At 39.8% G+C, this 91880-nt stretch carries 101 protein-coding genes; 69 read left to right on the forward strand and 32 right to left on the reverse strand.

The genetic code is table 11. The annotated features are described in order from the left end of the window. The first annotated feature begins 326 nt into the window (after nucleotides 1–326). Nucleotides 327–920: a hypothetical protein gene (locus tag H5161_RS16060; protein ID WP_182695887.1), complete on the forward strand. Its 594-nt coding sequence runs from the start codon at nucleotides 327–329 to the stop codon at nucleotides 918–920. A 2-nt stretch (nucleotides 921–922) separates the two neighbouring features. Here the strand turns inward: H5161_RS16060 and H5161_RS16065 are convergent, their stop codons facing one another. Next, entirely contained in the window at nucleotides 923–1303 is a 381-nt protein-coding gene (locus tag H5161_RS16065) for a hypothetical protein (RefSeq protein ID WP_039489163.1), read from the reverse strand. A 99-nt stretch (nucleotides 1304–1402) separates the two neighbouring features. Here H5161_RS16065 and H5161_RS16070 point away from each other — a divergent pair, with 99 nt between their 5' ends. Beyond that, nucleotides 1403–1843, forward strand: a complete 441-nt coding sequence (locus H5161_RS16070) for a TerB family tellurite resistance protein (protein ID WP_154904115.1) — start codon at nucleotides 1403–1405, stop codon at nucleotides 1841–1843. 21 nt (nucleotides 1844–1864) lie between these two features. Here the strand turns inward: H5161_RS16070 and H5161_RS16075 are convergent, their stop codons facing one another. Beyond that, nucleotides 1865–2431: an NADPH-dependent FMN reductase gene (locus H5161_RS16075; protein ID WP_154904116.1), complete on the reverse strand. Its 567-nt coding sequence runs from the start codon at nucleotides 2429–2431 to the stop codon at nucleotides 1865–1867. Nucleotides 2432–2550: 119 nt separating this feature from the next. Here H5161_RS16075 and H5161_RS16080 point away from each other — a divergent pair, with 119 nt between their 5' ends. Further along, nucleotides 2551–3450 (forward strand): LysR family transcriptional regulator, encoded by a 900-nt coding sequence (locus H5161_RS16080; protein WP_182749587.1) that lies wholly within the window; start codon nucleotides 2551–2553, stop codon nucleotides 3448–3450. Nucleotides 3451–3482: 32 nt separating this feature from the next. Here the strand turns inward: H5161_RS16080 and norR are convergent, their stop codons facing one another. Next, on the reverse strand, nucleotides 3483–5039 hold the full coding sequence (gene norR / locus H5161_RS16085) for a nitric oxide reductase transcriptional regulator NorR (RefSeq protein WP_182769668.1): 1557 nt from the start codon (nucleotides 5037–5039) through the stop codon (nucleotides 3483–3485). Nucleotides 5040–5318: 279 nt separating this feature from the next. Between norR and H5161_RS16090 the strand changes: the two genes are divergently transcribed. Together H5161_RS16090 and hmpA are read left to right on the forward strand one after the other, a co-directional pair. Then, nucleotides 5319–6551 carry an NnrS family protein gene (locus H5161_RS16090; RefSeq protein WP_154904119.1) on the forward strand — a complete coding sequence of 411 codons (1233 nt, stop codon included), beginning with the start codon at nucleotides 5319–5321 and terminating at the stop codon, nucleotides 6549–6551. A 20-nt stretch (nucleotides 6552–6571) separates the two neighbouring features. Then, complete coding sequence (gene hmpA / locus H5161_RS16095) at nucleotides 6572–7753, forward strand: NO-inducible flavohemoprotein (protein WP_024605008.1); 1182 nt, start codon at nucleotides 6572–6574, stop codon at nucleotides 7751–7753. A gap of 71 nt (nucleotides 7754–7824) precedes the next feature. Here hmpA and H5161_RS16100 read toward each other — a convergent pair whose 3' ends face one another. From H5161_RS16100 to H5161_RS16110, 3 genes are all read right to left on the reverse strand, one after another. Continuing rightward, nucleotides 7825–8196 (reverse strand): hypothetical protein, encoded by a 372-nt coding sequence (locus H5161_RS16100; protein ID WP_024605009.1) that lies wholly within the window; start codon nucleotides 8194–8196, stop codon nucleotides 7825–7827. Continuing rightward, nucleotides 8196–9803, reverse strand: a complete 1608-nt coding sequence (locus H5161_RS16105; RefSeq protein ID WP_182769669.1) for a S41 family peptidase — start codon at nucleotides 9801–9803, stop codon at nucleotides 8196–8198. The genes H5161_RS16100 and H5161_RS16105 overlap by 1 nt, the downstream gene beginning before the upstream one ends. A 100-nt stretch (nucleotides 9804–9903) precedes the next feature. Further along, complete coding sequence (locus H5161_RS16110) at nucleotides 9904–10557, reverse strand: endonuclease (RefSeq protein ID WP_149603346.1); 654 nt, start codon at nucleotides 10555–10557, stop codon at nucleotides 9904–9906. A 231-nt stretch (nucleotides 10558–10788) separates the two neighbouring features. Here H5161_RS16110 and H5161_RS16115 point away from each other — a divergent pair, with 231 nt between their 5' ends. After that, nucleotides 10789–11757, forward strand: coding sequence for a DnaJ C-terminal domain-containing protein (locus H5161_RS16115; protein WP_154904127.1), 969 nt, complete (start codon nucleotides 10789–10791; stop codon nucleotides 11755–11757). Then, a complete protein-coding gene (locus tag H5161_RS16120) occupies nucleotides 11757–12077 on the forward strand; it encodes a chaperone modulator CbpM (RefSeq protein WP_024599636.1) in 321 nt (106 codons plus the stop codon). Before H5161_RS16115 ends, H5161_RS16120 begins: the two co-directional genes overlap by 1 nt. Before the next feature lie 62 nt (nucleotides 12078–12139). Here the strand turns inward: H5161_RS16120 and H5161_RS16125 are convergent, their stop codons facing one another. Continuing rightward, a complete protein-coding gene (locus tag H5161_RS16125; protein ID WP_154904128.1) occupies nucleotides 12140–12865 on the reverse strand; it encodes a hypothetical protein in 726 nt (241 codons plus the stop codon). A gap of 313 nt (nucleotides 12866–13178) precedes the next feature. Here H5161_RS16125 and H5161_RS16130 point away from each other — a divergent pair, with 313 nt between their 5' ends. Beyond that, a complete protein-coding gene (locus H5161_RS16130) occupies nucleotides 13179–13559 on the forward strand; it encodes a hypothetical protein (RefSeq protein ID WP_024595094.1) in 381 nt (126 codons plus the stop codon). Here the strand turns inward: H5161_RS16130 and H5161_RS16135 are convergent, their stop codons facing one another. Then, complete coding sequence (locus H5161_RS16135; protein WP_149603343.1) at nucleotides 13560–14000, reverse strand: PaaI family thioesterase; 441 nt, start codon at nucleotides 13998–14000, stop codon at nucleotides 13560–13562. It abuts the gene before it with no gap. A gap of 167 nt (nucleotides 14001–14167) precedes the next feature. Here H5161_RS16135 and lexA point away from each other — a divergent pair, with 167 nt between their 5' ends. The 5 genes from lexA (at nucleotide 14168) to H5161_RS16160 (ending at nucleotide 19445) form a co-directional block, all read left to right on the forward strand. Further along, nucleotides 14168–14785, forward strand: coding sequence for a transcriptional repressor LexA (gene lexA, locus H5161_RS16140; protein WP_024595093.1), 618 nt, complete (start codon nucleotides 14168–14170; stop codon nucleotides 14783–14785). Nucleotides 14786–15269: 484 nt separating this feature from the next. Then, nucleotides 15270–16412 carry a cytochrome c oxidase subunit II gene (coxB, locus tag H5161_RS16145; RefSeq protein ID WP_154904129.1) on the forward strand — a complete coding sequence of 381 codons (1143 nt, stop codon included), beginning with the start codon at nucleotides 15270–15272 and terminating at the stop codon, nucleotides 16410–16412. Next, on the forward strand, nucleotides 16412–18004 hold the full coding sequence (gene ctaD, locus H5161_RS16150) for a cytochrome c oxidase subunit I (RefSeq protein ID WP_154904130.1): 1593 nt from the start codon (nucleotides 16412–16414) through the stop codon (nucleotides 18002–18004). The genes coxB and ctaD overlap by 1 nt, the downstream gene beginning before the upstream one ends. After that, on the forward strand, nucleotides 18004–18534 hold the full coding sequence (locus H5161_RS16155; protein WP_024595090.1) for a cytochrome c oxidase assembly protein: 531 nt from the start codon (nucleotides 18004–18006) through the stop codon (nucleotides 18532–18534). Before ctaD ends, H5161_RS16155 begins: the two co-directional genes overlap by 1 nt. Before the next feature lie 35 nt (nucleotides 18535–18569). Then, nucleotides 18570–19445 carry a cytochrome c oxidase subunit 3 gene (locus tag H5161_RS16160; protein WP_024595089.1) on the forward strand — a complete coding sequence of 292 codons (876 nt, stop codon included), beginning with the start codon at nucleotides 18570–18572 and terminating at the stop codon, nucleotides 19443–19445. Here the strand turns inward: H5161_RS16160 and H5161_RS20260 are convergent. Then, nucleotides 19348–19656 (reverse strand): DUF2909 family protein, encoded by a 309-nt coding sequence (locus H5161_RS20260; protein WP_076914941.1) that lies wholly within the window; start codon nucleotides 19654–19656, stop codon nucleotides 19348–19350. The two genes, H5161_RS16160 and H5161_RS20260, sit on opposite strands and share 98 nt — an antisense overlap. 14 nt (nucleotides 19657–19670) lie before the next feature. Here H5161_RS20260 and H5161_RS16170 point away from each other — a divergent pair, with 14 nt between their 5' ends. The 13 genes from H5161_RS16170 (at nucleotide 19671) to H5161_RS16230 (ending at nucleotide 31754) form a co-directional block, all read left to right on the forward strand. Beyond that, entirely contained in the window at nucleotides 19671–20411 is a 741-nt protein-coding gene (locus tag H5161_RS16170) for an SURF1 family protein (RefSeq protein ID WP_182769670.1), read from the forward strand. Continuing rightward, complete coding sequence (locus tag H5161_RS16175; RefSeq protein WP_024595087.1) at nucleotides 20401–20895, forward strand: hypothetical protein; 495 nt, start codon at nucleotides 20401–20403, stop codon at nucleotides 20893–20895. Before H5161_RS16170 ends, H5161_RS16175 begins: the two co-directional genes overlap by 11 nt. A gap of 28 nt (nucleotides 20896–20923) precedes the next feature. Beyond that, nucleotides 20924–21913, forward strand: a complete 990-nt coding sequence (locus H5161_RS16180; RefSeq protein WP_024595086.1) for a heme A synthase — start codon at nucleotides 20924–20926, stop codon at nucleotides 21911–21913. Nucleotides 21914–21925: 12 nt separating this feature from the next. Continuing rightward, the gene (gene cyoE / locus H5161_RS16185; RefSeq protein WP_182769671.1) at nucleotides 21926–22855 is read left to right on the forward strand and encodes a heme o synthase; all 930 of its coding nucleotides are present in this window, start codon (nucleotides 21926–21928) and stop codon (nucleotides 22853–22855) included. Next, on the forward strand, nucleotides 22852–23469 hold the full coding sequence (locus tag H5161_RS16190) for an SCO family protein (RefSeq protein ID WP_024595084.1): 618 nt from the start codon (nucleotides 22852–22854) through the stop codon (nucleotides 23467–23469). The genes cyoE and H5161_RS16190 overlap by 4 nt, the downstream gene beginning before the upstream one ends. A 151-nt stretch (nucleotides 23470–23620) precedes the next feature. After that, nucleotides 23621–23893 (forward strand): STAS domain-containing protein, encoded by a 273-nt coding sequence (locus H5161_RS16195; protein ID WP_002959595.1) that lies wholly within the window; start codon nucleotides 23621–23623, stop codon nucleotides 23891–23893. Between the two features lie 8 nt (nucleotides 23894–23901). After that, a complete protein-coding gene (locus H5161_RS16200; protein ID WP_007584956.1) occupies nucleotides 23902–24264 on the forward strand; it encodes a response regulator in 363 nt (120 codons plus the stop codon). Nucleotides 24265–24274: 10 nt separating this feature from the next. After that, on the forward strand, nucleotides 24275–26365 hold the full coding sequence (locus tag H5161_RS16205) for a chemotaxis protein CheA (protein ID WP_182769672.1): 2091 nt from the start codon (nucleotides 24275–24277) through the stop codon (nucleotides 26363–26365). Beyond that, the gene (locus tag H5161_RS16210) at nucleotides 26362–26847 is read left to right on the forward strand and encodes a chemotaxis protein CheW (protein ID WP_002959588.1); all 486 of its coding nucleotides are present in this window, start codon (nucleotides 26362–26364) and stop codon (nucleotides 26845–26847) included. Before H5161_RS16205 ends, H5161_RS16210 begins: the two co-directional genes overlap by 4 nt. Nucleotides 26848–26892: 45 nt before the next feature. Next, nucleotides 26893–29199 (forward strand): methyl-accepting chemotaxis protein, encoded by a 2307-nt coding sequence (locus tag H5161_RS16215; protein WP_154904132.1) that lies wholly within the window; start codon nucleotides 26893–26895, stop codon nucleotides 29197–29199. An 83-nt stretch (nucleotides 29200–29282) separates the two neighbouring features. Continuing rightward, nucleotides 29283–30107 (forward strand): protein-glutamate O-methyltransferase CheR, encoded by an 825-nt coding sequence (locus H5161_RS16220; RefSeq protein WP_033020851.1) that lies wholly within the window; start codon nucleotides 29283–29285, stop codon nucleotides 30105–30107. Further along, on the forward strand, nucleotides 30097–30714 hold the full coding sequence (gene cheD, locus H5161_RS16225) for a chemoreceptor glutamine deamidase CheD (protein WP_039489124.1): 618 nt from the start codon (nucleotides 30097–30099) through the stop codon (nucleotides 30712–30714). The genes H5161_RS16220 and cheD overlap by 11 nt, the downstream gene beginning before the upstream one ends. An 8-nt stretch (nucleotides 30715–30722) precedes the next feature. Beyond that, the gene (locus H5161_RS16230) at nucleotides 30723–31754 is read left to right on the forward strand and encodes a chemotaxis response regulator protein-glutamate methylesterase (protein WP_182769673.1); all 1032 of its coding nucleotides are present in this window, start codon (nucleotides 30723–30725) and stop codon (nucleotides 31752–31754) included. Here H5161_RS16230 and H5161_RS16235 read toward each other — a convergent pair. Next, the gene (locus H5161_RS16235; RefSeq protein ID WP_165724171.1) at nucleotides 31744–32781 is read right to left on the reverse strand and encodes a polysaccharide deacetylase family protein; all 1038 of its coding nucleotides are present in this window, start codon (nucleotides 32779–32781) and stop codon (nucleotides 31744–31746) included. The two genes, H5161_RS16230 and H5161_RS16235, sit on opposite strands and share 11 nt — an antisense overlap. Before the next feature lie 42 nt (nucleotides 32782–32823). Between H5161_RS16235 and H5161_RS16240 the strand changes: the two genes are divergently transcribed. After that, a complete protein-coding gene (locus tag H5161_RS16240) occupies nucleotides 32824–34095 on the forward strand; it encodes an MATE family efflux transporter (RefSeq protein ID WP_138489783.1) in 1272 nt (423 codons plus the stop codon). Between the two features lie 9 nt (nucleotides 34096–34104). Here H5161_RS16240 and H5161_RS16245 read toward each other — a convergent pair whose 3' ends face one another. Continuing rightward, entirely contained in the window at nucleotides 34105–34374 is a 270-nt protein-coding gene (locus H5161_RS16245; RefSeq protein ID WP_002959572.1) for a hypothetical protein, read from the reverse strand. 9 nt (nucleotides 34375–34383) lie between these two features. Further along, nucleotides 34384–34959 (reverse strand): Fe-S biogenesis protein NfuA, encoded by a 576-nt coding sequence (gene nfuA / locus H5161_RS16250; protein ID WP_002959571.1) that lies wholly within the window; start codon nucleotides 34957–34959, stop codon nucleotides 34384–34386. 146 nt (nucleotides 34960–35105) lie between these two features. Here nfuA and H5161_RS16255 point away from each other — a divergent pair, with 146 nt between their 5' ends. After that, nucleotides 35106–37661: a M14 metallopeptidase family protein gene (locus H5161_RS16255; RefSeq protein ID WP_182769674.1), complete on the forward strand. Its 2556-nt coding sequence runs from the start codon at nucleotides 35106–35108 to the stop codon at nucleotides 37659–37661. A gap of 212 nt (nucleotides 37662–37873) precedes the next feature. Here the strand turns inward: H5161_RS16255 and H5161_RS16260 are convergent, their stop codons facing one another. Beyond that, nucleotides 37874–38551 (reverse strand): ComF family protein, encoded by a 678-nt coding sequence (locus tag H5161_RS16260; RefSeq protein ID WP_182694083.1) that lies wholly within the window; start codon nucleotides 38549–38551, stop codon nucleotides 37874–37876. A 74-nt stretch (nucleotides 38552–38625) separates the two neighbouring features. On the opposite strand from H5161_RS16260, the gene bioH reads away from it, so the two are divergent. The 3 genes from bioH to H5161_RS16275 all read left to right on the forward strand — a co-directional run bounded on the left by bioH (nucleotide 38626) and on the right by H5161_RS16275 (nucleotide 40621). After that, the gene (gene bioH / locus H5161_RS16265; protein ID WP_182769675.1) at nucleotides 38626–39363 is read left to right on the forward strand and encodes a pimeloyl-ACP methyl ester esterase BioH; all 738 of its coding nucleotides are present in this window, start codon (nucleotides 38626–38628) and stop codon (nucleotides 39361–39363) included. A 90-nt stretch (nucleotides 39364–39453) separates the two neighbouring features. Further along, entirely contained in the window at nucleotides 39454–39762 is a 309-nt protein-coding gene (locus tag H5161_RS16270; RefSeq protein WP_002959563.1) for a hypothetical protein, read from the forward strand. Nucleotides 39763–39766: 4 nt separating this feature from the next. After that, the gene (locus H5161_RS16275) at nucleotides 39767–40621 is read left to right on the forward strand and encodes a putative metalloprotease CJM1_0395 family protein (RefSeq protein WP_182737890.1); all 855 of its coding nucleotides are present in this window, start codon (nucleotides 39767–39769) and stop codon (nucleotides 40619–40621) included. Between the two features lie 71 nt (nucleotides 40622–40692). On the opposite strand, the gene H5161_RS16280 is transcribed toward H5161_RS16275, so the two are convergent. The 4 genes from H5161_RS16280 to greB form a co-directional block, all read right to left on the reverse strand. Beyond that, nucleotides 40693–43020, reverse strand: a complete 2328-nt coding sequence (locus tag H5161_RS16280) for a Tex family protein (protein WP_182675475.1) — start codon at nucleotides 43018–43020, stop codon at nucleotides 40693–40695. A gap of 168 nt (nucleotides 43021–43188) precedes the next feature. Beyond that, nucleotides 43189–43770 carry a CBS domain-containing protein gene (locus H5161_RS16285; protein ID WP_039489108.1) on the reverse strand — a complete coding sequence of 194 codons (582 nt, stop codon included), beginning with the start codon at nucleotides 43768–43770 and terminating at the stop codon, nucleotides 43189–43191. 50 nt (nucleotides 43771–43820) lie between these two features. Beyond that, the gene (locus tag H5161_RS16290; protein WP_138489777.1) at nucleotides 43821–44132 is read right to left on the reverse strand and encodes a hypothetical protein; all 312 of its coding nucleotides are present in this window, start codon (nucleotides 44130–44132) and stop codon (nucleotides 43821–43823) included. A gap of 116 nt (nucleotides 44133–44248) precedes the next feature. Beyond that, nucleotides 44249–44728, reverse strand: coding sequence for a transcription elongation factor GreB (gene greB / locus H5161_RS16295; protein WP_182769676.1), 480 nt, complete (start codon nucleotides 44726–44728; stop codon nucleotides 44249–44251). A gap of 195 nt (nucleotides 44729–44923) precedes the next feature. Between greB and ompR the strand changes: the two genes are divergently transcribed. Together ompR and envZ are read left to right on the forward strand one after the other, a co-directional pair. Further along, the gene (gene ompR, locus H5161_RS16300; RefSeq protein ID WP_182694450.1) at nucleotides 44924–45643 is read left to right on the forward strand and encodes a two-component system response regulator OmpR; all 720 of its coding nucleotides are present in this window, start codon (nucleotides 44924–44926) and stop codon (nucleotides 45641–45643) included. A 5-nt stretch (nucleotides 45644–45648) separates the two neighbouring features. Further along, on the forward strand, nucleotides 45649–46971 hold the full coding sequence (envZ, locus tag H5161_RS16305; protein WP_182769677.1) for a two-component system sensor histidine kinase EnvZ: 1323 nt from the start codon (nucleotides 45649–45651) through the stop codon (nucleotides 46969–46971). Between the two features lie 49 nt (nucleotides 46972–47020). Here the strand turns inward: envZ and H5161_RS16310 are convergent, their stop codons facing one another. Continuing rightward, on the reverse strand, nucleotides 47021–47812 hold the full coding sequence (locus H5161_RS16310; RefSeq protein ID WP_182695865.1) for an ABC transporter substrate-binding protein: 792 nt from the start codon (nucleotides 47810–47812) through the stop codon (nucleotides 47021–47023). A gap of 225 nt (nucleotides 47813–48037) precedes the next feature. Next, nucleotides 48038–50080, reverse strand: coding sequence for a glycoside hydrolase family 97 protein (locus H5161_RS16315; RefSeq protein ID WP_182769678.1), 2043 nt, complete (start codon nucleotides 50078–50080; stop codon nucleotides 48038–48040). Between the two features lie 158 nt (nucleotides 50081–50238). Here H5161_RS16315 and H5161_RS16320 point away from each other — a divergent pair, with 158 nt between their 5' ends. From H5161_RS16320 to H5161_RS16330, 3 genes are all read left to right on the forward strand, one after another. Next, entirely contained in the window at nucleotides 50239–50862 is a 624-nt protein-coding gene (locus H5161_RS16320; protein WP_182769679.1) for a methylamine utilization protein, read from the forward strand. Continuing rightward, nucleotides 50852–52084 carry a hypothetical protein gene (locus H5161_RS16325; protein WP_182769680.1) on the forward strand — a complete coding sequence of 411 codons (1233 nt, stop codon included), beginning with the start codon at nucleotides 50852–50854 and terminating at the stop codon, nucleotides 52082–52084. The genes H5161_RS16320 and H5161_RS16325 overlap by 11 nt, the downstream gene beginning before the upstream one ends. A gap of 66 nt (nucleotides 52085–52150) precedes the next feature. Next, nucleotides 52151–53752: a methyl-accepting chemotaxis protein gene (locus H5161_RS16330; protein WP_182769681.1), complete on the forward strand. Its 1602-nt coding sequence runs from the start codon at nucleotides 52151–52153 to the stop codon at nucleotides 53750–53752. Between the two features lie 180 nt (nucleotides 53753–53932). Here the strand turns inward: H5161_RS16330 and speE are convergent, their stop codons facing one another. After that, entirely contained in the window at nucleotides 53933–54796 is an 864-nt protein-coding gene (gene speE / locus H5161_RS16335; protein WP_008138747.1) for a polyamine aminopropyltransferase, read from the reverse strand. A 199-nt stretch (nucleotides 54797–54995) separates the two neighbouring features. Between speE and speA the strand changes: the two genes are divergently transcribed. Genes speA through H5161_RS16355 form a run of 4 tightly spaced genes read left to right on the forward strand, consistent with a single transcriptional unit; the run spans nucleotide 54996 to nucleotide 60017 of the window. Beyond that, nucleotides 54996–56876, forward strand: a complete 1881-nt coding sequence (gene speA / locus H5161_RS16340) for a biosynthetic arginine decarboxylase (protein WP_002959544.1) — start codon at nucleotides 54996–54998, stop codon at nucleotides 56874–56876. A gap of 60 nt (nucleotides 56877–56936) precedes the next feature. Next, nucleotides 56937–57815: an acyltransferase gene (locus H5161_RS16345; protein WP_182682750.1), complete on the forward strand. Its 879-nt coding sequence runs from the start codon at nucleotides 56937–56939 to the stop codon at nucleotides 57813–57815. 25 nt (nucleotides 57816–57840) lie between these two features. After that, nucleotides 57841–58761, forward strand: coding sequence for an acetyltransferase (locus H5161_RS16350; protein WP_002959541.1), 921 nt, complete (start codon nucleotides 57841–57843; stop codon nucleotides 58759–58761). After that, complete coding sequence (locus H5161_RS16355) at nucleotides 58758–60017, forward strand: mechanosensitive ion channel family protein (RefSeq protein WP_039490513.1); 1260 nt, start codon at nucleotides 58758–58760, stop codon at nucleotides 60015–60017. The genes H5161_RS16350 and H5161_RS16355 overlap by 4 nt, the downstream gene beginning before the upstream one ends. On the opposite strand, the gene chrA is transcribed toward H5161_RS16355, so the two are convergent. Further along, nucleotides 59974–61128, reverse strand: coding sequence for a chromate efflux transporter (gene chrA, locus H5161_RS16360; RefSeq protein ID WP_182769685.1), 1155 nt, complete (start codon nucleotides 61126–61128; stop codon nucleotides 59974–59976). The two genes, H5161_RS16355 and chrA, sit on opposite strands and share 44 nt — an antisense overlap. Before the next feature lie 190 nt (nucleotides 61129–61318). On the opposite strand from chrA, the gene H5161_RS16365 reads away from it, so the two are divergent. Then, the gene (locus H5161_RS16365; RefSeq protein ID WP_002959537.1) at nucleotides 61319–61951 is read left to right on the forward strand and encodes an OmpA family protein; all 633 of its coding nucleotides are present in this window, start codon (nucleotides 61319–61321) and stop codon (nucleotides 61949–61951) included. Here H5161_RS16365 and H5161_RS16370 read toward each other — a convergent pair whose 3' ends face one another. Beyond that, a complete protein-coding gene (locus H5161_RS16370; RefSeq protein ID WP_182769682.1) occupies nucleotides 61952–63730 on the reverse strand; it encodes an ABC transporter transmembrane domain-containing protein in 1779 nt (592 codons plus the stop codon). An 89-nt stretch (nucleotides 63731–63819) separates the two neighbouring features. Here H5161_RS16370 and H5161_RS16375 point away from each other — a divergent pair, with 89 nt between their 5' ends. The 5 genes from H5161_RS16375 to H5161_RS16395 all read left to right on the forward strand — a co-directional run bounded on the left by H5161_RS16375 (nucleotide 63820) and on the right by H5161_RS16395 (nucleotide 66087). Further along, on the forward strand, nucleotides 63820–64218 hold the full coding sequence (locus tag H5161_RS16375; RefSeq protein WP_182712836.1) for a DUF3224 domain-containing protein: 399 nt from the start codon (nucleotides 63820–63822) through the stop codon (nucleotides 64216–64218). Between the two features lie 17 nt (nucleotides 64219–64235). Further along, complete coding sequence (locus tag H5161_RS16380; protein WP_024599480.1) at nucleotides 64236–64418, forward strand: hypothetical protein; 183 nt, start codon at nucleotides 64236–64238, stop codon at nucleotides 64416–64418. Then, a complete protein-coding gene (locus H5161_RS16385) occupies nucleotides 64419–65036 on the forward strand; it encodes a LysE family translocator (protein WP_182769683.1) in 618 nt (205 codons plus the stop codon). Between the two features lie 66 nt (nucleotides 65037–65102). After that, nucleotides 65103–65648: a PH domain-containing protein gene (locus H5161_RS16390; protein ID WP_182716547.1), complete on the forward strand. Its 546-nt coding sequence runs from the start codon at nucleotides 65103–65105 to the stop codon at nucleotides 65646–65648. Between the two features lie 37 nt (nucleotides 65649–65685). Beyond that, a complete protein-coding gene (locus H5161_RS16395) occupies nucleotides 65686–66087 on the forward strand; it encodes a DUF1801 domain-containing protein (protein WP_182716546.1) in 402 nt (133 codons plus the stop codon). A 15-nt stretch (nucleotides 66088–66102) separates the two neighbouring features. On the opposite strand, the gene H5161_RS16400 is transcribed toward H5161_RS16395, so the two are convergent. After that, nucleotides 66103–66447, reverse strand: a complete 345-nt coding sequence (locus H5161_RS16400; RefSeq protein WP_002959525.1) for a rhodanese-like domain-containing protein — start codon at nucleotides 66445–66447, stop codon at nucleotides 66103–66105. Nucleotides 66448–66732: 285 nt separating this feature from the next. Between H5161_RS16400 and H5161_RS16405 the strand changes: the two genes are divergently transcribed. After that, the gene (locus tag H5161_RS16405) at nucleotides 66733–67041 is read left to right on the forward strand and encodes a helix-turn-helix transcriptional regulator (protein ID WP_010554926.1); all 309 of its coding nucleotides are present in this window, start codon (nucleotides 66733–66735) and stop codon (nucleotides 67039–67041) included. Here the strand turns inward: H5161_RS16405 and H5161_RS16410 are convergent. Then, nucleotides 67034–67711, reverse strand: a complete 678-nt coding sequence (locus H5161_RS16410; protein WP_024604482.1) for a nitroreductase family protein — start codon at nucleotides 67709–67711, stop codon at nucleotides 67034–67036. The genes H5161_RS16405 and H5161_RS16410 overlap by 8 nt on opposite strands. Nucleotides 67712–67898: 187 nt before the next feature. Here H5161_RS16410 and H5161_RS16415 point away from each other — a divergent pair, with 187 nt between their 5' ends. The 4 genes from H5161_RS16415 to H5161_RS16430 all read left to right on the forward strand — a co-directional run bounded on the left by H5161_RS16415 (nucleotide 67899) and on the right by H5161_RS16430 (nucleotide 73189). Then, on the forward strand, nucleotides 67899–68780 hold the full coding sequence (locus tag H5161_RS16415) for an ABC transporter ATP-binding protein (RefSeq protein ID WP_002959519.1): 882 nt from the start codon (nucleotides 67899–67901) through the stop codon (nucleotides 68778–68780). 9 nt (nucleotides 68781–68789) lie between these two features. Then, the gene (locus H5161_RS16420) at nucleotides 68790–72368 is read left to right on the forward strand and encodes a M1 family aminopeptidase (RefSeq protein WP_182769684.1); all 3579 of its coding nucleotides are present in this window, start codon (nucleotides 68790–68792) and stop codon (nucleotides 72366–72368) included. Nucleotides 72369–72551: 183 nt separating this feature from the next. Further along, on the forward strand, nucleotides 72552–72863 hold the full coding sequence (locus H5161_RS16425; RefSeq protein WP_182693249.1) for a Bor family protein: 312 nt from the start codon (nucleotides 72552–72554) through the stop codon (nucleotides 72861–72863). After that, nucleotides 72860–73189 carry a Bor/Iss family lipoprotein gene (locus tag H5161_RS16430; protein ID WP_182693250.1) on the forward strand — a complete coding sequence of 110 codons (330 nt, stop codon included), beginning with the start codon at nucleotides 72860–72862 and terminating at the stop codon, nucleotides 73187–73189. The genes H5161_RS16425 and H5161_RS16430 overlap by 4 nt, the downstream gene beginning before the upstream one ends. 13 nt (nucleotides 73190–73202) lie before the next feature. Here H5161_RS16430 and H5161_RS16435 read toward each other — a convergent pair whose 3' ends face one another. The 8 genes from H5161_RS16435 to H5161_RS16470 form a co-directional block, all read right to left on the reverse strand. Next, on the reverse strand, nucleotides 73203–74441 hold the full coding sequence (locus H5161_RS16435; protein ID WP_039490486.1) for an ABC transporter permease: 1239 nt from the start codon (nucleotides 74439–74441) through the stop codon (nucleotides 73203–73205). After that, nucleotides 74434–75141, reverse strand: coding sequence for an ABC transporter ATP-binding protein (locus tag H5161_RS16440; RefSeq protein ID WP_024594267.1), 708 nt, complete (start codon nucleotides 75139–75141; stop codon nucleotides 74434–74436). The genes H5161_RS16435 and H5161_RS16440 overlap by 8 nt, the downstream gene beginning before the upstream one ends. Beyond that, nucleotides 75141–76307: an efflux RND transporter periplasmic adaptor subunit gene (locus H5161_RS16445; RefSeq protein ID WP_182693252.1), complete on the reverse strand. Its 1167-nt coding sequence runs from the start codon at nucleotides 76305–76307 to the stop codon at nucleotides 75141–75143. Before H5161_RS16445 ends, H5161_RS16440 begins: the two co-directional genes overlap by 1 nt. A 55-nt stretch (nucleotides 76308–76362) precedes the next feature. Further along, entirely contained in the window at nucleotides 76363–77076 is a 714-nt protein-coding gene (locus H5161_RS16450; RefSeq protein WP_182720094.1) for a YIP1 family protein, read from the reverse strand. A 192-nt stretch (nucleotides 77077–77268) separates the two neighbouring features. Beyond that, nucleotides 77269–77955 carry a TorF family putative porin gene (locus tag H5161_RS16455; RefSeq protein WP_182693254.1) on the reverse strand — a complete coding sequence of 229 codons (687 nt, stop codon included), beginning with the start codon at nucleotides 77953–77955 and terminating at the stop codon, nucleotides 77269–77271. A gap of 276 nt (nucleotides 77956–78231) precedes the next feature. Further along, on the reverse strand, nucleotides 78232–79395 hold the full coding sequence (locus H5161_RS16460; RefSeq protein WP_182712843.1) for a hypothetical protein: 1164 nt from the start codon (nucleotides 79393–79395) through the stop codon (nucleotides 78232–78234). 155 nt (nucleotides 79396–79550) lie between these two features. Continuing rightward, a complete protein-coding gene (locus tag H5161_RS16465; protein WP_002959505.1) occupies nucleotides 79551–79751 on the reverse strand; it encodes a helix-turn-helix transcriptional regulator in 201 nt (66 codons plus the stop codon). Nucleotides 79752–79759: 8 nt separating this feature from the next. After that, nucleotides 79760–80143 carry a hypothetical protein gene (locus H5161_RS16470; RefSeq protein WP_259398713.1) on the reverse strand — a complete coding sequence of 128 codons (384 nt, stop codon included), beginning with the start codon at nucleotides 80141–80143 and terminating at the stop codon, nucleotides 79760–79762. A 268-nt stretch (nucleotides 80144–80411) separates the two neighbouring features. On the opposite strand from H5161_RS16470, the gene H5161_RS16475 reads away from it, so the two are divergent. The 18 genes from H5161_RS16475 to rplQ all read left to right on the forward strand — a co-directional run bounded on the left by H5161_RS16475 (nucleotide 80412) and on the right by rplQ (nucleotide 91131). Beyond that, nucleotides 80412–82382: an AsmA family protein gene (locus H5161_RS16475; protein ID WP_182712844.1), complete on the forward strand. Its 1971-nt coding sequence runs from the start codon at nucleotides 80412–80414 to the stop codon at nucleotides 82380–82382. 272 nt (nucleotides 82383–82654) lie between these two features. Further along, nucleotides 82655–83023: a 50S ribosomal protein L14 gene (gene rplN / locus H5161_RS16480; RefSeq protein WP_002959498.1), complete on the forward strand. Its 369-nt coding sequence runs from the start codon at nucleotides 82655–82657 to the stop codon at nucleotides 83021–83023. Between the two features lie 10 nt (nucleotides 83024–83033). Continuing rightward, nucleotides 83034–83348, forward strand: coding sequence for a 50S ribosomal protein L24 (gene rplX, locus H5161_RS16485; protein WP_002959496.1), 315 nt, complete (start codon nucleotides 83034–83036; stop codon nucleotides 83346–83348). 16 nt (nucleotides 83349–83364) lie between these two features. Next, nucleotides 83365–83904, forward strand: coding sequence for a 50S ribosomal protein L5 (gene rplE / locus H5161_RS16490; protein WP_010554915.1), 540 nt, complete (start codon nucleotides 83365–83367; stop codon nucleotides 83902–83904). A gap of 10 nt (nucleotides 83905–83914) precedes the next feature. Continuing rightward, nucleotides 83915–84220 (forward strand): 30S ribosomal protein S14, encoded by a 306-nt coding sequence (gene rpsN, locus H5161_RS16495; protein WP_006794245.1) that lies wholly within the window; start codon nucleotides 83915–83917, stop codon nucleotides 84218–84220. Nucleotides 84221–84241: 21 nt separating this feature from the next. Then, nucleotides 84242–84634 carry a 30S ribosomal protein S8 gene (gene rpsH, locus H5161_RS16500; protein WP_002959491.1) on the forward strand — a complete coding sequence of 131 codons (393 nt, stop codon included), beginning with the start codon at nucleotides 84242–84244 and terminating at the stop codon, nucleotides 84632–84634. A 13-nt stretch (nucleotides 84635–84647) separates the two neighbouring features. Next, nucleotides 84648–85181: a 50S ribosomal protein L6 gene (gene rplF, locus H5161_RS16505; protein ID WP_002959488.1), complete on the forward strand. Its 534-nt coding sequence runs from the start codon at nucleotides 84648–84650 to the stop codon at nucleotides 85179–85181. A gap of 9 nt (nucleotides 85182–85190) precedes the next feature. After that, on the forward strand, nucleotides 85191–85541 hold the full coding sequence (rplR, locus tag H5161_RS16510) for a 50S ribosomal protein L18 (protein WP_002959486.1): 351 nt from the start codon (nucleotides 85191–85193) through the stop codon (nucleotides 85539–85541). A gap of 9 nt (nucleotides 85542–85550) precedes the next feature. Beyond that, nucleotides 85551–86057, forward strand: a complete 507-nt coding sequence (gene rpsE / locus H5161_RS16515; protein ID WP_002959485.1) for a 30S ribosomal protein S5 — start codon at nucleotides 85551–85553, stop codon at nucleotides 86055–86057. 2 nt (nucleotides 86058–86059) lie between these two features. Further along, nucleotides 86060–86242, forward strand: coding sequence for a 50S ribosomal protein L30 (gene rpmD, locus H5161_RS16520; protein WP_002959482.1), 183 nt, complete (start codon nucleotides 86060–86062; stop codon nucleotides 86240–86242). 4 nt (nucleotides 86243–86246) lie between these two features. Further along, complete coding sequence (rplO, locus tag H5161_RS16525; RefSeq protein WP_002959480.1) at nucleotides 86247–86681, forward strand: 50S ribosomal protein L15; 435 nt, start codon at nucleotides 86247–86249, stop codon at nucleotides 86679–86681. Nucleotides 86682–86691: 10 nt separating this feature from the next. Further along, nucleotides 86692–88020: a preprotein translocase subunit SecY gene (gene secY, locus H5161_RS16530; RefSeq protein ID WP_002959478.1), complete on the forward strand. Its 1329-nt coding sequence runs from the start codon at nucleotides 86692–86694 to the stop codon at nucleotides 88018–88020. Between the two features lie 22 nt (nucleotides 88021–88042). Next, nucleotides 88043–88156, forward strand: coding sequence for a 50S ribosomal protein L36 (rpmJ, locus tag H5161_RS16535; protein WP_002959476.1), 114 nt, complete (start codon nucleotides 88043–88045; stop codon nucleotides 88154–88156). A 125-nt stretch (nucleotides 88157–88281) separates the two neighbouring features. Beyond that, nucleotides 88282–88638, forward strand: coding sequence for a 30S ribosomal protein S13 (rpsM, locus tag H5161_RS16540; RefSeq protein ID WP_002959473.1), 357 nt, complete (start codon nucleotides 88282–88284; stop codon nucleotides 88636–88638). A 12-nt stretch (nucleotides 88639–88650) separates the two neighbouring features. Continuing rightward, the gene (rpsK, locus tag H5161_RS16545; RefSeq protein WP_002959471.1) at nucleotides 88651–89037 is read left to right on the forward strand and encodes a 30S ribosomal protein S11; all 387 of its coding nucleotides are present in this window, start codon (nucleotides 88651–88653) and stop codon (nucleotides 89035–89037) included. A 21-nt stretch (nucleotides 89038–89058) separates the two neighbouring features. Then, on the forward strand, nucleotides 89059–89679 hold the full coding sequence (gene rpsD / locus H5161_RS16550) for a 30S ribosomal protein S4 (protein WP_002959461.1): 621 nt from the start codon (nucleotides 89059–89061) through the stop codon (nucleotides 89677–89679). 24 nt (nucleotides 89680–89703) lie between these two features. After that, nucleotides 89704–90690, forward strand: a complete 987-nt coding sequence (locus H5161_RS16555) for a DNA-directed RNA polymerase subunit alpha (RefSeq protein ID WP_002959452.1) — start codon at nucleotides 89704–89706, stop codon at nucleotides 90688–90690. Between the two features lie 39 nt (nucleotides 90691–90729). After that, nucleotides 90730–91131, forward strand: coding sequence for a 50S ribosomal protein L17 (gene rplQ, locus H5161_RS16560; protein ID WP_002959450.1), 402 nt, complete (start codon nucleotides 90730–90732; stop codon nucleotides 91129–91131). Nucleotides 91132–91880 lie beyond the last annotated feature (749 nt).

Genomic DNA, 91880 nt, shown 5'->3' on the forward strand with positions numbered 1-91880 from the left:
TTGTAGAGAGCCCGACTAGAAATAGTCGGGCTTTTTTACGTCTGCAGAAAAGTAAAATGTGCGCAATTAACGCACACTCACAGCAATATTCATCTCGTAGGTCGGGCGAGCGTAGCGACTCCCGACGTTAAAATCACATCTAGAAGTGTGCAATTAATATTTATAAAAGTAGGATTGTTAATGAGTGCAGAGGTTTTTAGTCGTTAATCATTACTTAAAATTTTATCTAGCTGTCCCGTTCTCATTTTTATATAGATACTTCTAATAAAGTACTTAAGAAAACTGTACTATTACAGGTGTTTTAAAATAACTATAACGAGAAACAAATGAAATTATTAACTGCAGCAACTTTATTACTTGCTTCATCGACAGCCTTTGCACGCCCTGCACCGTTAGTGTCTATTCCTACTCATGATGCCTTTTTTAATAGTATTGCAGCGCATTGTGGTAAAGCTTTTGAAGGTGAAGTAGCGGTAGATAACGCGAAAGGCCCAAGCTCATTTACAGATAAAAAACTGGTTATGCATGTACGTAAATGTAGTGAGACTGAGTTACAAGTACCGTTTCATGTAGGAGACGATGCATCACGTACGTGGATCATAACTAAAACGGGTAGCGGCTTGAGTTTAAAGCACGATCATCGTCATAGAGATGGAACAGACGACGCATCAACTATGTATGGTGGCCATACGCTTGATGCAGGGTTTGCGCAAATGCAGTCGTTTCCAGCAGACCAATACTCTAAAGAGTTATTTGTAAAACAAGGTCTTGCGCAGTCTGTAGGTAATACATGGCAAATGTATATTTACCCAGAAGTATTTACTTATCGATTAATTCGTCAAGGACGTGAGTTTAAGGTGGATTTTGATTTAACTAAACCGATTATTCCACCATCAGCACCTTGGGGTTATAAAGACTAAGGTTACTTACCTTTACTTGTATCTTCTTTAGTTTCGCATTGGAGTAAAACACTTAAATCTGGTTGGTAAGCGCGTGGTTTTGTTGGAAAGCGTTCGTACTCTTGCACGCCTTCAAGTACTTTCAACATAAAGGTATTGCCGCGGCATAGACGGTCAGCATGACGTAACAAAAATACACTTTGATTCGTAAAGTGTTTGTAATCGTCTGACTGGATTTCTATTTTATAGTTGTCTTCGCCAATTTGTGTTTGGTAGTAATGTACTTTGTTATCAAAGTCGTAGAGCTTCTCGGTTTCGGCTTTTTCAGCAAGTGCAGTATTTGCACTCGAAAGGGCCACCAGCGTAGCGCCTATAAATAAGCGTGGTGTGTTTATTCCTTTCATAAAATGTATCCTTTAATTTGCGAACTTTATACCCATTAATAAGAGTAATAAGGTCGATTTCTTTACGTATTAGTCTAACACCCAAAAAGGGAAAGTGTGATGTTCAAACAAATAAAACAACTTTTTGCTGTATTCGATGAACAGCAGCCAAGTATGCAAGAGCACGACTTAAAAACAGCGGTTGCTGCATTATTAATTGAAGTTATGCGCGCAGATACCAAGCTTGAACATGATGAACAACGAACCCTGACTGTAACCTTAAAAAAGTACTTTAATTTAACAGACACTGAGGTTAATGAGCTTACTAATAATGCGGCAAGTAGCTTAGATGATTCGATAGATTACTTTCAGTTTTCAAAACAGATTAATGAGCATTGTAGCGCGGAGCAGCGAATAGAAATAATAGAGTTATTATGGCGCTTAGCGTATGCCGATGGAGAAATAGATCCCCAAGAAGACTACGTTATACGTAAAGTAGCAGGGCTTTTATATGTAACGCATACCGACTTTATCGCCGCCAAAATAGCAGCGACAAAGTAATTAGTTATTTAGGCGTGCAAGTTATCTTAACTTACTTGCAACGCTTACTAACTGATGAGCGAGGGCTGATACTTTTTCTGCCGTTACAGGTTCATTTATTTGCCCATTCTCATTAAACAGTGTGTGCACAGCGGGTACTGCAAGTTGATCGGCAAGTACTAACGATCCAATGCCGCTTAATATATCACGCACATGATTTAAACCGCGTAAGCCGCCAAGCCCACCAGGCGATGCTGCAAATAAAGCGACCACTTTATTACGAAAAGCAGGAACAGCACCTTGCTCTGTGCGCGATGCCCAATCAATCGCATTTTTTAGCGCTGCGGTAATAGAGCCGTTGTACTCTGGGCTTGCTAGTAAAATACCGTCGGCTGTACGTAGCTTATCTTTTAAAAGCTGTACATCGCTTGGTGTACCTTGCGCTTCAATATCTTCGTTAAATAGTGGGATGTTTAATTCGTTTAGTTTTATTACTTCTACTTCAGCACCTGTTTGTAGAGCAAAACGTGCTGCCTCATTAATAATTTTTTGATTAAAGCTTTCTTTGCGAAGGCTTCCAGCTAGGGCGATAATTTTTGGTGCTGACATGGTAGTGGCCTTTTAATGTTTTAAGTTACATGACTAATGTAGCAAAATTTCACTTGTAGAAAACCCTAATAAACGCAACACTTATGTGCGTATATGCACATAAGTAAAAGGTAGGCAGCATGGCGATAAAATTTGAAGATTGGCAAGACGTTAAAGTTGCGTTCGAAGTAGCACGGTTAGGCACGCTAACAGCAGCGGCCGAGGAGCTTAATGTGCACCACAGCACAGTGCTTAGGCGAATTAATAATCTTGAAAAAAACTTAAATGCACGGCTTTTTCATCGCCATGCTCGTGGCTACAAGGTTACTGAAATTGGCACCAAGTTATTTGCAACAGCACAAACAATCCATAGCTCCTTAGAGCAGTTACATAACGATATAGTAGCGGCCGATAGCACCCTTAGAGGTAGTTTGTTGCTAACGACGGTAAGTGGCTTTATGGATATACTTGGTGATGTATGTGAGCAATTTCAGGCGCTACATCCACAAGTGCAGCTTGAGGTTATTTTAGAACAAAAAAGGCTAAGGCTCGATCACGGACAAGCACATATTGCAGTGCGTGCAGGCCCAAGGCCTGATGAAGGCGATTATATTGCTCAGCATTTGGCGCAGCTTTCATCGGGTTTATACGCTAATAAACGTTACATTAATAAATACGGTATGCCTAAATTATTAAGTGATTTACAACAACATAACTTTGTATCGGGCGTGGCTGGTTTTAATGCCCGCGTGCCTTATTTTGCATGGGCTGATGAGCACATTCCTGCATCGCAAATAAAGCTGCGAGTATCTGAAACTGCAGAAGCGACTCGTGCAATCATTAAAGGGCTAGGCATTGGCGGATTACAACATGACGTAGCGGCGCAATATCCTGATTTAGTGCCTATATTACACAGTGAGTTAAGCTGGCCTACCGATGTATGGTTAGTCACGCATCACTTAGTGCATCGTACTGCTAAAGTACAAGCTTTTGCAGGGTTGTTAAAAACACACTTTAGTAAGTTAGCTGCTAATCAATAGTTTTAGCAGCGTTTTAGCTGTATTTTAAATGATTATAGTGTTTTTTTTACTTCTATCCCTAGGCGTTTAGCCAAGCGTACTAAGTTTGCTCTATCTAATTCAAGTACTCTTGCTGCTGCTGACCAGTTGTAGTTATGCTTCTTTAATTGCTCGGTAATTACGTTGTATTGCAACGATTCTACAGCTAGCTTTAAAGGTTGGTTGATTAAGGTGTTGGTTGTACTTTGGCTTGCTACTAGAGAGTTTTGCGGCGCACTCGGTGTTAAGTCACAGTGCTCGCTTGTAATGGTTATTATTGGATTTTGCCATTGGCTTTGTTTTGCTTTAAGGGCGCTGCGGCTAATGACGTGTTCAAGCTCGCGAACGTTACCTGGCCAGTTGTACTGATTAAGCAATACTTGCGCTTCAGGGCTTAGTTTTAATTGTTTTATCCCTAATTTACGGGCTGTTTGCTCGATAAAATAACCAGCTAAGAGTGTTATGTCGTGCTCGCGTTTACTAAGTGGTGGCACAGTAATAGGGTAGACACTGAGGCGATGGTATAAATCGGCTCTAAAGCGACCTTGAGCTACTTCTTCTTTTAAATTTCTGTTGGTTGCAGCAACGACGCGTACATCTACGTACTTTGGCGTGTCTTCTCCTACCGTTTGTATTTCGCCACTTTGTAGCACTCGTAATAGTTTACTTTGCATGCCCAGGGGCAGTTCGCCTATTTCATCTAAAAATAACGTGCCGCCATCAGCTAATTGAAATTTACCTTGGCGCGAATTTAGTGCGCCTGTAAAAGCCCCTTTAGAATGACCAAAAAATTCACTTTCGGCGAGGTTTTCGGGAAGCGATGCACAATTTAAGTGAATAAGCGGTTGATCTTTTCGAGCTGAATTTAAGTGAATGTTACGCGCAACAAGTTCTTTCCCTACCCCTGTTTCACCTAATATCAGCACGCTAAAGTTAGATGCTGCAACGAGTTTAATTTCGTTTTTAAGTGTTTTCATTAGTGGACTTTGACCAATAATTTCACCGCCGTCACGTGTTAATGCTTCACGATTTAGTTCTTGTACTAATGCACTTGAGTGCTGTGCATGCTGTTTGTAATGGGCAAGTTCTAAGGCCGTTTTAAAGTGCGCGCTACACAGCGTTTGTAAGGTATTGAGTGTATCAGCGCTTATGCTGTTAAATGCATTGGCGTTAAGGCTATCAAACGTAAGTACGCCAAGTAGCGCGTTTTTATCATAAAGAGGTAAACCTAAACATGCATGTACCGGTATGTCGCCGGTTTTAGCTAATAGTAATCCGTCGTATGGATCGGGTAGTGGGCAGTCGTGCGCAAATTGAAGCGCGAGTGTGCTTTTGCAAATAGCTTCTAGGCGAGGGTGTTCTACTATTTTAAATCGTCTGCCTAAACTGTCGGGCATTAATCCTTTAATTGCCAGTGGTTTTAGTTGTTCGCCCTGAAGCACTAATAACGCACTTGCATCACTTGGAATAACCCGCTCAACCGTTGCTAGTAATTGATCAAAGCTATGCTCGTGTAGTGTACTCTGAGCAAGCTCTAGAGCAACTTGTGTAAGGTTGAATTGCTGGTTCACGTCAAAATGACCTATTTGTGTTTTTATGAGTTAATTTATAGTAGGTCATAAAGACTCACACTGCAAAGTGATTTAATTTAACTTGTTGAATTTAATTAATTAAACTTGTTGGCACAGTATGTGTAATAGCTAAGTAACGTAGTTAGTTACAGAGATCGCCATGAACACACTAATGCTGAATAATTTAAATAATCAAACACAGTTTAGTTCACTGCATGAGGCACTAGCGTGCGCTGAATACTTTTTTGCTCAGTATGGTGTAGGGCAGGAAATAAAATAATGCGCCCTATAAACTTAACTGAGCCAATGCCAGCACGCGTTGCTATTCATCAAGTATCTCAATGGCCGTTATGGATGCTAGCTTTTAGGCCTTTCTTTTTAGGCGGTGGCTTATTGGCATTTTTGTCAGTGGGGTATTGGCTACTTATTTTAACAGGCCATGCAAGTTGGCACTTATCGATACCTGCGACATTATGGCACGCGCACGAAATGCTGTTTGGCTTTGCAGGAGTTGTAGCTGTTGGCTTTTTACTTACCGCAGCACAAACGTGGACAGGCGTGCCGAGCATAAGTGGCAAAGCCCTTATGTGGCTTACGTTTATATGGCTTGCAGCGCGCTTAGCATTTTTTGTAGTACTGCCAGATATTGCTCATTTTAATTTATATGCTGCACTTACATTACAAGTTATTTGGTGGCTAGGCGCCATAACCGCGTTGGCTAATATGTTATTAAAAGCCAATAGCAAAAGTAACTATCCGTTTTTAGCTATTTTAGCTGTGCTTTGTGGGCTCAATGTATTGTATTTAATACTTGTTTTACAACAAAACATGCAGCTTGCACTTGGTGTGGTTGATACCGCAGTGCTGGTTATTACTTTACTAGTTGGCATTGTTGCGGGCCGCGTTTTACCATTTTTTACCGCTAAAGGTCTGGGGTTAGCCGCACAAGTTCGCACTCCTAAAATAGATAAAGCTGTTATGTATTTATCTATTGTGGCTATCACTTTATTTTTCATCAACAAGTTGTTTTTGAACACGATTAATCCTGCGTTAGTTGTTGCAACTGTTGCTGCGCTTCACCTGCTTAGGGCTGGTTGTTGGTGGGATAGCAAGGTATTGAGAGTGCCGTTGTTATGGTCTTTACATTTTTCCTACTTAGCGTTAGGCGTAGGGTTAATGATGGTTGCATTTAGCTTTTATAGCAGTGCAATGCAATTTAAAGATGCGCTGCACTTAATCACTATTGGCACAATAGGTATGATGATTTTAGCAATGATGACGCGTGTATCGCATGGTCATACAGGGCGGATACTCGCTATTCCTCATTACATGGCTGTTGCTTTTGCATTTTTGCTTGTGGCCGCTATTACTCGTTCATTACTCCCTTTTATTATTAGGCCTCACCTTGCTTGGCAAATAAGTGCTTTGCTGTGGTTAGTAGCTTTTTCATTATTTTTAATTCACTGCACACCTATATTAACGCGGCGTCGTGTTGATGGGCGTCGTGGTTAGTTCATCCATAGGAAATACATATGTTATCTGATAAAACCATTGAGATTGTAAAAAGCACAGTTCCGTTATTAGCGCAGGCGGGTACGGTTGTTACCGATCATTTTTATAAGCGTTTATTTAGTCATAATCCTGAGCTTAAAAATATTTTTAATATGGCGAACCAAGATACAGGTCGTCAGCAATTTGCACTTTTTAATGCATTGGCTGCGTATGCACAAAATATTGATAATTTAGCCGTATTAAAAGAAGCGCTAACACGTATTAATCATAAGCATACAAGCTTGAATATTTTACCTGAGCATTACCCTATTGTAGGTGCACACTTAATTGGTACGCTTAAAGAGCTTCTTCCTGAGCAATTTACTCCCGATGTTGAATACGCTTGGCGCGAAGCTTACGGCGTACTTGCTGATATTTGTATAACCGAAGAAGCTGCTTTGTATGAGCACAGTAAAAATAAACACGGTGGTTGGGCGGGAACTCGGCAATTTGAAATAACCAACAAACAGGCCGAATCAGAACTAGTAACGAGTTTTACACTTACGCCAGTTGATGGCGAAGCTGTTATTACACATAAACCAGGGCAGTATTTAGGTATTAAAGTTAAGCCAGAGGGCGCTGAATATGAAGAAATTCGCCAGTATTCTATTTCACAAAAAAGTAACGCTAAAAACTACCGTATTAGTGTTAAAAAAGAGCTACAGCCAAAGCCTGGCATGGTGTCTAATTATTTACACTCATTAGAGCAAGGCACTATTGTTGAGTTATACCCGCCGGCAGGAGACTTCTTTTTACGCAATAACACAAGTCCAGTGGTTCTCATTTCAGCAGGTGTTGGGCAAACGCCAATGCTGGCTATGCTTGAAACGTTATTAAGTGACAATTCTAATCAAGAGATTATGTATTTACATGCTTGCGAAAATACTCAGCAACATTCGTTTTCAAAATATTTATATGATCTAACAGCGCAGAATAACCACTTGAAAACAATAACGTGGTTTAACCAAGCGACAGAGGGCGCTGACTTTACTGGGTTAATGAACCTAAATGCAGTACAAGCACAGCTACCATTGAGTAATGGCGACTTTTACTTATGTGGTCCTGCCGGTTTTATGGCATTTATAAAAAAGCAGTTACTTGAACTAGGTGTTAAAAACGAGCAGATTCATTATGAAGTGTTTGGTCCGCATGAAGACTTGTAATAACGCTTTAAAATAGAAAAAGGCGTACAGCGATGTGCTGCGCGCCTTTTTATAAACGCTAATAAAGTGCCTTATAACTCTTTACAGGTCACACCTTCAAGTACTGTAGTAAGCTCTTTTTTAGGATAGTAAAGCTCGCATTGGTTATTACGTAGTTGCAAAATAAACTTCTCAGATTTTATATTATGCGCGCCCATAATTACTCTGCCATCAGACCCTTTACTCATTGCATGATCAATTAGCAGTTCGCTACGTTTAGTAAATACGGAATCGGAAAGTGTTACTAATGCGCCTCCCTTAGCTTGTTGAATTGCCTGTTGTAGTGTTGCAATAACGCTAGGATTAACGCTCGTTAATATAGCGGGTTTAGCGGGATCACTATTTACACTTTGGCATCCACCTAAAGCGAATAAGGTAGCTAATGGGAGTACTAATTTAGCCATTACCTTTCCTCACTCAGTGTTGGCCAAGTTAAGTCCATATTACGCTGGGTAAATTGCTCAGGCATATTTAAAGGAATGAGAGATTCACGAGAGCTTGAAAAATTAGCTGGCTCTGCTTTTGCAGCAGCCGTTCTAATTGGGCAATTGCCATTTTCAACATGAAACAATGCGGTGGCTAAAACGGCCTCGTCACTGTCGCCTAACTGATGATCAAAGTCGTCCTCAATTTCACAACCTTGAACATCAGCATCAAATTGTGGCGTAGGGGTTGGTGTAAAACCCGCAGCGTATTCGCCAAATCCTTTGCTATTTACCCCACTAAATTGAATAGTGTAATAGGTTGTTGCGCAGTTATGAGTTGGGGTAAAGCCATAGGGCTTACCGCAGGTTGTATCGCCAATTAAAATAACTTCTGCGTCTATACCTTTTAAACCATTAATAAAAGCTTCTGATGCCGAACAGGTGCCTGATGTGCTTAATACATAAACCTTCGATAAGTTTAAATCAGGTAGGTTTTCACCTGTGCTAAAAAAAGTAGAGTAATCTATTTCTTCATCAATAAATGGAAAAGGTGAATCAACGGGTTGTTTATCGTTTTGTTGAGTTTGATAATAAAAGCGGTTGTTAACGTTGGCATTACCGGCAACCATATAAGCTAATTGTGCCGACAGTGCTAATAAACCACCACCGTTATATCTAAAGTCGATTACAAGCTCATCAATACCATCGGTTTTAAACTTATTTACTGCATCAATAAGCCCTTCTTGGGCAATGCTTATATGGCTATTAAATTGCATGTAACCCACGCTTGAACCATTTGCGGTTGTAATCGTTTTAACATTTTGTACCGGTGTTTGTTTAATATTGCCAGCGGTTACATTAAATGTTTTTTCGGCGCCATCGTTACTGCGTACAACAATAGTATGTGAGTCGCCGTTAGTAGGACTAAATAAACCTTCGTTAAGCGTATCTACACCCGACTGTGTATTGGTATTAATGCTAACACCGTCAACTGAAAGTACAGTATCACCACGTTGAAAGCCTATTTGGCTTGCAGGTGAATCATCTTCAAGATAAGCGACGCGTAAAATACGGTCGGCTGTATCGCCAATAAACGCCCAATTTATACCGTAACCAGAAGTAACGCCCGATTGCGCTTCTTGAAAGTAATCTTCAGTAGGTTCTGAAAAATGAAAGTTATCTTTTTTTGCTCCTGAGTCGGTAAGCTGCTCTGTTTTTAATTGGGCAAAATAATCGGCTACTGTGGCAAAGCTTTCAGGATCGTTATCGGCAATCTCATCATACCAAAGGTAGGTTTCGTCGCTCCAAGAACGAAGCCAGAGTTTTTCGTAAAGGGCAGAACCGGCTTGATCTGGGTAAGGCTCGTTGTTATTAAAGGGATCGTTACCCGTACGCGGGGTTTCGCAAAAGTTTTTTAAATCGTTAGAGGGTTCAAATACACCCGCAGTCCATGTTGGACTGCTACTAACAGGTGTTGTAACTACAGGGGCTGAGTCGATACCGCTACCGCCGCCGCCACAACCGGTCAAAGCAAAGCCCGCAAATGCAGTGAAAATGGCAAGCGAGGTTTTATTATTTTTAAACATAGTTAAGGGCTTTTTTGTAAATAAGTTGTTTAAAATATTACAACACTCGCTCGTTTATTCAACATTTATAACTTTGATTTATGTAAATGAGTGTTAAAGCTTAGAGCTTGCTCGCACTACTTGTATCTGCGAATGCTTGCTTTTGCCATGCATTAAATAACTTTTGCTGTTTATCAGAGATTTTTAAACCGTATGTTTTTTGCATGTAAGCGTAGGTGTCAGCTATACGTTTTCGTGCATAAACAGGCGGTTCAACTACACGTTGCTTAAAGTTTACTTTTACTTCGCAACGGCCATATTGTGTGGCGTTTTCGCTAAGCATACCAAAACGATAATTAGAGCGATCGGCATTAATTTCGCCAATAGCTGGCGCTAAGTTATTTATATCAGCTTCCATTTTTCTAAATTTAGCACTTACTTTACGGCAGTTTTTACGCCCGCCATCTTGCCAGCATTGTAGCTGGTGACCAAATTCCCACGCCGGAACAATGTGCTCCCACTCAATGCGTAGTGCTCGCACATTTACTTTACCTGAGCGGGTAAGGGTATTTCGAGGAATGTAACCACAGTTAGACGGGTCAGGAACGAGTTTTTTGCCTTCTTTTTTAATATCACAGCCGCAGTAAATGCTTTTGGCGTTGTCAGGTAGGGTTTTAATTAAATGTCTTTTAGCCGTTGAAAAACGGGTAAATTGTTCGGCTGATACCGAAACGCACACACAACAAGCCAATAAGGCCAGAATAAATCGAGTCATATCCATCACAAATGTGAACTACAGGAATAGGCAGTTTAAAGCCCTGAAGATAAAAGATAAAGTTAACTTAAGGCCAACGCTTATATTACTAAAAAGTGCCTGATTAATTTTTTACTCAAAGTTATTTTCACTATTCATTTATTTCTCACTATTTATCGTATTTTAACCACACAAGGTTACCCGTTAAGGAGTATGCTTAAAGCTTACTCAATATGAGGATTTGGATTGCAAATGAAATTTGTTGATTATTATGCAGTGCTTGGAATATCGCCTGATGCAGATGATAAAGCGGTTAAAGTAGCTTATAAAAAGTTAGCCAGAAAATATCACCCAGATGTAAGCAAAGAGCCTCAAGCAGAAGATAAGTTTAAAGAAATAGCAGAAGCTTACGAAGTCATTCATAACAAAGAAGAACGCACTAAATACGATGAGTTACGTCGTCATCAACAAAATCGTGCTCGTCAACAGCAAGGCCATTATGGTGGTAACAATGCCTCTTCGCAGAGTAATTACCAGCAAAGCGATCCTCAAACCGACCAAGAGTTTTCTGACTTTATTAATTCAATGTTTGGCGGAGCTGGTGGTTTCGATCGTTCCGGGCAGAGCAGAAGTAATGCCGCTCGCGCGCAAAAAGGACAAGATGTGGAAATAGAGTTCCCAATTTTTCTTGAAGAGACTTTAGTTGATACCGTTAAGCCTGTTGAGTTTATGTTACCGCAGCGAGACAGCAGTGGCCGTGTCACTGAAATTAAAAAATCACTTAAAGTGAAAATTCCTGCAGGCTCAGTAAATGGCGAGCGAATTCGACTAAAAGGGCAAGGCGGATTAGGGTCAGCTAATGGGCAAAATGGCGACTTGTATTTACAAATTAGTTTAGTGCCTCACCCATTATTTGATGTTGAGGGCCATAACCTAAATATAGTTGTCCCTCTTGCACCATGGGAAGCGGCTCTTGGTACAAAGCTAAATTTACCTACGTTGACAGGAAACATCCAATTAACTATTCCTTCTAATAGTCAGTCTGGTCAACGCTTGCGTATTAAAGGTAAGGGATTAATGAGTAAAAAAGCTAAAGGTGATTTATTTGCTGTGCTTAAAATTGTTAATCCAACATCTGTTGATGATGCCAGTAAAAAACTGTGGGAAGAATTAGCCAAAAAAGCTCACTTTGATCCCCGTAATAACTGGAGCAAGCCATAATGCAAATTATCGTGACACAAAAAGACGATTTACTTACTAGCAAAGAGCTATGTTTGAGCAGTGATATTAGCGAAGCAATTTTATATGAGCTAGTTGAGCATAATATTGCGGTTCCAATTGAGGGGGATCATGTTACGCAGTGGCAATTTACGGTATCTGCAGTGACCTTAGTTAAAAAAGCGGCCCGTATCCAACATGACTTTTCGTTAGATTGGTCGGCAATAGCTTTAGTTTTACAATTGCTGGATGAGCGTGATGAGTTGATTTTCGAAAACGAAATGTTAAAGCGACATTTGAGTCGATTTAAGCACTTGGAATAAAATAAGCCCTAGGCTTATTTACTCTTTGATAAGTGGGCGCTAGCTCTCAAAAACCAATATGACTACTTTGATTTATTCTTATTTTTAATTCGGATAAATCGTTTTAGTCGTATATTTTGTATAAGTAGTAATATTCCACTTAAACAAAAAAGTACACTGGTTGCTGAAAAGCTAATAAGCAGTGGATTATTAAAATCCTCTCGCTCATCGTAATCCATAATATGTAACATCCAAAAAAAGTCGAATATTCGCCATAGCGTGCTGCGAACGGTAACAACTTTGCCGTTATTTTCTGACAAGTACAGTGTTGTGTTAAAGGTGTCGTCAAATTGGACCTGCCAAACATTGGTTTTATATCCGACTTCCCGCGTACCTAGCTTTAGTAGTACAGCGCTTGTTACTTGAGCGTCAATAAGTAAGTGTGCTTTAGCATTTGCGGTAATTTGTATTTTAGTTGGCGGTTCAAATGGTCGGCCTGTTATTCCATTGAAGCTTTGCTGCTCGTTATTACTAAAGACAGTAATAAGTGGTGTAGTTAAGAAGTTCTCAAAAATTATTTGTGTTGGATTAACCACCTGAGAGGCAATATCGTCAAGGGAGGCAACATAATCAGCCTGCGTAAATGGGTTATTAAGAGTACGTGTTGCAAGATGCTCCCCATGAACTTTATCAAGAGGGATTGCACTCATAATTAAACCACCTAGTAACCATGCTAAAATTTGTAGTGCTAATAAATATCCTAACCATTTATGTAACTTGCGAGCATGTTTAAATATTTTTTTATTCATGTTTTAGTCTTATTATTTTTAGAGGCTAGTTTATTACATTAATGGGATAAGTTACTGCGACATTTTGTCGCAGTTTAAACTATAGCTTACTGTAATCATTTAAAAATAAAAAAGATTACACTTAAATTCCTAACATGACTTATCTGTTTAATTGAGCTGGATGTTTGATATCCAGCTAGCTTTAAATGCTAAAAAATACTTAAAAGCTGCGAAATATCCATATAAAGTGGTTATTAGGGCATAGTTGATTTGGTATAACGGTAAAACTGCGTTAAAGTTTGCAATGAAATTATTAGAGGATAAATACGAAACGATGTCGGAAATTCAATTTTTAAATGTAGATCTTGAGCTTGAATCAAAGCAAGATATTAGTTTGCTAGTGGCGGACTTGAAAAAAGTCGCGACGATTTTACATTATGACAAAGACGAATACCGTCAACTAGCGCGTATTGAAGCTACAGGTGAGGTGAGCACACCTGATAAAGCCATAAACCATATATGTGAGCTTATTGAATCGTGTTCGCGTAACGCGCTAAAGCAATGGTTAAGCTGTTCACGTAGAACGTTTGATATTGGTTTTGAATCAGGGACTTCTCCTAAGTGCTTTAATCAAGCCTTAGATGCAGATACATTATTGCGTATATCTGCGATTGGTGCGGGTATGGAAATTACCATTTACCCAATCGAAAAGTAACTATCTTCGCTCTACGACTGCTGCGGTCATTTTTGATACGCAGCACAGCTCATTGCGGCTATTTGTAATTTTTATTTCCCATACTGAACTACGTTTACCTATATGAAATGCTCTAGCCGTGGCTGTTAAAGTGCCGTTGCGAGATGCTTTTAAATGACTTGCGCTAATCTCCTGCCCTACACAGTAAAATTTAGTAAAATCGACAACAAAGTTAGCGGCATAGCTGGCAACTGTTTCGGCAAGTACAACGTTAGCACCGCCGTGTACCATCCCCATTGGGTTATGATGCTCAGGAATTGCCGGCATTGTGGCAACCAAATAATCATCGCCAATTTCTGTGACTTCTATCCCCATAGTTTTCATTAATGTTCCTTGGCCATTAATGCCTTGTTCTAACTGCTTGCACAGCTCTAAGGTGATGGGCTGGTACCAAATACTCATAATGTCTCCTTTGCATTTTTAATCATTTATAAACTTAGCTTTAGTTATATCCCTAAAATGTACACAAGTGAAATTACTTTAGCTATTTTAAGGCTTAATTTAAATTTGCGATTTTTATTTAACTGTATATACTCACAGTTAAATGTACTGTATGGAAAACCAGTTGTATGCGACCATTAACGAACCGCCAAGCTCAAATACTCGAACTAATTAAAGTTTTTATTAAAGACACTGGTATGCCTCCTACACGTGCTGAAATAGCGCAAACATTAGGTTTTAAAAGTGCCAATGCTGCTGAAGAACATTTAAAAGCACTTGCTAAAAAAGGCGCAATTAAAATGAAACCAGGTGCAAGCCGTGGTATTCAATTAATTGAAGAAGAAGAGCCAGAACAATTAGGTTTACCGCTTATAGGGCGTGTTGCTGCTGGTTCACCTATTTTGGCGCAAGAGCACGTTGAAAGTCACTGCAAAATCGATCCATTAATGTTTAAACCGGCTGCAGATTTTTTACTACGCGTTAACGGTATGAGCATGAAAGATATTGGTATTATGGATGGTGATTTACTTGCTGTACATCGTACTCAAACTGCTGAAAATGGACAAGTTGTTGTTGCTCGCCTAGATGAAGACGTAACTGTAAAACGTCTTGAGAAAGCGGGTCGTAAAGTATTACTTCATGCTGAAAACGACGATTTTGACTCTATTGAAGTAGATCTTGAGAATGAGTCTTTTAATATTGAAGGCTTAGCCGTTGGCGTTATAAGAAACGCTGATTGGATGTGACTTTAAAAATAGCTTTTAAACAAGCAGTTTTATAAATGCGTACTAATTAGTACGCATTTTTGTTTTAAAATTTGTACTAAAAAATAGGGCGTAAACAGCCCACTGACTATTTAAGCTGTAAACTTTTTTGCACTTATATTTTCCCCCTCCGAATGCGTTAAACCCCTTTGTTTTGCTCATATTTTGAACTTCCTGTTGCCCAGTTGATTACCGATTTTTTATTAATTATTCAATATCACCTGATTGTTTTTTATACTAAAACTTGCTTGTTGTTCGTTTTTTAGCTAATTGTTAATGTGCTGAGCTAATAATAACTCACAGCTTTTTAGTTTTGAGAACACACAATATACACAAACTCGTTGTTGGCGCAGCAAAACCAATCAATATTAAATAAGATTGGCTAAAAAAATAAAAATAACGAATTGGCGTTTAAGCCGTATGCCTCTTCGCTTTGCATTCGCAATAGCATCAAAGGAGCCGTCACATGGGTAAACTGACCTCTACCTTGTGGCTTATATTATGTGTTTTTTCGCACCCAGTTTTGGCTAACATCCAATACAATATGCGCAAAGGCGTAACCGATATAAGCAATAATGTATATCAGCTGCACATGACCATATTTATAATATGTTGTGTGATTGGGGTGATAGTGTTCGCAATTATGTTTTGGGCACTTATTCATCACCGTAAATCTAAAGGGGCTGTACCTGCCCAATTTCACGAAAGCACTAAAGTAGAAATACTTTGGACTGCAATTCCGTTTGTTATTTTAATTGCTATGGCAGTACCAGCCACTAAAACCCTAATTGCAATGGAAGATGCCAGCAAAGCTGATCTCACTATTAAAATTACGGGTTCGCAATGGAAATGGCATTATGAATATATGGGTGAAGATGTAGAGTTCTACTCTATTTTATCTACCCCGCAAGATGAAATCGCGAATCTTGCAGATAAAAATCCTAACTACTTACTTGAGGTTGATAAGCCTCTTGTACTGCCAATAAATCAAAAAGTACGATTTTTAATGACTTCTGATGATGTTATTCACTCTTGGTGGGTACCTGATTTTGCAGTTAAAAAAGATGCGAACCCCGGCTTTATAAATGAAACATGGACGAACATAAACGAAGAAGGTACTTACCGAGGACAATGTGCTGAGTTGTGTGGTAAAGACCATGGCTTTATGCCCGTTGTGGTGGTCGCTAAATCTGAGGCTGATTTTAAAACATGGCTTGCAGATGCAAAGCAGGTTAAACAAAAAGCAGCATTAGCAGATGCCGCATTACTTGATAAAACCCTCCCAAAAGAAGAATTAATGACTTTAGGCGAACAAGTATATATGGCTAATTGTGCTGCATGTCATCAACCTACTGGCATGGGGTTACCGGGCGTATTCCCTGCACTTAAAGGCAGCCCGATAGTGCTTGGCGATATAAAAGATCACATTGATGTAGTTATCCATGGACGACCCGGTACGGCAATGCAAGCTTTTGCCAAGCAGTTATCTATAAAGCAATTAGCTGCGGTTATTACTTATAAACGTAATGCGTGGGGTAATGATACGGGTGATGTTATTCAACCGAGTCAAATACAGACAGCACTTGATGCCAAAGTGGAGGCGAACTAATGAGTAGCATAGTAGAACAACCTAACGCCAATGAAGCTCATCATGCTCATCACCCAGCTAAAGGTTTTAAACGCTGGCTTTACACAACTAATCATAAAGATATAGGTAGTTTATATTTAATTTTTTCGCTGACCATGTTCTTAATTGGTGGCGCAATGGCCATGGTGATCAGGGCTGAATTATTTCAACCAGGTTTACAGTTGGTCGACCCTCACTTTTTTAATCAAATGACCACAGTGCATGGTTTAATTATGGTGTTTGGTGCGGTTATGCCGGCCTTTACAGGCCTTGCTAACTGGATGATACCACTCATGATTGGCGCGCCAGATATGGCATTGCCAAGAATGAATAACTGGAGCTTTTGGATTTTACCGTTTGCGTTTTTAATCCTATTGGCATCGTTATTTATGCCTGGTGGGGGTCCTGCATTTGGTTGGACTTTTTATGCACCACTGTCCACAACATACAGTAATGATAATACTGCATTGTTTGTATTTGCCGTACATATTATGGGAATTAGCTCAATAATGGGCGCAATCAATGTGATTGTAACCATAGTGAACTTACGTGCCCCCGGCATGACATGGATGAAGTTGCCCTTATTTGTATGGACGTGGTTAATTACTGCCTTTTTATTAATAGCGGTAATGCCTGTACTTGCAGGAGCGGTAACTATGGTGCTTACCGATAAGTATTTTGCTACCAGCTTTTTTGATGCCGCAGGCGGTGGCGACCCGGTGATGTTCCAACACATTTTTTGGTTTTTTGGTCACCCTGAAGTATACATAATGATTCTTCCTGCCTTTGGCATTATATCTACAATAGTACCTACCTTTTCTCGTAAAAAACTTTTTGGCTATGCCTCAATGGTATACGCCACATCCTCTATAGCACTATTGAGCTTTATTGTTTGGGCTCATCATATGTTTACCACTGGGATGCCGGTCGCTGGCGAGTTGTTTTTTATGTACGCGACCATGCTTATATCGGTACCTACAGGAGTAAAAGTATTTAATTGGGTTGCCACAATGTGGAAAGGCTCAATAACTTTTGAAGTGCCAATGCTTTTTAGTATTGCGTTTATTGTGCTGTTTACCTTGGGTGGTTTTTCGGGATTGATGCTGGCAATTACACCTGCTGATTTTCAATATCACGATACTTATTTTGTAGTGGCGCACTTTCATTATGTATTAGTAACAGGGGCCGTATTTTCGATAATGGCAGGAGCTTATTACTGGTTGCCCAAGTGGACGGGCAATATGTTTAATATCACGTTAGCTAAATGGCATTTTTGGCTATCACTGGTGAGCGTGAACGTACTGTTTTTTCCTATGCATTTTGTAGGGCTTGCCGGTATGCCGCGTCGAATTCCCGATTACGCACTCCAATTTGCCGACTTTAACGCAATCATAAGTATTGGTGGATTTGCCTTTGGTTTATCGCAATTGTTGTTTGTAGCTGTGGTAATTAAATGTGCACGCGGCGGTGATAAAGTACCTGCAAAGGTATGGGAAGGGGCTGAAGGACTTGAGTGGGAAGTTGACTCTCCAGCGCCATATCATACTTTTTCTAAGCCGCCGGTAATCAAGTAATGACACACGCACCGCTACTCAAACGTTTAGTACTTATTTGCATAGGCATGTTTGCCTTTGCCTTTGCTTTAGTACCTTTGTATGACGTGTTTTGCGACGTAACAGGGCTTAATGGAAAACCTTCGCTTGAGCAAGCAGAGCAAAGTACGCAAATAATACAAAACCGAGAAGTTGGCGTTAGTTTTACTACTCACGCGCAAAGAGGTGCACCGTTTGAAGTTAAATCAAAAGAATACAGTGTTGTGGTAAAACCCGGTGCAATGCGTGAAGTAATGTTTAGTGCTAAAAATAACAGCAACCTAGATAAAGTAATGCAGGCTGTACCATCAGTCTCGCCAGGTAAAGCGGCAAAGTATTTACATAAAATAGCGTGTTTTTGCTTTGATCAGCAACCTCTAAAAGCAGGGGAAGAACTTGAATTTAAATTACTTTTTTATGTTGATACAGCACTGCCAAGCGACATTGAAGAATTAACTTTATCTTATACCGTATTTGATATTAGTGAACAGCTGGTGGCAAGTAATAACTAGCTTTTCAAACTAGTGTGAAACTAGGAGTAAATAAAATGAATCAAGAATATGAGCATTATTATGTACCAGAGCAAAGCCCGTGGCCTATTGTGGGCGCTGTTGCATTGTTTTTTATTGCAGTAGGGGCAGGCTTAACAGTTATGAGTGTAGGCAAAGAAGGGGGGAGCGGGGTTTACCTGCTTTATGCCGGTATTGCTGTGCTTGTGTATATGTTGTTTAGCTGGTTTAAAAATGTAATTAGTGAGTCGGACCAAGGTTTGTACTCAGCACAAATGGATCGCTCTTTTAGGCAAGGTATGAGCTGGTTTATTTTTTCTGAAGTTATGTTTTTTATGGCCTTTTTTGGTGCGCTTTTTTATGCACGCGTATTGTCGGTACCTTGGCTTGGAGGCGCAGGCAATAATGCAATGACCAATGAAGTATTATGGCCAACTTTCGAAGCTGTTTGGCCGCTAGTTTCAACACCTGCAGGCGAAACTACTCAAGCTATGGGCTGGCAAGGTTTGCCGCTTATCAATACCTTAATACTGCTTACTTCCTCAGTTACTCTACATTTTGCCCATGTAGCGATGGAAAACAATAAACGTACTCCACTTAAAGTTTTTTTAGGCGCTACTATTTTATTGGGTGTTTGCTTTTTAGGGTTACAAGTTGAGGAATATATTCATGCGTATAACGATTTAAACTTAACGCTAGATGCAGGTATTTACGGTAATACGTTTTTTTTACTGACAGGTTTTCATGGCATGCATGTAACCCTTGGAACCGTACTTTTATTTGTAATATTTTTACGGATATTAAAAGGGCACTTTACTAAAGATAAGCATTTTGCTTTTCAAGCAGCGGCTTGGTATTGGCACTTTGTTGATGTGGTGTGGCTGTGTTTGTTTGTATTTGTATATGTGCTGTAGCGTTTATTGGCGAATTATTTGCTTTAATAAAACCAAGTTTAAGCGCTGCAATAACAACAACTAAAACAACGACCGAAAACAATACGCGACGACCTAAAAAGTGAGACATAGGTCGTCCCCCTGTTTTCCCTGACACCATAATAAACAATGCTCTAAATAAGTTAAAAAGTATAAATATTAACAACAGTACGATAATAATTTTAATAATCACTGAGTTGACCCTTTATGCAGTTAGTTTTATGGCACAAACAAAAGCTTAGTTCACTAATCACACTTTGTATGGTTGTGGTTGTTGTACTTGTGTGTGTGCGACTAGGGTTTTGGCAGTTGGAGCGAGGTGAGCAAAAGCAGCAGCAACTAACCGCTATTGCTAAGCAACAGACTCATGGTGTGATGAGCTGGTCTCAATTACTTAACCTGCCTGATAGCTGGAACAAAACAGGTGTATTGGTTGAGTTGAAAGGGCAGTTTGTACAAAACCAATATTGGCTTTTAGATAATCAAGTTTATAACGGGCAAGTAGGGTACGACTTACTTGCTTTACTAAAGCCAGACAGCGAAGAAAAAGTGATTTTAGTTAATTTAGGATGGGTAAAAGCGCCTATATCTAGAGGTACACTGCCAAAGGTTGCTCTGCCTACAGGTGTTTTTATTCTTAAAGCGCAAATAAAAGAAAATAACCTAAGTAGCTTTACGCTTGAAGATAAAACTACAAATAACGACTTACCTACAAGAATCCAATCTATCGACTTGAATATGCTGAGCACTCAAAGCCAGCAATCATTAATTAATTTTATGGCTTACAGACAAGGTACTGGTGATGAGATTGCAACACCTCATTATGAGGCCGTTGTTATGAGCCCTCAAAAGCATAATGCCTACGCTTTGCAATGGTTTTTAATTGCTGTTGCATGTGCTGTTGTGGCTATTTTTGCGAGTAAAAAAAGGACACATAATGAAAAATAATCCCCTTTTGTTGTTTGTGGGTTGCTGCGCTATCCCATTAATTTTGGCATATGGCGCATTAAAGTTTGATTGGTTGCCTACTGCAATTACTAATAATGGCGAGTTTTTAAGCCAAGAAATAAAACTTAAAAATTGGCCGCAAAATAATCCCAAACAATGGACTATCGCACTTAATTATTCAAACGAATGTAACACCCCATGCAGCGAACAGCTCAATGCACTTAATAACTTATATGTGGCACTTGGTAAAAACCAAGGCAAGGTTGATATGGCTGTAATGGGAAGCCCCGACAATAAAAATCTACCATGGAAAATTATTACCGAACAACAGAGTTTAAACCCTGCAAGTTTATATTTAATTGATCATATGGGGTTAGTGGTACTTGAATATCCCTTTAAGGTCGAGCCACAAGAAAACCGTTTAGTACAAAAAGGGTTATTAAAAGATCTAAAAAAATTACTTAACTATTCTCGTTCTAGCTAATTAAGTTGAGCTTAAGTTGGAGTATCTGATGTATAAAAATTATAAAAACTTAGTATTAATAACAGGATTACTCGCTTTGATTGTAGTTGCTTTAGGTGCGTACACCCGCTTAAGTGATGCAGGATTAGGGTGCCCCGATTGGCCTGGTTGTTATGGCTTTTTAACGGTACCTAAGCATGAGGCTGACATAGCCTTAGCAGCTCAAAGCTACCCCGATATGATGTTCGAAACCGCAAAAGCGTGGAAAGAAATGATTCATCGCTACTTTGCAGGTGCTTTAGGTTTACTTATTTTAGGTTTATTTGTGTTGGCTTTTTTAAAGCGCCAATATCCAACTACGCCAGTTAAATTGCCTTTGGCTTTACTTCTACTAGTGGTGTTTCAGGCTGCCCTTGGTATGTGGACAGTAACCATGAACCTTCAGCCGCTTATTGTAATGGGCCACTTATTAGGTGGCTTTAGTATTTTGTCACTTATAACGCTTTTATATTTACGGCTAACCGCAAAACCTATTATGGGTGGTGATAGCGGCGCAAAACGCTATTTTGGTTTGAGTTTAGTAGCGCTCAGTGTATTGATTATCCAAATTGCACTTGGTGGTTGGCTGGCTGCAAATTACGCCGCTCCGCATTGTAGTGGTTTGCCATTGTGTAATTACGCACAACCGTTTTCATTGAGTAGCGTATTTCAATTACCACTTGAGCACAGTAATTATGAGTTTGGTGTGTTATCACAGCAAGCGCGTATGTCTATTCATTTATTACACCGCATTTGGGCGCTTGTTACTTGCATCGTTCTGGCATTAATTATGTGGAAAATATACAGCCAAGCGTACTCTAAAAAAATTAAAAATTGCGTGGTGAGCGTATTGCTTACCCTGCTTTGCCAAATTAGCTTAGGGCTTATTTTAGTACATTGGCATATTCCGTTGGGAGTTGCACTGGCGCATAACTTGATGGCTGCCATACTATTATTAAGCATGGTTAGGTTGTGTTATTACCTAAAATCACGCACATAAAGGGGAAATATAATGGCACTTATAATTGATAAAAAAATACTGCTACCCGTTAATACTCAATCGCTAATTTCGCGTACTCATAATTTGCTGCACGACTACTTAGCAATTAGTAAATTTAAAGTGGTAGCCATGCTGGTACTAACAGCTTGGGTTGGTTTAGCGCTGGCTCCTGATGTAGGGCGCGGTATGGCTGTACAGTTTATTAGCTTGTTAGGTATAGGGCTACTTTCTGCTGCTGCAGCGGTTATTAATCATGTGGTTGATAGTGAGATAGACTCAAAAATGGCAAGGACTCGTCATCGTCCTGTGGCTAAAGGGCGTTTAAGTAAAACACATGCGCTTAGTTTTGCAGCTGTTAATGGGGTTGCGGGTTTTATTATGCTAATGGTGTGGGCTAATACCTTAACCGCTATATTAACGTTATTTGCATTGGTAGGTTATGCATTTGTTTATACATCATTTTTAAAGCGTGCTACACCGCAAAATATTGTTATAGGTGGGTTGGCTGGCGCAATGCCTCCATTATTAGGTTGGGTGTCAGAAACAAACCAAATGGCAGCAGCCCCTTGGTTACTTGTAATGATAATATTTACCTGGACTCCGCCACACTTTTGGGCGCTGGCTATAGCGCGAAAAAGTGATTATGAACGCGCTAAAATTCCTATGTTACCAGTAACCCATGGAATCGACTTTTGTAAAACGTGCGTCGTTGCCTACTCTGTTTTACTCGCTGTAGTTTGCGTATTACCTTATTTAATTGGTATGTCTGGATTAATATATTTAATAGGTGCGTGTGTATTAAATGCAGTGTTTATATATAAAGCCGTCAAATTAAAAATTGCTGGAAATGATGAGACTGCAATGGACTTATTTCGTTTTTCGATTATTCATTTAATGGTACTCTTTGTAATCTTATTTATAGATAAATGGCTCCCTTTATGAAGCAGTTATGGCTTGGATTAATTGTTGTTTTAGTTTTGTTTTTATCAGCATGTTCAAATGAAAATAGTCCACCAGATGTAGATGCATTAGTTTACGAAAATGCAAAGCCATTGTCTGATTTTACGCTAAACGATCAGCGCGGCGAATTAGTGACTAAGCAACAATTTTTAGGACAGTGGAATTTAGTATTTTTAGGCTACACAAGCTGCCCAGATATTTGTCCATTAACACTTGCTAAGTTAAATGCTGTTTATAAAAACTTACAAGCAGATTATCCGCTGCAAATTTGGTTTTTATCGGTTGATCCAAAACGCGATACACCAGCTAAACGAAAGCAATATATAGATTACTTTAATCCTGACTTTTTAGCTGTATCAGGGGAGCATAAACACCTTTTTCCTGTTGTTAGAGAGCTTGGTTTAATTTACGCGATTAGCGATAGTAGTGAATCAGAATATGCAGTTGATCATAGTGCTTCGGTCGCTATGGTTGATCAAAATGGAGCGGTTAGAGCTATTTTTAAACCAGAATTCAAACAAGGTAGTGTGCCATTAATTAATGCGACGACTTTAACGAAAGAGTTTAAAAAAATAGCCGATTACTACAAAAACTAGTTTTTACTTTTTACCAATTTGAAAGGAGCTTTAGGCTCCTTTTTTTGTATTTTAACGACAGGTTAAATTTAATTAAGCATTTTATGGCAATTTTAATAACTAGGGCTAAGCTTTTGTTATGAATTGAATTGACAGGGAATGCACCTACTAAATGCTAAAACTTCCAAGCGAACTTGCTATTACGCAAGTTGAAACACTACATCAAGATTTACTGCACGAACTCAATAGCAACGATGATATCTGTCTTGATATTAACGATGTGATTTCTGCTGATACTGCCTCAATTCAACTTTTATGCGCCTTACAAAAACACCTACTTACCATACAGCACAAAATCATTTGGGTAGGCAGTAGCGAGGCCTTAACACATACAATCAATAAACTTGGCTTAAGCCAATACTTAACAACCGAAAGTAAAAGTTAGGGGTATATATGAAAAGAATTTTAGCGGTTGATGACTCAGCATCGATGCGTCAAATGGTGAGCTTTACATTAAAAACCGCAGGGTTTGATGTAACCGAAGCTAAAGATGGCAGTGAAGCTCTCGCTATTGCCAAGCAGCAAGACTTTGATGCCGTGATCTCAGATGTAAACATGCCAATAATGGATGGAATTACATTAATACGAGAGCTGCGTACTTTACCGAGTTATAAATTTACACCATTACTAATGCTTACTACAGAGTCGGGCTTAGAAAAAAAGATAGAGGGTAAAGCTGCTGGTGCAACAGGCTGGATTGTAAAACCATTTAATCCCGATCAGCTACTAGCGGTAATTAAAAAAGTTATTCGCTAAGGAGCGCAGTGTGAGTATAGATTTAAGTCAATTTTTTGAAGTTTTCTTTGAAGAGAGTTTTGAAGGCCTAGATACCATGGAGGCTGAGCTATTAAACTTAGTGCCAGGTGAGGAAGATTTAGAAACTATCAACACTATTTTTAGAGCTGCTCACTCGATAAAAGGAGGCAGTGGGACATTTGGTTTTAGCTCCGTTGCTGACTTTACTCATGTACTTGAAACATTACTAGATCAAATTCGCCAAGGTGAACGAGAGCTTAGTACCGAGCATGTTAATTTATTACTCAAAGCTGTGGATTGCTTACGCGCTTTACTTGCTGCACTTCAAGGTGAACAAGAGCCAGATTTAACCGAAGCAGATTTGTTAAAAGTACAATTTGAACATGTACTTGGAATGAAAAATGATACACATGAGAATAAACCTCAAAGCTGTGAAGAGCAAACAAGTAGTAATACCTATCAAATAGACTTTAAACCTCATCATCATTTATTTAAAACAGGAAACGAGCCACTGTATATGATCAGTGAGCTTGAAGAGCTAGGTGAGTTAGAAACCACTGTATTTTACGATGAAGTTCCAGAAATCACCGATTTAAGTAGTGATGAATGTTTTTTACATTGGCGCTTTTTTTTAAGCACTAGCCATGATGAAAAAGCCATAAAAGAAGTGTTTGAATGGGTTGAAGACGATGCCGATATAAAAGTTGAATTATGTGGCGGCTTATTTGGCAATGATGAGCCAATACAACCTAATCAAGATGAGATATCTAAAGCTGTTGAGCTTGAAACATCCGATTTAATAAAAGTAGCTGAGCTACCTAGTAAGCCAAAGCAACCCGTTGCTAATAAAGATAAAAAACCTGCAAGTACACCAGAGTCTACCTCCATTCGAGTTGGTATTGATAAAGTTGATTCGTTAATAAATATGGTAGGTGAACTTGTTATTACACAAGCCATGCTAAATCAACTCAGCGAACAAGAAATCACACCAGCCACAATCACTTTACTACAAGAAGGCTTAGCACAACTTGCACATAATACGCGTGATTTACAAGAAAATGTGATGCGTATTCGTATGCTCCCAATTAATTTTGTATTTAGTCGTTTTCCTCGATTAGTGCGAGATATAGCGCAAAAGCTAAATAAGCAGGTTGAGCTAAAGCTGATCGGAGAGCAAACCGAGCTTGATAAAACAGTAATGGAAAAAATATCTGACCCTATGGTGCATTTAGTAAGAAACTCACTTGATCATGGGTTAGAGACTGTTGAGCAAAGACTGGCGGCAGGTAAAGATCCCGTTGGCACAGTAACCTTAAATGCATTTCATCAGGGTGGAAACATCGTTATTGAAATAATGGATGATGGGCAAGGGTTAAATACAAAAAAAATAAAAGAAAAAGCCATCGCTAACGAATTAATCTCAGCTGATAACCATCTCAGTGACGATGAAATAAATGAGCTTATTTTTATGCCCGGCTTTTCGACAATGGATGAGGTAAGTGACTTATCTGGTCGTGGAGTTGGGATGGATGTTGTTAAGCGAAATATCCAATCATTAAATGGCTCAGTGGAAGTAACCTCAGCGCCCGGTGTTGGTTCTACGTTTACTATTAGATTACCCCTTACTCTCGCTATTTTAGATGGGCAATTAGTTAAGGTGGCTCAGCATACTTATATTATTCCGCTCATTTCTATTGTGGAGTCACTGCAAATTGATATTGCAAAAGTGAGTCGAGTGGGTAAAAGCCTTGATGTATTGAGGCTTCGAGACGAATACATTCCTATATTAAGACTCTACGATATTTTTAATCATAAAAATGCTATTGAATCACTCGATAAAACGCTGCTTGTTGTTGTAGAAACAGATAACCAAAAGGTGGGTTTATTAGTTGATGATTTACTGTCTCAACAGCAGGTTGTTATTAAAAGTTTAGAGGCAAACTACCATAAAGTGGATGGCGTATCGGGTGCTACCATTTTAGGAGATGGGCGTGTATCGCTGATTGTGGACATTAGCGGCTTAATAAAGCTCTCAGGCTTAAAAAAGCCAGGTAGCCAAGAACTAACTATTGAAACGCAAGCCACTTTGGAGGCGTTATGAGCTCAGATCAAAGCCAGTTAAGTAACCAATTAAATCTTCAGCAACAGCAAGGTGTAAAACAGTTTTTAACTTTTATTATGGCTGATGAAGAATATGGCGTTGATATTTTAACAGTACAAGAAATTCGCAGTTGGGAAGAAATTACAGTACTGCCCAATGCACCTGAATTTGTAAAAGGCGTTATTAATTTACGCGGAACAATAGTGCCAATTATTGATTTACGGTTGCGTTTTGGATTACCAAGTGTCGACTATGGACCATTAACGGTGGTTATCGTTGTCAAAATAGAATTTGAACTAGGTAGTAAAATTATAGGTGTTGCTGTTGATGCCGTCTCTGATGTTTACAGTATTGCGGAGCAAGATGCGAAAGCGGTTCCTAGTTTGTCTGAATCGAGTAATTGTGAATATGTAGCTGGGTTGGTGAATGTTGGTGAAAAAATGGTAGCGCTAATTGACCTGCAAAAAACAATGAATATTTAGCAAATAGAAACTAAATGAATAATAAACTTAAAGGTGGTGATGAGCATGGGATGGTTTAGTAATCCAAAGCAGTCAAAATCAAGTAATGATTTAATTGTAGACGCATTGAATAAATCATTAGCGGTGATTGAATTTGAACCTAACGGAAAAATAATTACTGCAAATATGAATTTTCTAAACGCGATGGGCTATCGTCTTGAGGAGGTTCAAGGTCAGCATCACTCGATGTTTGTTGACCCAGATGAAGCTCAGGGCAACGATTATAAAAACTTTTGGCAACGCCTGCGTAATGGCGAGTTTATCTCAGATGAGTTTAAGCGTAATGCTAATGGTGGAACTGAGGTATGGATCCAAGCAACTTATAACCCAATTGTTGATGAGCAAGGGCAAGTATTAAAAGTAGTTAAGTTTGCCACCGACGTGACTGAGCAAAAGTTAATAACAGCAGAAGCTTCAGGGCAAATTAGTGCTATAAGTAAATCTCAAGCGGTTATCGAATTTAATTTAGATGGCACTATTATTGATGCCAATGCTAACTTTTTAAATGCGCTTGGCTATCAACTTAGCGAGATTAAAGGCCAGCACCATAGGCTTTTTATTGATCCCGAACATGCAAATAGTATCGAATATAAAGAATTTTGGGCCAAACTAGGTCGCGGTGAATTTGATTCAGGGGAATATTTAAGAATAGGAAAGCAGGGTCAGGAGGTTTGGATTCAAGCATCTTATAATCCAATTTATGATATGAACGGCAAGCCGTTTAAAGTGATTAAATATGCATCTGATATTACTGAACAAAAAGAGCTTGAAAAGGCATCTCGCAAAGCAGCCGATTTAGCAAATGCGCTTAAAGTTTGCCAAGCAAACGTAATGATTGCTGATGAAAACCTTAAAATAGTATTTGTGAACGACCGTGTTCAGCAAATGCTAAAAGTCCGCGAAAAAGAATTACAAACCGTATTGCCAAGCTTTTCTGTTGATAATTTAATTGGCACCTGTGTTGATGATTTTCATAAGCACCCTAATCATCAACGTGATTTATTAAAAAACCTAGATAAGCCCTATAAAGCCGAGCTACTGTTAGCAGGTGTCACTTTTACCTTGATTGCTTCACCTTGGATCAGTCAAGACGGAAAGCATTTAGGCACCATTGTTGAGTGGGAAGATAGAACCAATGAAGTTGCGCTTGAAAAAGAAATCGCTGAGCTTATTGGTGCTGCAGGTAATGGCGAATTAGATACAAGAGTTGCAGAAGACGGGAAGGAAGGGTTCTTTTTACGTTTGGCTCAAGGATTAAATAGCTTAGTTAAAATAGTTGATGATGCCGTTGCCGACACTGGCAATATGCTCGATGCGATGGCAAGTGGTGATTTATCAAAACGTATTGAAAAAGAATACAAAGGTTCATTTGATAAACTTAAACGCGACGCAAATGCTACGGCAGATAAATTAACAGAAGTGATTAATCGCATAAATTCATCGGCAACGTTAGTAGCCAGTGGTGCAGAAGAAATTTCTCAAGGTAATGCTGATTTAAGCCAACGTACAGAAGAGCAAGCCTCGTCACTTGAAGAAACAGCTTCAAGTATGGAGGAAATGACCAGTACCGTTCGTCAAAATGCTGATAACGCAAAAGTAGCAAACGACTTGGCAGAAGAAACCTGTGAAAAAGCGATTCAAGGTGGTGAAGTTGTTAATAGAGCTGTTACGAGCATGTCGGCAATTAATGAGTCGAGCAAAAAAATTGCAGATATTATCGGTGTAATAGACGAAATCGCGTTTCAAACGAATTTATTAGCGCTTAATGCCGCTGTAGAGGCAGCAAGAGCGGGTGAGCAAGGTCGAGGCTTTGCGGTTGTTGCAGGTGAGGTTCGTAATTTAGCGCAGCGCTCTGCGGGCGCAGCGAAAGAAATTAAAGAGTTAATACGAGATAGTGTAGGCAAAGTAGCTGATGGTTCTCAATTAGTTAATGAGTCGGGCGCTACACTTAAAGAGATTGTTGTGTCGGTGCAAAGAGTGACGCAAATGATTTCTGATATTACGGAGGCATCTGAAGAACAAAGTGCGGGTATTGAGCAAGTTAACAAAGCTATTTCTCAAATGGACGAAATGACGCAACAAAATGCCGCTCTAGTAGAGCAAGCCTCTGCTGCTGGTGAGTCTATGGCTGAGCAAGCTAATGAGATGCGCCGATTACTTAACTTTTTCTCAGTAGATCAGCAAGAGATGACAATGATGTCATCAACTATGCGAACCCCTGAACTATCTCATAAGCCGCAAAGTCGTTTTGTGAGTAATAAGCCAAGGGGCGATAACTTTGTAGACTCAGCTGATGAGTGGGAAGAGTTTTAATATTTAGCCTTTTTATGCCTCGTCTAATAAATAGTTACAGCGAGGCACTACTTGTTAGCGTTAGGTTTAATTGGGAGCGGACAATGAAAGAGTTTTTGTGTACCGACCGCGACTTTAAGGAAATTGCCAGTTTAGTTTACAGCGCATGTGGAATTGTATTAGGGGATCATAAGCGAGAGATGGTTTATTCACGCTTAGCAAGACGTATTAGGGAGCGTAAATTAACTGATTTTAAAGCTTACTTAGAGTATTTAAATAGCCATAAAGATCAGGAGTTTGATGCCTTTATTAATGCAATAACAACGAACTTAACGTCTTTTTTTCGTGAAATACATCACTTTGAATTTATAAAATCTGAGCTTGTACCTGCTCTTTTAAAGGCAAATAAAAACAGTAAGCGAGTAAGAATCTGGTCTGCAGGTTGCTCCACAGGGGAAGAGCCTTACAGTTTGGCGATGACTTTAAATAACGCATTTCCGAGCAATTGGGATGTAAAAATACTAGCAACCGATTTAGATTCTAATGTATTGGCAAAAGCACAAAAAGGTATTTACACCGCAGCGAATGTTAATGGCTTAGATGACGTGCAACTTAAGCGTTGGTTTTTAAAAAGCAAAGACGGTGAAAATTATAAAGTTAGAGATAAACTAAAAGAGTCTATTTCTTTCAAGCGTTTAAACTTATTACAAGACTGGCCAATGAAAGGATCATTTGATCTTATTTTATGTCGTAATGTTGTTATTTACTTTGATAAAGAAACAAAAGATCAGCTTTTTAAGCGTTACGCCAATATATTAAATGAACAAGGTTATTTGTTTTTAGGTCACTCAGAAAGTATGGGTAAAGAGCATTCACAATTCAAAAACTTAGGGAAAACTATGTACCAAAAGGGACAAAATGCACGCTGAGTTTAGGCCGGTATTACCTAACTTTGAACATATTAAACGATACTGGGATTCGGGCCGAGGTAGCGTTGTTGCTAAAGTACTTCCGGGTGAGTTTTATGTTTCTAAAAATAATGAACTGATCTCTACAGTTCTGGGTTCGTGTATTGCGGCTTGTGTATACGATGAAGTACTTGGTATTGGCGGGATGAATCACTTTATGTTACCAATTCAAAAGGGAGTAGAACTTAAAAATGCGCATAGTTTAAGTTGTCGCTACGGTAATTGGGCTATGGAGTATCTTATAAACGAAGTTTTAAAAAATGGCGCGTCTCGGTGTAACCTAAAAGTAAAACTTTTTGGCGGGGGGAAAATTATTAGTGCGATGACTGATATAGGGCTGGGTAATATTAGTTTTGCAGCAGCGTATATTAAAGAAGAGGCATTAAATCTAGTTGCCCATGATATGGGGGGGCCGTGGCCGCGAAAAATATTTTTTCACCCGAACACTGGTAAAGTTCATATGAAAAAACTTAAAAACCTACATAATAATACGATTGAAAAACGCGAAGTCCGTTACTTACAAAACCTTAAAAAGCAAGAAGTAGTAACCGATATAGAGCTGTTTTAGGAGTATGCATGATTAAAGTATTAATAATTGACGACTCCCCTTTAATTAGGCGTTTACTCACTGAAATATTACAACAAGCTAAAGACATTACAGTAGTGGGGAGTGCTGAGGATCCCTACGAAGCTCGCGAAATGATAAAAAAACTCAGTCCTGATGTATTAACGCTCGACGTAGAAATGCCAAAAATGGATGGTATTAGTTTTTTAAAAAACTTAATGCGATTAAGACCAATGCCAGTAGTGATGATTTCAACACTGACACAAAAAGGCTCTCCTATCACACTAGAAGCGCTCGAATTAGGGGCTGTTGATTTTATAGCTAAGCCTACTAATAACGTAAGAGAGCAATTGAGCCAATATGCATCACTTGTCCAACAAAAGGTGCGAATAGCTGCTGGAGCAAGAGTAAGAAGCTATAAAAAAACGGTCGTCACAAATGAGCCTATTAATACTCATTCTCATTTTTTACTTAATAAAGTAATAGCGATAGGTGCTTCAACGGGGGGGACTGAGGCTATAAAAGAAGTGCTTATTAAAATGCCACAAAATTGCCCGCCAATTGTAATTACTCAGCATATTCCTCCTGTGTTTAGCGCTTCATTTGCTGAGCGAATGAATCGTACATGCACGATAAATGTGAAAGAAGCTGAACATGGCGATAAGCTTAGCGCAGGCTGGGCTTATATAGCACCGGGTGGGTTTCATTTAAGTATTAAAAAACGAGGTGTTAGCTTGTATTGCCAGCTTGATGATGGCGAGCCGGTGAACAGACATAAACCTGCGGTAGATGTGTTGTTTAACTCATTAGTTGAAACTGGGGCTAAAAACGTAGTTGCAGCCATACTAACAGGAATGGGGAGTGATGGCGCAAAAGGTTTACTTGCACTAAAACAAAACGGAGCACATACCTTGGCTCAAGATGAGTATTCGTCTGTGGTATGGGGTATGCCTAAAGCAGCTGCTGAGCTAAATGCAGCTGACGAGATAGTTGCGCTGGATAAAATAACCCAGCGGCTTTTACATCAGGCCGTTAAGGTTTAGATGCTTCAATTACCCAAGGCTGCGAAAACCAAAAGTAATCACCAGGGCTTGAAATAGAAGGGGCCGTGCAATTAAAACGAGAACGCCCTTTATTAAGCACCTTTGGTGAGGTGATTTCGACAGTATTTTTAGTTATCCATTTTAAATCTGCTTGGCCTACGCTTGATACATAACAGGCAAATTGGCTCTTATGAAAATCACCCATCTTAAATTCCATTGTGAGCGTGGGTGGATTTTGCTGTGTAACGCTATCTTGATAAGTTAAATTGGTGATATTAAACGCGCGTGAGTTGAGCTTAGTAATAAGGGTTTCTAGCTTGCTGTAAAAGCCTGATGCAGGAAAACGCGGCAAGCGGCTAAAATTAGAATCTTTATTTACAGCGCCTGAGTGCTGGCCAATACCCACAAAACCAAGCTCTGTCACGAGTGCTTGCAGCTCGTTATTAAACTCACCATACGGGTATGCTAAGTATTTATAGTCGTGGCCTATTTCTTCTTTTATGCGCTTTTGAGAGTTAAGAATATCTTGCTTAATACGTGATTGCCATTGTGCATCGGTTTCGTTTTCAAGCTTAAGGTGTAAGTAATCATGTTGTCCGCTATGATTGGCTATTAATGCCCCTTTTTTAGATAATTCTTTGAGCTTATCCCACCCCATTACGTAACTCATACCTTCGTCTATTAATTTAGGATTTACAAAGATAGTGTATGGGTAGCCAAACTTTTCTAAAATAGGTGCGGCTTGTTCATAGTTATTGTTATAGCCATCATCAAAGGTGATGGCGAGAGTTTTATCAGGTAAAGTTTCACCTTGTTGAAGCGCGCTAATTAACTCATTAAGAGGAATAACGTTAAAGTTGTGCTCTTTTAAATAGCTTAAGTGCTCCGTAAATGTATTGGCGCTAACGCTCGTGACAGCGGGTAGGGTTTCACTAACATGATGATACTGTAAAATAATGGCTGCTTGAGCCCGTACAGATACACTAATGAGGATAAATAACACTAAATGAAACAATTTCTTATACATAATAAGGCACACCATAAAAGCTTGCTGTTGTTAGCGGGTCCGATGATACTATCAAATATCACAGTGCCGTTGTTAGGAATTGTTGATACTGCTGTAATTGGGCACTTAGGAAGCGCTCATTACTTAGCTGGAATTGCCCTTGGCTCTGCAGTTATATCTATTTTATTTTGGCTTGCTGGTTTTTTAAGAATGAGCACCACGGGACTCGTGGCACAAGCATACGGAAAAAACGATTTAACCCAACTTGCCGCTTTACTTAAACGAAGCCTATTGCTTGCAAGCGCAGTGGCCGTGCTATTAATTGTGTTATCCCCATTAATAAAGCACGCTATAGCTTACCTCTCCGCAGCCAATGGCGACGTACTTAACCAAGCTTATCAGTATTTTAGCATTCGTATTTTTAGTGCTCCAGCAGCATTATGTAATTTAGTGTTACTGGGTTGGATGCTTGGTGTGCATTATGGTCGAGGTCCATTTTATTTATTACTCGTCACTAATATCGTTAATATAGTGCTCGATATTTATTTTGTTGTTTATTTAGATTGGGCAGTTGCAGGCGCTGCATGGGCGTCACTTATTGCTGACTATACAGCACTAGTATTTGCACTGTTTTTAGTGGCTAAACTAGCTAAAAAACAAGACATTGATCTAAATGTACCGAATTGGTTGAGTATTAGCAAAATGGCTGAATTATTGAGTTTGAATAGAGATATATTTATTCGCTCTTTAATACTGCAATTATGCTTTAGTTTTATGACATTTTACGCGGCGCGTATAGGCGAAACTACATTAGCTGCTAATGCTGTCTTACTTAATTTTTTAATGTTGGTGAGCTTTGCTCTTGATGGCGTTGCTTACGCCTCTGAGGCAAAAGTAGGGCAAGCGAAAGGCCAAGGAAGTGTTAAAAACATAGAGCTGTGGGTTAAAATAAGCGTATTTTGGGGTATGCTTTTTGGTGTGTTATATAGCCTATTTTTTGCATTATTTGGCAACACCATAATCAAGCTTTTAACCAATGTGCCAGAGGTTATTCAAGAGGCAACGCATTATTTACCATGGATAGTAGTATTACCAATTTTGGCCATGAGTTGCTTTTTGTTTGATGGTGTTTTTGTAGGGCTTACGCGAGCAAAGAACATGCGTAACAGTATGATACTTTCAGCTGGAGTTGGCTTTTTTGGTGTGTTTTGGGTGTTTATAGACTTGCAAAATAACGGGTTATGGCTGGCTATGAGCTGTTTTATGTTAATGCGCGGGGTTACATTAATAATTAAATATCACCACTTAAAAATAAATAATCAGCTATTAGATTAAATAAATGGTTTATTTCCAGAGATCGGGGTCATGGTGTTTAGGGCCCATATCTTTTAAAACTTGTGAAAAACGATTGGCAAAAATACCGCAGTAGCCCCAACCGGCAAAAAATAATGCGGGGAGTAAAATTATAACGCCAATTATTTGTAAGCTGTAGTGGGTGTAATACCCAATAGATATGAATATCACGGCTAGCACAAACAGTGCTAAGCCGCGAAAAAAGCGCTTTAAGCTCAGCTTAGGATTGCTCCCTAAGCGATAGATAAGCTGCTTTAGCATTTACAAGGCCTAATAGTAAGAGTGATCGCCCGCTTCGTGTTCTGTTATATCAGCAACACCGGTGATTTCTTCAAACTTAGCTATCATTTCTTTTTCAATGCCTTCTTTTAGTGTTACATCGATCATAGAACAACCATTACAACCACCACCAAACTGAAGTATAGCTATACCTGCAGCTGTAATCTCAACAAGGCTTACTTGACCACCGTGGTTAGCAAGTTGTGGATTTACTTCGGTTTCTAGCATGTGCTGTACACGTTCGTTTAACGATGCATCGTCACCTATTTTACGCGCCTTTGCATTTGGTGCTTTTAGCGTTAACTGAGTACCCATTTTGTCGGTAACAAAATCGATTTCAGCTTCTTCTAAAAATGGAGCACTTTCTGCATCTACAACGGCATCAAAACCGTTAAAGTTTAGGCGAATATCGCTCGCTTCTACAGCGTCTTCTGGACAATAAGACACACCACATTCCGCTTGTGATGAACCAGGGTTTACAACAAACACACGAATATTGGTTTGTTGTGATTGATCTGCTAATAGTTTAGCAAAATGCGCTTGCGCTGTTTCGGAAATAGAAATCATAAAACCATCTATACTTGACTAAATTACTCGGATACTGCGTATCATACTCCGCTCATCGTGTTGCGGCTAGTGTTGAGCGTAAAAAGTTGGCATCTATTTTAAGCAATGGTAGCGTGCAAACAACGAACATTTTTTGAGTGATTTATATGCGTTTGGTATTAACATTAATGGTGGTGTTGCTTAGCTTTTCAAGTGTAGCTAAGCCACTTTCGTATTATTTTGAACAAGATGTAAAATTTGACCCTTCAATTCCTACTCCTGAGCAAGTACTCGGTTACGAAGTAGGAGAGTGGCACGTGAGACACGATCAGCTCGTACGTTATATGGAAATACTTGCTGATAAAAGCGACCGTATAAATTTTGAAGTGATTGGCCGCACACATGAACAACGCCCCCTTGTCATGCTAACAATTACAGCAGCTGATAAGTTATCAAGCATAGAGCAGACACGCCAAGCTCACTTAGCACGCTTAAGTAACGATGGATCAGATGCTAATTCTACAAAACAGCCTGCCGTTGTATGGATGGGATACAGTGTGCATGGTAATGAGCCATCAGGTAGTAACTCATCTTTGCTGGTGGCGTATTACTTAGCTGCTGCACAAGGCGCTGAAATAGATGAGTTATTAAATAACACGGTTATTTTACTCGACCCTTCGCTTAATCCTGACGGACTTGCTCGTTTTGCTAATTGGGCCAACAGTAACCGAGGTATGAATTTATCAAGCGACCCTAAAACTCGTGAACATGTTGAAAACTGGCCAAGCAGTCGTACCAATCATTACTGGTTTGATTTAAATCGTGACTGGTTATTACTACAACATCCTGAATCGCGCGCGCGTATTGCTAAATTTCATCAGTGGAAACCAAATGTTTTAACAGATTTTCATGAAATGGGACCAAACAGCAGTTACTTTTTTCAGCCAGGTATCCCTAGTCGTAAACACCCAATAACACCGGATGAAAATGTAACGTTAACTAAAGCGATTGCTAACTATCACGCAAAAACGTTAGATGAAAACAACGCACTGTACTTTACCGAAGAAAGCTTTGACGACTTCTATTACGGTAAAGGCTCAACTTATCCTGACGTAAATGGTGGTGTAGGTATTTTATTTGAGCAAGCAAGTTCTCGCGGGCATATCCAAGACACTATAAATGGACCTTTGAGCTTTCCCTTTACTATTAAAAATCAACTATTAACGAGTTTATCTACCTTTAAAGCCGCTGTTGATAACCGCCAAGCATTACTTGATTACCAAGCTAAGTTTTATAATCAAGCTACTGATTTAGCCAGTGATGAAAGCTTTGAAGGTTATGTAATTGAGGGCGCGGATGACAACACTCGTATTAAAGATTTTTTAGGGTTGTTGAAACAACATCAAATAGATGCTTTTTCGCTTACTAAATCACTCAAGGCAAATGGCAACAACTATACAACCAATAGTTACTTTGTGCCCTTAGCCCAGCCACAGTACCGCCTAATAAAAGCTATTTTTAGCGAGCAAAAAAACTTTGCTGATAACACCTTTTATGACGTATCTGGCTGGACTTTAGCGCATGCGTTTAACTTACCTTTTGCAAAAGTAAAAAGCAGTTGGGGTTTAGAGGTTGCAAGTACACCGTGGCAAAAAGCGGTAAAACCTTCTTTTGCTTCACTTGAGCAAGGCTATGCGTTTGGCTTTTCGTGGGATGATTACCTAGCACCTAAAATGCTAAACAGCCTTTTAAAGCAAGGTATTAAAGCGCGTGTAGCGCTAAGCCCATTAACAGCCAAATCAAACTCAAGTGAAGTAAGCTTTGATGCTGGTAGTATTATTGTGCCAGCAGGCTTACAAACGAATAATGATTGGGTTGGAATATTAAATAAAGCACAAAACGAGTTTGGAATTGCAATCAAGCCTATTAACTCAGGTCTTACAAGCAAAGGAGCCGATTTAGGGTCTCGTACAATGGCGGTTGTTAGCGAGCCAAAAGTATTATTGGTAGGTGGTAAAGGCGTAAGCCAGTACGAAGCTGGGGAAGTATGGTATTACCTCGATCGCTTTGTAGGTGTTGCGCCAACAATTGTTGAAATGGAGCGTTTAAACTCTATTGAACTCAGTAATTACAGCCATATAGTACTTGCTCATGGTAACTACAACAGCTTATCTGATACCGACAAAGTGGCTATAAAAAGCTGGGTAAGAAAAGGCGGCGTTATTTGGGGTCACAAAGGCGGCGCTAAATTTTTAGCTGATCAGCAATTACTCAAAGCAAGCTATCTATCAAGACAAGATGTAGCGAGTGCATTTAAAACGACAGGTTTAAGTTATGGCGATAAGGACCATTTAGCAGGACGTCAACGCATTGCAGGAGCTATTTTTAATACTAATGTAGATTTAACTCACCCACTTACATTTTCACTTAAACGCAATACATTACCCGTATTCAAAAACAGTACTTGGTTGCTAGAAGCTTCCGATGCACCGTTTGTAAATGTACTTACCTATACTAAAAAGCCATTGTTAGCGGGTTTTACCGATGCTGTTAATGTTGAGCAAGTTGCTGGTGGTGCTGGCTTAATTGCGCACTCATATGGACGAGGTACAGTAATAGGCATGACCGACGATCCTGTATTTAGGGGTTACTGGTATGGGACTAGTCGACTACTAAGCAATGCGTTATTTTTTGGTCATACGTTTCGTGCAAATGGCGAATAATACCAATTAGCTTAATTAAGTAATCTATTTTGAGGATGGAAAAACGTGTTGATAGCTAGGCAAAAAATTCGCTAATTAGTTGTTCTCGGCAATTGCTCTACCTTCTGCATCCATGCAGTCGTAAATGAGAATTTTTTAACACAGGTAGCGACACGTTTAGCCCCGCAAAATGATTAAATATTATTGCGGATTGGTTTAATACTTTTTAATAATTAAATAGGCGTTAAGCAAGTTGTAAAAGCCCACACTTGTTTAGCGCCTGCTTGTTTTAGTGCACTAGTAGCTGCGTTTAATGTTGCCCCTGTCGTCATCACATCATCAACAATAGCGACTGTTTTACCGGCCATATCCTGTGTACAAATAAAGGCATTTTTTAAGTTTCTTATACGCTTTGCTTTGGATAGCTCCGACTGAGCTTGTGTTTTTTTATCGCGAATAAGAACATTACTTAGTGGGGCGTAATTAGCTAAACAGGGTTGCCAAACTTGGCTTACCTGATTAAATCCACGAGTAATAAAGCGGCTTTTATGAAGAGGTAAAATAATAAAGGTATCTGGCAAGTTAGGGCTTTGCTCAAAAAACTGCGTTAACTGTTTTTGTATAATTTGCTGCAATGCCTTTTTATAATGAATTTGATTATTAAATTTTAGCCTTTTAAGCCAATGCTCAAAGGGAGGCTGATAAAAAGCGCATGCAAATAATTTATCAAACTCGCAATTAGGAAACATCTCAATAATATCAGGTCGATGCAATAAACTCGTATGCTTACTAAAATCAAACAATGGTAAATCTTCAAGGCAATAATCACATAGCCCTAAAGAGGTCGCAATCGAGTTTTGACACTGCACGCAATAAGAGGGAAATAACCAATTTAAAACGGCTTGTTTCACAGACTCGCTCCTTGCATTGCAATCGCCTTTCTAAACGTTATGATGAGCCTAAGTTTGGTAAAGGTTAGGCAAATATGCAAAATGAGTTAGTGTTATTACATGGTTGGGGAATGAATCAGGGCGTATGGCAGTTAGTACAGCCAGAACTTGAGTTTTTATATTCAGGAAATGTACGTAGCCATGACCTACCTGGGTTTGGTAATAGCGATGTGTGCCCAAGCCCTTATACTTTGCATGATGCAGCAGAAATTTTGAGTAAGCAATTAAAGCCGAAGAGCATTTTAATGGGGTGGTCGTTAGGTGGATTATTTGCACTTTATATTGCTAAACATTGGCCTGAAAAGGTATCTAAAGTTATTTTAATAGCATCGACTCCTTTTTTTGCAGAGGCAGATAATTGGCCTGGAATAAAAGCGAATGTATTGGCGCAGTTTAAAGAGCAGTTAGTTAATCATCGAGAAAAAACAATAGAGCGCTTCTTAGCTATTCAAGCAATGGGTAGCGAGTCGGCGCGTGATGATATAAAGCAGCTTAAACAATTGCTAAATCAGTACCGCGCACCCCAAAGCGATGCACTGAGTGCTGGTTTAGATATTTTACAAAACGACGATTTACGTGACTTATTTACTCATTGCCCAGTCCCTATTAGAGGAGTATTTGGCCGGCTTGATGCTTTAGTACCTTATAAATCAATTAGCAAAATGTCAGCACTAAATACTGAGTTTGAATATGAAGTACTAGATAAAGCATCTCATGCACCATTTATTTCTCATAAAAGTGAGTTTTTATCTGTCGTTAAATCAATGCTTTAAAATAGAGCTAAGAATAGCGCTGTTTAAAGCTTTATTTTGAGCAGAACCTGAGCGATAATTAAACAATATTTATTTGGTGGAGGTTTTAATATGCCAATCGGATCAGTATTTAATAGTGGTATAGAAGGGTTTAACCGAGCTAGCCAAGGTATTGAAAAAGCCAGTGCTGAGATTAACCGTGCCAGTATAGAACAACAAGATGACGCGCAATTAGCGCAGCAACGTCAGCTTACGGCAGCACGCCCTGAAGAAGCGATTACTGCACCAGTAGCACAACCAGCTCGTGTTGATGAAGCGCTTGTTAACTTAAAAGTTGAAGAGTTTAATGCCAAGGCAAATACGCAATCAATTCAAACGGCCGATGATGTACTTGGCACGTTAATCGATATTAAAGTTTAGTATTATGAATATTGTCACGCCATTTCCGTCTATCAATATAAACACCGCAAATGTTTATACGGAAACCGCACGGCGTGACAACCAACTACGCGAAGTTATTCCGGCTCCCGCATCTAGTAGCGCAAGCAACACAGAAACCAAAGCGCAAAGTGATGCTGAAAAAGCAAAATTGCCAGGTAGTAGCGATGGTGCGACGTATAGCGCAACGGGAAAAATAGCAGACGAAAAGTCAGTTCAGCAGCGCGATGGAAACTCAGAAAACCCTGAGGGCACTGAGCAAGAAAGTGAAGCAATTGAGAAAAAAGAATCTGAGCAAGAAGAGCTGCAATTAGAACAAGAACAACAACAAATTACAGAACTAAAAGCACGGGATACTGAAGTACGAATACACGAACAAGCACACGCTTCTGTAGGCGGGCAATATGCTGGCTCGCCAAGTTATGAGTATCAACGTGGCCCAGATGGTACTAACTACGCAGTTGGCGGAGAAGTACAAATAGATGTATCAGAAATTCCGGGTGACCCGCAAGCGACTATAGACAAAATGCAAACGGTACGCGCTGCCGCATTAGCGCCTGCAGAGCCTTCAGGAGCTGATCGCTCTATTGCTGCAGATGCTACGCAAAAGCTAGCAGCGGCTCAAGCTGAGCTTGCACAACCTGAAAAAGAAGACGACGAAGACGCAAAAAGTAAACTTGAAGCGTCATTCTCTAGCGATGAAAGCAGCGATACAAAAACAGCTAAAAGTGACGAGCAAACACGTGATGCCGATGTTGAAGCACGGGCGGGGCGTATTGCTAACTTTTATCAAATGGCTACATCGCCAGCGAGCCAAAGTAGTTTTTCAGCGTTAAGTTAATAATTAGCAAAACATAACCACAAAAAAACCGCTTACGCGGTTTTTTTCGTTTTAGTTTAGTTGTACAAGTATTATTTTTTTACTTTAGCATTAGCGAACGCATCGGCAAATGCATTGCCCATTAACGCATTACCGTTGTCACGTTTAGGCTTTGCAGCGCGAGGTTGCGAATTATTAGCACGTGCTTGTGGCTTTTGCGTAGCTGGAGCTGCTGACTTATTACTTGTGTCAATATCGTCATCTAAGCGCATAGTAAAGCTTATGCGTTTACGTGCAGCGTCTACTTCAACAACTTTAACCTTTACAATATCACCAGCTTTAACAACTTCACGCGGATCTGATATAAATTTATTCGTGATTGCTGAAATATGCACTAAACCATCTTGGTGAACACCTACATCAACAAACGCACCAAAATTAGCAACGTTTGAAACCACGCCTTCTAAAATCATACCTGGTTTTAGGTCACTAATTTTTTCAACACCGGCTTTAAACTCAGCTGTTTTAAATTCAGGTCGAGGATCTCGACCAGGTTTATCAAGCTCAGTAATAATGTCGGTAACGGTTGGTAAGCCAAACTTTTCGTCAGTGTAATCGTTAGCAGCAAGTTTAGTTAAAAAGTCGCTGTTACCAATTAGGTTACTGACATCTAAGCTATTGCGTTCACAAATGCGTTTAACAACAGGATAAGCTTCAGGGTGTACTGATGAGTTATCTAGTGGATCGCTACCATTGTTAATACGTAAAAAACCAGCCGCTTGTTCAAATGCTTTTGGCCCTAAACGCTCAACCTTTTTAAGCTCACTACGTTTAGTAAATGTGCCGTTAGCATCGCGATAATTAACGATATTTTGCGCTAATGTTTTGTTTAAGCCAGATACGCGTGTAAGTAAGGGTACCGAGGCCATGTTTAAATCTACGCCTACTGAGTTTACACAGTCTTCAACTACTGAAATAAGGCTCTGGCCTAATTGGCTTTGCGATACATCATGTTGGTATTGGCCAACACCAATTGATTTTGGCTCAATTTTAACAAGTTCAGCAAGAGGATCTTGAAGGCGGCGTGCAATAGAGACAGCCCCTCGTATAGAAACATCTAAATCTGGAAATTCATTAGCTGCAAATTCAGAAGCTGAGTAAACCGATGCACCTGCTTCGCTAACCATAATTTTACTAAGTTTAAGTTCGCTGTTTGCTTTGATAAGCTCTGCAACCAACTTATCTGATTCGCGTGATGCAGTACCGTTACCAATCGCAATTAGCTCAACTTTATGCTGACGGCAAAGTTGCTCTAACGTACGCACTGATTTATCCCAATGATTTTGTGGTGCATGAGGGAAAATAGTTTGTGTAGCTAGTAATTTACCTGTGCTATCAACAACGGCAATCTTACAGCCAGTACGAAGGCCTGGATCAAGACCTAAAGTAGTACGAGGGCCTGCAGGTGCAGCCATTAATAAATCTTTTAAGTTTTTAGCAAATACATCTATTGCCCCGGCTTCAGCTTTTTCGCGCATTGCTGCAAAAAACTCATTCTCTAGGTGTAACCCTAGCTTAACTTTCCACGCCCATTGAACAACGTTTAATAACCAAGGACTTGCCGCTTTATATTTAATATCTAAACGGTAATGCTCAGCAATCATGTTTGCACATAATTGTGCTGAATTTTCTGCACTAGGCTCTGGGTTTATATTTAACTGAAGTACACCTTCATTTCGAGCTCTAAGCATTGCAAGCGCACGGTGAGAAGGTACTTTTTTAAGAAGTTCTTGATGCTCAAAGTAATCACGGTATTTTGCACCGGCTTGCTCTTGGCCTTTAATCACAGTACTTTCAATTGCGCCATTTTGGCTAATGTGGCTTCTAAATTTAGCAAGTAATTTTGCGTCTTCAGCAAAGCGTTCCATTAAGATGAATTTAGCGCCTTCAAGTACCGCTTTTGTATCTGCAAAACCTTTTTCAGCACTTACAAACTGTTCCGCTTGTTGCTCTGGGTCAAGGTTAGCATCTTTAAATAGTGCATCTGCAAGAGGCTCTAAACCAGCTTCAATTGCTATTTGGCCTTTAGTGCGGCGCTTAGCTTTATATGGTAGGTATAAATCTTCAAGTTCTGTTTTACTTTGTGCATTGGTTATATCGGCACTTAGCTCTGGCGTTAATTTATTTTGCGATTCGATTGTCGATAAAATAAAACTACGGCGCTCTTCTAGTTCACGTAAATACGATAAACGCTGCTCTAAAAGGCGTAATTGGGTGTCGTCTAGGCCGCCTGTAACTTCTTTTCTGTAGCGGGCAATAAAAGGAACAGTTGCGCCTTCATCAAGTAACTTTGTTGCAGCAACAACCTGTTGCTGCTGTGCGTTTAACTCACCGGCTAAACGTGCAGAGATATCGCTCATGCAAAAACCTTTTTATACAATAAAATAAGACCAGAAGCGTGTTACTGGCGCTGTTAATTGCTTGAATAATATCACAGGAGGTAGTAATGAAAAGCTCTTAAAGCAAGCTATTTTACTTGCTTTAAGATGGTTGGGTCGGGAGCAAATCAATTCAACTAAAAGAGCGCCCTAGTGAGGGTGCTCAATGTTTTCTAATACCTCACTGAAAGAGTGAGCAATAGGTGAAATATGTACAGGAATATGTAATGTTTTAGCTATTTGGCGAGCTGAAATTAAACCACAAATTTCGTTACTCGCTGTTGTAACTAATAAAAACATTGTGCCCTGATGCTCCATCGTTTGCAGCGCATCACCAATGCATGCGTAGCTTAAGCTTTGCATACTTACACCTGTAAGGCGGTTAACTGGTGTCATAATGTCACGTAAGCTTACTTCGCTTCGTTGCATATTTAAGCGCTCTGCAATAATAGTAATTTTAGAGCTTTGTAAATCGGCGCTAGAAACTAGGCCAATTAATTTTTGGTGTTCGTCTGTTACTAAAACAAAGTCAGATTGTTGTGCACTTACTTGTTTAAGTGCATCTGTAATCGTTGTTCCATGCTCTGCACGAATAGGTGTTTTTTGAGTAAAGTTATTCACCATTTTTAGCGCTGGAGAAGATAAATCGATTAATGGTTGATCATCTGCAAATGTGCTAGCAATAACGCCATGAGAAATATTTTGGGTACGTAATTCTTTAAAGTTAGACATAGTAGTCACCTTAGTAGTTATAAAATTTAATTAAGTTGTAAAATAATGAATTAAATTAAATAGCTAGGTGGTCCGCGTTGGTATGCAGTGCTAAAAGGTCTGTTTAGATTAGTGCTCTTATAAAAAGAATCTACGACATTAGGAAGTGGTTGAGGCGACCTAAAGGTAATAGTGTTAACGTGAGAGTCCACGTCAAAATCGAGGTTTGCTTGGTCAGGAATATCACAAGTAATAAAGTGATTAGATAGTTTAGCGTTATCAAGGTTTACGTCAGTGTTGCTGGCATGCAGCGTTAAACTTACACTCATTAAAAGTGCAAACAATACGGCATTACTAAATATGCGCTGTACCATGTTTGACATAATCACGACCTTAATTAACTGCTTTCAAATTAAACAAATCAACTTGAATAATTCAGTTATAGCTTATTGCTTTAATTTACACAATCAAAAGTTAACATGATCTGAATCAAAACTTTTTATTTCTTTTTTTGGTAATCGATACTGTTTACATACCACTGCTTTTTTCCCTGAGGAGTGGTCACTTCAAATTCGTCGTCCACTTGTTTTTTAATCAACGCACGCGCCATAGGTGAGTCTATTGATATGTAATCTTTACGGTCGTAAATTTCATCAGGACCTACAATTCTGAACTTTTTAACATCACCTTCTTCGTTTTCAATTTCAACCCATGCACCAAAAAATACTTTTCCATCTTGCACCGGAGAGTAGTCAATAATTTTTAAATCTGGTATGCGTTTGCGTAAGTAGCGTACTCGGCGGTCAATTTGGCGCAGCAATCGCTTGTTATATTGATAGTCTGCGTTCTCAGAGCGATCTCCGAGGCTGGCTGCCCAGCTAACTATTTTTGTTACTTCTGGGCGTTTTACGTTCCATAGTTGATCGTGCTCTTGTTGTAATTGCAAGTAACCTTCGCGGGTAACTAAATTTGTTTTCATGGCCAATTCTTTATTAACTCTAATGGTGTGCACGTTATTAAATTTGCCAAAACTTGTCGAGCGTAAAATGTAATAAAATACGAGTAAGGAAGCTTTGAAATGTTCAGTAACAATCTAAGCAAGTAATTAGTTTTTGATTATTAAGTTTTTCATTTATATTAACTAGTAATTGGATATAAAAATAAGAAAGAGATTATGGGACACGAGACCACAAAAGTATTAGTTGTTGATGACGATATGCGCTTACGCAGTTTGCTTGAACGTTACTTAGTAGAGCAAGGCTTTATTGTTAGAACCGCAGGAAACTCGGAGCAAATGGATAGACTCCTAGAGCGCGAAAACTTTCACTTAATGGTTCTCGATTTAATGCTCCCAGGCGAAGATGGCTTATCTATTTGCCGCCGCCTACGCCAAAAAGAAAATGAAATTCCTATTGTTATGCTTACTGCAAAGGGCGACGAAGTAGACCGTATTATTGGTCTTGAACTTGGCGCTGACGATTACATTCCAAAACCATTTAATCCACGTGAGCTACTTGCTCGCATAAAAGCAATTTTACGCCGCCGCGCAAAAGAAGTGCCAGGTGCTCCTGCTGCTGAAGAAAACTTAATCGCTTTTGGTAAATTCACCCTTAATTTAGCAACGCGCGAAATGAGTGAAGGGGATAAAACAATATCGCTTACCAGTGGTGAGTTTGCAGTGCTTAAAGCGCTTGTTTTGCATCCGCGTGAGCCACTTAGCCGCGATAAGCTAATGAACTTGGCGCGTGGACGTGATTACAGTGCGCTTGAGCGAAGTATTGATGTGCAAGTGTCGCGACTTCGCCGCATGATTGAAGTAGATGCTGCTAATCCTCGATATATTCAAACCGTTTGGGGTTTGGGGTATGTGTTTGTTCCCGACGGTGAAAAGTAATATTTATGGGCATGTTTCCGCGCAGTGCTTTTGGGCAAACTGTTTTTTTAGTGGCGGCTTTGTTGCTAATAAATCAAATAGTGTCTTATGTTACGGTTAGTTTTTATGTTGTAAAACCAACTATTGAGCAAGTTAACTTGATGCTTGCTAAGCAAATTAAAACGGTATTTATTGACTGGGAAGATGGCGTTGAAATAAACGACGAAGTATCTGCGAAGTTTTTTGAAATTACCGGCATCGAAGTGATGACGCAGCGCGAAGCAATGCGTCAAGGGCTTGGACAAAGCCGCGAATATTCTATGCTATCGCGTAGTATGACTGAGCAACTTGGTGGTTATTCTCGTGTACGTATTAGCCAAACTGATCCATTGATTTATTGGGTTGAAGCACCGCAAGCGCCAGGTTATTGGGTAAAAGTACCGCTTAAAGGTTTTAAAGAGAATAACTTAGAGTTTTTAACTTTTTACTTATCAAGTATTGGCTTTTTAAGTGTGCTGGGTGGGTGGTTGTTTGCAAGGCACCTTAATAGGCCATTAAAAGCACTGCAACAAGCTGCAGTGAAAGTAGGTAAAGGCGATTTTTCTACCAAATTAGAAGAAGAAGGCTCAACAGAAGTAATAGAAGTAACGCGCGCGTTTAATCAAATGTCGCGCGGAATTGCCGCACTTGAAAACGACCGCCGTTTACTAATGGCTGGTGTATCGCATGATTTACGTACGCCGCTTACGCGTATCCGTTTAGCCACCGAAATGATGGTTGATGAAGATGACTATCTTCGTGAAGGTATTATTTACGATATAGAAGATATGAACGGGATTATCGATCAGTTTATTGAGTATTTACGCCACCATAAACGTGAAGAACTAAGCTGCGAAGATATAAATGCTTTAGTTGCCGAGGTTGTTAATTCTGAGCTTCAGCATCAACGTACTATTACGTTTAAAAGTAATCCAAATATAGGCAATATACCCTTAAGCTCTGTAGCTATTAAACGTGTAATTACCAACATGATTGGTAATGCGCTGCGTTATTCTGAGGGCGATATTGAAGTACTTAGCTACTTTAATTCAAACAAAAAGTATGTAGTTATCGCTGTAAACGATAATGGCCCCGGTATTCCTGAAAACGAACTAGAGTCTGTGTTTGAGCCCTTTAAACAAGGCGATGCAGCTCGCGGAAGTGAAGGTAGTGGCTTAGGCCTTGCCATTATTAAACGCATTGTTGATATGCATGACGGTAAAGTAAAACTAGAAAACCGCCCAGAAGGCGGTTTAAGTGCACAAGTATATTTGCCAATCAAGGTATCAACTCCTGCAGTATCAAAGTAAGCTAAAGCATGGTTGGCTCTGTGCTTTTAAATAAAGCCCGTTAAAAGTATTACTCGGGCTCCCAAACGTATAAGCCATATTTTTGCATTACTTTTTTAAGGTCACCAGATTTTCTGAGCTCCTGCATACCAGTATCTATAAGTTGAGCATATTCATGTGCTTTAGGGTTTTTAGGTGAGAAGCACATCCTACCCCATAGTATTTTGTCAAACTGACCTGCTTTTTCAAAGCTATCTTGCAGACCATATTTTTGTAGTTTGTAATCGGCTACATAGGCAGCTTCACTAAATGTATCGATTCGGCCTAATTTCAGTTTTTTAAACAAGCGATAAATGAGATCTTCTGAACCATGATGAACCTGAATTAGCTGCTCGTTATCGCGGTTTTCTTCAAAGTAGCTTTGAACTTCAGGAGATATTGGTGAAAAATCGTAGCCTGCAATAACGCCAAATCTTATTAACTTTAGAGACTCCATCCCATTGTAACGCCATTGAGTGCCTTTTTTGACGTAAAAGCTATATATCATCGGGCCTACAGTGTTTTTAGAACATATATTTACTTTTGAACTACTGTCGTTACTTATAGCTACAGCATCATACTTTCCACTCTCTGTTCCTTTTAAAGAGCGTAAATAAGGGACTATATAAAAATTTACTTGGTGGCCTGCACGTTCTAAGATTATTTTTTCTAGCTCTAATACAAAGCCTATGGAATTATTATCGGAGGTATCACTGCAAACGTACGGGCAGAAGTCGAGTGCAGCAATATCAAGAGTATCAGAGCGTACGTTGCTACAACCAATTAGGGCAGCAAACATAATAAGTTTTGGTTTAATTGACACTGTAATATTACGCCCTTATTTTTATTAGTTTGGTAGTTCACTTGTATCGCGTTAATTATTGTTGATAATTTGTTAAATTCAACTTTTTAAAGAATAAGGCAGGGCTTTTGTTGTTTTATAATAATTAAGTGAATTGGCATAAATACCAAACATGCCTTAGTTAGAGCATTGGTAGGTTTAAATCTACCAATGCTCCGTAAACGGTGCAGGCATAATAATAAAAAATTAAAGTGCCCTAAAGCGAATGGCTGTGCCGCCGCTGGTAGCGAGTTTTAAGGTTAGTTTATCGCTTGCCGTGACTACATGTTTTTCGATATTTAAATCGTATGGATTGTTTTTCCACTCTGCGTTTTTACCATCTTGATAAATTTGCGCTTCAAACTTTTTACCTTGCTCTAAAAAGTCGAGCTTTACCTCAATTGTTCTGGCTTTCTCGTCAGTAACAGCACCTAGGTACCAATCGTTTCCTGAGTATTTAGTGCTTTTACGTTCTTTACGGGCAAATACAATAAAGTCGCCTACTTCGCCATCAATGGCAATACTTTGCTGCCAATCTGTTGGTACGTCTTGAATAAATTGAAATGCGTCGGGCTTAGCCAAATAGTTTTTAGGTAAGTCGGCAGCCATTTGAATTGGGCTATACAACACAACATAAAGTGCAAGTTGTTTGGCAAGTGTAGTTTGTGGGCGGTTTGTATCGCCTCCTAAACCATTAAAGCTCATATCAAAAATACCTGGCGTAAAGTCCATAGGGCCAGAGAGCATGCGGGTAAAGGCAAGCATTGGTACGTGTTCTGGTGGGTTAGGAGGCGAACCCCATGCATTATATTCTTGCCCGCGTGCACCTTCGCGCGCGATCCAGTTTGGGTAAGTACGGCGCAGGCCTGTATCTTTAATTGGCTCGTGCGTATTGATGCTAATTTTATGTTTAGCCGCAAGCTTTACGTTATGAAGGTATTCGTTAACCATAAATTGGCCGTCATGCCATTCATGGCGCGCAATACCGTTTTTGTCTATACGTTTTATATTTCCGCCATCGGCTACATAACCTGTTTTTACTTGGCTGACGTTTGATTTTTCGTAAAGTGTAAAGGCATCTTCCATTTGGTCTCGGTAGTTGCTTACATTGCCTGATGTTTCGTGATGGCCAATGAGATGTACGCCTTTTTCTTTGCCGTATTGAGCAAGCGCTGTTATATCAAAATCATCGTACGGTTTGGTAAAGTTAAATACATCGCCATTAAAGTACCAATCGCCATCCCAGCCAATATTCCAGCCTTCAACGAGTACGCCATCAAAACCATACTGCGCTGCAAAATCCATATAGTATTTTGTGGTTTGCGTAGTGGCGCCGTGTTTTTTACCGCTACCCCAAGTTTGCGTGTTTATATGCATACCCCACCAAATACCGACGTATTTGCCAGGTTTAACCCACGACACGTCACCGAGTTTATTAGGCTCGTTTAAATTTAGTATTATATCTGAATTAACTAGGCCAACAGCGCTGTCGGCTATTTGAATGGTGCGCCATGGTGTTTTAAAAGCACCTTGTTTTTTAACGGCAACACCATCTGACCAAGGGGTTAAGTCTGCTGTAAATGTGCCTGGACGGCGCTGATTAAGCACCATACCCGCGTAATCAACAAGAGCGGCTTCATGAATACTAATATGAGTACCGTCACTTGTTTTAAACGTAAATGGTGTGTGAGCTAGTGGAGCTTCGTTAAGTGGAGTAGTGTTGTAAACATATTCGTAGCGGTTCCAGCCACGAGCAGGTATCCACCATGCTGTTGCATCATGGCTATTGTTTATTGCAAACTCAGTCAGCTCTTTGGTTATTTCTGTATGTTCGAAGCCGGTTTGTTGTGGCACTTCGTATCTAAAACCTACACCACTATCAAATGCTTTAAATCGAATAGTGTAGGTACCTTTATTTGGCTCGTTTTTTGTAAAGGTAACGGCTACTTCGTTATATTCGTCAACAACGTTTTGGCGTTCGCCCCAAGGTTGTTGCCACTGTGAGTTAACGCTTTGTTGTTCAATGCTTTTAATTTTAAAGCCATCGCTAAAAGCTGCTTGTGTTTTAAATTCAAACCCCAGTAAAGATTTGTTTATAACCGCTTTGTTTTTAAATTTTATTGCGTAGCTTGGCGTGTTGTTTTCGTCTGAGATGCTTACTGTTATTTGTGTGTCTGGCGATTTTAGCTCTACAGTTTGTCCGTAGCTATTACTAGCAAAGGCTAAAAGCACAAGTGTAGGGATTCTCATGGTGTGTCCTTAGATGAGTCGGTGGTGACATTTAAGGATAATGACTGTTGATGATTAATACGACTGCCTACATACGTATTCAATGTTTTAAAAAATAGAAAGAATTTAGTGGTTTAATCGGTCTATAATGTAAACAAATTGATAATAGCGACAAGAAAATGATAAAAAGCTTACTTTGTGTATTTTTACTAAGTGTTAGTACTGGAGTTTTTGCAGCAAATATAACAATTAAAAATGCTAATAATGGCCCATTACCTAATGCTGTTGTGTGGCTAACTGCAGGAGACTCCTCTAGCATTATTCCTCCAGAAGCACCTTATGCGATGACCCAGCAAAATCGAGAATTTAAGCCGCGTATTTTAGTTGTCCCACAAAATGCAAAGGTAGAGTTTCCGAATGGGGACTCAATCATGCATCACGTTTATTCATTTTCTAAAGCTAAAACATTTGAATTAAAGCTATATAAGGAGCACCCAAAAGCGCCCATTACTTTTGATCAAACAGGGGTTGTTGAGCTTGGCTGTAATATTCATGATTGGATGTTAGGTTATATTGTGGTGGTCGATAGTACTATTTTTGCAATCACTGATGAAAATGGTCATGTTGATTTAAATGCCAATGTAGGCGAATACACGTTAAGTGTTTGGCATTCTGGGTTTAGTGATATTAGTAAGGTTGAATCTCAAACTGTTACTGTGGCTACTAACCCGATCACTTATAAAGTAAAGCAGGAAATTGCGGAGCAAATTGACTTTGCTACGGATGAATTTGATGACTATTAATCGTTTAACGAGGCTGATATTTTTAGCCGGTGCTTTATGTTTTAGTAATGCATTGTATGCACAAGTAAAAGGCTTGTTACAAATTAGAGCCGTGCAGGGTGACGATATACGTAGCTTTCAAGAGGGCGGCCTTGGGCTATATCGGCACGATACTAAAAGCGACGAACTTATTTTATCCCAAGGTATTTTAAATTTTAATGTTGATTTAGCATCTAGTTGGTCGGCTCATGGGGTGTTAAATGCGAATCAAGATCCTGACGTTGGCCTTGGTTTTACGCAAGCTTATGTAAAGTATCAGCCGCTATCTAACAGCAACTATAAATGGCATGTGCGTGTAGGGGGCTTTTATCCACTTATGTCGCTTGAAAACCCTGATATAGGGTGGACTTCTCCTTATAACTATACAAACTCAGCTATTAATAGCTGGATAGGCGAGGAAGTACGCACTGTTGGCGCAGAGATAACTATTAAGCGCCCAGCAAAACGTTTTAACAGCGCTCATAGCTTTAGTTTTGTAGGTGCTACATTTAAAGGCAATGACCCTGCCGGTACTTTACTTGCTTGGCGTGGTTTTGCATTACACGATAGGCAAACTACATTTAACGAAAGTGTTAAATTTGCGCCTGTAGCGGCATTAAATACGTATGAATTACGCTGGCAAGCTAATCAGGTTTTACCGTTTGAAGAAGTAGACGGACGTTTTGGCTATTACGCTGGCGTACACTGGGATTACTTAAAAAAATCACAATTTCGAATTTATTATTACAACAATAATGGCGACCCAACCACGCTTAATATTAGTACAGGGCAGTATGCTTGGGATACTCGCTTTACAAGCGCCGCTTGGCTTTATAAGTTTAATAATAAAACCCGCTTTATAGCACAGGTACTTAATGGTAAAACCGAAATGGGCGCTAATGCTTTAATAGATAATGCCTTTTACAGCCATTATTTAATGTTAAGCCATAAAGAAGGCAAGCATCGAGTTTCTGTACGCTACGATTACTTTAAAGTGACAGATAACGACACCACTGCGTTTGATCCTAATGCAAGCAATGGGGAAGGTTTAACCGCAACATGGCGCTACCAGCTCACTAATAAACTACAAATAGGGGTTGAAGGTTCTGCACTTAAAAGTGTTGCAAAAAATAGAGAGCCAATTGGATTTAATGAACGAATCTCGCAGCAGCAAATAATGCTAAACGCTCAATGGCGATTTTAGGTTTTATAAACTAGATTTATTATCAAAAAGGTAGGTATTAAATATGTTTTTTTTTTGGAGTAATTAATGAATTTGAATAGTATCCGCGTCAAAGTCTCTTTTCCTATTGTTATTTTAGGTATTGCTATCTTGTCGTTAATTATTGGGTATTCATACTTAATTAACTTACAAAAAAATGCATTAGATGTGCAATCCGATAAATTTATTAAGGCTGTGTCTCTTGCTTTGAGTGCCGACAGGGATTTGTATCAAGCAAAGGTTGCTGAGTTAAATTTAGTCGCACATAACGACAATAAAGAAGCTTATTTGCAAGAGCATAAAGAAAATGCTGAGCAAGTAACGCAAAGGTTAGAGCAGTACTTAGCTTTGTTATCGGATTATCCAAAAGCTATAAATGGGCTTCGCGGTTTTGATGATACTTATAATACTTGGTTAAACGCTTCACTGGCCTATATGAATGATAAAACAAATCTAAAAAAACAGTCTCAATCAGAAAAAGCATTTGACGAATTAAGAGCTACGCTTGATCAAGCTGGTGAATTAGCAGAGCAAACATCGGTTGAAGAAGTTCAAAAACTATCAGACACAATTGCTTCAACTAAGTTAACTATGCTTATTTTTGTCATATTAATTTTATTAGTGGCGTGTTGGTTTAGTTACCTTATTCCTAAGCAATTAACACAGCAAATTAACTATGTAACTTCTCGTATTAACGATATAGCCTCTGGTGATGGCGATTTAACTGGCAGGATCGTTATAACGTCTAAAGATGAATTTTCTGAACTTGCAACGCAGTTCAATCGTTTTCTCGACAACTTACAGCAATTAATTCGCGATATTTTAGAGCAATCAAAAGAACTAAGTGAATTAGGAGGTGAGTTAAGTCAGGTTGCAAATAAAAACAATGCTGTAAATCAAACGCTCAGCCAAGCCTCTGAGTCAATAGTAAGTGCAGTGCATGAGATGAGTGTAGCAAGTAGAGAAGTTGCAGGTGTTGCTCAGCAATCATCAACAGAAGCTGATAAATCGTTAAATTTAGCTCAGCAAGGACTAACAGCGGTTGCGCACTCTAGTTCTCGTATTATTTCTTTGTCGCAAAATATGGAGCAAGCTATGGCGCGCTCTACAGAGCTACAACAAAGTTCTGATAACATTGCCAAAGTACTTGAGGTTATTCGTGCAATTGCAGAGCAAACAAATCTGCTGGCGCTTAATGCTGCTATTGAAGCCGCGCGAGCTGGTGAATATGGCAGAGGTTTTGCTGTGGTAGCAGATGAAGTAAGAACATTGGCTACACGCACGCAAGTAAGCACAAACGATATTCAAAAAATGATAGAGCAATTTGCAACGAGCGTAGAACAATCAATTAAAGCGATAGATGAAGGTAAGCAATTTGCAGATGATGCGGTTGGTTCGTTTAGTCAAACTAATGATGTGCTTAATGCAATGCAAAGCTCGTCTACTAAAGTAAATGATATGGCGATGCAAACAGCGCAAGCGACTGAAGAGCAGACAACGGTTGCAGATGAAATAAGTCAAAACCTATCATCATTAAACGATCAAACTTTAGAAGGGGGGGCGCTTGCTCGAACTACTGAGGATGTATCTAAAAAAATGGAACAATTGACTGATGAGCTAAATCACTTAGTACATCGATTTAAAGTTTAAATAAGCTGATTATTTGGTTAGATAGCTCTTTAAGGTTTTAAAATATAACTGTACTTATGTTGTTTGTTAGCTCGAGTTCAGTTTGAATAGTCATTATAAATATAAAAAGGGACTTTAAAAGTCCCTTTTTTAATGCAATTTTAACCTTGAGAAGTCAACAAAGCCTAAAGTGAATTAGTATTATTTTTTATCAAAAGCGCGTTTCATGTAGTTAGGTGTAGCGAGTGCACCATGATGAATACCGCTGTTGTAGTATTCACTTTGCTCAGCTATTTGTGCTGCGCCGTCTTCTCTAAAACCGTCAAATGCTTGTGATTTACGTGCAAGTGTTACCGACCATAAACCGCTTGGGTAAATTGGTTGCGGGAATGGCAGTGTTTGTAAATCGTTAAAGCCTACGCTTAGCATTGCTTCGCGCATTTCAACTAATAATGGCATATGCATAAGAGGTGATTCGCTTTGTTGCACTAAAATACCACCTGGGCGCAGTGCATCTAAACAGCTTGTGTAAAACGCATGATTAAATAAACCTTCACCTGGACCCACCGGATCGGTGCCATCAACAATAACCACGTCGATAGATTCGCCAGCGGCTTCGCGCATGTATTTAATACCGTCGTCAAACATAACCGTTGCACGGGCGTCGTTGTTAGATTCACAAAGCTCTGGGAAGTATTTTAACGACATTTGCGTTACTACTTCGTCTATATCTATTTGCGTTACAGTTTCTACGCCTGGGTGTTTTAATACTTCGCGTAAAGTACCGCAGTCGCCGCCGCCAATAATAACGACGTTTTTAGGGTTTGGGTGCGCTAAAAGTGCAGGGTGGCTGATCATCTCATGATAAAAGAAGTTTTCGCGGGTTGTTACCATAGTACACCCGTCGATGATCATTAAATTACCAAAGTCTGTGGTTTCAAACATTTCTACCTTTTGAAAAGGAGATTGTTTTTCATCTAACTTTTTATTAATACGTAATGAAAATGCGCTGCCATCGCGGTCGCTAATTTCAGTAAACCACTTACTTTGATCTAAATTTGCCATAGTTACTATTACACTTTTTAGGTTGAGTATGAAAAAAGGGGCAATTCTGCCAGTGCTTGGCGTTTTGCTCAATGACATTTTAACTGATTTGACGAATAAAGTTAGTTAGGAGTGAGTGAAAGTTCAATTTTTGTTAGCCTAGTGGATAGTGACGTATTAAAATGCGCCTTTATACCTAATTGACTAAAGAAGAGTTGCCATGACCTGGGGTTTAGAAACAGCACGCGCCACTTATAACGTTGCTCATTGGAGTGATGGTTATTTTGATATTAACGCACAAGGCGAACTGGTGGCTTACCCAGATGGCGACCAAACAAAACCGGCCATTTCTTTAACGCAATTAACTGAGCAGTTTAAGCAACAAGGTTTAACGTTGCCGGTTTTAGTACGCTTTACTGATATTTTAAAAAATCGTGTAGACACACTTACTAACGCGTTTACGCAAGCGCGAGCAAATCGTGAATATAACGGAAAATACACCTGTGTTTACCCAATAAAAGTAAATCAGCAACGTTCTGTAGTAAGTAAGCTATTAGCGCATCCAAGCGGGCTTGTTGGCCTAGAAGCAGGCTCAAAGCCAGAACTTATGGCTATTTTGGGCGTAGCAAAAGAGCCAATCACAATAGTGTGTAACGGCTATAAAGACAGTGAGTTTTTACGCTTAGCATGTATTGGTCAAGCAATGGGCCACAGCGTAAAAATTGTGGTAGAAAAGCTTTCAGAACTAACCACACTACTTGAAGAAATAGACAACCTAGGCATTGAACCTGCTATTGGTATTCGTATTCGCCTAAATTCAGTAGGCAAAGGCAAGTGGCAAAACACGGGCGGCGAAAAAGGCAAGTTTGGTTTAACAGCAGGCCAAGTACTAAGTGCTGTTGAAGTGCTGAAAAAGCATAATAAGCTGCACTTAATGCAAATGGTGCATTTTCATATTGGTTCTCAAATTGCCAACATTCGTGATATTCACCGTGCTTTGCGTGAATGTGCACGCCACTTTGCTGAACTTACGCAATTAAATGTACCGTTAAATACCGTTGATGTGGGTGGCGGATTAGGCGTTGATTACGAGGGCTCTGGCTCGCGCAGCGCGTGTTCAATGAATTACACCGTAGAAGAGTATGCGCGTAACGTAGTGAATGCATTTGCAGAAGTGTGCGATCAGCATAACCTTACGCATCCGGCCATTATCACAGAATCGGGGCGCGCTTTAACCGCTCACCATGCGGTATTAATTACCGATGTAATTGACGTAGAAAAAGCGCCCAATCATTTAAATCCAGAGCCACCGCTTGAAAATAGCGCGTTAGTGCTTGATGAAATGTGGCAGTGTTTACAGCGTTTAAACCCGCGTATGGCACTTGAGATTTATCACGACGCTATGCACTTATTTAGCGAAGCGCACGATCAGTACGTGCATGGCTTAGTAAGCATGCTAGAGTGGGCGAAAATAGAGCAGCTTTACTTTACTATTTTACATCGTGTACGTGCATCGCTTAGTAATAACGCGCGCGCGCACCGTGAAGTCCTCGACGATTTAAACGAAAAGCTTGCCGATAAACTCTTTGTTAACTTTTCATTATTTCAGTCATTGCCTGATGTATGGGGTATTCAGCAGTTGTTTCCGGTTATGCCAATCGAAAACTTAACTCAACCATTGACTCAGCGCGCGATTATTCAAGATATTACCTGTGACTCTGACGGGCAAATCCGCGAATACGTTGAAGGCGCAGGTATCGAAACCAGCCTACCAATACCAGAATATAAACACGGCGAGCAATACCACATTGCGATGTTTATGGTGGGTGCATATCAAGAAATTTTAGGCGATTTACATAACCTATTTGGTGACACTGATTCAGTGCATGTAGAGCTTAACGATGAAGGTTATGTGTTAACCAATGCTATAAAAGGTGATAGCGTTAAGGATGTATTAAAGTTTGTTGACTATGATAGCGCCATTTTAGCTGACAACTTTGCGTACCAAGTTAATAAACTTGATGTATCAGCGCAGTGCAAAGAAGGTTACTTAGCTGAGCTTAATGCAGGCCTTGAAGGCTATACCTATTTTGAAGATTAATTTGTAAGCAACTGAAAGCGCAGTATTAGTGGCTGCGCAATGTTTAAAGGAATGGAAGTAATGTCAGTTATTCGCGGTGTATTTAGTATTATTTTTTACACAATAAACACACTTTTTTGGTTTGTGCCTATTTTTATTTGTGGGCTTATAAAGCTTATACCTATTAAGCCTCTACAAAAGATTATGAGCTGGGCTGCAAAGCAATTTGCAACTATTTGGGTGACCTTTAATAGCTTAAATCAAAAGTTATTTACGCCAACTAAACTTAATGTAACTGGCCTTGAAGACCTTAAACTGAAGGATTGGTACCTAGTAATTGCAAATCACCAAAGCTGGGTCGATATTTTAGTATTGCAGCGCGTGTTTAACCGTAAAATTCCATTTTTAAACTTCTTTTTGAAAAAAGAGCTTATTTACGTGCCTATTCTAGGTTTGTGTTGGTGGGCGCTTGATTTTCCGTTTATGACTCGCACGAGTAAAAGCCAATTAAAAAAGAATCCAAAGCTGCGTGGCAAAGACTTAGAAACCACGCGTAAAGCCTGCGAAAAATTTAAAGAGATGCCAGTAAGTGTGGTTAACTTTGTAGAAGGCACTCGTTTTACTACACAAAAGCACGCGCGCCAAAATAGCCCGTTTCCACATTTATTAAAACCAAAAGCGGGCGGTATTGCTTTTGTAATGCAAGCGATGGGCGAGCAAATTACTAAAGTGGTTAACGTTACAATTCATTACCCTGATGGCATTCCTACATTCATGGATTTTGCAGGTGGTAAGGTAAAAAATATCAACGTACACGTGGATGTAAGGCCTGTAAGCGAAGAGCTTATTGGTGACTACACCGGCGATTCTGAATTTAGAGTACGCTTTCAAAGCGAGCTAAATCGTTTATGGGAAAATAAAGAGCAAACATTACAATCGCTCGAAAAACACCCCAAATAAAAGGCAAAAATATGAGCTTACAGTTATGCTAAAAAAGTGGTTACCAAATTGGCTTAACGGCTTAATTGTGGGCTGCGTATTGTTTTCTAATGTAATGCTTTTTGGCTCGCTAGTATTTGTACTAGGGCTTATTAAGTTATTACTGCCTTTGTCTGTTGTTAACTCTTTATTGCACAGCGCTTATCGAGGGTGGTGTAATGGCAATCGGTTTGGCTTGTGGCTAGGTTGTCCTAATATTGTGGTTGATATAAGTGGCGATTTAAATTCAAAAAGTTGGTATTTACTTATATGTAATCACACGAGTTGGTTAGATATAACCGTGCTTAGCTCATTACATGCATTACCAGCCCCTAAGTTTTTTTTAAAAGATGAATTAAAATACGTGCCTTTTATTGGCACTGGTGCGTGGGCTATGGGTATGCCGTTTATGAAACGGGTAAGCAAAGCACAGCTTGCTAAAAACCCAAAATTGAAAGGGTTGGATGTAGAGCGCACAAAGCACAGCTGTCGCAATTTTCGTCACTATCCTACTACCATCGTTAATTTTGTTGAAGGCACACGCTTTACGCCAGCTAAGCATAATCTGCAGCAAAGTCCTTTTAAGCACTTATTAAAACCCAAAGCGGGTGGCATTGCTTTTGCGCTTGAAGTGCTAGCCAACCAATTTGATGCCATGCTAAATACGAGTTTAGTGTATAGCGGTAAAACAGATCACGTTTGTCGGAACTTACTCAAAGGCGAGCTAGATTCTATTTATGTTTCAATAGACGTAACGCCCATTAATGACAATATGCAGGGCAGCTATCAAACCGATGACGTATTTAAAGCTAATTTTCAACATTATGTGAATGAGCTATGGGTTGCGAAAGATCAGCAGCTTGCCGATATTTATGCTCAACAAGATTTACCTGAACCACAAATCAGTAAGGAAATTGAAACACTATGACCAACACCCACCTACAGGAGTTAATAGCTCCTTGGTTTGAAAAAGTACCCGATGCGGATTTTCTTAGTTCTATTACCGCAGTTTCAATAGGGATTTTTTCTTTATTAATTGTTTACTTATTTACTCGTAGGTTAATGTTACCAGGCATTCAAAAAGTGGTAACTAAGCTTTCGCCTCAACGTATTGGTTCGTTGTCGCCTATGCTTAATAAGCTTAATAGACGTATTGCAGGTATGCTTTGCAGCGTATTATTTTTGGCGACCTTTGACAGTGTTTATCCGGTTAATGAGCTGACCGCTGAAATTTTGAAAACGGTTGGCCAAGCTATACTAATTATTCATGTAGGTTTTATTTTTAGCAGTATTGTAAGTATTGCGGGTTCTATTTATAACCAATTGGAGTTTGCACGCGAAGTCCCTATTCAGGGCTTAATTCAGGTTGTTAAGCTAATCACCTTTATTGTGTGTGCTATTTTAATTGTAAGTATTTTCCTTGAGAAGTCACCCACTTATATTCTCTCTGGCTTTGGTGCTATTGCAGCTGTTACGTTATTAGTATTTAAAGACACTATTTTAGGCTTTGTAGCGAGTATTCAAATAGCAGCAAATCGCCTAGTAACTTATGGTGATTGGATTCAAGTAGAAAACTACGGCGCCGATGGTGAAGTAATTGATTTGGGTTTAAACACTGTGAAAGTACGTAACTGGGATAACACCATAACAACTATTCCAACTTATATGCTAGTTGCGGGTTCGTTTAAAAACTGGCGCGGTATGCAAGAGTCGGGCGGTAGACGTATTAAACGTTCACTTAATATAGATATGCACAGTATTTGTTTAGTAAGTGATGAATTTAGAAAGCAAATAGATGCGGCTATTCCGCTTCATGACTATATCCGAGTGACGACATTACCCGCTCAAGTTTCTAATTTAGGGCTGTTTCGTCGCTATGCTGAGGGCTATTTAAAGCAGCACAGTAAAATTAATACGTCGCTTACGTTAATGGTACGAGAGCTACAACCAATGAACCACGGGTTACCGATTGAGTTTTATTGCTTTAGTGAAGACAAACGCTGGATTTCGTACGAGCATCTACAAGCCGAAATAATGGACCATTTACTTGCAGTATTGCCAGTGTTTGGGCTTAGGGCATATCAAAGTGTTAGTGGGCAATTAAGCCCTCCTAACGAGCAACAAACAGATAAGCCAACATTTAGAGTGATGGCAAATAGTGCTGCAAAAGACCCACAGCAATAAATAAAGCTAAGAGCCACCAAATAGGTGGCTTTTTAAATCGCAGCCATGCAAATGTAATTATTACTAACGCAACCTGCCAAAGGTTATGCACAGCCGATGTCCAAATTGGTGAATACAATGCGGCCGCTAAAAAACCGACTACCGCTGCATTAAGCGCCGCTATTGAACTTGCAAAACGTGGCTTACTTGCCAAATTAATCCAATTCTTCTGAAGCGCCAGTATAAGTAAAAAACCAGGCATAAATATAAGCAGTGTAGCTATAAGGGCACCCACTAAAGGTTGCTCAGTAGTAAGTTGTGCGCCTAAGTAAGTAGCAATAGTAAACATTGGCCCTGGCACTGCCTGTGCACTCGCGTAAGCACTTAAAAACTGATCATCACTCAATGCTGGTACGCCAGCTTGAAGTACCGGCAGTACTACGTGTCCGCCGCCAAACACCATTGCACCCGCTTGGTAAAAAGGGGTAAACAAAGCAAACTCATGCCCTAGTGGAATAAAGCTAACCCCAAGTAAGAGCGCAAATAACCCCAGTGCAATCCAATTAATATTACTGTTTTTACTGCTAACATCGTCTGCTACTGTGCCAAGTTTTAATAAAGGCCATATAGCACCTAGTGTTGCAGCGGTGATTAAAATCGCTATTTGAGTTCCCATCATTGGAAATAACACCAAGGCAAGTGTACTCATTACCGCAAGTAACTTAAGCGCAGCACTTGTACAAAAGCTCTTAGCCATACTAAGTGTTGCATCAGCGACTATAACAACGGCAAATAACTTTAAGCCTGCAATAATAGCAAAGTAAACAGCGTCAAACTGATGGGCACTAACCGCAAGCAGCACCATAATTAAAAACGAAGGCAAGGTAAAGCCTACAAAAGCAGCTATACCACCCAGTACTCCTGCACGCTCAACACCAATAGCAAAACTAACTTGGCTAGAGCCTGGCCCTGGTAATGCTTGGCTTAAACTAATAAGTTGTGCGTAACGGGTGTTAGTTAGCCAATTTAACGAGTCTACAAAGTGGCGTTTAAAATAACCTAAATGCGCAGCGGGGCCACCAAAACTCATGCACCCTAGTAAAAAAAATTGTCTAAAAATAGCAATTAACATTGCGCCAATATCCTTTGTAAAATTCATTAAATTGTCACAGCGTAGTATGACATTTTTATTAAAACGGCACATTAGTTTGAGGTCTGTTTAACAATCAAGCAAGATGCGCTGCTTTTAACACTCTCTTCATAGTTTGTTCATACATGTATTTGCATACTCTTGCTAAATTCTTAATGAATAGGGTATCACCATGACTTTAACTAAATCACTTTTAAGCGTAACCGTAGTAGCTGTATTACTTTCTGGTTGTGAAATGAATAACACCGGCAAAGGTGCGGCTATTGGCGCAGCAGCGGGTGGCGTATTAGGTAAAGCAACAAGTAACCATAAAGATAAGCGTATTTTTATAGGCGCTGCGATCGGCGCACTAGCTGGCGCTGCAGTGGGTAACTACATGGATAAGCAAGAAGAAGCATTTCGTGATGAACTTGCAGGCTCTGGTGTTGAAGTTGTACGTGAAGGCGATAACTTGCGTTTAGTTATGCCATCTAATATTACGTTTGCGACCGACCAATCTTATATTTCGTCTGGCTTTAACGATACCTTAGATGCTATTGCTAAAGTGATGAACAAATACGAAAAAACGTACCTAAGTATTGAAGGCCACACAGATAGCACAGGTAAAGACAGCTACAACATGAACCTATCGCGTGAACGTGCTCAAAGCGTTAAAAACTACTTAGTGAACCAGCAGATTATGGCTGAGCGTGTAAGTACTATGGGTTATGGCGAAACACGTCCAATTGCGACTAACGATAGTGCAAATGGCCGTGCTCAAAACCGCCGTGTAGAAATTCAAATAGTGCCAAACACAGAAGAATAATTAGTCTTTATTAAACTGTAATTCACACAGTTTTTGATACAACGGGTTACTTGCTACTAATTCTTGGTGGGTACCCGTTGCTATAATCTCTCCATTTTCCATTACCACAATCACATCGGCATGTTTAACCGTTGCTAGTCTATGGGCAATAATAAGCGTGGTGCGGTTTTGCATTAAATGCTCAAGCGCTGCTTGTACATGGTGCTCACTTTGAGCATCGAGTGCGCTGGTGGCTTCATCAAGAAGGAGTATTTCAGGGTCTTTTAAAATAGCGCGTGCCAGTACAATACGCTGCTTTTGCCCACCCGATAACCTCACACCTTGCTCACCTAAAAAACTGTTATAACCTTGCGGTAATTGTTTAATAAATTCATCTGCATGAGCATGTTTTGCAGCGGCATATACTTGCTCGTCACTTGCATTTGGGTTGCCGTAGCGAATGTTATGCATTACATCGGAGCTAAATAAAATAGGGTTTTGCGCTACCATACCCATTTTACCTCTGAGGGTATTAAGCGATAATTCTTTAATGTTTATATCTTTAAATTTAATGGATCCACTAGCCGGATCGTAAAAGCGCTGTAGCAATTCAAACAAGGTTGTTTTACCTGCACCAGAAGGGCCAACAATAGCCACAGTTTGGCCTTGAAGTATATTTAGACTTATTTTATTAAGTGCGCTTACGTCTGGGCGAGAAGGGTAGTTAAAGCTTATATTCTCAAGCGTAATAGCAGGGCTGTTACTATTTTTTAGTAAGTTACTATCTTGTGGGTTTAGTGGGTTTTCTATCTCACTTTTAACAGCAAGTAACTCAAGTAATCTTGCAGCTGCGCCTGCTGCGCGTTGTAGTTCGCCATATACTTCAGCAACGGTTGCCACCGACATTGCCACCATAATAGCGTAAAACACAAAGGCTCCTAGCTCACCGCCAGTCATGGTACCTGCTAATACGTCGCTGCCGCCGACCCACAGCATTGCGCTAATAGCACTAAAAGTTAAAAATATTACCGCTGCAATTAAAAACGAGCGTTGTTTAATGCGGCTTTTAGCCACATTAAAGGCTTTTTCGGTTTCAAGTGCAAAAGCGTGCTGCTCTTGCTCTTCGTGGCTATAACTTTGCACAACTTTAATATTTTGAATGATCTCGCCGGCGTAGGTGCTTATGTCGGCAATGGCATCTTGGCTAGAGCTTGCGAGTTTGCGTACCTTGCGACCAAATACCATCATGGGTACAAGTACCAGCGGTACACAGGCTACAACCACTAAGGTAAGTTTTAAATTAGTAAACAGCAGCATAGCAAGCCCACCAACCAGCATAAGTACACTGCGAAGCGCCATAGAAAATGATGAACCAATAATTGATTGCAGTAATGTTGTGTCGGTTGTTAAACGCGACATAAGCTCGCCACTGCGGTTTTCTTCAAAGTAGCTTGGGTGCAAAGTAACAATGCGATTAAACACGGCTTTGCGAATATCGTTACTGACTCGCTCGCCAATCCACGACATTAAATAAAAGCGGCTAAAGGTGCCTACAGCCAATAAACTAATTAAACCAATAAGCACCAATACAGCTTGTTGTAGCTGATCTTTAGAGCCAGCTATAAAGCCATGATCTATGACAAACTTAACCCCTTGACCTAATGATAAGTTAACACCAGCGGTGACTAAAAGGGCAGCAAGCGCCGCCACTACCATCCATTTATACGGTTTAATAAACGCAAAAATAGGTAATAAACTACTAAAAGCGGCTTTTTCGGGCTTAGGGCTTGTTTTTGACATAGTGGATTCTTTTTAAAGGTTAAGGTATAGATATGGCACTAAGATAATAAAAATCAATACTATTAAATATTAGCCAATAAGGAAACGTTATGACTACTGCAACCGTAAGTGGAGAATTTAATGTAAATCTAGCCCCAATTGAAGGTTACGCAAGCGGCCAAAACGGCGTTAATTTAGGGCGTATGTCGATAGATAAAACATTTAAAGGTAGCTTAAATGCCACCAGCCAAGGCGAAATGCTAAGCGCCATGACACCCACACAAGGCAGTGCCGGTTATGTTGCCATAGAGCAAGTAATAGGCGAGCTTGACGGCAAAAAAGGCAGTTTTGTACTGCAGCATTTTGGCACTATGGATAAAGGCCAAGACAGCCTAATTTTAAATGTAATTCCCGATTCAGGCACTCATGAGCTAGAAGGGTTAACGGGCAGTATGAAAATACGTATTGAGCAAGGGATTCATTACTACGATTTTGAATACACCTTATAAGATACACAAGGATTAAAATGCAAAAAGTAATCGAATTTAGAAAGACCCGTTTTTTGGGTGGGGTAGATATAGTCGCACTGAATGACCGCATACAGGAATTAAACCAAGATGGCTGGAAAGTAATAAACGCAGTGCCATTGACAGGCTTTTATGGCCAAGTGCATGGTTATACTTTGTTTATTGAAACTGACGAGCTTTAAATGACATTTACAGTATGGTTAAGCCTAGCGGCTATTTGTATGATGGGCGCAATGTCGCCAGGACCAAGTTTAGCGGTGGTTTTAAAGCACTCACTTAACGGCAGTACGAAAAACGGTATGCTTGCCGCGCTCAGTCATGGTACTGGCGTTGGCTTGTATGCTGGTGCATCGTTATTAGGGTTAGGCGCTTTAATGACGCAGTTTCCAACTGTTTATCAAATACTCGTGTATTTAGGCGCAGCCTATTTGGCGTATTTAGGTATAAAAATATTGCTAGCAAAACCCAGCAATAACGAACTTGAAGTACAAAAAAGTGAGGTAAGTGCAGCTAAAGCATTACAAGATGGTTTTGCCATTGCTTTTTTAAACCCCAAGCTCGCTATTTTCTTTTTAGCCTTGTTCTCACAGTTTATTGACCCTCAGCTACTTACTTTAAGTGTGGGCATAATTATGTGTTTAACCGTGTTTGTAATTGATACCGGTTGGTACTTGCTGGTGGCGTTACTGACAGAGGTTTCAAAAAACCGCTTTGGATTTACCAAGCAAAACCCGTGGCTTGATAAAATACTGGGTGTTGTGTTTATTGCTCTTGCGATAAAAGTTGTTATTAGCTTGTAAGATTGAGTAGAGATTATTGAAGCTTGCAGAGTGTATTTTTAGTTATATAGATAAAGGATTAAAACAATGACAAAACATATTTTAAAAAGTGCATCTTTCGACCCGAAGGTTCAGCAATACTGGATGCTAATGGCCGCTTTTTTTAGTGTACTAGCGCTGGTGACTATTCCGTTGTTACCCATTGTCTTGGCGATTGTATGGCTAGTGGGCGGGCGAATACTCGCAGCTATGTCTGCTGACTTATTACCACAAAAATTGGTAGTTAAACGTGGCATATTATTTAAAGAAGAAAAATCTATTCCGCTTGAAAAAATAACAGATGTAGGGTTAAGCCAAGGGCCGCTCATGCGAATTTTTGGATTATATCGTTTAAGCTTTGAAACAGCTGGGCAGTCAGGAAATGGTGCTTTAGTGTCTTTGCTTGGTGTAGTTAATGCGAGTGAGTTTAGAGAGGCGATACTTGAGCAAAAAGATGTATTGGCAAACCAAGGTAAAGCGTCGCAGCAGGCAACAGAGCAAAGTGAGAAAGAGCTACTGAGATCACTTACTTATAGTGTTAAAAATATTGAGCAGATGCTACTTGTTTTACTTGATGAAAGGCAGCAAAAGTAGCCTGTTTTAAAATTGTAAAGCTTATAAGGGTATTTTTATGAATACGGAAATAGAAAATATATTTAATAATTATCCTGAGATAGCAAAAAGTAAGCTTATAAAATTACGAGAGTTAATTTATACCGTAGCACAAGAGCAAAACTTAGGAGCTGTTGAAGAGTCTTTAAAGTGGGGAGAGCCAAGTTATAACACAATAAATGGCAGCCCCATTCGCGTAGGCTTTAAGGGCTCCTCGTGTTATTTGTTTTTTCATTGCCAATCAAAGCTAGTAAGCCCATTTAGAGAGTTGTATTCCCACACTCTCACTTTCGAAGGTAACCGGGCAATTGTATTAAATAGTGAAAAGCCATTACCAGAATACCCAGTTAAAGAGCGTATTAAATTAGCACTGACTTATCACAAAGTTAAACGCCTACCTTTACTAGGCGCATCATTATAAGTATTCAGTTGATGTTTAAAACACACTACATATTTGGTTTGCGTCACAGGTAATAACGGTTACGTTTTCATAACCCACACGCGTTAACGCTTCTGCTCCCAACGTTGCGCGCGCACCACTTGCGCAGTGCACGTAAATAGGGCGAGCTGCGTCTTTTTCTATTTCCATCAGTTTCATCTCGAGTAATCCACGCGGAATATTTATAGCGCCAGTAGCTGCTTTTGTAGCGTGCTCTGCAGGTTCTCGTACATCAATAAGTAAACCCTTATTTTGTTCAAGTTCGAGTTTCGCTTGCGCTGCGTCAATACGGCGTTGGTTAGGTGTGATAATTTTTAGTAAATCAGGGATTGATGTAAGCATTAGTTTGTAAATCCTCTTTTTCTTAAAAAAGACATTAATGAGTGCTACTTGGTATAAGTAGGTTAATTGAGTTAATACTTATAAATAACGTTAAAAACTGAAAGTTACTTTATATAAAGTAACTTAATAGTGCGGATACTGCTACAGCACTTCCGCCGATTAATAAAACGGCATCGTTAATTTTGTGATTACCTTAATATTAGTAAAGTCTAATGTTAATTATATTAGAACCTACTAATGTAAAAGTCTATACTTAAAAAGGTATCAAAAAGAGAAATAATAAAAATGAATATTGAACAACTAGCTGTCAACGCAGAGCAAGCCGAGCAGTTTTTAAAATTAATGGCTAACAAAAATCGCTTAATGATTTTATGTAGTTTATTACAAGGTGAGCAAAGTGTAGGTGAGCTAAATAAAAATGTACCTTTAGCACAGTCAGCGTTATCTCAGCATTTAGCAAGTTTACGCAAGGCGGATATGGTTGCTACTCGCAGAGAAGGGCACACTATTTATTACTCATTGACCGATCCAAAAGTTGAGTCGATCATTGCTTTGCTATACGAGTGGTTTTGCCGACAAGAAAATACTAAATAAACGTAGCTATTTCATCGAGTGATTTTTTATCCAGTGCATGAGCAGGTATTGTTGCATCATCACTTGGGTAGCCTGTAATAAGTAGCATGTATGGGCGTTCGTTATCTTTATCGCGATTACATATGTCGGTTAAAAAACTCATTGGCTTTGGAGTATGAGTAAGGGTTGCTAAACCACTGCGGTGCAAAGCTTGAATTAAAAAGCCGGTAGCTAAGCCAACAGACTCATGCACATAATAATTCGTATTTTTATCATCGCTGCTTACGCCGCCCTTTTTTTGACTAAATACAGCTATAAGCCAAGGTGCATGCTCTAAATAAGGTTTATTGGCGTCGGTACCTAACGGTTTTAGCGCATCTAACCATTCTTCACCTGCTCTGCCTTCGTAAAAAGAACGCTCTAATTTTTCTGCGGCTTCTCTTATTTGTTTTTTTACATCGCTACTGTTTATAGCCACAAAATGCCAAGGCTGATGATTCGCTCCACTTGGCGCTGTGCCAGCTGCTTTTATACATGCTTCAATAATATTTTTTGGTACTGGGCGATCGCTAAAGCTGCGAATGCTATGGCGGCGTTGGCTGGTTTGTAAAAACTCGTTAGCACGATTTAGCATTTCTTCATGTGGATATTCTATAAAGTCATTTAACGGCTGGCTTTGGTGATCTTGCATGGCTTTTCGTTTCTTATAAAAAGTATATGTGGTTTTTATACCGAGTGAATACAGTGCAGGCAAGTGTTATGAGTTTAAATTATGTTTATTTGTTGTTACAAATTTAACCAGCAAGTAACTTATGTTCCTATTTTCCTTGTGGTATAAAACATTATAAAAATAATTACTCATATTCAAGGAAGTAAAAATGCTATCAATAACAGGGTTATCTAAAACCTACGATAATGGCGTACATGCACTACAAGGTGTTGATTTATCTATCGGCAAAGGGATGTTTGGATTACTTGGGCCAAATGGCGCAGGTAAATCATCGCTAATGCGTACCATTGCAACACTGCAGTCGGCTGATTCGGGTTCAATCACTTTTGATGGTATTGATGTTTTTAAAGACCCACAGGCTCTGCGCCAACGTTTGGGTTATCTACCGCAAGATTTTGGTGTGTACCCGCGTGTTAGTGCTTACGACTTACTGGACCATATGGCTGTTTTAAAGGGAATTCATAATAAAGCAGAGCGTAAAGAGTCGGTTGAAGGATTACTTGCACATACTAATTTATATCAACATCGCTCAAAAGCGGTAAGTGGCTTTTCGGGCGGTATGCGCCAGCGTTTTGGTATTGCACAAGCCTTACTAGGCGACCCCGACTTACTTATCGTTGATGAACCTACCGCAGGGCTAGATCCTGAAGAGCGAAATCGCTTTCATAACTTGTTAGTAAGCTTAGGCGAGCAAAAAGTCGTTATATTATCGACCCACATTGTTGAAGATGTAGCAGAGCTTTGCCCAAACATGGCGGTGCTGGCAGGCGGTAAAATACTATTAGAGGGCAATCCAATTGCCCTTACCGATAAACTCCAAGGCCAAATTTGGCGCAAAGCCATGAGCCAAGAAGAAGCGCTAGAGCTTGAACCGCAGCTGCCTGTTATTTCAAAACGCTTATTTGCTGGGCAAACCATATTACATGTATTAGCCAATGAAGCCCCTGAAGGTTTTGAGCTCAGCAGTGCAAACCTAGAAGATGTGTATTTTTCTACGTTGCTTAATCATCGTAACAGCCAAGTAGCATAAGGGGGCGCTATGTTTTTTAATATGCTAGCATTTGAGCTGCGCTATTTTATGCGTCAGCCTTCGTTTTATGTGACCTCATTAATATTCTTTTTTATGGCGTTTTTTATAAGCTCCAGTAGTAAGTTTCCGTTAGGTGGGGCTAATGTTCATATGAACTCGCCTTATACCATTATGGTTTTAACGGTTACCTTTTGTACGCTTGCTATGTTTTTAGTGGTTAACTTTGTTGCAAGCTCAGCGATTCGCAACAGCGAGACCAAAATGGATGAGCTGGTGTTTAGTAAGCCCGTTAACCCGCTTGCTTATCAATCAGGGCGTTTTTTTGGTTCTTACTTAGTTGTACTTATTGTGTTTTTAAGCGTGCCACTAGGCGTATTTTTGGGATCTCAATTTGGCTTGTTGGTTGGCTGGCTCGATAGCGAGCTAGTAGGCCCCAATAAGTTTATATATTACGCAGCGCCTTTTTTATATTTAGCAGTGCCAAGCTTATTGGTCCTCAGTGCTATTTTTAATAGTGTGGCGGTCTATTTTAAAACCATGATGGCGGTATATGTAACGGCCGTGGTGGTTTATATAACCTACCAATTGGCGAGTATCTATTTTGACGATTTAGCGTTTAGAAATATTGTTGTTTACGCAGACCCATTTGGCACAGGGTCGTTAATTGACTTAACCCGTTACTGGACTGTAAGTGATAAAAATACTGAAGTGTTAACGCTTTCGGGCGATTTTTTAATTAACCGTATTTTATGGGTAGCAATAAGTTTAGCGATGTTTTTTGGCCTCGGAAAGTTAGGTAATCGCGTAGTCACTAAAAAACAGAAAAAGCAATTTGCTGTCTCAACGTTTGTAAAAAACAAACAAGCAGCACTTATTAGCAGCGCTAAAAATTACAAGTCAAAAGGGGTAAATACGAAATCGCAATTAGTAATGCGCAGCTTATTTGAACTTAAGCAAGTTATATTAAGTGCCCCTTTTATGATTTTAGCGGGTGTCAGTATTACTATGTTACTCGCACCACTTTTTGCACCTATTGGCGCATATGGCACAACGGATTGGCCGCTCACACAAAACATGGTGGGCATTATTCAAAACTCCTCCGCTTTGTTTATGTTTATCATTATTGCTTATTACAGCGCAGAGCTGGTTTGGCGAGAACGCCAAAGTGGTATGGGTGATATTGTTGACAGTTTCCCGGTGCATAACAGTGTGTTTTGGGTATCTAAAATTATTGCGTTAATCACTGCAGTTTGTGGCCTTTATTTAGTAGGCATGATGTTTACCATTGCAGTGCAGCTATTTAAGGGGCAATTTAACCTAGAGCTTGGTCAGTACTTATTTAGGTTGGGTTACCTTACATTACTGCCTTTAATTATGATGGCTATATTGGCGTTCTTTTTACAAATAATTAGCCCTAATAAATACATAGGTATGGGTTTATTTATTCTGTATTACATTGCTCAAATGGTAATGGGTGCTTACGGGTTTGAGCATCATATGTATCATTTTTCTCAAAGCAGTAGCGTACCGTATTCTGATATAAATGGTTATGGACATTTTTTACAAGGCGCGCATTGGTATACCCTATATTGGGGGGCATTGAGTGTGTTTTTAGCTATTGTAGGGTTTGCTTTATGGCATCGCGGCCCGTCGCAATCATTGCGTACTCGTTTATCTTTAGTGCGTTACAACATGTCTTTAAAAGGCCAGATTGCAGCCGTTATAAGTTTATTGGTATTTGTGGGCGCGGGTTATAACATTTATTACAACACCCGTGTAATCAACGAGTTTGTAACAAGTGATGATAACGAAGCGCTACAAGTAAGGTATGAGCAAGAGTTTTCACAATACAAAGACTTGCCACTGCCTATAATAACTGATGTTGACTTACACATTGATATTTATCCTAAAAAGCGTGCTTTAAATGCCGTGGCTAAAATTAAGTTTACCAATACCGCAAACGAGCCAATAACCCGTGTGTTAATCAACGAGCCTAGCCAATCTAAAAGCTGGGATGTAAAAATGGCGGGCGGAAAAATAGTAGAGCGTTTAACCGATTTTGGCATGGTATGGTTTGAGTTTGAACAACCGCTAATGCCCAATGAAGTACGAGAAGGCGAGCTCTCAGTTTCTCGTGAACACGACGGTTTTGTTGATAGAAGATCTGATACTCAACTCGTGCACAACGGTACATTTGTAAATAATGGAGAATTATTACCAAATTTTGGTTATCAAAAGTATTTTCAAATTGCCGATAAGTATGAGCGCCGCAAGCACGATTTACCTGAACTTGAGCGCGCACATAAACTAGAAGACAGCCGCTATTATACGCAAAATGAGTTTGGGCCTGCTAATGGCTTTATAAACTACAAGGCAACCGTAACCACCGATGAGTCACAATTTGCGATTACTCCAGGTTACTTAAAAAGTGAGAGTGTAAAAGACGGGCGCCGTACTTTTGTTTATGAAATGGATGCTCCAATTATAAACTTTTACTCTGTGCTTTCGGCAGAGCTTGAAAGTAAAAAGGTTGAGCATAACGGTGTAAATATTGAGGTGTACTACCACAAAGATCATGCATGGAATGTTGACCGCATGATTGAGTCAGTTCAAGACTCAATAGATTACTACACACAAGCCTTTGGCCCGTATCAGCATAGACAGCTTCGTATTATTGAATTTCCTAAGTATCGCTCGTTTGCGCAAAGTTTTGCCAATACGGTACCTTACTCAGAAAGTATGGGCTTTATTACAGACCTAAGAGATGAGAGTAAAGTTGACCTACCTTACTATGTAACCGCACATGAAGTTGCGCACCAATGGTGGGGGCATCAAGTATCAGGGGCTAATGTAGAGGGCAGTGCTGTTATTTCTGAAACACTTTCCCAGTACAGTGCGCTTATGGTGCTAAAAAAACGCTTTGGCGCCGAGAAACTTCGTAAATTCTTAAAGTACGAGTTAGATAAATACTTAATGGGCCGTACTGGCGAAGCCTTTGAAGAAATGCCACTATATAAAACGCAGGCTCAACAATACCTTCATTACAATAAAGGCTCAGTTGCGATGATGGCGATTTATGATCGTTTAGGTGAAGTACGCTTAAATGCAGCACTTAAAGCGTTTTTGAATGAGTTTAAATATCAATCAACGCCATATCCAACCACACTTGATTTACTTAGTTATTTAAAGCGAGATGCAACACAAGCTGAACAACGTTTTATTGATGATCAGTTTAAATATATAACGCTTTATGAGCTTGAAATGAAAGAAGTGTCGGTTACTGATGATGTTGATGGCGAAGGTTTTTATACAGTAACACTGAGCGTTGAAGCAACTAAGCAGCATGCCGATGGACAAGGTGAAGAAACTGAGCAGCCGCTCGATGAGCTAATTGATATTGCATTATTTAGCGACGACCCTGAAAACTTACTCGCTGAAGACTTTGTTATTTACTCGCAAAAGCATCAAATAGTATCTGGTACCAATACTATTGAGCTAAAAGTAAAAGAAAAACCATTATTTGCAGGGGTTGATCCTTACATTAAGCTGGTCGACAAAGACAGTAAAAACAACTTAGCTAAGTTTTAAAGTCTATTTATTTACTAACTACTTAAACTGACTACTTTAAAGGCCGCATTTATGCGGCCTTTATGTGTAATAAACTGTATAAAACTTCATAGCGTTTCTACATATTCCCCACAGCTTTTTACGCTAATATTTTATGTTCTCTTATAAAGTTACCTTACTGGTATTTAGTTTATAAGGAAGAGTATGAAACCATTAATTATAGGGGCGATAGCATTAAGCCTCAGTGCTTGTTCTGCGGTAACCATTCAGCCACGGGCAACAGCAAAAATAACGAGCCAAGCTAATTACGAAGATAGCCGCCCATTTTATTTATGGGGATTAGTGGGTGAGCAGCGGGTAGACGTAAAACAAATATGTTCAAATACACCGGTTATTCAAATGCAGTCACAGCAAACGTTTAGTGATGGAGCGCTGAGTTTAATTACGCTTGGAATATACTCGCCTCATACCATTAAAGTGTGGTGCCAAGAGCAAGTACTAGGGGAGGCATTATGAGCATCAAGCTATTTGCAGCCGGTTGCACACTGATTATTTTAACGGGGTGTACAAATATTTACTTTGATAACGGTATGCAGAGCAAAGTAAGCAATAAGACGCTAAAAAGTTCACAGTGGCATCATAATTTTGCACTTGCGTTGTACGAGGGATCAGAGCCGTTAGATTTAACAAAACATTGCCCACAAGGGGATTGGCAAAGCGTTCATACGTATAAATCGTTTACTAATGGTTTAGCTGAGGTGGTTGTGAATCAAATTGGCCCAGCTTGGTACCCTAAAACAGTAGAAGTACAATGTAATAAGGTACCATTTAAAGCTAAATAATTATTTAAAATAGTTATTCGTAACGCAGTGCATCTATAGGGTTTAGTCTTGCTGCTTTAATAGCAGGGGCTAAACCAAATATAATCCCAATCATTGATGTAAATCCGAACGATAGTATTACAGCCCATACTGGTATATATGCATCAGGCATACTTGGGACTAAAAACGAAATAAGCCCTGCGGCGCCATATCCTATAATGAGTCCTATTAAGCCACCAAAAAGTGAAAGCACAACGGCTTCAACTAAAAACTGCAACATAATAAAACCAGGTGTTGCGCCTAGTGCTTTTAATGTACCAATAACACGTGTGCGTTCAGTTACCGACACTAGCATTATGTTCATAACACCAATACCGCCAACAAGTAAGCTAATGCCAACAATACCAGCAGTAATAGCAGTAGCACTGCTGGTAAATTTATCTATTTGGGCACGAGATTTTTCAGCGGTTTCAAATTCAAAGTCGTTTTCATCTTTCTCTTTTAGTTTATGCAGTTGGCGCAATACACGAGTTATTTTTGCAAGCACTTGTTCTTCGTTAGTACCTTCATTTAACCTAAACATAATTTGCACATTAGTTTGTGTACTTCCGCCTTCTAAAGCACTCATGGTACTAATTGGAATATTAATGTAATCGTCTTGGTCAAAACCAAATAAGCTACCTTGTTTTTCAGCAACGCCAATAATTCTAAACCATTCACCACCTAGCTTTATATATTCACCTACTGGGTTTTCAGGAAGGTTTAGCTTTTCTATGATTGAAGGGCCGATAAATGCGACTCTTCTTCGTTTATCATCGTCCTCAGCACGAATAAAACGACCAAGTTCAGGATAAGTACGATACGCTTTTTGATAGTCTTGCTCGGTACCGATAACACGCGATGAATGGCTTTTATTTCCATACTCAGCTCCCCCCGAAAAGCGCCAGGTAAACATTAGGGCAGTTAGCGTTTCAGCTTCTTTTATACGCGACTTTAAAGCTAAAAAATCGTCGTAGGTAAGCTTGGCATTTTTACCAACCATTTCGAGTTCAATACTGGTGTAAGGCTTTATTGTTGTTACATCTGGCGACATATCAGCAAGTTGATCGTTTATTTGCTTTGTAAAACCCTGCATTACTGCAACGACAGTAACTACGGCGGCAACACCAATAATAATACCCAAACAGGTCAGTGCGCTGCGCATTGCATTAGCTTTAATAGCTGAAAAAGCGGCCTTAGTGCCTTCCATTATCGCAAGAGCTGATTTAAACATGCTGCTTGATTCCTTCATCTTTAGTTACATCACTTACCACTTTACCGTCCACTAAACGAATCACGCGTTGGCAATGATCGGCAATTTCTTGCTCATGTGTTACTAAAATAATAGTGTGACCTTCGTTATGCAGCTCATCAAACAAATCCATAATTTCGCGGGTCGTTTTACTATCAAGATTACCTGTGGGTTCATCTCCTAATAATATATGTGGTTTTGTGACTAAAGCGCGGGCAATAGCAACACGTTGACGTTGCCCGCCCGATAGCTGGCTAGATAAATGATTAACTTTATCACCGAGACCTACCCGCTTTAGTGCTTCTAGAGCTTGTTGCTTGCGCTGTTTGCTAGGGATAAAGCGATATACTAAAGGCTGCATTACATTTTCTAGTGCGGTTGCACGTGGTATTAAGTTAAAGCTTTGAAATATAAACCCGACACTTTCATTACGCTGATGAGCAAGCTCTGTCTCGGTCATACTTTTTACTAGTTTATCTTTTAAGTAGTATTCGCCACTGCTGGGTGTATCTAAACAGCCTAATAAGTTCATCAAGGTCGACTTGCCTGAACCAGAAGGTCCTATAATCGCCACGTATTCGTTTTGCATTATATGTACGTTTACATCATCAAGTGCCTTAAATACCTCTGAGCCCATTTTGTATTGTTTATTAATATGCTCTAGCTTGATTACCGCAGACATTAGGCTTCTTCCTTGTCTGCATCTGATTTAAGTTTTACCACATCACCTTCAGTCAGAAGACTTACTGGGCGCGCAGGGCCAATAACTATTTTGTCGCCCTCATTTAAGCCGTCAGTAATGGCTTGCTCTATATCAGATGATATTCCAACAGTTACGGCGATTTTGCTAACGGTGTTATCACTATTTAGTCGCCATACAAATGTTTTATCGTCTTCTTTTTGGATTGCTTCTATTGGAAGTTTTAAACCGTTTTCGGCAATGCTTGTTGCGATCTCTGCTCTACAACTCATTCCTGCATATAGCTGGCGCTCAGTAGTGTCGAGTAATACTTTTACTTTAAACGATAAACCTTGAGAGCCGGCTTGGTTTTTAGCTGAAGTACCAATATTGATTACTGTGCCACTAAATGGTTTATTAGGGTATGCAGCCGCATAAATATTCGCTTTTTGGTTAAGCTTAATACTCGCAATGTCGGTTTCATCCACACGTAGCTCGGCTAAAATAGCACTTGGGTCGGCTACTAGCATTAAATCAGAGCCAATAATATTAGTAGTACCGGCTATAACGGTTTCACCTTCTTTAATATTTACAGATGCAAGCAAGCCGCTCATTGGAGCTCTAAATACACTTTTACTTAAGCGATCTTGCGCAATTTGTAGTGACGCTTGTGCTTGGTTGTAAGACTCTATTCGTGATTCAATATCGATTTTAGCTAGATCGCGTGCGCTTTCAATATTCTCGTAGCTCTCTTGATTACCTAAACCGACATCATATAAGTCTTTTTGTCTTTTAAGTTGGCGCTCTAGGTTAGCAAGGCGTGTTTTATTGTGTTTAATTTCAATTTCTGTGGCGCGAAGGATTGCTTTACTACGGGAAACTTCTGATTCAAAAGCAGTTGTATCAAGGCGCATTAACATATCGCCTTGTTTAACTCCTTGGCCTTCTTGAACAAATATTTTATCTACTCGGCCTGTCACTTCAGAGCGTAATTGCACTTGTGTATTAAAAACTAAATTACCTGAAGCCATTATTGAGTCAGCAATGTCGCCAAGCTCTACTTGAGCAATATTTACTTCGGCTTGTTTTTCATCGCCAGAAATTTGCTTTGACACAATTAGGGCTATAAATGCGCCTACAGCGAGTGTGATGATTATTGCTTTTTTCATTTTATCTATCCGTGAATTAAGTAATGTGGAGCTAGTATCTACCTCCACTTAAGAGTTAACTTGCTGCAATGATTGCCCAAATACCAAAAATAATAATTGAAGGAAGAGCAGAGAATAGGAGTGCTTTGTTAGTTGAAAAATTAGTCCAGCATTTTAAGCCGATCATTCCCAGCGCAATGCTCCAAAAGCTAAATAAGTTTATTGATTCTAATAAGCTATAAAAAGGATGGCCAATTTCAAGTCCTATTATTAATTGGTTAATAGATGCGTAGCTATATACGGCTTGTTGAGATATTTGATCTGTACTTGCACTTAGTACAAGAGCAATTGTTCCTAGGCTTGAAATAACAACTGGCATCATTGTCCAGGTAGCGAATCCATACCAAGCTCCGTAGCTATGTTCTGATTCAGGATCTTGTTTAGCCACAAGCATATAATAAAGTGCCATTAATGCATTCATGATAGCCAGCGCAATTACGCCGCCAAACAAACCAAACCATATTTGGCCTTCTGCATTTTGCTCTATACTTTGGCGAATCATTTTTTGCTCGCCAATCGTCGCATCAATAGTTGATGCTGCTACTTGCTCATTAATCAAAAACTGCATATCAACAGTGGAATAAAAAATATAAATACTCGCCATTGAAACTAAAGACATGACTATAAAAGCAAGCCATGACCAACCTTTGGCGTGTTCAACACCATTGAAAGCTTTACTAGGACTTATATAAATATCGAGTAGGGCGCTAAACGCGTTAGGTGATTTCATTATTATTCCTTTATACCTATTTTATGGCTAGGCAGTTATAAATGCCCAGTGACTAGGTAATAGAATAAAGGAAAATGTATGTATTGTTTTCATTCAATTGTAACGTTTTGTTAACAGGTGTGAGGGGTCTTGTTCAAAAACGAGAAAAGGGCCAAAAGGCCCTTCGTGTCGCAGCAAGTAACACATTCTTTCTTATAAATTAAAGTCTACAGAATAAGCAACGTAAGCTTTAATATCTGAGTCATCCATATCTGTATCAGATAAACCAAAAGTGAAACCATCTTTCGAAATTGATACACCGTAATCTAAGATATTATCATCGCCAATAAAGTCACCAGAGTAGTGGCCTAAGTGAAGTGCCATTTCAGTGCCGTTACTGCCAATAGCAAAACCGTAGTCAGCTGTCAGGTAAAGTGAATCACCAAAGTCTGTACCATCACCACTTGCAGCTGATGTTGCAAGTACTGAAGCACCAAATGTAAAGCCTTCAACACTGATGCTACCGTAAATTTCAGAGAAATCTGCGTCAGCTTCAGAAGCTGCATCTGGGTAAGCGTAATAAATATAGCCAACATCATAGCTAACGCTTTCGTTAATGTCGCCACCAAAGCCTGCATATAAATCAAGCTCATAGGTCATTTCATCTGCCCACGATGCATTTGAAGCCCAAGTACCTGCATAAAAGCCCGATTCATTAGCGTAATCAATACCGCCTGAAATAGCTGCATCGCCCCCAGTTTGCTCTTGACCACGCCATAAGTAGTTTGATGTTGCCGCTGCATTTGCTGTTACTTCAGCATGTACGGCTGTTGACGTTAAAGATGTTGCGCCCATTAATGCTATAGCACTTATAGCGATGGTTTTTTTTAGTTTTAGCATGTCCATTTCCCGTTATATGATTTTTGCTCGCCAAGGTTTTTATTATGTATTCGGAACCTTTAGGCTGACGGCTTTTTATTGTTTAACTAACGAGATAATTGCACTGTATGTGCCAGCTTCATTATTTTTTATTAAAAATTATTTTTATACATTAAAAACATGAGCTTGTATTTTATAGATTGAGAAGAGAGATGGTATGTAGGAAGATGTTGCGCACACTGCTGGTGCATAAATTAACCTAGCCGCACCATAAAAGTACGGCTAAATTAGAAGTTTTTAGCCAAATATAGTGCGCATAAGGCTAATTGTTTCGTTTACACTACGACCTTTTTGAACTTCACTCACAATTGAATCGCGCTTACTGCGAATGTGCTCAGGAATATCGTCAGCAGCAAGTGCGCGGTCTACTAAAATTTCTGCAGACTCTTTACCTCTACGCTGAGTTTTACCTGTCGTAGTTGTAGTTCGTTTAGGCTTACTTAACAGTTTGATGTAGTTAGAGTTATCTGGTGTTTTTGCATCAGCATAGTGAAAGAAACATGGGATTAGTGCTTTAATAGCAACTAATTGTGCTTCTAACTCATTACTAGGTTTAGCCATTTTGTACCATGACATAGCTTGAATACCTTTTACAATATCTTGCCAGTAACGCTCAAAATCACTATTTTTTAGTTTAGAAACACCAAGGGCACCGCATAATGCATCTAATCGATTGTTTGTGATCGGAGTAAATATATCAGGGCGACGCATTGCAAGCAGTCGTGTTGCAGGCGCAAGTGTTGGTTTTTCATTATTGTCGGTGAATATTTTTGAATAAGCAGCAACAAATTGTTGATATTCGTATTGAGTAATGTCACCTTCAAGTGGAATATTTACTAGTGCATCGTCAAAGGCACCTGGTAAATCGCCAAGCATTTGATGAAAGCTCTTCGCACTTTTTGTTGATGCAAACCATTCAACGTCAAAGTTGTATGTGCTTGGATCAAGTGATGCCATGTGCTTACCGCTAAACGCAAGTAAGTCTTCAGGAATCATATCTTTAAGAGATTGTTCACGAATGCTCTTAATGTAGTCTACTAAGCGAAGCTGTTCATCAAGAGCAATAACGTCTTTGTGTTGTTCTACAAATACACTTACTACAGGCCACGGAGCAATACGTAAAGTTTTAACCTGTAAAAAGCTGATAGCTGAAATAAGCTGATCGTGTAGCTTCTTAAGTACTGGTAATTGCTGCGGCTCTAGTAAATCGTAGTTCATACGATCTCTGCTTGCACTTAGCAATTCGTAACACCAAGGTAAAAAATCATCAGGGTGGTTTTCTACTTTCACGGCCATAAGGTTAAGGCTTAATTCTGAAGATTGCTTCAGAATGTTCTGATAGATTTGATTTTCTTGTTCGCCTAGCGTCATTTTTGACGGTGAAATTAGCAGTTTTTTCATGCCTTGTAGAATCTCCGGTTTAGATATATATTTTTTTGCTGGTCTATTTTAGCGCAATTACGCTAATAACAACAGCGCTGTCCTCCATACGTTGTAATTGAAGTAGCTAAATCGGTGTTTTTGCTAATAGAATGAGACTAACGCTTTAACATGTATCAATCATTTTTATCTAGTACAAAGAGACTTTCAACTGAGGTATTAAAATGCTTTGCTATTTTTAGAGCAATTATTACCGAAGGGGTAAATCGTGCCGTCTCTACTGTACTAATAGTCTTACGTGAAACCGCAATTAGATCAGCCAAGTCTTGTTGAGAAAGGCCTGCTTCTTTGCGGTATTTTGCAATTTTATTTTGCACTTTTGCTCCTAATCTTTGCTTTGCCAAAGAATTGATACGCCGTATATTAAACTCATTATAGCAAGGTAAAATGTAGCCATCATGCTGTGAGATACTTCTAAAGCAAGAGTATCGGAGAGTAAGTACACGCCACCCATACTAAAAAGTAAGCCAAGCACGACATGTTTATAGGCAATAGTGTCGATGGTATTTAAATACTCATCTTTATATGTAAGGTGGTATTTCATTCTCCATGTAAACCCGCCTCTGATCACAAACATAAAGAATGAACCTAAAAAAGCAGCAGTTCCTAAAAACAATAGTGGGGCTGATGTTTGATTAAGCATTGGGTAAACACTAATGATTAATAAAGTGACCCCCATGAATAATGAAAACCATGCATTTTGGCCCATAAATTTTTCTTCACTTTTAATATCTTAATTAGACATAGCTCATTTCCTTTTAAAATTTTTACAATATGTAACCTGTAGGTATCAATGTAACCTTAAGGTTTCATTGGGTCAATATTTATTTGTAACCTAAAGGTATCAAAATGTTTCAGGGGCGATTCAGGATGGGAATGTAATATCTAATAAAAAGCTTTTTTATCAGAACGACAATGATTTTAAGGCTAACACTCGCTATGATAAGAACATTATTTGCACGTTTGAAAGGACGATCATGAAAACCTTACTTAAAATTGTAGGTGTAATACTTTTACTATGTATAGCACTAATTGTTGCCGCACCGTTTTTAATCCCTACTGATACTATTTTTAACAAAGTTTCAGAACAGGTAGAACAAACAACTGGGCGCACTCTTACTATTAAAGGTGATAAAACACTTAGCGTATTCCCTGCATTAAAGTTAGAACTTAACGACGTGCATTTTGCAAATATGGAATCAGGTTCGCGCGCCGATATGGCGAGTATGAAACAGCTTGCTGTACACATACCTTGGTTTTCATTATTTGGTGGTGAGTTTAAATTAGATAAGTTTGTGATAAACGAACCAAATATCCTATTAGAAACCGACAAAAATGGTAAAGCCAATTGGCAGTTGTTTGACGCAGTTGCAGAGCAACCAAAAGAGCAGAGCCAATCAGGTGAAGCGATAAAGCTTCCAGATAACTTTGATATTGAGTTAGGTGAGGTTGCTATTTATGGCGGCACATTTACTTATCTAGACGGTCAAACAGGTGCCAAACAACAAATTAGCGATTTAGAACTCGCTATTTTACTTCCTTCACTTCGTAAAACATTAGAAGTAAAAGGGGGTATTACTTATATGCAAGAGCGTTTTGATCTTGATATAAAATTAGATACTCCTGCTAAAGCAATTGAAGGTGCTACTTTTAATGTTAAACAAACCTTAGATTCTCGTTTAGTTGATTTAACGTTCGAAGGGAGCATAGCTAAGCAAGGCCAAGATATTAAGGGTCAGTTAGCACTAAGCGGTGAGTCTGTTAAAAGTATTGCGAAATGGCAAGGTGTAGAGCTAGACGCTAAAGACAATGCATTTAACGGATTTAGTGTAAACGGTAAAATGCACCTACTAGGTGAGAAATTTAATCTAGAAGATTTAGTTGCGACGTTAGACGCATTAGAAATAAAAGGTAAGAGCGAGCTTAACCTAGGTAAGCGTTTAGCAGTAAATGCTGATATTGATTTAGGTATGCTTGACTTAAACCCGTATCTACCTGAAGCAGTGGCAAAACAAGAAGAGCCAGAAGAGCAAGAAGATAAACCTGCAGAGCCAATAGTATGGGATGACACTAAAATTGATTTAAGTGCATTAAATTCACTAGATGCAAATGTAGTGATTCGTTCAAGTGGATTAAAAGCAAATGATATTAAATTAGGCGCAAATCAATTTACTGTTACTTTAAAAAATAGCGTTGCAAAACTAAGCCTAGATAGCTTTTCTGCTTATGAAGGGTCAGGTAAAGGCGTTATCAATGTAAACGCACAGCAAGTACCTTATAAAATATCAACTAACTTTGACTTAGCTGGAATAGATGCACAGCCTTTATTAACGGATGCGGCAGGTTTTGACAAGCTAATGGGTAAGGGGTCTTTAAATTGGAACCTAAGCACAACTGGCCAAAGTCAAAAGTCGTTTATTGGTGCGCTTAATGGAAAGCTTGGATTTGAGTTTGCTGATGGAGCTGTAAAAGGTGCAAATATAGCTGAGATGGTTCGTAAAGGTAAGGAACTCATTTCAGGTAACTTTGGTGCTGCATCTGAAGGGCTTGATACCGGATTTGAAGAATCTGAGCAAACAGATTTTTCAGCATTAACTGGAAGTTTTAACTTTACTAATGGCGTTGGCAAAAATACCGACCTATCACTTATCAGCCCACTTATTAGAATATCAGGTGAAGGCGACGTTGATTTACCGCAAACAACGGTCAACTATCGTTTGGTTACAGGTATAGTTGGATCTATCGAAGGTCAGGGAACTACCGATGACAGCACTGGCTTTAAAATACCACTACGTATAAAAGGGCCTTTCCACGATGTAGGTATAAAGCTAGATGTTGGTGATGCGCTCAAAGATGAAGCTAAGCAGAAGGTCGATGAGGCAAAAGAAAAAGCCAAAGACAAAGCAAAAGATAAAATTAAAGATAAATTAAAAGGTTTATTTGGTTAATTTATTACACTTTAAACAAACAAGGCACATTACAGGTGCCTTGTTTGTTTTGTAACCACCTGTAAAATAGCTACATAGCCGTAATTACTCAGCTTTAATTTCCCATCACTCCAAATTAATTAAAAAATAACCTATCGCTACCCCCTCAATGCTGGTACAATTGCCCGCCCTTAAGAGACAACTCGTTTGTTTTTGAGTGGGATTTAATCGAAATGTCTTGATTTTAAACAAATTTAAGACACGTTGTAATTACTACACCGGAGGTCATTAACATGATCCAAATGCAAACTCAGCTGGAAGTTGCTGATAACAGCGGCGCTCGCAAAGTGCAGTGTATAAAAGTCCTTGGTGGTTCTCACCGTCGCTACGCAGCGATTGGCGACATCATTAAAGTTTCTGTAAAAGAAGCTATTCCTCGCGGTAAAGTGAAGAAAGGTGATGTTAAAAACGCGGTAGTTGTGCGTACCAGAAAAGGTGTTCGCCGTCCAGATGGTTCTCTGATCCGTTTTGACAGCAACGCTGCTGTTATCTTAAATGATAACTTACAGCCAATTGGTACACGTATTTTCGGCCCTGTGACTCGCGAACTTCGTAATGATAAGTTCATGAAAATCGTTTCACTAGCCCCAGAAGTACTGTAAGGAGCCAATCATGGCAGCAAAAATACGTCGTGATGACGAAGTAATCGTACTAGCAGGTAAAGACAAAGGTAAGCGCGGAAAAGTGCTTTCAGTTGTTACTGAATCTGGTCGAATCTTTGTCGAAGGCATAAACTTGATCAAGAAACACCAAAAGCCGGTTCCACAATTGAACCAAGCTGGCGGCATTGTTGAGAAAGAAGCATCTATGGATGCATCAAACGTTGCGATCTTCAACTCGGAAACGAGTAAAGCTGATCGTGTAGGTTTCAAGATTGAAGATGGTAAGAAATTACGTATCTTTAAATCTACTGGTAAAACTATCTAATAGTTGGAGTAGAATGATGGCGAAACTGCATGAAGTATATAAAGACAAAGTAGTTGCTGAACTTCAAGAGAAGTTTGGTTTCAGCTCTGTCATGCAAGTCCCTCAGATCGAAAAGATCACATTGAATATGGGCGTGGGCGAAGCCCTAGCTGACAAGAAGATTTTAGATAACGCAGTCGCGGATCTAGCAGCAATCTCTGGTCAGAAACCTTTAATCACTAAAGCACGCAAATCTGTTGCTGGCTTTAAAGTGCGTGAAGGCTACCCGATTGGTTGTAAAGTAACCCTACGCGGCGAGCGTATGTGGGACTTTTTTGAGCGTTTGGTATCAATCGCTATCCCACGTATTCGTGACTTCCGTGGCGTAAGTGCAAAGTCTTTTGATGGACGTGGCAACTACAGCATGGGCGTACGTGAACAAATCATCTTCCCAGAAATCGATTACGATAAAGTAGACCGTGTACGCGGTATGGATATTACTATCACTACTTCTGCGAAATCTGATGAGGAAGGCCGTGCGTTGTTAGAAGCGTTTAACTTCCCATTTAAGAAATAAGGGTAGGGTTATGGCAAAGAATTCTATGAAAGCGCGCGAAGCAAAGCGCACAAAACTAGTTGCTCAGTACGCTGAAAAGCGCGCTGCACTAAAAGCTATCATCAGTGATGTTAACACATCTGAAGATGATCGTTGGGACGCGGTACTTAAGCTACAAGCTTTACCACGTGATTCTAGCCCTGCACGTCAACGTAATCGTTGTAACATTACGGGCCGCCCACATGGTTTCCTTCGCAAATTCGGCATGAGCCGTATTAAAGTTCGCGAAGCAGCTATGCGCGGTGAAATTCCTGGCCTTAAAAAGGCTAGCTGGTAATAGAATCATGGGAGTAAGACTATGAGCTTGCAAGATCCTATCGCGGATTTGTTCACACGAATTCGTAACGGTCAATCAGCGAAGAAAGTATCTGTAACGATGCCAACTTCAAAGCTGAAAGTAGCATTAGCTAAAGTACTAAAAGACGAAGGTTATATCGTAGATTTCGCTGTTAACGGCGAAACTAAACCTGAGCTTTCTATCGAGTTGAAGTACTTCGAAGGCAAAGCTGTAATTGAAAATATCCAGCGTGTAAGTCGCCCTGGTTTACGTATCTATAAGAAACGTGACCAATTACCTAAGGTAATGGGTGGTCTTGGTATCGCTATCGTATCAACTTCTAAAGGCCTAATGACAGACCGCGCAGCACGTAGTGCTGGTGTTGGTGGTGAAATCATTGGTTTTGTAGCTTAATCGGAGGGGAACTATGTCTCGCATAGCAAAGGCACCAATTACTGTTCCTGCCGGTGTAGAAGTTACATTAAAAGGCCAGGAAATCACAGTTAAAGGCAAAAACGGTGAACTTACTCGTACAATCAACAACGCTGTTGAAGTACAAGTAAATGACAACGTTATTACTACTTTACCTCGTGATGGCGTAGCTAATGCATGGGCTCAAGCAGGTACTGCTCGCGCTCTAATCAACAACATGGTTGTTGGTACGCATGAAGGTTACGAGAAGAAACTTCAGTTAGTAGGCGTGGGTTACCGTGCTGCAGCGAAGGGTAAAACATTAGATTTAACTCTTGGCTTCTCACACCCAGTTAATTTCGCAGTTCCTGAAGGAATTACGATTGAAACTCCAAGCCAAACAGAAGTTCTAGTTAAGGGCGTAGACAAGCAGTTAGTTGGTCAAACAGCTGCTAACATTCGTGCATACCGTAAACCTGAGCCTTATAAAGGTAAGGGTGTTCGTTATTCAGATGAGAATGTACGCCGTAAAGAGGCTAAGAAGAAGTAAGGTAAGACGATGGATAAAAAAACAGCTCGTCTACGTCGTGCTAAACGCACTCGTAGAAATTATATTGAACAAGGCACAACGCGTCTTGTTATCCACCGCACGCCACGTCACATATACGCTCAAGTTGTAAATGCTGAGGGTAATGTACTGGCTGCTGCTTCTACTGTTGAAAAGGCTATTAGCGAAACAGTTAAAGGCACCGGTAACGTTGAAGCTGCGCAAGCAGTTGGCAAAGCGGTTGCTGAACGTGCGGCTGACAAAGGCATCGAAAAGATTGCTTTTGATCGCAGTGGCTTTAAATATCACGGCCGTGTGAAGGCGCTAGCTGATGCTGCGCGTGAAGCCGGTTTGCAATTCTAGGAGTAGACTATGGCTAACGTAGAAGCAAAGCAACAACAGCCTGATCTAGCTGAAAAGCTAATCGCGGTGAACCGTGTGTCTAAAGTAGTTAAAGGTGGTCGTATCTTTAGCTTTACTGCACTAACTGTAGTTGGTGACGGCGCAGGTAAAGTAGGTTTTGGTTATGGTAAAGCACGTGAAGTTCCAGCTGCTATTCAAAAAGCAATGGAAAAAGCACGTCGCAACATGATCAATGTAGACCTAAATGGCAATACATTACAGCATCCTGTTAAGGGACGTCATGCTGGCTCACTAGTGTTCATGAAACCAGCCTCTGAAGGTACTGGTATCATCGCAGGTGGTGCTATGCGTGCAGTACTAGAAGTGACTGGTGTTCAGAACGTACTTTCTAAATGTTACGGTTCTACTAACCCAATCAACGTAGTACGTGCAACGATTTCGGCTCTTGAGAATATGAATTCTCCACAGTCAATCGCTGCAAAACGTGGCCTTCGCGTAGACGAAATACTGGGGTAACCATGGCAAATCAAACTGTAAAAGTAACACAAGTAAAAAGCTCTATCGGTCGTTTACCGAAACATAAAGCTACATTACGCGGTCTTGGTTTACGTCGTATCAACCACACTGTTGAGTTAGAAGACACAGCATGTGTACGTGGTATGATAAACAAGGTTTCTTACATGGTTAAGGTAGAGGGTTAATTCGATGCATTTGAATACACTTTCACCTGCTGCAGGTTCAAAAACTGCTCCAAAACGTGTTGGTCGTGGTATCGGTTCTGGTCTAGGTAAGACTGGTGGTCGTGGTCACAAAGGTCAAAAATCACGTTCTGGCGGCAAAGTACGCGTTGGTTTTGAAGGCGGTCAAATGCCTATGCAACGTCGTCTACCTAAATTTGGTTTTACTTCTCGCAAATCTTTAGTATCTGCAGAAATAAACCTTTTTGAAATCGCTAAAGTTGAAGGCGATGTGGTAGACCTAAGCGCGTTACAAGCAGCTGGTCTAGTTAAAAAGAACGTTCTTTTCGTTAAAGTTGTTAAATCTGGCGAAGTTTCACGCGCTGTTACCGTTAAAGGCCTTAAAGCCTCTAAAGGTGCTCGCGAAGCTATTGAAGCTGCCGGAGGCAAGGTAGAAGACTAAGGAAGTACTAATGGCTAAACCAGGTCAAGATACAAAAAGTGCACAAGGTGGACTTTCGGAATTGAAGCGCCGATTACTCTTCGTATTGGGTGCTATCATAATTTACCGTCTAGGTTCATTTGTGCCGATCCCTGGGATTGACGCCGCTGTACTTGCCGATTTCTTCGAGCAACAAAAGGGCACCATTGTTGAAATGTTCAACATGTTCAGTGGTGGTGCACTTGAGCGAGCTTCAGTGTTAGCACTGGGTATTATGCCGTATATCTCGGCTTCGATTATTACGCAACTATTAACGCATATGTATCCTCCGTTTATAGAGCTTAAGAAAGAAGGTGAGCAAGGGCGTAAAAAAATTAGCCAGTACACACGCTATGGCACGCTTGTGCTAGCTACTATTCAATCAATCGGTATTGCTACTAGCTTACCGGGCATGATGGAGGGGTTAGTTGTTAACCCTGGTATGGGTTTCTATTTCACCGCAGTGGTGAGTTTAGTTACTGGTACTATGTTCCTTATGTGGTTGGGTGAACAAATAACAGAGCGTGGTATCGGTAACGGTATCTCTGTTCTAATATTTGTTGGTATTGTAGCTAACTTGCCGTCTGCTATTGGTTCGACAGTCGAAATGGCGCGCCAAGGTGATTTGAATGTTTTTGTACTGTTGATGGTTGCGGTAATCGTATTCGCTGTTACTTATCTTGTAGTGTTTTTCGAACGTGGACAACGTCGTATTGTTGTTAACTACGCTAAACGCCAACAAGGTCGTCAAGTATTTGCTGCCCAAAGCACGCATTTACCACTAAAAGTAAATATGGCGGGTGTTATTCCACCAATCTTCGCTAGCAGTATAATTCTGTTCCCTGGTACAATTGCTAGCTGGTTCGGCCAAGGTGAAGGTCCAGTCGCTGATGTATTACAAGCTGTTGCTACTACGTTGACTCCAGGTCAACCGTTGTACTCGCTTGTTTTAGCTGCGGCTATTATCTTCTTCTGCTTTTTCTACACAGCGTTGGTTTTTAACCCACGTGAAACAGCAGATAACCTTAAGAAATCTGGCGCATTTATCCCAGGTATTCGTCCAGGTGAGCAGACATCTAAATACATTGATAAAGTGATGACACGCCTGACATTGGCAGGTGCTTTGTATATAACCTTTATCTGTCTGGTGCCTGAATTCATGACGATGGCGTGGCAAACGCCATTCTACTTCGGCGGTACATCAGTTTTGATTATCGTTGTAGTAATCATGGACTTTATGGCACAAGTACAGACTCACCTGATGTCTCATCAGTATGATTCTGTGCTGAAAAAAGCGAACCTTAAAGGCTACGGTCGATAAGGTCAGTTTACGGAGTTGAGCAATGAAAGTACGTGCTTCCGTTAAGAAAATATGCCGTAACTGTAAAGTTATTAAACGTGCTGGTGTAGTACGCGTAATTTGCAGTGAGCCTAAGCATAAGCAAAGGCAAGGCTAAGTAAACAGTCGTGCAGGCTGAGTTTTCTCGGCCTGTGTTTTTAGTAGTGATTTGGTCTTCGTTTGAGTATCCTTACGGGCTTTTCAAACTTTTGATTACCAAATTCGAATATAGGAGATGTGTTAGTGGCCCGTATTGCTGGCATTAACGTCCCTGATCATAAACATGCAGTTATTGGTTTAACAGCTATTTATGGCATAGGTAAGACTCGCTCTAAGGCTATCTTAGAAGCGACTGGTATCGCCGAAACCACAAAAATCGGTGAACTTTCAGACGAAATTCTTGACGTACTGCGTGATGCAGTTGGCAAGTACACTGTTGAAGGTGATCTTCGTCGTGAAGTTACTTTAAATATCAAGCGCCTAATGGACCTTGGTTGTTATCGTGGCCTACGTCACCGTCGCTCTTTACCACTACGTGGTCAAAGAACTAAGACTAACGCGCGCACCCGTAAGGGTCCTCGTAAGCCTATTAAGCGATAAGGGGATAGTATTATGGCTAAGACACCAATTCGTCGTAAAAAGGTTAAAAAACAAGTTGCTGATGGTATGGCTCATGTTCATGCGTCTTTCAACAACACTATTGTAACGATTACCGACCGTCAAGGTAATGCACTATCATGGGCTACTGCCGGTGGTTCAGGTTTCCGTGGTTCACGTAAATCTACACCATTTGCTGCTCAGGTTGCTGCAGAGCGTGCAGGTACTGCTGCTCAAGAATACGGTTTAAAAAATCTAGAAGTTTTCATTAAAGGTCCAGGTCCAGGTCGTGAATCTGCTGTACGTGCTTTGAATGCTGCTGGTTACCGTATTACCAACATTACTGACGTGACGCCAATACCACATAATGGTTGTCGTCCACCGAAGAAACGTCGCGTTTAACAATAGGTTAGGAGAAATAACATGGCAAGATATTTGGGCCCTAAGCTCAAGCTGAGTCGTCGTGAAGGTACTGACCTGTTCCTTAAGAGCGGCGTAAGAGCTATCGACTCTAAGTGTAAACTTGAGACTGCACCTGGTCAGCACGGCGCTCGTAAAGGTCGCTTATCTGATTACGGTTTACAATTACGTGAAAAGCAAAAAGTACGTCGTATCTACGGTGTATTAGAAAAGCAATTCCGTAACTACTACAAAGAAGCTGCTCGCCTTAAAGGCAACACAGGTGAAAACTTGTTACAGCTTTTAGAGCAACGTTTAGACAATGTTGTATATCGCATGGGTTTTGCTAGCACACGTGCAGAAGCACGTCAGTTAGTAAGCCATAAAGCGATTTTAGTTAATGGTCGTGTTGTGAACATTCCTTCATACGTAATTACTCCAGAAGATACTGTTGTAATCCGTGAGAAGTCTAAGACGCAAGCACGTATCATCGCTGCTCTAGAGTTGGCTGAGCAACGTGAAAAGCCGACTTGGGTTGAAGTTGACGGTAAGAAATTGGAAGGCAGCTTTAAGCGTCTACCTGAGCGTTCAGACCTGTCTGCGGACATTAATGAACAACTAATCGTCGAACTTTACTCTAAGTAAAGTTAAGAGTTAAGAGAGGATAAAATGCAGGGTTCTGTTACAGAATTTCTAAAACCAAGGTTAGTCGACATCGACGCTATCAACCCAACGCGTTCTAAAATAGTTTTAGAACCATTAGAGCGTGGCTTTGGCCATACTCTGGGTAATGCTTTACGCCGTATATTACTTTCATCTATGCCTGGATGTGCAGTAACTGAAGTTGAAATCGACGGTGTATTACATGAGTACAGCGCGAAAGAAGGCGTTCAAGAAGACATCATTGAAATACTATTAAACCTTAAAGGTTTAGCAGTAACGTTAGAAGGCAAAGATGAAGTTTTTCTGACCCTGACTAAATCTGGTGTAGGCCCTGTTACTGCGGCTGATATTCAGCACGATGGCGATGTAACAATTGCTAATCCAGATCACGTTATTTGTAATTTAACTACAAATAACAGCGAGATCAGCATGCGTATTCGTGTTGAACGTGGTCGTGGTTATGTGCCGGCATCTAGTCGTTTATCCTCTGATGACGATGAGCGTCCAATTGGTAGATTGTTGCTTGATGCATCATTTAGCCCAGTTGAACGTATTGCGTACTCGGTTGAATCAGCTCGAGTTGAGCAACGTACAGATTTAGACAAGTTAATCATTGATATGGAAACAAACGGCACTTTAGATCCAGAAGAAGCGATCCGCCGTGCGTCTACTATCTTAGCTGAGCAATTAGATGCATTCGTAGATTTACGTGATGTAACTGAGCCAGAAGAGAAAGAAGAGAAGCCAGAATTCGATCCTATTCTACTTCGTCCAGTTGATGATCTTGAATTAACAGTACGCTCAGCAAATTGTTTGAAAGCCGAGCAAATTCAATATATCGGTGATTTAGTTCAGCGCACTGAAGTTGAGCTTCTTAAAACGCCTAATCTAGGTAAGAAGTCTCTAACTGAAATTAAAGACGTGCTAGCTTCACGTGGACTTTCTCTAGGTATGCGCCTAGAAAATTGGCCACCTGCAAGCTTAGCTGAATAATCTAAATCACTATATTAGTTTAGTTAGAAGGATAGGGTCATGCGCCATCGTAAGAGTGGTCGTCAATTAAACCGTAACAGTAGCCATCGTAAAGCGATGTTTAGCAATATGGCAGGTTCTTTGGTGAAACATGAAATCATCAAAACTACTTTGCCAAAAGCGAAAGAGTTACGTCGTGTAATTGAACCTTTAATCACACTGGCTAAGACTGACAGTGTAGCAAATCGCCGTTTAGCGTTTGCTCGCACGCGTGATAATGAAGTTGTTGGTAAATTATTCAGTGAAATCGGTCCACGTAACGCGGATCGTCCAGGTGGTTACACTCGTATTCTTAAGTGTGGCTTCCGTACTGGTGATAATGCACCAATGGCTTATATTGAACTAGTTGGTCGCCCAGCGACTAGCGAAGCAGTTCAAGAAGACGCACAGTCTGCAGAGTAAGTCTTAAAGAAACCTAAAAGCCGAGCTTATGCTCGGCTTTTTCTTGCCTAAAATTTGTCAAACTATATGAACCAGTAATTACCTTCTATTATGTGCATCGACTCATAGATTCTGAATCGATAGGTTGTTTCGACTGCTGTTTTAATAACTTAGCCTAGTTACCTTTACTTACCATTCATCCAAAATAGCCTATCCGGTTTTAGTTAAAGAGTATTTTCACTTTATATAGTGATTTACAATTATTAATAATAGCACTTCGAATTTAACTACCATTAAGCAATCCCTAACGAAGTTTTTAGTGATTAGAGCTGCTCAGAAGATATATGGGGTCGCTCTCTTATCTATATACCGGTACTAAGAACCTCATAGTAAAGCTAACCATTGGGGCCTTAGTAAACTCACTTCTCAAATAAAAATATAGCCCAATGAATTTAAATCTCAGCTTTTGACTATTTCAAATGATTTTAGTAACACGACTCTTAACTTATTGGTTGGCTTTTTCAGCATTGATGATCCAAATATGTCTCTACTGATCACTAGTTACCATAACTTTGACTTTAAATAGCTCTTTAAACCCCTCAATACAGGAGGTTTAGTTGTGTTTTTGAGCGTTTAGCTCAAATACTCAGCGAACAGCACATTATTTCAAGTTTTCTTCAAAAAAGGGTTGATCTGTTTTCGGATCTCCCTATAATGCGACCCCACTGAGACGGGAAACAGCAACGCATAGCGAGGCACGAACAACTCAG

The organism is Pseudoalteromonas sp. SG43-5, assembly GCF_014164345.1.
Taxonomy (GTDB): domain Bacteria; phylum Pseudomonadota; class Gammaproteobacteria; order Enterobacterales; family Alteromonadaceae; genus Pseudoalteromonas; species Pseudoalteromonas distincta.

What these genes read in the sequence shown, in the direction of transcription:
- H5161_RS16060 (WP_182695887.1), top strand. Translation starts at nt 327, where the DNA reads ATGAAATTATTAACTGCAGCAACTTTATTACTTGCTTCATCGACAGCC.
- H5161_RS16065 (WP_039489163.1), bottom strand. Translation starts at nt 1,303, where the DNA reads ATGAAAGGAATAAACACACCACGCTTATTTATAGGCGCTACGCTGGTG.
- H5161_RS16070 (WP_154904115.1), top strand. Translation starts at nt 1,403, where the DNA reads ATGTTCAAACAAATAAAACAACTTTTTGCTGTATTCGATGAACAGCAG.
- H5161_RS16075 (WP_154904116.1), bottom strand. Translation starts at nt 2,431, where the DNA reads ATGTCAGCACCAAAAATTATCGCCCTAGCTGGAAGCCTTCGCAAAGAA.
- H5161_RS16080 (WP_182749587.1), top strand. Translation starts at nt 2,551, where the DNA reads ATGGCGATAAAATTTGAAGATTGGCAAGACGTTAAAGTTGCGTTCGAA.
- H5161_RS16090 (WP_154904119.1), top strand. Translation starts at nt 5,319, where the DNA reads ATGCGCCCTATAAACTTAACTGAGCCAATGCCAGCACGCGTTGCTATT.
- hmpA (WP_024605008.1), top strand. Translation starts at nt 6,572, where the DNA reads ATGTTATCTGATAAAACCATTGAGATTGTAAAAAGCACAGTTCCGTTA.
- H5161_RS16100 (WP_024605009.1), bottom strand. Translation starts at nt 8,196, where the DNA reads ATGGCTAAATTAGTACTCCCATTAGCTACCTTATTCGCTTTAGGTGGA.
- H5161_RS16105 (WP_182769669.1), bottom strand. Translation starts at nt 9,803, where the DNA reads ATGTTTAAAAATAATAAAACCTCGCTTGCCATTTTCACTGCATTTGCG.
- H5161_RS16110 (WP_149603346.1), bottom strand. Translation starts at nt 10,557, where the DNA reads ATGACTCGATTTATTCTGGCCTTATTGGCTTGTTGTGTGTGCGTTTCG.
- H5161_RS16115 (WP_154904127.1), top strand. Translation starts at nt 10,789, where the DNA reads ATGAAATTTGTTGATTATTATGCAGTGCTTGGAATATCGCCTGATGCA.
- H5161_RS16120 (WP_024599636.1), top strand. Translation starts at nt 11,757, where the DNA reads ATGCAAATTATCGTGACACAAAAAGACGATTTACTTACTAGCAAAGAG.
- H5161_RS16125 (WP_154904128.1), bottom strand. Translation starts at nt 12,865, where the DNA reads ATGAATAAAAAAATATTTAAACATGCTCGCAAGTTACATAAATGGTTA.
- H5161_RS16130 (WP_024595094.1), top strand. Translation starts at nt 13,179, where the DNA reads ATGTCGGAAATTCAATTTTTAAATGTAGATCTTGAGCTTGAATCAAAG.
- H5161_RS16135 (WP_149603343.1), bottom strand. Translation starts at nt 14,000, where the DNA reads ATGAGTATTTGGTACCAGCCCATCACCTTAGAGCTGTGCAAGCAGTTA.
- lexA (WP_024595093.1), top strand. Translation starts at nt 14,168, where the DNA reads ATGCGACCATTAACGAACCGCCAAGCTCAAATACTCGAACTAATTAAA.
- coxB (WP_154904129.1), top strand. Translation starts at nt 15,270, where the DNA reads ATGGGTAAACTGACCTCTACCTTGTGGCTTATATTATGTGTTTTTTCG.
- ctaD (WP_154904130.1), top strand. Translation starts at nt 16,412, where the DNA reads ATGAGTAGCATAGTAGAACAACCTAACGCCAATGAAGCTCATCATGCT.
- H5161_RS16155 (WP_024595090.1), top strand. Translation starts at nt 18,004, where the DNA reads ATGACACACGCACCGCTACTCAAACGTTTAGTACTTATTTGCATAGGC.
- H5161_RS16160 (WP_024595089.1), top strand. Translation starts at nt 18,570, where the DNA reads ATGAATCAAGAATATGAGCATTATTATGTACCAGAGCAAAGCCCGTGG.
- H5161_RS16170 (WP_182769670.1), top strand. Translation starts at nt 19,671, where the DNA reads ATGCAGTTAGTTTTATGGCACAAACAAAAGCTTAGTTCACTAATCACA.
- H5161_RS16175 (WP_024595087.1), top strand. Translation starts at nt 20,401, where the DNA reads ATGAAAAATAATCCCCTTTTGTTGTTTGTGGGTTGCTGCGCTATCCCA.
- H5161_RS16180 (WP_024595086.1), top strand. Translation starts at nt 20,924, where the DNA reads ATGTATAAAAATTATAAAAACTTAGTATTAATAACAGGATTACTCGCT.
- cyoE (WP_182769671.1), top strand. Translation starts at nt 21,926, where the DNA reads ATGGCACTTATAATTGATAAAAAAATACTGCTACCCGTTAATACTCAA.
- H5161_RS16190 (WP_024595084.1), top strand. Translation starts at nt 22,852, where the DNA reads ATGAAGCAGTTATGGCTTGGATTAATTGTTGTTTTAGTTTTGTTTTTA.
- H5161_RS16195 (WP_002959595.1), top strand. Translation starts at nt 23,621, where the DNA reads ATGCTAAAACTTCCAAGCGAACTTGCTATTACGCAAGTTGAAACACTA.
- H5161_RS16200 (WP_007584956.1), top strand. Translation starts at nt 23,902, where the DNA reads ATGAAAAGAATTTTAGCGGTTGATGACTCAGCATCGATGCGTCAAATG.
- H5161_RS16210 (WP_002959588.1), top strand. Translation starts at nt 26,362, where the DNA reads ATGAGCTCAGATCAAAGCCAGTTAAGTAACCAATTAAATCTTCAGCAA.
- H5161_RS16215 (WP_154904132.1), top strand. Translation starts at nt 26,893, where the DNA reads ATGGGATGGTTTAGTAATCCAAAGCAGTCAAAATCAAGTAATGATTTA.
- H5161_RS16220 (WP_033020851.1), top strand. Translation starts at nt 29,283, where the DNA reads ATGAAAGAGTTTTTGTGTACCGACCGCGACTTTAAGGAAATTGCCAGT.
- cheD (WP_039489124.1), top strand. Translation starts at nt 30,097, where the DNA reads ATGCACGCTGAGTTTAGGCCGGTATTACCTAACTTTGAACATATTAAA.
- H5161_RS16230 (WP_182769673.1), top strand. Translation starts at nt 30,723, where the DNA reads ATGATTAAAGTATTAATAATTGACGACTCCCCTTTAATTAGGCGTTTA.
- H5161_RS16235 (WP_165724171.1), bottom strand. Translation starts at nt 32,781, where the DNA reads ATGTATAAGAAATTGTTTCATTTAGTGTTATTTATCCTCATTAGTGTA.
- H5161_RS16240 (WP_138489783.1), top strand. Translation starts at nt 32,824, where the DNA reads ATGATACTATCAAATATCACAGTGCCGTTGTTAGGAATTGTTGATACT.
- H5161_RS16245 (WP_002959572.1), bottom strand. Translation starts at nt 34,374, where the DNA reads ATGCTAAAGCAGCTTATCTATCGCTTAGGGAGCAATCCTAAGCTGAGC.
- nfuA (WP_002959571.1), bottom strand. Translation starts at nt 34,959, where the DNA reads ATGATTTCTATTTCCGAAACAGCGCAAGCGCATTTTGCTAAACTATTA.
- H5161_RS16255 (WP_182769674.1), top strand. Translation starts at nt 35,106, where the DNA reads ATGCGTTTGGTATTAACATTAATGGTGGTGTTGCTTAGCTTTTCAAGT.
- bioH (WP_182769675.1), top strand. Translation starts at nt 38,626, where the DNA reads ATGCAAAATGAGTTAGTGTTATTACATGGTTGGGGAATGAATCAGGGC.
- H5161_RS16270 (WP_002959563.1), top strand. Translation starts at nt 39,454, where the DNA reads ATGCCAATCGGATCAGTATTTAATAGTGGTATAGAAGGGTTTAACCGA.
- H5161_RS16275 (WP_182737890.1), top strand. Translation starts at nt 39,767, where the DNA reads ATGAATATTGTCACGCCATTTCCGTCTATCAATATAAACACCGCAAAT.
- H5161_RS16280 (WP_182675475.1), bottom strand. Translation starts at nt 43,020, where the DNA reads ATGAGCGATATCTCTGCACGTTTAGCCGGTGAGTTAAACGCACAGCAG.
- H5161_RS16285 (WP_039489108.1), bottom strand. Translation starts at nt 43,770, where the DNA reads ATGTCTAACTTTAAAGAATTACGTACCCAAAATATTTCTCATGGCGTT.
- H5161_RS16290 (WP_138489777.1), bottom strand. Translation starts at nt 44,132, where the DNA reads ATGTCAAACATGGTACAGCGCATATTTAGTAATGCCGTATTGTTTGCA.
- greB (WP_182769676.1), bottom strand. Translation starts at nt 44,728, where the DNA reads ATGAAAACAAATTTAGTTACCCGCGAAGGTTACTTGCAATTACAACAA.
- ompR (WP_182694450.1), top strand. Translation starts at nt 44,924, where the DNA reads ATGGGACACGAGACCACAAAAGTATTAGTTGTTGATGACGATATGCGC.
- envZ (WP_182769677.1), top strand. Translation starts at nt 45,649, where the DNA reads ATGGGCATGTTTCCGCGCAGTGCTTTTGGGCAAACTGTTTTTTTAGTG.
- H5161_RS16315 (WP_182769678.1), bottom strand. Translation starts at nt 50,080, where the DNA reads ATGAGAATCCCTACACTTGTGCTTTTAGCCTTTGCTAGTAATAGCTAC.
- H5161_RS16320 (WP_182769679.1), top strand. Translation starts at nt 50,239, where the DNA reads ATGATAAAAAGCTTACTTTGTGTATTTTTACTAAGTGTTAGTACTGGA.
- H5161_RS16325 (WP_182769680.1), top strand. Translation starts at nt 50,852, where the DNA reads ATGACTATTAATCGTTTAACGAGGCTGATATTTTTAGCCGGTGCTTTA.
- H5161_RS16330 (WP_182769681.1), top strand. Translation starts at nt 52,151, where the DNA reads ATGAATTTGAATAGTATCCGCGTCAAAGTCTCTTTTCCTATTGTTATT.
- speE (WP_008138747.1), bottom strand. Translation starts at nt 54,796, where the DNA reads ATGGCAAATTTAGATCAAAGTAAGTGGTTTACTGAAATTAGCGACCGC.
- speA (WP_002959544.1), top strand. Translation starts at nt 54,996, where the DNA reads ATGACCTGGGGTTTAGAAACAGCACGCGCCACTTATAACGTTGCTCAT.
- H5161_RS16345 (WP_182682750.1), top strand. Translation starts at nt 56,937, where the DNA reads ATGTCAGTTATTCGCGGTGTATTTAGTATTATTTTTTACACAATAAAC.
- H5161_RS16350 (WP_002959541.1), top strand. Translation starts at nt 57,841, where the DNA reads ATGCTAAAAAAGTGGTTACCAAATTGGCTTAACGGCTTAATTGTGGGC.
- H5161_RS16355 (WP_039490513.1), top strand. Translation starts at nt 58,758, where the DNA reads ATGACCAACACCCACCTACAGGAGTTAATAGCTCCTTGGTTTGAAAAA.
- chrA (WP_182769685.1), bottom strand. Translation starts at nt 61,128, where the DNA reads ATGTTAATTGCTATTTTTAGACAATTTTTTTTACTAGGGTGCATGAGT.
- H5161_RS16365 (WP_002959537.1), top strand. Translation starts at nt 61,319, where the DNA reads ATGACTTTAACTAAATCACTTTTAAGCGTAACCGTAGTAGCTGTATTA.
- H5161_RS16370 (WP_182769682.1), bottom strand. Translation starts at nt 63,730, where the DNA reads ATGTCAAAAACAAGCCCTAAGCCCGAAAAAGCCGCTTTTAGTAGTTTA.
- H5161_RS16375 (WP_182712836.1), top strand. Translation starts at nt 63,820, where the DNA reads ATGACTACTGCAACCGTAAGTGGAGAATTTAATGTAAATCTAGCCCCA.
- H5161_RS16380 (WP_024599480.1), top strand. Translation starts at nt 64,236, where the DNA reads ATGCAAAAAGTAATCGAATTTAGAAAGACCCGTTTTTTGGGTGGGGTA.
- H5161_RS16385 (WP_182769683.1), top strand. Translation starts at nt 64,419, where the DNA reads ATGACATTTACAGTATGGTTAAGCCTAGCGGCTATTTGTATGATGGGC.
- H5161_RS16390 (WP_182716547.1), top strand. Translation starts at nt 65,103, where the DNA reads ATGACAAAACATATTTTAAAAAGTGCATCTTTCGACCCGAAGGTTCAG.
- H5161_RS16395 (WP_182716546.1), top strand. Translation starts at nt 65,686, where the DNA reads ATGAATACGGAAATAGAAAATATATTTAATAATTATCCTGAGATAGCA.
- H5161_RS16400 (WP_002959525.1), bottom strand. Translation starts at nt 66,447, where the DNA reads ATGCTTACATCAATCCCTGATTTACTAAAAATTATCACACCTAACCAA.
- H5161_RS16405 (WP_010554926.1), top strand. Translation starts at nt 66,733, where the DNA reads ATGAATATTGAACAACTAGCTGTCAACGCAGAGCAAGCCGAGCAGTTT.
- H5161_RS16410 (WP_024604482.1), bottom strand. Translation starts at nt 67,711, where the DNA reads ATGCAAGATCACCAAAGCCAGCCGTTAAATGACTTTATAGAATATCCA.
- H5161_RS16415 (WP_002959519.1), top strand. Translation starts at nt 67,899, where the DNA reads ATGCTATCAATAACAGGGTTATCTAAAACCTACGATAATGGCGTACAT.
- H5161_RS16420 (WP_182769684.1), top strand. Translation starts at nt 68,790, where the DNA reads ATGTTTTTTAATATGCTAGCATTTGAGCTGCGCTATTTTATGCGTCAG.
- H5161_RS16425 (WP_182693249.1), top strand. Translation starts at nt 72,552, where the DNA reads ATGAAACCATTAATTATAGGGGCGATAGCATTAAGCCTCAGTGCTTGT.
- H5161_RS16430 (WP_182693250.1), top strand. Translation starts at nt 72,860, where the DNA reads ATGAGCATCAAGCTATTTGCAGCCGGTTGCACACTGATTATTTTAACG.
- H5161_RS16435 (WP_039490486.1), bottom strand. Translation starts at nt 74,441, where the DNA reads ATGTTTAAATCAGCTCTTGCGATAATGGAAGGCACTAAGGCCGCTTTT.
- H5161_RS16440 (WP_024594267.1), bottom strand. Translation starts at nt 75,141, where the DNA reads ATGTCTGCGGTAATCAAGCTAGAGCATATTAATAAACAATACAAAATG.
- H5161_RS16445 (WP_182693252.1), bottom strand. Translation starts at nt 76,307, where the DNA reads ATGAAAAAAGCAATAATCATCACACTCGCTGTAGGCGCATTTATAGCC.
- H5161_RS16450 (WP_182720094.1), bottom strand. Translation starts at nt 77,076, where the DNA reads ATGAAATCACCTAACGCGTTTAGCGCCCTACTCGATATTTATATAAGT.
- H5161_RS16455 (WP_182693254.1), bottom strand. Translation starts at nt 77,955, where the DNA reads ATGCTAAAACTAAAAAAAACCATCGCTATAAGTGCTATAGCATTAATG.
- H5161_RS16460 (WP_182712843.1), bottom strand. Translation starts at nt 79,395, where the DNA reads ATGAAAAAACTGCTAATTTCACCGTCAAAAATGACGCTAGGCGAACAA.
- H5161_RS16470 (WP_259398713.1), bottom strand. Translation starts at nt 80,143, where the DNA reads ATGGGCCAAAATGCATGGTTTTCATTATTCATGGGGGTCACTTTATTA.
- H5161_RS16475 (WP_182712844.1), top strand. Translation starts at nt 80,412, where the DNA reads ATGAAAACCTTACTTAAAATTGTAGGTGTAATACTTTTACTATGTATA.
- rplN (WP_002959498.1), top strand. Translation starts at nt 82,655, where the DNA reads ATGATCCAAATGCAAACTCAGCTGGAAGTTGCTGATAACAGCGGCGCT.
- rplX (WP_002959496.1), top strand. Translation starts at nt 83,034, where the DNA reads ATGGCAGCAAAAATACGTCGTGATGACGAAGTAATCGTACTAGCAGGT.
- rplE (WP_010554915.1), top strand. Translation starts at nt 83,365, where the DNA reads ATGGCGAAACTGCATGAAGTATATAAAGACAAAGTAGTTGCTGAACTT.
- rpsN (WP_006794245.1), top strand. Translation starts at nt 83,915, where the DNA reads ATGGCAAAGAATTCTATGAAAGCGCGCGAAGCAAAGCGCACAAAACTA.
- rpsH (WP_002959491.1), top strand. Translation starts at nt 84,242, where the DNA reads ATGAGCTTGCAAGATCCTATCGCGGATTTGTTCACACGAATTCGTAAC.
- rplF (WP_002959488.1), top strand. Translation starts at nt 84,648, where the DNA reads ATGTCTCGCATAGCAAAGGCACCAATTACTGTTCCTGCCGGTGTAGAA.
- rplR (WP_002959486.1), top strand. Translation starts at nt 85,191, where the DNA reads ATGGATAAAAAAACAGCTCGTCTACGTCGTGCTAAACGCACTCGTAGA.
- rpsE (WP_002959485.1), top strand. Translation starts at nt 85,551, where the DNA reads ATGGCTAACGTAGAAGCAAAGCAACAACAGCCTGATCTAGCTGAAAAG.
- rpmD (WP_002959482.1), top strand. Translation starts at nt 86,060, where the DNA reads ATGGCAAATCAAACTGTAAAAGTAACACAAGTAAAAAGCTCTATCGGT.
- rplO (WP_002959480.1), top strand. Translation starts at nt 86,247, where the DNA reads ATGCATTTGAATACACTTTCACCTGCTGCAGGTTCAAAAACTGCTCCA.
- secY (WP_002959478.1), top strand. Translation starts at nt 86,692, where the DNA reads ATGGCTAAACCAGGTCAAGATACAAAAAGTGCACAAGGTGGACTTTCG.
- rpmJ (WP_002959476.1), top strand. Translation starts at nt 88,043, where the DNA reads ATGAAAGTACGTGCTTCCGTTAAGAAAATATGCCGTAACTGTAAAGTT.
- rpsK (WP_002959471.1), top strand. Translation starts at nt 88,651, where the DNA reads ATGGCTAAGACACCAATTCGTCGTAAAAAGGTTAAAAAACAAGTTGCT.
- rpsD (WP_002959461.1), top strand. Translation starts at nt 89,059, where the DNA reads ATGGCAAGATATTTGGGCCCTAAGCTCAAGCTGAGTCGTCGTGAAGGT.
- H5161_RS16555 (WP_002959452.1), top strand. Translation starts at nt 89,704, where the DNA reads ATGCAGGGTTCTGTTACAGAATTTCTAAAACCAAGGTTAGTCGACATC.
- rplQ (WP_002959450.1), top strand. Translation starts at nt 90,730, where the DNA reads ATGCGCCATCGTAAGAGTGGTCGTCAATTAAACCGTAACAGTAGCCAT.